At 41.6% G+C, this 115,343-nt stretch carries 108 protein-coding genes and 4 tRNA genes (2 of these 112 cut by a window edge); 69 read left to right on the top strand and 43 right to left on the bottom strand.

Annotation, left to right across the window (positions count from 1 at the left end):
• The 3 genes from metG to Mia14_RS03000 form a co-directional block, all read left to right on the top strand.
• Positions 1-1,189 carry the 3' portion of a methionine--tRNA ligase gene (gene metG / locus Mia14_RS03010; protein ID WP_088820186.1) on the top strand. It extends 461 nt beyond the left edge of the window, so the window shows 1,189 of its 1,650 coding nt (coding positions 462-1,650); the start codon falls outside the window, past its left edge; the stop codon is at positions 1,187-1,189.
• A gap of 77 nt (positions 1,190-1,266) precedes the next feature.
• Complete coding sequence (gene asnS / locus Mia14_RS03005; protein ID WP_088820185.1) at positions 1,267-2,574, top strand: asparagine--tRNA ligase; 1,308 nt, start codon at positions 1,267-1,269, stop codon at positions 2,572-2,574.
• A 148-nt stretch (positions 2,575-2,722) separates the two neighbouring features.
• Positions 2,723-3,340, top strand: coding sequence for a hypothetical protein (locus Mia14_RS03000; RefSeq protein ID WP_088820184.1), 618 nt, complete (start codon positions 2,723-2,725; stop codon positions 3,338-3,340).
• 58 nt (positions 3,341-3,398) lie between these two features.
• Here Mia14_RS03000 and Mia14_RS02995 read toward each other — a convergent pair whose 3' ends face one another.
• The gene (locus Mia14_RS02995; RefSeq protein ID WP_088820183.1) at positions 3,399-5,081 is read right to left on the bottom strand and encodes a B12-binding domain-containing radical SAM protein; all 1,683 of its coding nucleotides are present in this window, start codon (positions 5,079-5,081) and stop codon (positions 3,399-3,401) included.
• A gap of 165 nt (positions 5,082-5,246) precedes the next feature.
• On the opposite strand from Mia14_RS02995, the gene Mia14_RS02990 reads away from it, so the two are divergent.
• On the top strand, positions 5,247-5,828 hold the full coding sequence (locus Mia14_RS02990; protein ID WP_088820182.1) for an alpha/beta fold hydrolase: 582 nt from the start codon (positions 5,247-5,249) through the stop codon (positions 5,826-5,828).
• Positions 5,829-5,836: 8 nt separating this feature from the next.
• On the opposite strand, the gene Mia14_RS02985 is transcribed toward Mia14_RS02990, so the two are convergent.
• Positions 5,837-7,366 carry a hypothetical protein gene (locus tag Mia14_RS02985; protein WP_088820181.1) on the bottom strand — a complete coding sequence of 510 codons (1,530 nt, stop codon included), beginning with the start codon at positions 7,364-7,366 and terminating at the stop codon, positions 5,837-5,839.
• A gap of 178 nt (positions 7,367-7,544) precedes the next feature.
• Between Mia14_RS02985 and Mia14_RS02980 the strand changes: the two genes are divergently transcribed.
• The 5 genes from Mia14_RS02980 (at position 7,545) to Mia14_RS02960 (ending at position 13,490) form a co-directional block, all read left to right on the top strand.
• The gene (locus tag Mia14_RS02980; RefSeq protein ID WP_088820180.1) at positions 7,545-7,820 is read left to right on the top strand and encodes a hypothetical protein; all 276 of its coding nucleotides are present in this window, start codon (positions 7,545-7,547) and stop codon (positions 7,818-7,820) included.
• A gap of 118 nt (positions 7,821-7,938) precedes the next feature.
• Positions 7,939-9,150: an RNA-guided endonuclease InsQ/TnpB family protein gene (locus Mia14_RS02975; RefSeq protein ID WP_198539372.1), complete on the top strand. Its 1,212-nt coding sequence runs from the start codon at positions 7,939-7,941 to the stop codon at positions 9,148-9,150.
• 103 nt (positions 9,151-9,253) lie between these two features.
• The gene (locus Mia14_RS02970) at positions 9,254-10,708 is read left to right on the top strand and encodes an RtcB family protein (RefSeq protein ID WP_088820178.1); all 1,455 of its coding nucleotides are present in this window, start codon (positions 9,254-9,256) and stop codon (positions 10,706-10,708) included.
• Between the two features lie 116 nt (positions 10,709-10,824).
• Positions 10,825-11,367, top strand: coding sequence for a dCTP deaminase (dcd, locus tag Mia14_RS02965; RefSeq protein WP_088820177.1), 543 nt, complete (start codon positions 10,825-10,827; stop codon positions 11,365-11,367).
• A 17-nt stretch (positions 11,368-11,384) separates the two neighbouring features.
• The gene (locus Mia14_RS02960; protein WP_198539371.1) at positions 11,385-13,490 is read left to right on the top strand and encodes a DEAD/DEAH box helicase; all 2,106 of its coding nucleotides are present in this window, start codon (positions 11,385-11,387) and stop codon (positions 13,488-13,490) included.
• Between the two features lie 334 nt (positions 13,491-13,824).
• Here Mia14_RS02960 and Mia14_RS02955 read toward each other — a convergent pair whose 3' ends face one another.
• Positions 13,825-14,676: an isopentenyl phosphate kinase gene (locus Mia14_RS02955; protein ID WP_157891443.1), complete on the bottom strand. Its 852-nt coding sequence runs from the start codon at positions 14,674-14,676 to the stop codon at positions 13,825-13,827.
• Between the two features lie 576 nt (positions 14,677-15,252).
• Between Mia14_RS02955 and Mia14_RS02945 the strand changes: the two genes are divergently transcribed.
• The 5 genes from Mia14_RS02945 to Mia14_RS02925 all read left to right on the top strand — a co-directional run bounded on the left by Mia14_RS02945 (position 15,253) and on the right by Mia14_RS02925 (position 20,585).
• Positions 15,253-17,409, top strand: coding sequence for a CDC48 family AAA ATPase (locus Mia14_RS02945; RefSeq protein ID WP_269799403.1), 2,157 nt, complete (start codon positions 15,253-15,255; stop codon positions 17,407-17,409).
• A gap of 48 nt (positions 17,410-17,457) precedes the next feature.
• A complete protein-coding gene (locus tag Mia14_RS02940) occupies positions 17,458-18,369 on the top strand; it encodes a ribonuclease Z (RefSeq protein WP_088820174.1) in 912 nt (303 codons plus the stop codon).
• A gap of 84 nt (positions 18,370-18,453) precedes the next feature.
• Positions 18,454-18,525: transfer RNA gene (locus tag Mia14_RS02935), tRNA-Val, on the top strand.
• 155 nt (positions 18,526-18,680) lie between these two features.
• Positions 18,681-19,922 (top strand): glycosyltransferase, encoded by a 1,242-nt coding sequence (locus Mia14_RS02930; RefSeq protein ID WP_088820173.1) that lies wholly within the window; start codon positions 18,681-18,683, stop codon positions 19,920-19,922.
• Between the two features lie 33 nt (positions 19,923-19,955).
• On the top strand, positions 19,956-20,585 hold the full coding sequence (locus Mia14_RS02925) for a DUF488 domain-containing protein (protein WP_157891442.1): 630 nt from the start codon (positions 19,956-19,958) through the stop codon (positions 20,583-20,585).
• Positions 20,586-20,607: 22 nt separating this feature from the next.
• Here the strand turns inward: Mia14_RS02925 and Mia14_RS02920 are convergent, their stop codons facing one another.
• Together Mia14_RS02920 and Mia14_RS02915 are read right to left on the bottom strand one after the other, a co-directional pair.
• Complete coding sequence (locus Mia14_RS02920) at positions 20,608-21,315, bottom strand: alpha/beta fold hydrolase (RefSeq protein ID WP_088820171.1); 708 nt, start codon at positions 21,313-21,315, stop codon at positions 20,608-20,610.
• 15 nt (positions 21,316-21,330) lie between these two features.
• On the bottom strand, positions 21,331-22,656 hold the full coding sequence (locus Mia14_RS02915; RefSeq protein WP_088820170.1) for an APC family permease: 1,326 nt from the start codon (positions 22,654-22,656) through the stop codon (positions 21,331-21,333).
• Between the two features lie 199 nt (positions 22,657-22,855).
• On the opposite strand from Mia14_RS02915, the gene trpS reads away from it, so the two are divergent.
• Positions 22,856-24,013 (top strand): tryptophan--tRNA ligase, encoded by a 1,158-nt coding sequence (trpS, locus tag Mia14_RS02910; RefSeq protein WP_088820169.1) that lies wholly within the window; start codon positions 22,856-22,858, stop codon positions 24,011-24,013.
• Position 24,014: 1 nt separating this feature from the next.
• Here the strand turns inward: trpS and Mia14_RS02905 are convergent, their stop codons facing one another.
• Complete coding sequence (locus Mia14_RS02905; protein WP_088820168.1) at positions 24,015-24,734, bottom strand: 3'-5' exonuclease; 720 nt, start codon at positions 24,732-24,734, stop codon at positions 24,015-24,017.
• A 165-nt stretch (positions 24,735-24,899) separates the two neighbouring features.
• Between Mia14_RS02905 and Mia14_RS02900 the strand changes: the two genes are divergently transcribed.
• Positions 24,900-24,971 (top strand) — tRNA-Ala (locus Mia14_RS02900).
• A 330-nt stretch (positions 24,972-25,301) separates the two neighbouring features.
• Here the strand turns inward: Mia14_RS02900 and Mia14_RS02895 are convergent.
• The 6 genes from Mia14_RS02895 to Mia14_RS02870 form a co-directional block, all read right to left on the bottom strand.
• Positions 25,302-26,633, bottom strand: coding sequence for an ATP-binding protein (locus tag Mia14_RS02895; RefSeq protein ID WP_088820167.1), 1,332 nt, complete (start codon positions 26,631-26,633; stop codon positions 25,302-25,304).
• A 98-nt stretch (positions 26,634-26,731) separates the two neighbouring features.
• The gene (gene uppS / locus Mia14_RS02890; protein ID WP_232780233.1) at positions 26,732-27,439 is read right to left on the bottom strand and encodes a polyprenyl diphosphate synthase; all 708 of its coding nucleotides are present in this window, start codon (positions 27,437-27,439) and stop codon (positions 26,732-26,734) included.
• A gap of 88 nt (positions 27,440-27,527) precedes the next feature.
• The gene (locus tag Mia14_RS02885; RefSeq protein WP_088820165.1) at positions 27,528-29,942 is read right to left on the bottom strand and encodes a plasma-membrane proton-efflux P-type ATPase; all 2,415 of its coding nucleotides are present in this window, start codon (positions 29,940-29,942) and stop codon (positions 27,528-27,530) included.
• A gap of 108 nt (positions 29,943-30,050) precedes the next feature.
• On the bottom strand, positions 30,051-31,367 hold the full coding sequence (locus Mia14_RS02880; protein ID WP_088820164.1) for an ammonium transporter: 1,317 nt from the start codon (positions 31,365-31,367) through the stop codon (positions 30,051-30,053).
• Between the two features lie 165 nt (positions 31,368-31,532).
• Positions 31,533-32,927, bottom strand: a complete 1,395-nt coding sequence (locus Mia14_RS02875; RefSeq protein ID WP_088820163.1) for an APC family permease — start codon at positions 32,925-32,927, stop codon at positions 31,533-31,535.
• Positions 32,928-32,944: 17 nt separating this feature from the next.
• Positions 32,945-33,277: a tRNA-binding protein gene (locus tag Mia14_RS02870; protein ID WP_088820162.1), complete on the bottom strand. Its 333-nt coding sequence runs from the start codon at positions 33,275-33,277 to the stop codon at positions 32,945-32,947.
• A 99-nt stretch (positions 33,278-33,376) separates the two neighbouring features.
• On the opposite strand from Mia14_RS02870, the gene Mia14_RS02865 reads away from it, so the two are divergent.
• From Mia14_RS02865 to Mia14_RS02830, 8 genes are all read left to right on the top strand, one after another.
• Positions 33,377-33,970, top strand: coding sequence for a thymidine kinase (locus tag Mia14_RS02865; protein WP_232780206.1), 594 nt, complete (start codon positions 33,377-33,379; stop codon positions 33,968-33,970).
• A gap of 164 nt (positions 33,971-34,134) precedes the next feature.
• Positions 34,135-35,481, top strand: coding sequence for an Lrp/AsnC family transcriptional regulator (locus Mia14_RS02860; protein WP_088820161.1), 1,347 nt, complete (start codon positions 34,135-34,137; stop codon positions 35,479-35,481).
• Positions 35,482-35,754: 273 nt separating this feature from the next.
• Positions 35,755-37,128: an Lrp/AsnC family transcriptional regulator gene (locus tag Mia14_RS02855; protein ID WP_088820160.1), complete on the top strand. Its 1,374-nt coding sequence runs from the start codon at positions 35,755-35,757 to the stop codon at positions 37,126-37,128.
• A gap of 212 nt (positions 37,129-37,340) precedes the next feature.
• On the top strand, positions 37,341-37,523 hold the full coding sequence (locus Mia14_RS02850) for a hypothetical protein (protein ID WP_088820159.1): 183 nt from the start codon (positions 37,341-37,343) through the stop codon (positions 37,521-37,523).
• A gap of 195 nt (positions 37,524-37,718) precedes the next feature.
• Positions 37,719-37,810: transfer RNA gene (locus Mia14_RS02845), tRNA-Ile, on the top strand.
• Positions 37,811-37,926: 116 nt separating this feature from the next.
• Complete coding sequence (locus tag Mia14_RS02840) at positions 37,927-38,997, top strand: glucose 1-dehydrogenase (RefSeq protein ID WP_198539370.1); 1,071 nt, start codon at positions 37,927-37,929, stop codon at positions 38,995-38,997.
• Between the two features lie 280 nt (positions 38,998-39,277).
• The gene (gene lonB, locus Mia14_RS02835; RefSeq protein ID WP_088820157.1) at positions 39,278-41,215 is read left to right on the top strand and encodes an ATP-dependent protease LonB; all 1,938 of its coding nucleotides are present in this window, start codon (positions 39,278-39,280) and stop codon (positions 41,213-41,215) included.
• Position 41,216: 1 nt separating this feature from the next.
• On the top strand, positions 41,217-42,329 hold the full coding sequence (locus Mia14_RS02830; protein ID WP_088820156.1) for a DNA topoisomerase IV subunit A: 1,113 nt from the start codon (positions 41,217-41,219) through the stop codon (positions 42,327-42,329).
• 4 nt (positions 42,330-42,333) lie between these two features.
• Here Mia14_RS02830 and Mia14_RS02825 read toward each other — a convergent pair whose 3' ends face one another.
• The gene (locus tag Mia14_RS02825) at positions 42,334-42,753 is read right to left on the bottom strand and encodes a hypothetical protein (RefSeq protein ID WP_088820155.1); all 420 of its coding nucleotides are present in this window, start codon (positions 42,751-42,753) and stop codon (positions 42,334-42,336) included.
• A gap of 473 nt (positions 42,754-43,226) precedes the next feature.
• On the opposite strand from Mia14_RS02825, the gene Mia14_RS02820 reads away from it, so the two are divergent.
• Together Mia14_RS02820 and Mia14_RS02815 are read left to right on the top strand one after the other, a co-directional pair.
• Positions 43,227-44,096, top strand: coding sequence for a hypothetical protein (locus Mia14_RS02820; protein WP_088820154.1), 870 nt, complete (start codon positions 43,227-43,229; stop codon positions 44,094-44,096).
• An 80-nt stretch (positions 44,097-44,176) separates the two neighbouring features.
• Positions 44,177-45,004: a hypothetical protein gene (locus Mia14_RS02815; RefSeq protein WP_088820153.1), complete on the top strand. Its 828-nt coding sequence runs from the start codon at positions 44,177-44,179 to the stop codon at positions 45,002-45,004.
• Positions 45,005-45,010: 6 nt separating this feature from the next.
• On the opposite strand, the gene Mia14_RS02810 is transcribed toward Mia14_RS02815, so the two are convergent.
• Both Mia14_RS02810 and Mia14_RS02805 read right to left on the bottom strand, forming a co-directional pair.
• Positions 45,011-47,299 carry an adenosylcobalamin-dependent ribonucleoside-diphosphate reductase gene (locus Mia14_RS02810; RefSeq protein ID WP_088820152.1) on the bottom strand — a complete coding sequence of 763 codons (2,289 nt, stop codon included), beginning with the start codon at positions 47,297-47,299 and terminating at the stop codon, positions 45,011-45,013.
• A gap of 176 nt (positions 47,300-47,475) precedes the next feature.
• Positions 47,476-47,919 (bottom strand): hypothetical protein, encoded by a 444-nt coding sequence (locus Mia14_RS02805; protein ID WP_088820151.1) that lies wholly within the window; start codon positions 47,917-47,919, stop codon positions 47,476-47,478.
• Positions 47,920-48,464: 545 nt separating this feature from the next.
• Here Mia14_RS02805 and Mia14_RS02800 point away from each other — a divergent pair.
• From Mia14_RS02800 to Mia14_RS02785, 5 genes are all read left to right on the top strand, one after another.
• Positions 48,465-48,719, top strand: coding sequence for a hypothetical protein (locus tag Mia14_RS02800; protein WP_088820150.1), 255 nt, complete (start codon positions 48,465-48,467; stop codon positions 48,717-48,719).
• Positions 48,698-48,871: a transposase gene (locus Mia14_RS05060; RefSeq protein WP_124216890.1), complete on the top strand. Its 174-nt coding sequence runs from the start codon at positions 48,698-48,700 to the stop codon at positions 48,869-48,871. The genes Mia14_RS02800 and Mia14_RS05060 overlap by 22 nt, the downstream gene beginning before the upstream one ends.
• 194 nt (positions 48,872-49,065) lie before the next feature.
• Positions 49,066-51,900 carry a leucine--tRNA ligase gene (leuS, locus tag Mia14_RS02795; protein WP_088820149.1) on the top strand — a complete coding sequence of 945 codons (2,835 nt, stop codon included), beginning with the start codon at positions 49,066-49,068 and terminating at the stop codon, positions 51,898-51,900.
• Complete coding sequence (locus Mia14_RS02790; protein ID WP_088820148.1) at positions 51,900-52,580, top strand: HAD family hydrolase; 681 nt, start codon at positions 51,900-51,902, stop codon at positions 52,578-52,580. The genes leuS and Mia14_RS02790 overlap by 1 nt, the downstream gene beginning before the upstream one ends.
• An 88-nt stretch (positions 52,581-52,668) precedes the next feature.
• Positions 52,669-54,096: an FAD-binding oxidoreductase gene (locus tag Mia14_RS02785; protein WP_088820147.1), complete on the top strand. Its 1,428-nt coding sequence runs from the start codon at positions 52,669-52,671 to the stop codon at positions 54,094-54,096.
• Positions 54,097-54,184: 88 nt separating this feature from the next.
• On the opposite strand, the gene Mia14_RS02780 is transcribed toward Mia14_RS02785, so the two are convergent.
• Entirely contained in the window at positions 54,185-54,913 is a 729-nt protein-coding gene (locus Mia14_RS02780; RefSeq protein ID WP_088820146.1) for a hypothetical protein, read from the bottom strand.
• A 494-nt stretch (positions 54,914-55,407) separates the two neighbouring features.
• On the opposite strand from Mia14_RS02780, the gene Mia14_RS02775 reads away from it, so the two are divergent.
• Positions 55,408-56,328, top strand: a complete 921-nt coding sequence (locus tag Mia14_RS02775) for a hypothetical protein (protein ID WP_232780205.1) — start codon at positions 55,408-55,410, stop codon at positions 56,326-56,328.
• Between the two features lie 125 nt (positions 56,329-56,453).
• Here the strand turns inward: Mia14_RS02775 and Mia14_RS02770 are convergent, their stop codons facing one another.
• A complete protein-coding gene (locus Mia14_RS02770) occupies positions 56,454-57,230 on the bottom strand; it encodes a glycosyltransferase family 2 protein (RefSeq protein ID WP_088820144.1) in 777 nt (258 codons plus the stop codon).
• A 190-nt stretch (positions 57,231-57,420) separates the two neighbouring features.
• Here Mia14_RS02770 and Mia14_RS02765 point away from each other — a divergent pair, with 190 nt between their 5' ends.
• Positions 57,421-57,768, top strand: a complete 348-nt coding sequence (locus tag Mia14_RS02765; RefSeq protein WP_088820143.1) for a hypothetical protein — start codon at positions 57,421-57,423, stop codon at positions 57,766-57,768.
• Positions 57,769-57,914: 146 nt separating this feature from the next.
• Here the strand turns inward: Mia14_RS02765 and Mia14_RS02760 are convergent, their stop codons facing one another.
• On the bottom strand, positions 57,915-59,024 hold the full coding sequence (locus Mia14_RS02760) for a glycosyltransferase family 4 protein (protein ID WP_088820142.1): 1,110 nt from the start codon (positions 59,022-59,024) through the stop codon (positions 57,915-57,917).
• 44 nt (positions 59,025-59,068) lie between these two features.
• Complete coding sequence (locus Mia14_RS02755; protein ID WP_124216889.1) at positions 59,069-61,381, bottom strand: hypothetical protein; 2,313 nt, start codon at positions 61,379-61,381, stop codon at positions 59,069-59,071.
• Between the two features lie 120 nt (positions 61,382-61,501).
• Here Mia14_RS02755 and Mia14_RS02750 point away from each other — a divergent pair, with 120 nt between their 5' ends.
• The 8 genes from Mia14_RS02750 (at position 61,502) to Mia14_RS02715 (ending at position 70,519) form a co-directional block, all read left to right on the top strand.
• Complete coding sequence (locus Mia14_RS02750; protein ID WP_088820140.1) at positions 61,502-62,650, top strand: glycosyltransferase; 1,149 nt, start codon at positions 61,502-61,504, stop codon at positions 62,648-62,650.
• A gap of 31 nt (positions 62,651-62,681) precedes the next feature.
• Positions 62,682-63,707 (top strand): glycosyltransferase family A protein, encoded by a 1,026-nt coding sequence (locus Mia14_RS02745; protein ID WP_088820139.1) that lies wholly within the window; start codon positions 62,682-62,684, stop codon positions 63,705-63,707.
• 387 nt (positions 63,708-64,094) lie between these two features.
• Positions 64,095-64,382, top strand: coding sequence for a hypothetical protein (locus tag Mia14_RS02740; RefSeq protein WP_088820138.1), 288 nt, complete (start codon positions 64,095-64,097; stop codon positions 64,380-64,382).
• 434 nt (positions 64,383-64,816) lie between these two features.
• Positions 64,817-65,629 (top strand): DedA family protein, encoded by an 813-nt coding sequence (locus tag Mia14_RS02735; RefSeq protein WP_088820137.1) that lies wholly within the window; start codon positions 64,817-64,819, stop codon positions 65,627-65,629.
• A gap of 136 nt (positions 65,630-65,765) precedes the next feature.
• Positions 65,766-66,839 carry a thiamine pyrophosphate-dependent dehydrogenase E1 component subunit alpha gene (locus Mia14_RS02730; protein ID WP_088820136.1) on the top strand — a complete coding sequence of 358 codons (1,074 nt, stop codon included), beginning with the start codon at positions 65,766-65,768 and terminating at the stop codon, positions 66,837-66,839.
• Between the two features lie 19 nt (positions 66,840-66,858).
• A complete protein-coding gene (locus Mia14_RS02725; protein ID WP_420835677.1) occupies positions 66,859-67,824 on the top strand; it encodes an alpha-ketoacid dehydrogenase subunit beta in 966 nt (321 codons plus the stop codon).
• An 18-nt stretch (positions 67,825-67,842) separates the two neighbouring features.
• A complete protein-coding gene (locus Mia14_RS02720; protein ID WP_088820135.1) occupies positions 67,843-69,129 on the top strand; it encodes a dihydrolipoamide acetyltransferase family protein in 1,287 nt (428 codons plus the stop codon).
• A gap of 19 nt (positions 69,130-69,148) precedes the next feature.
• Complete coding sequence (locus tag Mia14_RS02715; RefSeq protein WP_088820134.1) at positions 69,149-70,519, top strand: dihydrolipoyl dehydrogenase family protein; 1,371 nt, start codon at positions 69,149-69,151, stop codon at positions 70,517-70,519.
• A gap of 22 nt (positions 70,520-70,541) precedes the next feature.
• Here Mia14_RS02715 and Mia14_RS02710 read toward each other — a convergent pair whose 3' ends face one another.
• Positions 70,542-70,847, bottom strand: coding sequence for a hypothetical protein (locus Mia14_RS02710; RefSeq protein WP_088820133.1), 306 nt, complete (start codon positions 70,845-70,847; stop codon positions 70,542-70,544).
• 86 nt (positions 70,848-70,933) lie between these two features.
• Here Mia14_RS02710 and Mia14_RS02705 point away from each other — a divergent pair, with 86 nt between their 5' ends.
• The 6 genes from Mia14_RS02705 (at position 70,934) to Mia14_RS02680 (ending at position 76,436) form a co-directional block, all read left to right on the top strand.
• Positions 70,934-72,106, top strand: a complete 1,173-nt coding sequence (locus Mia14_RS02705) for an alkaline phosphatase family protein (protein ID WP_088820132.1) — start codon at positions 70,934-70,936, stop codon at positions 72,104-72,106.
• 184 nt (positions 72,107-72,290) lie between these two features.
• Positions 72,291-73,481: an alkaline phosphatase family protein gene (locus Mia14_RS02700; protein ID WP_088820131.1), complete on the top strand. Its 1,191-nt coding sequence runs from the start codon at positions 72,291-72,293 to the stop codon at positions 73,479-73,481.
• Between the two features lie 71 nt (positions 73,482-73,552).
• Positions 73,553-74,146, top strand: coding sequence for a hypothetical protein (locus Mia14_RS02695; protein WP_088820130.1), 594 nt, complete (start codon positions 73,553-73,555; stop codon positions 74,144-74,146).
• A gap of 46 nt (positions 74,147-74,192) precedes the next feature.
• Positions 74,193-74,906 (top strand): hypothetical protein, encoded by a 714-nt coding sequence (locus Mia14_RS02690; RefSeq protein ID WP_088820128.1) that lies wholly within the window; start codon positions 74,193-74,195, stop codon positions 74,904-74,906.
• 88 nt (positions 74,907-74,994) lie between these two features.
• Entirely contained in the window at positions 74,995-75,402 is a 408-nt protein-coding gene (locus tag Mia14_RS02685) for a YbjQ family protein (RefSeq protein ID WP_088820127.1), read from the top strand.
• Positions 75,403-75,446: 44 nt separating this feature from the next.
• Positions 75,447-76,436 carry a hypothetical protein gene (locus Mia14_RS02680; RefSeq protein ID WP_124216888.1) on the top strand — a complete coding sequence of 330 codons (990 nt, stop codon included), beginning with the start codon at positions 75,447-75,449 and terminating at the stop codon, positions 76,434-76,436.
• Between the two features lie 71 nt (positions 76,437-76,507).
• Here the strand turns inward: Mia14_RS02680 and Mia14_RS02675 are convergent, their stop codons facing one another.
• From Mia14_RS02675 to Mia14_RS02665, 3 genes are all read right to left on the bottom strand, one after another.
• Positions 76,508-77,752 (bottom strand): ImmA/IrrE family metallo-endopeptidase, encoded by a 1,245-nt coding sequence (locus Mia14_RS02675; protein WP_088820123.1) that lies wholly within the window; start codon positions 77,750-77,752, stop codon positions 76,508-76,510.
• A gap of 84 nt (positions 77,753-77,836) precedes the next feature.
• Positions 77,837-79,096: a hypothetical protein gene (locus Mia14_RS02670; RefSeq protein WP_088820122.1), complete on the bottom strand. Its 1,260-nt coding sequence runs from the start codon at positions 79,094-79,096 to the stop codon at positions 77,837-77,839.
• Positions 79,097-79,146: 50 nt separating this feature from the next.
• Positions 79,147-79,980, bottom strand: coding sequence for a hypothetical protein (locus Mia14_RS02665; protein ID WP_088820120.1), 834 nt, complete (start codon positions 79,978-79,980; stop codon positions 79,147-79,149).
• Positions 79,981-80,161: 181 nt separating this feature from the next.
• On the opposite strand from Mia14_RS02665, the gene Mia14_RS02660 reads away from it, so the two are divergent.
• From Mia14_RS02660 to Mia14_RS02645, 4 genes are all read left to right on the top strand, one after another.
• Entirely contained in the window at positions 80,162-81,148 is a 987-nt protein-coding gene (locus tag Mia14_RS02660; protein ID WP_088820118.1) for a diphosphomevalonate/mevalonate 3,5-bisphosphate decarboxylase family protein, read from the top strand.
• A gap of 7 nt (positions 81,149-81,155) precedes the next feature.
• Positions 81,156-81,776 (top strand): AAA family ATPase, encoded by a 621-nt coding sequence (locus tag Mia14_RS02655; RefSeq protein WP_088820116.1) that lies wholly within the window; start codon positions 81,156-81,158, stop codon positions 81,774-81,776.
• Complete coding sequence (locus tag Mia14_RS02650) at positions 81,763-82,884, top strand: diphosphomevalonate/mevalonate 3,5-bisphosphate decarboxylase family protein (RefSeq protein ID WP_088820114.1); 1,122 nt, start codon at positions 81,763-81,765, stop codon at positions 82,882-82,884. Before Mia14_RS02655 ends, Mia14_RS02650 begins: the two co-directional genes overlap by 14 nt.
• Before the next feature lie 153 nt (positions 82,885-83,037).
• A complete protein-coding gene (locus Mia14_RS02645) occupies positions 83,038-85,737 on the top strand; it encodes an ATP-dependent DNA helicase (RefSeq protein WP_198539368.1) in 2,700 nt (899 codons plus the stop codon).
• 39 nt (positions 85,738-85,776) lie between these two features.
• On the opposite strand, the gene thpR is transcribed toward Mia14_RS02645, so the two are convergent.
• Positions 85,777-86,322, bottom strand: coding sequence for an RNA 2',3'-cyclic phosphodiesterase (gene thpR, locus Mia14_RS02640; protein WP_088820110.1), 546 nt, complete (start codon positions 86,320-86,322; stop codon positions 85,777-85,779).
• Between the two features lie 185 nt (positions 86,323-86,507).
• On the opposite strand from thpR, the gene Mia14_RS02635 reads away from it, so the two are divergent.
• Positions 86,508-87,074 (top strand): YdcF family protein, encoded by a 567-nt coding sequence (locus tag Mia14_RS02635; RefSeq protein WP_088820108.1) that lies wholly within the window; start codon positions 86,508-86,510, stop codon positions 87,072-87,074.
• An 8-nt stretch (positions 87,075-87,082) separates the two neighbouring features.
• On the opposite strand, the gene Mia14_RS02630 is transcribed toward Mia14_RS02635, so the two are convergent.
• The 7 genes from Mia14_RS02630 to Mia14_RS02600 form a co-directional block, all read right to left on the bottom strand.
• On the bottom strand, positions 87,083-88,120 hold the full coding sequence (locus Mia14_RS02630; RefSeq protein ID WP_232780204.1) for a glycosyltransferase family 2 protein: 1,038 nt from the start codon (positions 88,118-88,120) through the stop codon (positions 87,083-87,085).
• Positions 88,121-88,134: 14 nt separating this feature from the next.
• On the bottom strand, positions 88,135-88,968 hold the full coding sequence (locus Mia14_RS02625; RefSeq protein ID WP_088820104.1) for an HAD hydrolase family protein: 834 nt from the start codon (positions 88,966-88,968) through the stop codon (positions 88,135-88,137).
• 54 nt (positions 88,969-89,022) lie between these two features.
• Positions 89,023-90,270, bottom strand: a complete 1,248-nt coding sequence (locus Mia14_RS02620) for an RNA-guided endonuclease InsQ/TnpB family protein (RefSeq protein ID WP_088820102.1) — start codon at positions 90,268-90,270, stop codon at positions 89,023-89,025.
• Positions 90,271-90,428: 158 nt separating this feature from the next.
• On the bottom strand, positions 90,429-91,607 hold the full coding sequence (locus tag Mia14_RS02615; RefSeq protein ID WP_088820101.1) for a class I SAM-dependent methyltransferase: 1,179 nt from the start codon (positions 91,605-91,607) through the stop codon (positions 90,429-90,431).
• Positions 91,582-92,433 (bottom strand): class I SAM-dependent methyltransferase, encoded by an 852-nt coding sequence (locus tag Mia14_RS02610; RefSeq protein ID WP_088820099.1) that lies wholly within the window; start codon positions 92,431-92,433, stop codon positions 91,582-91,584. Before Mia14_RS02610 ends, Mia14_RS02615 begins: the two co-directional genes overlap by 26 nt.
• Positions 92,434-92,466: 33 nt before the next feature.
• A complete protein-coding gene (locus tag Mia14_RS02605) occupies positions 92,467-92,727 on the bottom strand; it encodes a pro-sigmaK processing inhibitor BofA family protein (RefSeq protein WP_088820097.1) in 261 nt (86 codons plus the stop codon).
• 60 nt (positions 92,728-92,787) lie between these two features.
• Complete coding sequence (locus Mia14_RS02600; RefSeq protein ID WP_088820095.1) at positions 92,788-93,705, bottom strand: hypothetical protein; 918 nt, start codon at positions 93,703-93,705, stop codon at positions 92,788-92,790.
• Between the two features lie 114 nt (positions 93,706-93,819).
• Here Mia14_RS02600 and Mia14_RS02595 point away from each other — a divergent pair, with 114 nt between their 5' ends.
• The 7 genes from Mia14_RS02595 (at position 93,820) to Mia14_RS02570 (ending at position 98,694) form a co-directional block, all read left to right on the top strand.
• Positions 93,820-94,224, top strand: a complete 405-nt coding sequence (locus tag Mia14_RS02595; RefSeq protein ID WP_124216887.1) for a hypothetical protein — start codon at positions 93,820-93,822, stop codon at positions 94,222-94,224.
• 16 nt (positions 94,225-94,240) lie between these two features.
• Entirely contained in the window at positions 94,241-94,816 is a 576-nt protein-coding gene (locus Mia14_RS02590; RefSeq protein WP_088820091.1) for a hypothetical protein, read from the top strand.
• A gap of 127 nt (positions 94,817-94,943) precedes the next feature.
• Positions 94,944-96,143, top strand: coding sequence for a methionine adenosyltransferase (locus Mia14_RS02585; RefSeq protein ID WP_088820089.1), 1,200 nt, complete (start codon positions 94,944-94,946; stop codon positions 96,141-96,143).
• 19 nt (positions 96,144-96,162) lie between these two features.
• Positions 96,163-96,297 (top strand): hypothetical protein, encoded by a 135-nt coding sequence (locus Mia14_RS05225; RefSeq protein ID WP_269799402.1) that lies wholly within the window; start codon positions 96,163-96,165, stop codon positions 96,295-96,297.
• Positions 96,298-96,347: 50 nt separating this feature from the next.
• On the top strand, positions 96,348-96,767 hold the full coding sequence (locus tag Mia14_RS02580) for an acyl-CoA thioesterase (RefSeq protein WP_088820088.1): 420 nt from the start codon (positions 96,348-96,350) through the stop codon (positions 96,765-96,767).
• A 57-nt stretch (positions 96,768-96,824) separates the two neighbouring features.
• Positions 96,825-97,853: a hypothetical protein gene (locus Mia14_RS02575; RefSeq protein WP_088820086.1), complete on the top strand. Its 1,029-nt coding sequence runs from the start codon at positions 96,825-96,827 to the stop codon at positions 97,851-97,853.
• A gap of 49 nt (positions 97,854-97,902) precedes the next feature.
• Positions 97,903-98,694: an NAD(+)/NADH kinase gene (locus Mia14_RS02570; protein ID WP_157891439.1), complete on the top strand. Its 792-nt coding sequence runs from the start codon at positions 97,903-97,905 to the stop codon at positions 98,692-98,694.
• A gap of 36 nt (positions 98,695-98,730) precedes the next feature.
• Here the strand turns inward: Mia14_RS02570 and Mia14_RS02565 are convergent, their stop codons facing one another.
• Together Mia14_RS02565 and Mia14_RS02560 are read right to left on the bottom strand one after the other, a co-directional pair.
• Complete coding sequence (locus tag Mia14_RS02565; RefSeq protein ID WP_088820084.1) at positions 98,731-99,258, bottom strand: uracil-DNA glycosylase family protein; 528 nt, start codon at positions 99,256-99,258, stop codon at positions 98,731-98,733.
• Positions 99,259-99,283: 25 nt separating this feature from the next.
• A complete protein-coding gene (locus tag Mia14_RS02560; RefSeq protein ID WP_088820082.1) occupies positions 99,284-99,880 on the bottom strand; it encodes a hypothetical protein in 597 nt (198 codons plus the stop codon).
• 77 nt (positions 99,881-99,957) lie between these two features.
• Between Mia14_RS02560 and Mia14_RS02555 the strand changes: the two genes are divergently transcribed.
• The gene (locus Mia14_RS02555) at positions 99,958-100,395 is read left to right on the top strand and encodes a hypothetical protein (protein ID WP_088820080.1); all 438 of its coding nucleotides are present in this window, start codon (positions 99,958-99,960) and stop codon (positions 100,393-100,395) included.
• A gap of 48 nt (positions 100,396-100,443) precedes the next feature.
• On the top strand, positions 100,444-100,800 hold the full coding sequence (locus Mia14_RS02550; protein WP_088820078.1) for a hypothetical protein: 357 nt from the start codon (positions 100,444-100,446) through the stop codon (positions 100,798-100,800).
• Positions 100,801-100,837: 37 nt separating this feature from the next.
• On the opposite strand, the gene Mia14_RS02545 is transcribed toward Mia14_RS02550, so the two are convergent.
• Positions 100,838-102,382 carry a YncE family protein gene (locus tag Mia14_RS02545; protein WP_088820076.1) on the bottom strand — a complete coding sequence of 515 codons (1,545 nt, stop codon included), beginning with the start codon at positions 102,380-102,382 and terminating at the stop codon, positions 100,838-100,840.
• A 176-nt stretch (positions 102,383-102,558) separates the two neighbouring features.
• Between Mia14_RS02545 and Mia14_RS02540 the strand changes: the two genes are divergently transcribed.
• The gene (locus Mia14_RS02540) at positions 102,559-103,119 is read left to right on the top strand and encodes a non-canonical purine NTP pyrophosphatase (RefSeq protein ID WP_088820075.1); all 561 of its coding nucleotides are present in this window, start codon (positions 102,559-102,561) and stop codon (positions 103,117-103,119) included.
• Between the two features lie 32 nt (positions 103,120-103,151).
• Here Mia14_RS02540 and Mia14_RS02535 read toward each other — a convergent pair whose 3' ends face one another.
• Together Mia14_RS02535 and Mia14_RS02530 are read right to left on the bottom strand one after the other, a co-directional pair.
• On the bottom strand, positions 103,152-103,583 hold the full coding sequence (locus Mia14_RS02535; RefSeq protein ID WP_088820073.1) for an NUDIX hydrolase: 432 nt from the start codon (positions 103,581-103,583) through the stop codon (positions 103,152-103,154).
• 64 nt (positions 103,584-103,647) lie between these two features.
• Positions 103,648-104,574: a lipoate--protein ligase family protein gene (locus Mia14_RS02530; protein WP_088820072.1), complete on the bottom strand. Its 927-nt coding sequence runs from the start codon at positions 104,572-104,574 to the stop codon at positions 103,648-103,650.
• Positions 104,575-104,728: 154 nt separating this feature from the next.
• Here Mia14_RS02530 and Mia14_RS05140 point away from each other — a divergent pair, with 154 nt between their 5' ends.
• Both Mia14_RS05140 and Mia14_RS02525 read left to right on the top strand, forming a co-directional pair.
• A complete protein-coding gene (locus Mia14_RS05140; RefSeq protein ID WP_157891438.1) occupies positions 104,729-104,881 on the top strand; it encodes a hypothetical protein in 153 nt (50 codons plus the stop codon).
• A 35-nt stretch (positions 104,882-104,916) separates the two neighbouring features.
• The gene (locus tag Mia14_RS02525; protein WP_088820071.1) at positions 104,917-105,141 is read left to right on the top strand and encodes a hypothetical protein; all 225 of its coding nucleotides are present in this window, start codon (positions 104,917-104,919) and stop codon (positions 105,139-105,141) included.
• A gap of 41 nt (positions 105,142-105,182) precedes the next feature.
• Here the strand turns inward: Mia14_RS02525 and Mia14_RS02520 are convergent, their stop codons facing one another.
• Positions 105,183-106,211 (bottom strand): galactose-1-phosphate uridylyltransferase, encoded by a 1,029-nt coding sequence (locus Mia14_RS02520; protein WP_088820069.1) that lies wholly within the window; start codon positions 106,209-106,211, stop codon positions 105,183-105,185.
• 171 nt (positions 106,212-106,382) lie between these two features.
• On the opposite strand from Mia14_RS02520, the gene rsgA reads away from it, so the two are divergent.
• The 3 genes from rsgA (at position 106,383) to Mia14_RS02505 (ending at position 109,557) form a co-directional block, all read left to right on the top strand.
• A complete protein-coding gene (rsgA, locus tag Mia14_RS02515) occupies positions 106,383-107,426 on the top strand; it encodes a ribosome small subunit-dependent GTPase A (RefSeq protein WP_088820068.1) in 1,044 nt (347 codons plus the stop codon).
• Positions 107,427-107,488: 62 nt separating this feature from the next.
• Positions 107,489-108,394, top strand: a complete 906-nt coding sequence (locus Mia14_RS02510) for a hypothetical protein (protein WP_088820066.1) — start codon at positions 107,489-107,491, stop codon at positions 108,392-108,394.
• A 92-nt stretch (positions 108,395-108,486) separates the two neighbouring features.
• Positions 108,487-109,557: a hypothetical protein gene (locus tag Mia14_RS02505; RefSeq protein WP_088820065.1), complete on the top strand. Its 1,071-nt coding sequence runs from the start codon at positions 108,487-108,489 to the stop codon at positions 109,555-109,557.
• Between the two features lie 85 nt (positions 109,558-109,642).
• Here the strand turns inward: Mia14_RS02505 and Mia14_RS02500 are convergent, their stop codons facing one another.
• The 4 genes from Mia14_RS02500 to Mia14_RS02485 all read right to left on the bottom strand — a co-directional run bounded on the left by Mia14_RS02500 (position 109,643) and on the right by Mia14_RS02485 (position 112,631).
• Positions 109,643-110,686, bottom strand: coding sequence for a S66 family peptidase (locus Mia14_RS02500; RefSeq protein ID WP_088820063.1), 1,044 nt, complete (start codon positions 110,684-110,686; stop codon positions 109,643-109,645).
• Between the two features lie 440 nt (positions 110,687-111,126).
• On the bottom strand, positions 111,127-111,714 hold the full coding sequence (locus Mia14_RS02495) for a type IV toxin-antitoxin system AbiEi family antitoxin domain-containing protein (protein ID WP_088820062.1): 588 nt from the start codon (positions 111,712-111,714) through the stop codon (positions 111,127-111,129).
• On the bottom strand, positions 111,711-112,358 hold the full coding sequence (locus Mia14_RS02490) for a nucleotidyl transferase AbiEii/AbiGii toxin family protein (protein WP_088820060.1): 648 nt from the start codon (positions 112,356-112,358) through the stop codon (positions 111,711-111,713). The genes Mia14_RS02495 and Mia14_RS02490 overlap by 4 nt, the downstream gene beginning before the upstream one ends.
• Positions 112,359-112,557: 199 nt before the next feature.
• Positions 112,558-112,631 (bottom strand) — tRNA-Arg (locus Mia14_RS02485).
• Between the two features lie 98 nt (positions 112,632-112,729).
• On the opposite strand from Mia14_RS02485, the gene Mia14_RS02480 reads away from it, so the two are divergent.
• Positions 112,730-113,791, top strand: a complete 1,062-nt coding sequence (locus Mia14_RS02480) for an MraY family glycosyltransferase (RefSeq protein WP_088820058.1) — start codon at positions 112,730-112,732, stop codon at positions 113,789-113,791.
• Here the strand turns inward: Mia14_RS02480 and Mia14_RS02475 are convergent.
• Positions 113,784-114,113, bottom strand: a complete 330-nt coding sequence (locus Mia14_RS02475) for a hypothetical protein (protein WP_088820057.1) — start codon at positions 114,111-114,113, stop codon at positions 113,784-113,786. The two genes, Mia14_RS02480 and Mia14_RS02475, sit on opposite strands and share 8 nt — an antisense overlap.
• A gap of 236 nt (positions 114,114-114,349) precedes the next feature.
• Here Mia14_RS02475 and Mia14_RS02470 point away from each other — a divergent pair, with 236 nt between their 5' ends.
• Complete coding sequence (locus Mia14_RS02470) at positions 114,350-115,294, top strand: deoxyribonuclease IV (RefSeq protein WP_088820055.1); 945 nt, start codon at positions 114,350-114,352, stop codon at positions 115,292-115,294.
• A gap of 36 nt (positions 115,295-115,330) precedes the next feature.
• Here the strand turns inward: Mia14_RS02470 and Mia14_RS02465 are convergent, their stop codons facing one another.
• Positions 115,331-115,343, bottom strand: partial view of an Lrp/AsnC family transcriptional regulator gene (locus Mia14_RS02465; RefSeq protein WP_088820053.1) — the end only. Its footprint extends 416 nt past the window's final position; only the last 13 of its 429 coding nucleotides appear in the window; its start codon lies beyond the right edge, outside the window — the gene reads right to left on this strand; its stop codon occupies positions 115,331-115,333.

Below are 115,343 nucleotides of genomic sequence, written 5' to 3'. Positions count from 1 at the left end.
CCAATGTGAAAACTGCGGGCATCTTCTAAATCCTACAGACCTGATAAAGCCGCACTGCAGGATATGCGGCGGCACCGACATATCATTCAAGGAGACCAAGAACCTGGCAATAGACCTGAAAAAGCTGCAGCCGGAGATAAAGGATTTTATAGATGACAGAAAGGGCAACAACTGGAGCATAACCGCGATAAACAAGCCTCTTAGCTATCTTGAACAGGGATTGAAGCCAAGGGATATAACAAGGAATATAGATTGGGGATTCGATGTCCCTATGGAAGGTTTTAAGGACAAGAAGTTTTATGTCTGGTTTGATGCAGTGATAGGATACATAGGGATAACAAGGGAGTGGGATGAAGGCAAATGGGAGCAGTACTGGAAATCAAAAGATACAAAGCTCATTGAATTTATGGGCAAGGACAACATAGAGTTCCATACGATGATGTGGCCGGGCATACTTATAGGCTCAATGGACAATCTTGTGCTGCCATACACAATAAAAGCATACGAGTACCTTACGGCAAGAGGGTTAAAATTCTCAAAGAGCAATGGCATAGGGATGAATGTAGAGAATTCGCTTGGTGTGATGGATCCTGATTACCTGAGGTTCGCCTTGATATACAGGCTTCCCGAAACGTCTGATGCGGATTTCTCAATAGACCTTTTGCTTGAAGTGGTTGACAAGATAATGAATGACAAGATAGGAAATTTTGTCAATCGTGTCTTGACGATAGCAAAATCCAATTCAGAGCACATAGGCAGGATAGAAATGTCCAAAGATTACGGAAGCAAAATAAAATCTATAATAGAAAAATACAAGTCCGACTTTGAATCGATTAGCCTTAGGGAGGCCCTTCACGATTTGATAGACCTGGCAGAGGAGGGGAACAGCCTTATAAGCGGATCCGAACCCTGGAAGATGAAGAAGGACCTTTCCGATACTGAAGTAAAGAACAGGTTTTCTGAGGTCATGGGAAACCTTATCTATACGGTGTACGCAATAGGCGTTCTTTCATATCCTTTTACGCCTAAGGCAAGCGGTGACATATTGGATTATTTTGGAATATCGGGCAAGCCCAAATTAGGTTTGCTTGATGCTGGCATAAATCTGGATTACAGCAAAGAGGTAAAGCCCATATTCAAAAAGGCAACCAAGGAGCAGATTGAAAAGCTCAAGATGTTTTCTGATTGACCTTGCAAAGGAGTCCAAATTTCCTTTTTACAAAGGGTTTTTTAAATAGTTTATCGAAATAAAGTATAGTGGTCTTTATGGAATATCAACACGCTTCGGAAATGAAAGATTATGAAGGCAAAGAGGTTTCTGTAAGAGGATGGATTTATAGGAAAAGGGAAAGCGGAGGTATCATTTTTATAATCCTAAGAGACAGTAGTGGCACAATCCAGATATCGATCAAGAAGGATTCCGTAAGTCCGGAAACGTGGAGCGATGCGGAGAAATCTACTATAGAATCAAGCATTGAAGCATTTGGCACGCTTAAGAAGGATAGCAGGTCTCCGACAGGATACGAGATAACCGGAAAATCCATGAAATTGGTAAGCTTATCAGAGCCGTTCCCTATAACCGAATACCAGAGCACAGAGCTTCTTCTTGACAACAGGCATCTTTGGCTTAGGAGCAGGAAGATGACGGAGATAATGAAGGTCAGGTCCCATATATTCAGGTATACAAGAGAGATGCTTGACAAGCAGGGATTTTATGAAATAACCCCTCCTATAATAACGGCTTCGGGAGGAGAGACCGGAGCGGACATGTTCGAGCTGGATTACTACGGGAAGAAAGCTTACCTGACCGAATCATCACAGCTTTATTCCGAGTCAATGATATACTCCCTTGAGAAAGTATATTCTTTTGTCCCTTCGTTCCGGGCTGAGAAATCAAGGACTATAAAGCATCTTGCAGAATACTGGCATCTTGAGCCGGAGATGGCTTACTATGATTTAGGGATGAATATGGAGCTTCAGGAAAACCTGGTAAGCTACATAGCACAGCATGTTGTCGACAATGATGAAGAATCCCTAAAGGAGCTTGGCATTGACAAGGAGGTGCTGAAGATAGTAAAGCCCCCATTCAAGAGAGTAACATATGAGAAGGCACTTGAGATCCTAAATGACAAGGGCAAAGACCTAAAGTGGGGAGACGACTTCGGTGTTGAAGAGGAGAGGCTTCTCACGGAAGACGAAGACAAACCAATATTCATCACCTACTGGCCAAAAGAGCTGAAGCCTTTCTACATGCCTGTAAACCCCAAAGATGAAAGGACCGTATTGTGCGCTGACATGCAGGCGCCACATGGGAATGGGGAGATAATAGGAGCAAGCCAAAGGATCTACAAGTATGACGAGCTTATGGAAAGGTTCGGCCAAGTTGAAAAGGCAAAAGGCGTAAAGTTCAACATGGATAACTATAAATGGTACATAGACTTGGCAAGATACGGCTCCGTGCCCCATGCGGGATTTGGGATGGGGATGGAAAGAGTGATAAAGTGGATGATGGGATTGGACCACATAAGGGATGCGATACCATACCCAAGGATGATGAACAGGAATTACCCGTGATTCCTGCTTGAACCTCAAAAATTGCATTACCTAATTCTTTTTTCTGTTTCTGATTTTGACATAACCGTTTTGAAGATTGTGAATATTGGGACAATTTATTTATATATCATATGCGCATGTAGACTGTGCATATTGAAAAGCGATATTTATGGTGTCCAAAAGCGAGCAAAAGAGGGAAAAATCCATTGCAGAATATGGGCTGGCGATAATATTCGTCATGATAATAGCGGTTGTTGTTGTAGCGTTATTGGCCCTGAATGGATTTAGGATAAACAATGAAGGCAATCCCCTCGCAATTCCTTCTTCTTCAAGCATCAAGACCTCATGCACTGCCGCGAAAGGTGCCATATGCGCGATGCCAAGCAGCTATCCAGGTGGATTCTTGGCAACATTAGGGCAGCTTTCAAATAAAAATTGGAAATTTGCGACAATCGCTTTTGTTCCCAATGGATCGGTTATGCCAAATAATTTGAGCAGCCTGTATTCATATCCTGATAAATCGGTGCTTGCAAGGGAGATAGTGAATGGCATTGTAAACAACGACACGGAATTCAGCGATTTGGAGAGCGGCTACATAATGCATGCGACTTTCAATGATTCATATTCTATTGACTCTGATGTTATAAGCTACTCCACTATAATACCAAACAAAAGCGGCTCTTTCGTTTCTGGGAGCATATGGGCTATTTACACCATTAATGGATCAATTGCAAAAGGGCCATTCCACTCGATCGAACTCGCAAATGCGGTGATAGCGGTCAATTAAGCCTCCTGAACCCACCAAAATTAAAAGAGCACGGGCATTAACTTATCCGCACAAGGTTTCACCCATCAATCTGCGACACGGATTCTATCATCTTCCCCTTGTTTCCGCTGAGCCCATAGGTGCTTGCCTTTTCAAGATCCACTCCCGACTTCTTTGCAAGCTTACCTATATAGTTAAGCAGTATGCCACTTCCTATGTCCATTGCGGCCGTGGTGCCAATCCTCGTAAGGGGATTTCCTTTTGATTCCGCGCGTGCATCCCTCAATGCCATTTTCCTCAAGTGCCTATAAGCTGCATAGTACACTGCGAACATCGAAGGCTTTAGCACATCCTCGTTGAGGCTATGCGACTTTATCCTTCCCATAGGCACATTTACCATGGGTGTTACAGTGAACTCGAATGGCCTGCCGTCCACGTACGAATTGCTTAGCTTGTTTATGAGCGCGACGGTTTCCCAATTGTCATCGTCGGTTTCTCCATCCTGGCCTACCTGCACAGTAAACGCTGGACGCCAGTAGTACTTTGTGAAGGTCTGCACACCCCTCCATACTATCTCGTGCCATGAGCCGTCCGAGCCTACTTTCAAAGGCAATGTCTTCGCAGGCATATGCTTCTTTGCCAGTTCCTCGCTCCCTGTTTCAAGCCCAACCTGCAGGCCTATCCAGTTGCTCGGGCCTGCCTGCGCAATTTCCGAAAGCCTTTTTATCAGGTCGGGGAATCCTGCGGGTATCGCTATTCTTCCATGCGTCGGATTCATATACTTTACCCCTGGCATCTGCTTTATCTGCGTGAAAAGGTCTACCAACGCCTCTTGGTTTGGCTCAAAGAACTTTCCATGCTTGTAGCCGAAGAACTCATCAGAATGCAGCCATGCCTTATTTGTGGTGCCTGATTTTATATTGACTTCAATCTCCTTCTTTATGAAATCCAATGGCTGGTATCTGAGAGGCCTTAATGTCACTTCGCAGAAATCACATCCTACTCCGCATCCCCTCATTACCTCAACCATCCCTTTTATTGAAGGCCTTACTATAGCGGGTATCTTTTCAAGAGGCGGATAATGGCCATATGATTTCCTTGATATAAATCTTTCATCGCTTACGGAGCTCATCTGGAATTTGTCGTTGAATGTCAGGTATCCCGTATTGAACATTGACTTGTCTATCTGGCCTGCAGTCAGCTGCTCAAACAAGTCTATAAGGACATCGTCAGTCTCTCCCTGCACCGCATAGTCTATGTTCATTTTTTCGAATTCCTCCTTAAGCACCGTGAAATCCCAAACCCCCGGACCTCCAACCACAAGCTTCGCCTTCTTGCCTTTCCTCGCTGCATTTAATTTGTTTATCAGAATCTCGAAGTCGCGCCTGACCCATGCGTAGAAATCGCCACCAAAAAGCACCGCATAGGACATTGTCAGTGGCCCTATCCCAAATGGATCCATTGTGGATACCCCTATTACTTCGGTATTTGCATCAATAAACTTTGCCGCATTGTTGCCGTCCACGACTGCTACGTCTTTCCTTGGATACTTCTCAAGGAGCTTTGCTTCAAGCTTCCTTATCGAATATGGAGCCACGAGAAGTTCTCCATTGTCCATGTACTTTGGATGTTCTCCTTTCAAAAAATTGTAAACTCCTGATGGAACTGTCTTCTTTGGTGCACTTGGCAAGAAATCCAGCAAAGGAAAGTCATGATATGTGTAGATTAGGGTAGAATCTGCTACCAGTACGAATTTCGCCATTGTTTCATCTCTATAAAATCCTTCTAATTTAAGGATTTGATGAAATATATTTTTAAGTTATTTGTTATTTCATAGGTAAATTTAGTATAATTTTAAACTATGCCGATATTTTATTTGATTGGAACCGTTTATATTTTTATGAACCCATAATGGTATAGTGAGTCCATGGAAAAAGAAAAATTTATTTTTGACGATAAGGAGATATTATATTTTCATTCAGGGGCCGAAGGGAATGATGCAATACTTCTGATGCATGGATACAATTTCAGTACACAGGTATGGATAGATGTAGGGTTGGTCGAAAAGCTGAAAGGGATTGGATATGAGGTATTTTCACTGGATGTCCCGGGATTCCCGAAGAGTGAAAATAAAGCCAAACTTTCACAGGACGATATAGAAAGGCTGCTGGAAAAATTCATAAAGGACAAAATGCATTCCAATGCGGTTCTGCTTGGCGCAAGCGCAAGCGGCAGGATAGCATTGGAATTTGCGGAAAAGCATGCGCATCTGCTGCGTAAGCTAATACTTGTAGATCCAGTATATGAATCGGTCGACTTTGGCAAACTCAATGGAATTGATATTTTAGGTATATGGGGAGGCAACGACCCTATATCCAAACCTTTTAGGAGCGTCGCTTCGAACGTAAAGCTTGCGATACTTAAAGGCGCAGGGCACGCATGCTACCTTGACAAGCCCGATGAATTCAACTCGATTGTGGCAAACTTTCTGAAGGAACAGATGAGATAGATTTATAATCAGCTGGATTTGGTTGAATTCATAGTGTCTGTTTTATAAACATTATACAGGTAATTGAGGCTGGCGGGCAGGAATGAATATCTTCCGGATACAAAGGATTTGTTCACATACCAGTAGGATGGAAACTCGGTGCTTATGTTCTCCATCGCGGCATCATACCTATAATAATATACAGTTGTGCCCACATCCAGTGTGCTGTTTGTCAATATTGCAAAGTCCGTGCAGTTGGAGACAGGCAGGGTGGCATTTGCTACGTTATAAAACTGCTTGGTTGAGTAATTTCTGAAGGATTGGTTATAGCCATTGTATGTGTCGCTCTTTGATTTTATAAGAGCGTTGTCGAAAGATGAACTGTTGCTGAACTGGAACAGGCTGAAGGCATGGCTGCCATTGACTTTGAATGCATAGGAATTCTGATAATCCGATTGACATATGCTGTCATAGGTGTAGTATTTCTGGAACTTTTCGATGCCCTCATATTTGGTATAATTGACTTTTTGGTAAATGCTGTAGGATATTGTTTTATTGCGGTAGCTGAACCTGCTCGCGTTGCTTATCCTTGATACGGCATTTGTGGTCCTGTTGGTTGACTCAAGATCCTGCACTGTATGCGACTCATTTTTAGGGACAAAGAACATCACTTTAATTGTCGTGTTTGATGGGCTTATATTGAGCATTGCTGGCACGGCCGAAAGGTTTGTTATCGATTTCGCTATATTCGCATCTATCGGCTTCCCAGACAGGGTGTAAAATCCGATGCTGCTCGCATTATAAACCTCGAAATGCTTGAATTTTGACAGGTTGAGGTAAAGGTATATAAAATTTGCTTTTGACGAGGAATTTAGTGTCAAAGTTGAGTATGGCAGAAGGGATGGATTGAACGAGGGTTGCATCGGATATATTGGAAGCACTAGCAGTATCAGGCATATTATCGCAGCAAGTATGTAGAACGGAGTGCCGCTTAGGGATTTGTAATATGACGACAGCTTGTTTGGGAACCTGGATTTTCCTTTACTGAAGATGAATCTTATAGATACCGCTATCGCTAGGCTTATTAGAAGGTAATACCCGATTATGCCTACATTTATTGTAAGGTTCTCATCTGCATTAAACCCTAGCGCGGACATCAGCATAGGCACCACAAAGGCTATGAACAATATAATCTTCGCGCTCAGCCTTATCTTGGACCCTGCAAATATAACGATCAATGTATAGACTGATATAAGGAAAACCAATACGAGTTCTGGAACGTTGAAGTATACTGCGCTGCTCGCATATATGAATGCAATTGCAAGTCCAAGCGTGATATTCATGTACTCGTCTTCCGCTATTATAACGAACGACAACGCTATGAAAAGGATCAAAGATGCCAGGATCATCAACGCATTGTTCATTATTATGAAATATGAAAGGAAAAGCACTGCAAGCACGGCTGATAGTGTTGCTGCTGCGTAAAGTGGATATGGTGTTTTCTCGGCCTCAAACACAAGGCCGTTGTAATTTTTTGCTTTTTTATTATGGTTGAACATTGCAAACCGCCAGCATTGCACATCCTAATTTGCATACCGAACTTAAAAAACCTTTTGATTTATCAGGGTTAAGCTTTCCAATCAAGGGCTGCTTTTCCTTTTTAGGGCTTAAAATATCTTTGCACTTCTTAGAAAGATATTTATTTTTTGGATTCTCCATTGTCAATGATGCTTGGTCATGGGATGGATAGCATTTGGGAATGCGGAGAGGACTGTTTATTCCGAAGCATTGAAGCTTGAAGAAGGCGAGTCCGTCATACTGTCCAGCTTTAAGAAAGACAGGACTATAAGGATAACAAAAGGCAAAGAGGGATTCGCAATTGAAGAAGACGGGTTTGAAAACTCGAAGTTTTCAATATCGGATGAGGAGCTTAAGAAGAAGATAAAGAAGCTTCTTGCATTCGAGTTTCCAAGAAGCCATAAAATAATGTTAAGCATAAGGAAAGGAAGTTGACAATTTAAAGGTGAATTCACGAATTATCAAATTTGGCGTAAAACCCACACGCTTCAGCGGTGGGATATAAGCCACCACAACATGTATAAATACAGATAATAAAATATACATGTTTTGTATGAAAACTGCATACGAATATCGTGCATATCCTTCAAAGGAACAGAAGGGAACTCTGAATAGACAGATGTATCTTTCAAAGGAACTATACAACCTGCTTCTTGAAAAGTCAAAGTCATATTACAAGAAGACAGGAAAAACCTTAACGGAATTCAGGATGAACGTTTGGATAACCAAATTAAAGAAGGAAAAACCGGAATTTGCGGAAATCCATTCCCAGGTGCTTCAGAATATCTCAAAAAGAGTGTCAGATGCATACAAACATTTCTTCTTGAGGTGCAAGGAGAAGAGGCAAGGAAAGAAGGTAAAGGCAGGATTTCCAAGATACAAGAAGTTCGTATCATCCTTGACATATCCCCAAACCAATGGCTTCAAGATAGAGAAGAAGAAGGTTGAACTTTCAAAAGTAGGGAGAATAAATTTCGTGAACCACAGAAATATTGAAGGGAGGATAAAAACATTAAATATAAAGAAGACAAAATCACAGGAATGGTACATCACGATTGCTGTTGAAAAGGAGGACAAGCCATTCATTTCAAACGGTAAACCGAAGATTGGTATTGATTTAGGAATAATGCAATATGTCGCGCTTTCGGACAATACAATACTCCAAAACGCAAAGATAACAAAACACCAGAGGAAACATTCAAGAGTCCTTCAACAAAACATATCGAGGAAGGAGAAGGGATCATCCAACAGAAGAAAGGCAGTGGCAAGATTTGCAAGATACTCAGAGCACATTTCAAGGATAAGATTGGATTGCATCCACAAGATTTCAAATGAACTGGTGAATTCTTATTCATTCATCGCGTACGAAGATTTAGAGATAAACAATATGGTGAAGAACCACAGATACGCAAAATCGATAAGTGAATCTTCTTGGGGAAATTTCACACAATTGCTGCAATACAAGGCTGAAAGCGCTGGTTGCGTGGCAATGAAAGTGAATCCTCAATATACATCAATGACATGCAGCAAATGTGGCAATGTGCAAAGCATGTCGATATCCCAAAGGATATTCGTCTGCGAAAAGTGCGGGATGTCAATGGACAGGGATGTGAATGCGGCACAGAATATACTCAAAAGGGCTTTGGACTCTATCAGTCCAACTACCGAAGGGCATTCGGGAAGTCAAGCTTGCAGAGACGACATAAGACCTTCCGCAAGGGGGGCAGTTGCCTATGAAGCAGGAACTACATTGGTGGCATCATGACGACAAATCATAACCACCCTGGAAGCCCACACTGTTTACAGGTGGGAGGATGTCACATTAATATATACTTAATCTTTATTGCATTCAGTTTAAAGATGATAATATGGAAAACAATAATGTAAAGCCTCCAGAAGTGGAGAAGATTGATGAATTTACCTGGCAGATAAAAGGCGATGAGAATTCAAAGCCCGTAAAGATATTCGCAAGCGAAGAGATAATCGGATACATGAAGAGGGACAGGACATTAATGCAGGCAAAGAACGCTGCATCTATGCCATCGCTTGTAAATTCTATGCTTGTCATGCCGGATGGGCATGAAGGCTATGGATTTCCGGTAGGGGGAGTTGCAGCATTTGATGCGGACAACGGAATAATATCACCCGGAGCGATAGGGTTTGACATAAACTGTGGAGTAAGGCTCATAAAGACAGATCTTACCGAAGAGGATATAAAGCCGAAGATAAAGCCTTTGATGGATACATTGTTCAAGAATGTGCCAAGCGGGGTCGGAAGCGTAATAAGGCTTGGATTTACACCGCAGGATTTGGAGAAGGTTGCGGTCGAAGGTGCACGCTACATAATAGACAAAGGCTATGGATTCAAGGATGACGTAGACCGTATTGAGGAGAACGGAAGCATGGAAGGCGCTGATCCCGACAAAGTAAGCGCATTGGCAAAGAAAAGGGGCCTCCACGAATTGGGCACCTTAGGGGCAGGCAACCATTTCCTAGAGGTGCAGAAAGTAGAAAAGGTCCTTGACCAAAGGCTTGCGGATGCATTCGGTATAAAGGAAGGGCAGGTAGTGGTTATGGTGCACAGCGGATCGCGGGGCTATGGGCATCAGGTGTGCAGCGATTACCTGAGAGTGCTCAGCGATTACCAGAAGAGCCACAACATAACCCTTGCGGACCCTGAGCTTAGCTATGCCTATATAGGAAGCAAGGAGGCGAACGACTATCTGGCTGCGATGAAATCCGCGGTCAATTTTGCATTTGTAAACCGCCAGATAATGACAAACTCGATAAGGAAAAGCTTTGAGGAGGTTTTCGGTAAGAGCGCTGACGCTTTGGGAATGGACCTTGTATATGATGTTGCCCACAATATAGCGAAAGAGGAAGAGCACATAGTAGACGGCAAGAGAAAGAAGGTATATGTGCACAGGAAAGGGGCGACAAGGGCATTCGGGCCAGGCCGCATTGAGATTCCAAAGATATACAGGGATTATGGGCAGCCTGTCATTATACCTGGAAGCATGGGAACAGCAAGCTACATACTGGCAGGAAGGGAGGAAGCAATGCTTGAAAGCTTTGGGTCATCATGCCACGGATCCGGAAGAAAGATGTCAAGGCACGAAGCGATACGCGAGATACCAGAATCAAAGACATTCAACACGATGAAGGACAAGCACATAGAGATAAGGGTAAGGAACAGGAAGCTGGTGAGCGAGGAATCAGAGTGGGCCTACAAGGATGTTGATGAAGTTGTGAAATCCATAGCAGGTGCAAAGATATCCAACATAGTTGCAAGGATGACCCCGTTGGGAGTGGCAAAAGGATAAATCTTCCTTTTTGCCCTTATTCTATATTTGCGTGAATCACTGTTTTTACCTATAGATAATCGGATGCCACAAAACCAATTTATATAATCTCATACTAATTCTAATATAGTGGTTTCATGATACTTTCCGATTTCGATATAAAAAGCATGGTTTCCCAGAAGAGGCTCACAATCGAGCCGCTTACTGATGACAGCATCAGGGAAAACGGCATAGATTTCAGGCTTGCCGATGAGGTTGCAAGGCACAAGGCCTTTGACGAATCATTTGTCCTTGATCCAACCGATGAAAATATGATAAAGGGGAGCTACAAACTTGATAAAACCCTTAAAGAGATAGTTATAAATCCGCACGAGCAGGTGCTTCTTTCCACATATGAAAGCATAAGCATGCCTGACGATGTAGCAGGATTTGTTGAACTAAGGAGCACATGGGCAAGGCATGGGCTGTCAATGCCGCCAACTATAATAGATGCGGGGTTCAACGGCACGATCACGTTGGAGGTTGTCAACAACGCGCCTTACAAGATCCTGCTGAGGCCGGGGCAGCGCTTTGCGCACATAATACTGGAAAAGCTCAACAACAAGACCGGCAAGGTTTACAATGGGAATTACAATATGCAGAAAGGGATAAAGCTGCCGCAAGTGCTTGGTAAAAACTGAAAAAGCATATGATAGACATGAAGATAGATTTTATATCGGATTTGGTTCCATCTGCAATGATGGAATCCCTGCGTTCCAGAGGTATAAAAGAGTTCACCCCGCCGCAGGCTGAAGCGATAGAGAAAGGCCTGCTTAAGGGCAGCAACATAATGGTAGCCTCTCCAACAGCCAGCGGCAAGACCCTGATAGGCGAATTGGCTGCGGTATACTCAATACTCGCGAAAGGCAAGAAGGCAATATACATAGGCCCAATGAAGGCCCTTGTATCGGAGAAATTCAACGAGTTTACCAAAGCATACCCTTATATAAAAGCTGCAATATCAATGGGGGACCTTGATTCGGGGGATCCTTGGCTTGCAGAATACGATATGATATTTGTCTCTACAGAAAAATTTGACAGCCTGCTCAGGCACAAGATTGACTGGCTGCCTTCCGTCGGGTGTGTGGTATTCGACGAAATACATATGGTAGATGACTACTCAAGAGGTCCGGTATTGGAGGTAATCATAACAAAGCTCTCAATGTACAAGGAGATACAGCTGGTCGGATTGAGCGCCACGATAGGGAATCCGGAGGAATTGGCGAAATGGATAGGAGCGGAACTTGTGACCAGCGATTACAGGCCCGTAAAGTTGCTCAAGGGAATAGTATTCTCAAACTCGATTTACTACTATGACGGGTACAGCCAGGAAGTATACGAGATGGACGGGAGCAGCAAAGTGCCGGAAGCGAGAGTGCTAGAGGACACGCTGCACAAAGGGAAGCAGATGCTCAGCTTCTTCTATTCAAAGCGCAATGCCGAGTCCAGTGCGGTCAAGCTCTCAAGCGTTACAAAAGCCGTATTGACAGAGGATGAAAAAGCGAAGCTTGCGGAGATAGCCGACAAAGTGGAGAATGTCCTAGACTCCCCGACAACGCAGTGCAGGAAGGAAGCGTCATTGATAAGAAACGGCATAGCCTTCCACCATTCCGGATTGATGTCAGCCCAAAAAGCCTATGTAGAGGATGCATTCAAGTCAAATTTAATAAAGGCGATATGTGCTACAACCACCTTAGGGCTAGGGGTAAACCTCCCCGCCCATACGGTTCTGGTCAGGGACCTCCACAAGCACAGCGAGGAGGGCAATGCCTATGTTGGAGTAAACGAGGTAATGCAGCTGTTCGGAAGGGCGGGAAGGCCCGCATACGACACTGAAGGAAGAGCGCTGGTCATAGCAAAGGAGAAATACAACCTGATGCCGCTTTACGAGAGGTACATAGCAGCGGACCCGGAGCCAATTGAATCAAAGCTGGGAGTCATGCCGGTCCTCAGGATGCATATATTGTCTTTCATAGCCGAGGATTTCCTAAACTCAAAGCCCGAAATCTCAAAGTTCCTATCAAACACATTCTATGGATACCAATACGGCAGCACGAACATGGACACCTTCATAGACCAGGTAATCTCAAGCTTGACAGATTGGAATTTCGTAGAGGAGCACAGCAGTTCATATGTAGCTACAAAGCTTGGAAAGAGGATAAGCGAGCTCTACATAGACCCTCTTTCCGCAAAGTGGATAATGGACAGCGTAGGAAAGGCGACAGATTCGATAGGCCTGCTTTACATACTTTGCAATACTATAGAGATGAGGCCATATGTATACGTAACTGAGGAGGCTGAGTCAAAGTTTGTCTACTACAAGAGCCTTAACCCCGAATTGTACTCGATGGAAGCCAGTTACTCTTATTATGATCCTGTAGCGGCATTCAGCACTGCAATGATGCTGAGCGACTGGATAAGCGAGGAGGATGAAGATGCAATAATGAAAGGGTATCATACAACCCCAGGAGCTATGTACGCAAAGATATCGAACATCGATTGGCTTATATATGCGGCTGCCGAGATATCAAGGATCCTTAAGATGCCTACACATCTTCTTGTTGAGACAAGGGTAAGGCTTAGGTATGGAATAAAGGATGAGCTCTTGGACCTGGTAAGGCTTGAGCAGATAGGAAGGGTAAGGGCAAGGAAGCTATTCAACAACGGGATAAAGACAATTGAGGACATAAGGAAAAATCCTGAGAAGGTGAGCATCCTTCTTGGCAGGGAGATTGCAAAGAAGGTTTACAGCCAACTCGAGTAGCTTTTACAAATATATATTTTGTAAAAATTAAAGCACAGGATATGGGTGGATAAAGCAGCAAAAACCCTTCCTCCTCCATCTTAAAGCGTATCTATTGCATGTATATTGATAACCAAACCCTAATGCAAATAGCATAGGTATAAAAACCCAATAACCAAAAATCGAACAAACCGAAAGACTTATATAATAGTTAGTATTAATCTATATCTGCGCGTGTTTTTCAAACACCACACCATATCCACCCCGCATGCAGAAATGCATGCGGACCTGATTATAATTTCCTAACCAATTCCACACCGTGAAGCATTTTATGCTTCTCTTATAATTGAATAAATTAGCGGTAGCTGAATTCGGTGCACTCATTTACTGGTTTTCCGGAAAGCAGTTTTCCTATTACCCCTTCCTTTGCGGCATTTCCTATATACCCAATTGAAGGTTTCCCAAATTTCTCATTTACCCCTTTAACCATATTATAAAGCATTTCAACTTTTGTATGCATCCCTCCTGTAACATCGAAAGACTTGTTTGAACCAGATGCACCTTTAAGTATGGTGTCTATGTTTGAATTGTCTACCCTATCTATCTTCTTTGCATTTGCATTCTGGGTTGGGTTAGAGTCAAATACTCCATCAACATCGGCGCCTATGATTATTTTATCAGGACCAAACTCAGTAGAAAGGAAATTGAAAACTTCTTCAGTGGACGCAATCGTTACGCCTTTAACGTCATCTATGAGAACATCCCCATATACCACAGGAGTGAATCCGGATTCTAGCGATTTTCTTATTCCGTCAGTGACTCCTTTTATTATCCTTCCATTGCCGGCGTAGGCAAAGCTCGATGGAGAAAATGGATAAGTGTCAAGCCCTATTTTAATCGCTTCCTCAATGATTACCGTGTTCAGTGCCTTTGCAGTATTGCAGGTTACAGTGGCCCCCATTCTGCTGAACTCGTATTTAAGCCCTTCATTTACCTTGTACTTTGATGCCGGCACGTGTGCGTAAGAGCCGCTGCCATGGCCCAATATCAAGTCGAATCCATGCTCTTCCTTTGCCTTTTTGATCTCGGAAAGCAGTCTGTCTATTACATCTATCCTTGGGGTGCTTTCCCTACTGTCGTAGGTTATTGTGCCTCCTCCTAATTTTAAAAATACCAGTGGCTCCATAATAATGCCTTTATAATCCATGTGTATTAACAGAGGATTAAATTTAGAAATAATCCCGATATTCGTTAATAAACGATTCATTTCCAAAACTGAATTGTTTCAAAGGCGGATAGTCAACTAATTTATACCCTTCTTTTATTTTTGTTACCTAAATTCCTAATCGCACCTTCTGTGAAAGATTTTTATAATTTTCTGTTATATAAGTGAATTGGTGCATAAAGATGGTAGCAGCCAAGATGAAAGGAGACGACGAAGAAGATGAAGAAGACGAAGACGAAGAAGACGACGAAGACGAAGAAGATGAAGAAGACGACGAAGACGATGAGTAATTCTTCTCTTTAGTAACTCCACAGAAATAAACTAAGAAATATTTATGGTTTAATTTTTTTATTTGACCCATAGCTATCTTTTTCTTTCAATTATCTGAAGCAAAAGTACGGAAGAGGCGTATACTTTGCACATCAATCAATTTTGCCCAATCGGTAAAAATTGCAATAGAAATGTATTTATAAAAGTTATCAGGTAAATATATGTAATTAAGTTTATGCTTTGAATTTCAGATTTGAGGCAAGGCTATAATTTCTAAATGGTGATTTTTTGGTAGATGGGATAGAGCTTACAGCTGTAGGGGCTTTGGTTACTGATGACGGAAGAGGCATTGCCAGGATGGATTCGAAAGCCCGCAAGCTGCTTAATGTAGTATCGGGAGACATAGTAGAGATAAAAGGCAAGCGCAGATCCACGGCAGCGATCGTGTGGCAAGCCCCCCAACAAGACGAAGGACTAAACTTTATAAGGGTTGACGGATGGATCAGGGAAAACATAGGCGTTGGGATCGGGGACAAAGTGTTTGTGTCAAAAGCCAATGTGTCAGAGGCAACAAAGATCGTGATTGCCCCTCCAAAGAACCAGACAACCCCAGTGCCCCCAGATTTCGAGGATTACGCAAAGAGCAAGCTTGAGAACAAGCCTTTAATGAAAGGGGATATAATCCCGATACCGATGTTCAGGTACGCATTCAAGTTTGTAGTCGCACAGGTAATACCACACGGTGTTGTAAAAGTTACACCAAACACGGAGATTGTAGTAAGATCTGAATCGGTATCGGAATCCGCGGTCAAGATAGGCGATGTCCATTACGAAGACATTGGAGGTCTGAAGACGGAGATCCAGAAGATAAGGGAGATGGTTGAGCTGCCAATAAGGTATCCAGAGCTCTTTGAAAGGCTTGGAATAGAGCCGCCAAAAGGCGTCCTTCTATATGGCGCTCCAGGTACCGGAAAGACTCTGCTTGCAAAGGCCGTAGCAAACGAGAGCGATGCGAACTTCATAGACATATCAGGGCCTGAACTGGTAAGCAAGTTTGTCGGAGAGAGCGAGGAGCGCCTGAGAGGCATATTCGAGGAGGCCAAGGAAAAGGCCCCAACTATAATATTCATGGACGAGATCGATGCGATAGCGCCAAAGAGGGAAGAGGCCACAAATGAGGTTGAGAGGAGGATGGTCTCCCAGCTGTTGACATTGATGGATGGGATGAGCTCGAGAGGACAGGTGATAGTTGTAGGAGCAACGAACAGGCCTGATGCAATAGATGCCGCTTTAAGAAGGCCTGGAAGGTTCGACAGGGAGATAGAGATAGGTGTTCCGGACAGGAATGCAAGAAAGGAGATAATACAGATACACACTAGGAACATGCCTTTGGACAAGGGTGTTGATATAGACAACATAGCGAACATAACACACGGGTATACAGGAGCGGACCTTGCAGCATTGGCGAGGGAAGCGGCAATGTCAACCCTGAGAAGGATACTGCCTGAAGTTCTCGACAAGAATGAAGTTTCAAATGAACTTCTCATGAACCTAAAGGTAAGCAACCAGGACTTCTTGGAGGCATTCAACAGCATACAGCCAAGTGCATTGAGAGAGGTATTCGTTGAGAGGCCTAATGTACACTGGAGTGATATAGGCGGGTTGGAGAAGGTAAAGGCAGAGATTAAGGAAGCGGTGGAACTGCCTATAAAGGATCCGGAAGCCTTTGAGAAGATAGGTATAAGGCCGGTAAAAGGTGCATTGCTTATAGGGCCTCCAGGAACCGGAAAGACGATGCTTGCAAAGGCGGTCGCTACAGAAAGGGAGGCAAACTTCATATCTATAAAAGGCCCTGAGATACTCAACAAGTACGTAGGGGAAAGCGAAAAAGCAGTACGCGAGATATTCAGGAAAGCGAGGATGGCAGCACCATGCATAATATTCATAGACGAAATAGATTCGATAGGCTATTTGAGGGGAGGAGACAGCGAGAGCTCAAGGGTAAGCGAGCTTGTTGTCGACACGCTGCTGACCGAGATGGATGGGCTCAAGGACATGAAGAATGTGATTGTAATCGCGGCCACAAACCGCCCTGATGTGCTGGATCCCGCCTTGCTGAGGCCTGGAAGGTTCGACAAGATAATAGACATACCTATGCCTGATGAGCCTACAAGGCTTGCCATACTCAAGGTGCATACGTCCAAGATGCCTTTGGCAAAAGAGGTTGACTTAGAGGAGGTTGCCAAGATAACAGACGGATACACAGGAGCCGAGATAGAGAACCTTGTAAGGGAGGCAGGAATGAATGCGATAAGGAACAAGGAGTCCAAGGTGACAAAGGATGATTTCGACAAGGCTTTGGTAGAGGTCAAGCCAACAGTGCCTAGGGAGCTTGCTGAAAGGATACAGAAATTCAAGTCGGAGCCTGACTTGATGTACAGGTGAAGGGAACTTCGCCCGCTGCATCCAAATGAGGAGAAAAGTGCGATTACGATGTTTAAACTGACAGTTCTTGGTACATCCGGTGCAGCACCAACCAAATCAAGAGGGCTTGCCGCCGTTGCAGTTGAGAACGAAGGCGATTTATACCTGTTCGACTGCGGGGAAGGGACGCAGAGGCAGATGCTGAAATCCGATGCCAATATGTTCAAGGTAAGGGCCATATTCATAACCCATACCCATGGAGACCATATATTCGGGCTTCCGGGGATGCTTAGGAGCCTGGACTTATACGGAAGGGACTACCCGCTCAGCATATACGTGCCAAAGGGTTATGAAGACAGGATAGAAGCGCTTGCAAGATTTGACAGCTTCAGACCAAGATACGAAATAAACGTAATCCCGATAGTGCCAGGGGAGATTTACAGAAACAAATCGATAAACGTCACTGCATTCGAACTGAAGCATTCAATAGCTTCATATGGGTACAGGATAGCCGAAAATGACAGTCTGAACTTCATAAAAGAAAAGTGCGACAGCCTTGGGATAAAAGGGAAGATGTATAGGGAGCTTTTGGAAAAAGGCAAGATTACGGTAAAGCCTGATGAAGGTTCAAGCTTGCCAAAGGAGGTAAGGATAGAGGATGTATCAATCCCAAAGATAGGGAAGAAGATAGTTTACGCAACCGATACAATGCCAACAGAAGGGACAATAAAGGCATCCGCTGGGGTTGACCTGCTCATACACGAGGCAACATATACGGACGAGTTCAAGGATCTTGCAGCAGATAGGATGCATTCAACGGCAACCGATGCAGCGAATATAGCGATAAAGGCAGGCGCAAAGGAGCTCATGCTTATACATTTCAGCACACGATACAAGAGCACTTCACAGCTTGTCCGCCAGTCAAGAACAATATTCAAGAACACGATAGCCGCAAAAGACGGAATGAAGTTAAGCATATGAATAAATATATCAGTCCAAAATACCAAAATCCATAGAAAAATATATTAATGTGAAAGTGGAATTCTTTTTGCAACTTTTAAACAAGGGCTCGTAGTCCAGTGGTAAGACGTTACCTTGACAAGGTAAAGATCCGGAGTCCGATCCTCCGCGGGCCCATCCTGCTTTTAAAAGTATAACCATATACTTATCAGATCCAGTCAAACCGCCAATCCTGTAGCATCACAGATTTTGCCATTAACATCAAGGAATAAATGAATAAATTTTTAAGCTTGACAATATAATCATACGTGCAATTGCAAATTGCAGGTGTAATGTTGTTCCACATATATCCTATTATACTGCTGCTTTACACTGTATTTGGAATCATATCTATATGCTATTATACCATAAATGCAAGGCGTTCGGTAAAATATAACTACAGGTCAAAGTCAATTAACACTACGGACACGTACAAGGACGTCACAATAGTCGTTCCCGTCTACAACGAGAATCCAAAGACATTTGAGCGATGCATAAAATCAATCGCGAACCAGAAATCAAATATGATTGTAATAGGAGATTCAAGCTATGAGCCGTACAAATCAATCACAGAATCTTATGGAGGCACTTTTATATACAAGCAGGTTAGGGAAGGAAAGAGGAAAGGGCTTTCAACCGCAATAAATTACGTAAACACAAAATACGTGCTTTTTGTCGATAGCGATACAGTAATACCAAGGAATACCGTAAAAAGCCTTATCTCCAAATTTGGACCTAGCATAGGAGGTGTTGGAGTAGGTGTATCAATAAGGCTGAAGAACAATTGGATATCTTATTCCGCAGAGTTCTTTGAGAAAATGAAGGAGGTCATGTTCAGGGCTATGGCATATTCCGGATCAGTGATGGTCCTTGATGGAAGATGCGCAATGTACAGGACAGATCTTATAAAGGACTTCCTTAATTCAGAGGAGTACCGAGAGAATGTCATATTCGGGATAAAGAGCAACCTTGCCGAGGATAGGCATATAACAAGCCATGTGGCAAAGCTTGGATATAAGCAGATTATAGATTATGACGTTTATGTCAAGACCGAATCGCAGAAGAACTTCAAGCAGTTTTGGAAGCAGATGATACGGTGGGCCAGGGCAGGGTACCTGTATTTCTTCAAAGAGTTCTCAGAAAGGGCATACTCCAAAAGAGGGCTCTTCTACACCTTTGAGATGATGTACCTTTACATACTTCCGATATTCGTGCTCGTATTAGGCTTGATGAGGTTGGATTTCTACCTTGTACACGGGCTGGGATTTGTCTTCAGGGATACGGGAATGTTTTACAGCTTCATAACCGCGAACTTTGCCAGGATGGGATTTGGCAGGTTCATATATACGTTGACATCGATATTGGATGCCTTTGCCGTATTTATCCTTGCGGTTGCGGTATACCTTAGGCTTAGCAAGAACAAGAGAAAGAAGAAGACGCTTGTTTTGGGAGGGGTAGCATTGTTAATGATGTTCTTTGCATCATTCTACGGATTATTCACTTTGTGGAAGCAGAGGAGCTGGCTGACAAGGTAAAGCATCGACCAATAAATAAAATGAATGATTATCATGGAGAAAACTGATTCGGACAAAAATGCGGCAAAAAGCAAGCATTCAATATATACATTTGGCATATTGGGATCAAAAGCCGACAAGCTGCTAAGCATAATAAAGAGGTACAATATCAAGGAAGTGGTTGATGTTAGGTTCAATCCGGAAACCTCCGACAACTCAGAACTGGAAAAGGACAACCTTGCAGGCATACTTGAAAATTCAAAAGTAAAGTATACCCACTCAGTAGACCTGTCCTCAAAGTACAAGAATGCAAAAAGCCTTATGATGAATTCGGGGTGGAAGAACCATATGTTCAAGACGTATGCGGATTACATGCAGACACCAGATTTTGTCAATGGCCTGAACAAGTTGATAGTGAAGCTGAAGGACCACAACCTGCTGATAATATGCAATGAGAAGCTGCCTACCGAATGCCACAGGTACCTTATAGCAGATGCATTGTTCATAAGGCACAAGGTAGTATATCATCTGCTTGATGAGTATACTCCAAAGAAGCACATCCTGACAAAGTTTGCAAAGGTGTCAGGGCTCCGGATATTTTATCCAGTTTACAAGACCAATAAGGTCACAAAAAGATCCAGGGTAAATGCAAAGAAAAGAAAGCAAGAGCGGAAGCAAAGATAAAGCCAGATCCCAGCATTTCAAGTCAAATCAAGTTCTTGTTTATTATATCCGATACCTCGTCTGGTTTGCTTATCATCGGCGCATGCCCTCCTTTATCTATAAGGTACAGCGAGCTTCCTTCTATGCTATTTTTTATCATACCTGCATATTTTACATCTATCTCCGGATCATCGCTGCCCCATATTATAAGCGTCTTTGAATCGATATTCTTCAGATCGTCGAGATGCACTCCGCTTTCTTCTGAGTTCATTATGATGTTCCTCATTATACCGAGGTCATTCCCCGGCTCTATCGCGTCAAGCTTTTTCAGGAAGGCATCTATATCGGAGCTGTCCATGCTGTTAATGCCTGCCAATGAAGAATCCACAAGCACAAGGTACTTCGGAGCCATGTGGTTTATTGAATAGCTCGCTGCTATCTCACCGCCATACGAGTTTCCGATGATTGCAAATGGATCATTTATGCCAATACCGCCAAGCAGCTCGTCTATTGCCTTGCACTGCACATCCAAAGTGTATTCAATATTGGGCTTTGCCGATCTTCCATGCCCCAATAAGTCAAGCGCTATAAGCTCAAATCTGTCATCCAGTTTATCAAAGAGAGGGAGCCAGTTGTTTGAAATAGCCCCCAATCCATGTATGAACAGCAGAGGCAAATCCCCATTGCGATGAAGGTAGAATATCTTTCCAAAAGACGTATCGGCCTCCATCCTATCTATTGTTTCTTTCATGCTTATACCTCAAAGCTACTTGAAGATCTCTTCCCTTATTACTTTCTTGCGCTTGAATTCCACAAGGAAGTAGTATGCCATGAGCAATCCAAGTATAAGCAGTACTCCTATGTCAAGGGCTTCCCTCGGCATCCCCGCTATGAAAAGGCCAAGCAGTATTATGCCGGCTATTGTTGAATATGGATACAACGGAGTGCGGAATATCCCCTCCTTGTTGTTCCTCCTGAAGTGTATAAGCGCAAAGCTGGATATCAAGTACGAGAGAAGGAGCCCAAAGTTGCTTATTGCTGCTATTATGTAGATGTTTCCCGAGAAAAGCATCACTACCCCTATCACGGACGATATTATGACCCCGTTTATTGCGACATCTTTCTTCTTGTCGTACTTCCTCAACGCTTTAGGCAGCAGCTTGTTGTCGCTTATCTGGTAAAGCACTCTTGAAGATGTAAGTATCATAGCAAGCGTAGCCGATGTTGTCGCTATCAGTGCCCCTATACCAACTATAACGAATAGAGCATAAGGTGCATGCGCATATTGAAGCGCAAATGAAAGAGGGTCAGCAGAAATCGTAAACTTTGATGCAGGCACCATCATCATCATTGCGATCACTACCAATACATAGAATATCATGCTTATCACTACAGAGAGCACTATCGCTTTCCCTGCAGCTTTACTTCCCCCCTTAACATCAGAGGTCATGGTAGATATCGATTGGAACCCCGAATATGCGAAGAACACAGCTATGCTGGCAGCGAATATGGCGGCTATCGTTCCCGTGGATTTTGTAACAGAGAAATTGGAAGCGGCAAAAATATGCGATGAATAAGCCAGGGCCATCGCAGCAACTATAAAAAGGGTCAATATGCCAAGCTTTATCATGACAAGGAACGAGTCTGCCTTGGCCGCTTTCTTGATGCCTATTATATTGACTATCGACAGTATGAAAATCAATAGTATGGCGAACATCACCGAATATGAATGGCTTGCAACCCCAAGGAGGCTTGTTGCATAGGATCCAAATCCCAATGCAATTGCGGATATCGCAGTCGCGAAGCTGAAATACATCAGTATTCCAACTATGAATCCAAGCTCGCTGCCAAAAGCCTCATAAGCATATGAGAATGAAGCACCTTTTGCATGGGGCATTATCGATCCCAATTCCCCAAATTCCATTGCTATTATTACAGCCAGAACTCCAACAAGTATAAAAGCTATCAGCGAGTAAGCCCCCGCCAATGCAATGGCAGTACCGCTGAGCACGAATATGCCCGCCCCTATTATTGCGCCAAGGCCCACAGCAGTGGCAACCCACAAACTTATCTGTTTGTTATTCTTTGCCATAATAGATCACAGGATTGCAGGAATAAAAAATCTCATTATACAAGGATAAAATCAAACTCGAAAGTATATTAAACTTTCGTTAACCTCAATAAAGGATTAAGGCAGGCCATAGCAAAAGGCGCAAGCAGAAACAAATTCGTTTTCCCTCTTCCACACAAAATAGTTATAATCTTTCACTGCAAACTACTACTGTGGTATCATGCCTGATAATTACAAAGATTATACTGATGAAGAAAAGAAGCAGATAGTCGAATTTGACAAGAAGATGTCGGCCGACAATGAGAAATTGATCGGGCTTTTTGGAGCCAAGAAGCTAAAGGACATGAGCCTTCCAGCCTTCTACACGTTTAAGAACGGGCTTATGTATTCGCACAGGGATTTTGATGTGTTCATGGAGAGGCTGAACAAGCACGAAAAATCCGCAATAGTCTCAGGGTTCAATCCCAGTGCCAGCATACACATAGGGCATATAGGCGTGTTCGACACCAACCTGTTCTTCCAGAAGGAATATGGTATGGACATCTTTGTGCCTTTATCCGATGATGAGAGCTATGTTTCCGGGAAGATAAAGGACCAGAAGGACGGGCTTGTCAACTCCCTCAAGCTGATAAGGTCTTTGATAGCTTATGGATACGACAAAAACAAGACCCATTTCATAATAGACCAGATTTACACCAACATATACAATTTGGCTATAAAGCTTTCAAGGGGCATTACAATGTCGGAGGTCAAGGATGTATACGGCTATACAAACGACCAGAACACAGGACTGCATTTCTATCCAGCCATACAGTCAGCCCATGTCATATTCCCACAGACCCTTGGGATAAGGAACATACTGGTCCCAATAGGCCCCGATGAGGATGCCCATATAAGGGTGTCAAGGGACCTCGCTCCAAAGTTCGGTTATGAAAAGGTCGCAGTTCTACATTCAAGGTTCATGCCCGGATTTGATGGCGATTCAAAGATGTCAAAATCAAAGGGGAATGCGGTGTTCCTATTGGACGACGAAAAAGCGATAAAGAAAATAGTTCTGAATGCATTTAGCGGTGGAAGGGCGAGCGTGGACGAGCATAGGAAATTAGGAGGGATACCGGAAATCGACATATCATACCTTTACTTGAAGTACCTGTTCCTTGACAAGGACGAGGCAGAGAAGCTCTATGACGATTACAGGCATGGCAGGGTACTGAGCGGGGAGATGAAGAAGCTCCTTCTAGAGAAGGTTCTTGAAAGGACTGAAAAATTCAAGGAAAACTACAGCAAGGTCACTGCGAAGGACATTAAGAAGTCAATAATGGTAAATGAGGAGATTGATTTGGATTCCGTAATAGAGAAGCTTGGCATATTCTCTTGAGCTAAACGGACTTAAGCTTTAGCTCTATTGACCTTATAAGGTTTTCAACCTTTAAGGGAGGGCCGAAATCAAACTTAAGCGCATTGAGGTAGTCGGGTATCTCCGAGTTCGAGAACCTTGATATGTAGTGGGTTTTGTATTTCATCAAGAAATACAATTCAGTTGCGAATACGGCACCATTTATCGCAAGGTGCGGCTTTGGCTCATCCTCATCTATATTGTAGAATTTCAATGTCTTGTCCATTGAAACATGCACATATGGAGGAGTGCCTACATCTATTCCATACTTAGCGCACACCTCGTTAACCATCGGCCTCTTGCTTATGTCCATGAGCACATTTCTCTCGAATATTGATTTTATATCGAAATAGTATTTGGGAAAAGCCGCAAAGTCCACATTGCCCCTTTTTGCTATCCCATAGAGAAATGATATATCGAATTCCACATTGAATCCCGATATCATATTAACGCTGTGGTACTTGCACCAGTTGATGAAGCTTTTAAGCACTTCGGATTCGCTTTTCTTGCTCGGATCCTTGACATCCGCATCCTTGAAGCCATTGACAAGCAGTGAGGTTTCGTCAACTTCTATATCATCTTCGACCCTGCATTCTTCGTAGAATTTGTCATCAGAAGTAATATCTACAGCCCCTAGGCTGACGATGCCGTTCTTGTACCACTTCAATCCAGTGGTTTCACAGTCTATTATAGCGAGCGCCATCTGTTACCACTTTAAACTAATATAAATGAGGTTATATATAATATTATTGCAATGTAAACAGAATATTAAGTTGTTTTATACAGAATTCTCCTGTAAAGCATATTTGAGTACAGAAAAAGCTATAATAATTACGATATAAATCTTAAACTGCGTAACAAATAATGCGGGCTTGTGGCTCAGTAGTAGAGCGTCTCGTTCGCAACGAGAAGGCCGCGGGTGCGATCCCCGCCAAGTCCATTTTTAGCTGACCTACCCTTCATATAATTGTCTAACTGCTCCAGGACTTTTTAATTTACATTAACTAGCTATGGCGATTGGAGAAGTAAAACAAAGATCCTGCTTTTCCCAAGCATCGTCAATTACAAGTTTCTTGCTGTAATAGATATTGTTTGGATAGCTGTGGCAGCTATAATTGGAACTGTTGCAGAAGCATTTACTCAATCAAATTATGATAACCTTACAGTCCCGATAATCGTTTGGCTATTCCTGTATGTAACAATATAATTCAAGATCTTTTATTTGATTTAAAAATTATAATGGATAAATGAATTCCATCTTTGCAACTAATCACAAAGTTGCAAGAAAAAGAGAAGCAGGGAGGATTTTGGCTTTGTCTACATCATTATCTATTTTGAAGGTTCCCTTGCTTAAAAGAATCTTATTCCTTATATCAATATTAGGAAAATCCCTGTGTGAAACATCATTCTGCCACTTTGCTTCAAATCCAAACCCATTAACTACAAAGTCGACCTCCTTTTTACCTGAATAAAACCCAACTTTAACCTTCGGCTCCGATATCTGTTTGCCCTTATTTGCAAAACGGTATAAGCTATTGAAAATGACCCCTTCAACCTTCTTTGACTCTGCGTTCTTGCCAATTATATTAAGCTTCTTTGCGAACAAATTATACAGAAAAGGATCATCGAAATAAACCTTCCTGTCCTTCCTGAATACATATTTCTTTTCCGCAATTGGAAAAATGCTTTTTATAGTGAACAGATCATCAAGCATCTCAAGGTACTCCCTCACAGTTACATGCGATTTTATGCCCTGCATCTGTGCTATCCGGGAAAGATTCACCTTTGATGAATAGCTTTCAACTAATCCGTATACAACGGCAGTAGCTATCTCAATGCTTTTGCCCGCTTTGCTTATATCCGATACAAAGGCATTCCAATGGATGTCGTATATGGAATCCCTGACATACCCATTTGTCATATAATCAAATATCGCATCTGGGTATCCGCCAGTATTCAGGTATATTTTAAACAAGCTGCCTATTTCTTCGAAATAAGCCATTGATCTTTCGGCCAATTCAATTGCAGATTTTAAATCTGTGGCCTTATTTTTCCCTAAAAATTGCTTAAGGCTTTCGCTTCCAAAGCTGATCAAAAATTCCCTGAAAGAAAGAGGCATAAATTCGATGAATTTTATATCCCTTCCCGGCATCAGTTCCTTTTTGAGATTTATTGAAGAAGATCCTGTTATGTACAATATTGAGTTTGAGGATTCCTTCGAGTCAAGGAAGGACTTTACCGCTCTCTGCCATCCATCAACGAAGCTGACTTCATCCAGATAAAGGAAGGACTTGCCGCTGGTTGCGTTTACAAAAGCGCTCATCACTTCGGATATATCCTCAAAGTTCCTTGATGTATCAAATGAATAGTACATTAAGTGTTTTGGGTCGGTATGTTCCTTTGTTATCTTCTTGTAAATATCATATTTCAACGCTGTGGTTTTTCCAAGCTGCCTTGGGCCAACCAGCACCTGATTTTCCTCTTTGAGCTGCACGTCTATTCTGCCTTTGGTATCCAGGACGGTTTTTACCTTTTCGTCTTTTTCTATCGCAGAGCGATCATTCCACCAAGGGTTCTGGTTTGCGATTCTGCTTAAGTCCATATTTGATATTAGAATATCAAATTATTTAAGCATTTTGATATTCAAATATCAAATTTACATTAATCTCATACAAAATAAGAAAAAGTGTATCCTTAAGCTCACTTGCCGTAACGCCTGCTCCTCCTTGAATACTCCTCGATTGCCTCCTTGAGGTCCTTTTCGTTGAAGTCTGGCCAGTACTTGTTTACAAAATAAAGCTCCGAGTATGCGGATTGCCATGGAAGAAATCCGGAAAGCCTCATCTCTCCAGATGTCCTTATTATAAGATCAGGGTCTATAAGGCATGCGGATCTAAGGTAAGTCCTAAATATCGATTCATTTATCGTCTTTATCCTTCTTTTTATCCTATCTGCCAGCAGCCTTTTGACTGCATGCACTAGTTCCTCCTGCCCCCCATAACCTATCATGAGGTTTATCCTTAGGTCGTTATTCTTCGAGGTTGCTTTTTCCAATGACCTTAGGTCACGCCTTACGTCCGCAGGAAGTATTTTAAGGTCCCCGACCAATACGACCTTTGCATTATTCTTGTTGAACTTGCTTATGACTTTAGGATCGGTGGAAGTTCTCTTGTAAAGGCTGTAAAGAAGCTTAAGCTCGTCTTTGCTCCTGTTCTTCACATTTTCAGTTGAAAGTGCCCATATTGAAAGCTCCTTTATCCCAAGCTTATTCAGCCAAAGGCTTACGCTTATAGCCTTGTTTATACCTATGTCATAACCACGCATCAATTGTAGCTTATGGGACTTTGCCCACCTCCTATTGCCGTCTGGTATTATGGCCACACTGCGAGGAAGATAATTATTCTGCATCAAACAACCACTATAGGCCTTTAAAAGGCTCAATTTACAGATTATATAGTACATTAATATATTTATTACTATTTTATTGCTGCTGAATTTATACCCCCAAATGCTTAAAAAGCCTGTACTTCGCCGCATCTATCACGAATAGGAATATGACCGCGAATGCTATTATGAATCCCGCCATTTCCAAGGGTATGGCCGCCATGAACGTCCCGGAAAGGGCCAGGGCAAGGCCCAAGCCGATTCCAAATACTGACGACAACAATAATGTGTTGCTCGGCCTGCTTTTCCAGAACGGACGCTTTGACCTTATATTGTAGACCATGAAGTTGTCGGATATGTCGAACATTATGAATGTCGCTGTCTCAAACTGAAGGACCGTGAGGTGCAGCAGGTCAAATTCCACAGGCAGGAGCAACAGAGATTGCGCTATAAGCAGGAACCCTATTATCATCGATACCGACATTATGGAGCGAACGTTCCATGCATTCGGGCTTGACGAGTAATTCTCATTGTCCGTCGATATTGCTATGTTGACTATATCATTTGTGAATATGAGCAGCACAAGGAGGAATGGAGATATCGCTATGTAATGCAAGGCGATATAGATTATGGCTATGAACCCTATTATCTGGAATACCTTGCTTATCTTTACCATAGAATACGTTACCATCCTCCTGAATATCCTTCTGCTCTCCTTTATCGCGTTGGTTATTACCTCAATGCCGTTTTTGGTCAGTACCAAAGCGGCAGCGCTCTTCGCCACGTCGGTAGCGTTGGAAACGGCAATGCCAACTTCCGCCTGCTTCAATGCGGGTGCATCATTGACCCCGTCACCAGTCATTCCAACTATATGCTTGTAATTCTGCAATGACTTTACAATCTGGTATTTGTCTTCAGGGTATACATCTGCGAATCCGTTCGCCTTCTCTATCATCTCTTCAAGAGCCTTTTTGTTGCCTTCCTTCTCGGATGCGGTGAGGTCAATTATGTTATTGCCTATGCCTAGCTGGTTTGATATCTGTGTAGCCACCGCTATGTTGTCCCCGGTTATCATCTTAGTTCCAACCCCAAGGGAGTGAAGCTCTTTTATCAGCTCTTTTGAATCAGGCCTTGGTGGATCGTAAAGTGCCACGAAGCCTTTGAAAGACCAGTTGCTGCTGTCCTTGCTTTCAAGGTCCTCATTGGTCGCAACTGCAATAGTCCTAAATCCATTATTTGCAAATTCAAGCAGCTTTTTCTTGTATGAATCAAGGTCATCAGCGGAAAGGTTGCCGCTCATCGCGATTATAACATGGGCTGCCCCTTTCGCCACCTTGTACTTTTTGCCATTTTCGTCTATTATCGCTTCGGTCCTTTTCAATGATGGGTCAAAAGGTAGGAAATTCTCCTGCTTGTCGGGCTTTATCTTATTCGATTTGCAGTAGTCAATAACCGCATTGTCTATGGGGTCGTTGTCTTCTTCCCTTGACGAATCGTAGGCATACCTCAGTATGTCACCAACACCGCATTTATACGGGTAAGTGTCCTTGACGGTTATCTTGTTCATCGTCAAGGTGCCGGTCTTGTCCATGCAGAGTACATCCATATTTGAGGTTTCTTCAATTGCCTCCAGCTTTGTAACCAATATCGATTTTGAAGCAAGCCTCTGTGTCCCAAGAGCCATCGAAACTGTAAATGCGGCAGAAAGCGCTACAGGAACGGATGCGATGAACATGACAAGGAGGAATGGAAGCAGCACGGTTATTGCAGTATGCAGCACAAACACCCCATAGCCGAACATCACAAGTATTATTGCGATATCCCCTGCTATGAGGTATTTCACTATTCCCATTATAGCGGTCTCCAAATGCGATTTGGGCTTTGCATGCTGGACCAGCTTTGCAGTCCTTCCATAAAATGTATTGTACCCAGTGCCAAATACGATGGCAGTACCTTCCCCTCTCTTAACTATGCTTCCTTCATATAAAGTATCGTCCTTGGCCTTGTCCTTAGGGAGGGATTCGCCATTCAATATAGATTCGTCTATTTCAAGGGAATTGCCTTCAATCACCTTTGCATCCGCAGGCACTATGTCCCCGAGGCGTATCCTTACTATGTCACCGGGAACTATGAGGTTTGTTGGCACCATCACCCAGGATCCGGAGCGCTTTACCCTTGCCGTTGGCGAAAGCCTGCTCTTCAGTGCATCGACCGACTTGTCCGCCCGGTACTCTTCAAAGAACCCGACCACAGCATTGAAAACAAGAAGCGCAATCACGATGTAGAACGTGTGCATGTGATTTAGGAGGAATGATATAACTATTATAAGCCAAAGGAGGAGCTGGACAGGGCCGTAGAACTTTTTCAGGAAAAGGAGTACAAAATTCTGCTTCTCCTCAGTGAACTGGTTATAGCCATACTGCTCCAGCCTTTTCTTCTCCTCATCTTCAGAAAGCCCTTTTTCATAATCAGATTCAAGCTTCTTTACAAGCTCATCCGAAGTGAGGTCCTTCAAATCCGCGACCATAATTTCTCTTTCTCAATAAAAGTATATATTACATACGTTCAAGCATGAGGTTCTATATCAACCACCGCGGGTCAACAGAATCCCAATGCGATGGTTATGGGCAGCCGGCTAATTCCTGTGACCTGCCTTAGCGCTTTTGATCTCCTTGTAATAGGCGGAATCGGTTATTCCACCTATGCATTTTGCTATCAGCCATATGAAAGCAAACGATAGCAGGAACACTGCCGCAAACACTACTATTATCCCAAAAGCCTCAATCCCAAGCTGGTGCAATGCGCTCAGCCCTCCGCCAAATAATAGCCCATTGGGAAGTATGCCATTACCAGAAGCTGCGGCAAACGAATGCTGCGTAAAGAACGCAATCATCAGCACTCCAAAAATACCCCCAACCAAGTGCCCCGGGAACAGGCCTACAGGATCCGTAAACCCTTTAGCCTTTGAAAAATACCGCTCTGCAGCAAGGAACAAAGGCCCTCCGATAAGCCCAAGGACTATTGCGCTTCCAGGACTCACAAACCCCGCAAGCGGAGTTATAATTATCAGCCCCATCAATATCCCATTAACTCCATAGGCTATATCCGGCTTAGCCCTGTCTTTTAGCCATTTGAATCCCATAGTAGAAACTGCAGCCGAAGACGCAGCAAGGAAAGTTGTAAGCACGACGGTCAATGCGCTGGAGTTGAAAGCAAGGACGCTTCCAGGGTTGAATCCGAACCATCCCATCCAAAGCAGAAGTATTCCCAAGGCCAGCCAGCTCTTATTGAGCTTTATGCCGACCTTCGGGCTCTGCTTGAACCCTCTCTTCTTTTCTTCAAGCCATATCTCCAGAACTATGGCAAGCCCTGCCGCTCCTGCGGCGGCATGCACCACAAGCCCACCTGCGAAGTCCCTCATGCCCATAAGATACAGCCACCCTGTAGGGTTCCAGATCCAGGCTGCTGGCAAGTTCCATATCAATATAAAATAAGCTATCGAGAATAGAGCCAATGCCTTCATCTTGACCTTCTTCAAGACGATTACGCTCACCAATGCAAAGGTGACCGATGCGAATGCCGCCTCAAACAAAAAGTACGAGCCTGTAGCCAACCCCGTGTTGAAATATTTTGGACCCATCGACCACCAAACGCCAGTCAACAAACCTTGTGCGTTGGATGAGAATTCGCCTAAAAGCAGCCCAGGCCCGTAAAACGGATTTCCTATTACTCCATATACTGTAGGAGCAAACGCGGTATTGAACCCTATGATAGCCATTATGAATATCGCTGATACCGTTATTATTATAGTCTTTACCAAGGCCCTGCTGTAATGCTTTCCAAGTTCCCCTATCTCAAGAAACCCTACTGCAATAGTCATGATGAAAACAAGCAGCGCGGCAACAACTACCCAAAGGTTGTTTACTAAATTAGGCACGATTTCCAAAACCATGTTACCATCCAAAAGCTATGATAAATGCAATTGCAGTCCAAGCTTAAAAGTTTTACCTGCACTCTGCTAAATTGGATATTAACTTTTATATTGGTATCCCTAAAGCATTCATTTTACCAGCAAACAAGCGCCTTAAGGATTCAACTTCGGTTGTTGAATATTAGCTCAAGGCTTGTACCTTCCGGAATTGACAAGCTTCGAAAATTCCGACCTGCTCTTTCCGAAAAGCCGGACCATGCTGACATATGGCACATGCTCATTTGCCGATACCCCATGGCCTGATTTGGAAATCCCGTATTTTACTAAATATATCAAGGAAAAAGCAACGAATATTACGAAGCTTGACTCCAATGCGATATAGCCAAGGTAAGCTATCGTTACCGCTATTGTTATCACGGACAATATAGGTATTATGAAGAAGTAGCTTCTCCTTATCAGCTTGTTTGTCTTTATCTCCTCCTTCCTGAGCCTGTTCCACAATACCAATGCGGACACATTGATTATCGCATAAGCTATTAGGACAGCCGCATTGGAGGCCTCAACTATTGTTGAAAACGATACAAAGTATATGAATACTATTGCTATTATGGCGGAAAGCACTATTGCTACTTGAGGCGTTGAATACCGGTCTATCTTTGCAATCTGGCCGGGAAGCTCGTTGTCCCTGCCCATTGCGAATAACACCCTGCTTGTCCCTAATATCCCAGTAAGAACAACGCCAGCCGTTGCGGTAATACCTCCAAATGCAATTATTAGATCAATTATGGGATTATGCAATACGGCTATTGCCGCAGACAAAGGAGCAGCGGATGAAGCTATATCCTGGTAGGGAAGCAAACCAACAGCGACAACGGCTATCGCAATGTATATTACGGCCGATATCAATATCGATGCCACTATAGCCTTTGGTATCGTCTTCTCCGAATCCTTTACCTCGTCACCAATTGTCGTGACCCTTGAAAATCCGGTAAATGCAAAGAATATCAATGCAGATCCAGCAAGAATTCCATTGAAACCATTTGGGGCGAAATTAGTAAAATTGGAGATTGCAAAATGCGTAAGCCCGAACATTATGAAAAGCACAAGTATGATTATGTTCAGGGCAACCAATGCTGTGAGAGTCTTCGCGGAATTCTTTATCCCAAATATGTTCAGCAATGCAAAGATCACTATTGCAGGTATTGCAAAAAACATGGCAGGGGTTTTTATGCTCAGGAATGAATCTACATACTGCCCCAAGCTCAATGCAACCGCGGATATCGCTATCATGTTGCTGAATGTCCACATCAAGCCTCCGACAAATCCTGCGGCTGGGGTGAATGCCTCTTTTCCATATTCATACACTCCCCCTTCTTTTGAAGTATGTCTTGCAATCTCCGAGAAGCTCAATCCTGTAAGTATCGCTATGAAGGCCGAAAGGAGTATTGACAATATTATTGCAGGCCCCGACCTTCCTATAGCCAAGCCTATTATGACGAATATGCCTGCGCCTATTATTGCGCCAAGGTTGATTATTACTGCGTCCCTTAGCCCAAGGACCTTGTTCAAAGTATATTCCAAGGATATGCACCTTCGCCTTAGCCTATCTTGCTACCCAACTCAAGATTGTCTATATCATCTGCGGACAAGAGCTTTACTCCAGAATCCGTCATCACTCCCAATATAAGCACTTCAGATAGGAAATGGCCTACCTGCTTAGGGGGAAAGTTAACTACGCCTATCACCCTCTTGCCTTCGAGGTCTTTTATATTATAGTTTGTTATGTGCGCGGAGGAATTTTTAATCCCTATTCCGCTTCCAAAATCAACTTTCAATTTATAAGAGGGTACTTTAGCCTCGGGGAATTCATTTGCTTCTAATATCTTTCCTACTCTTATGTCGAGGTTTGAGAAATTGCTGAAGTCAGCCATAAATACACACTTTATGAATTTGAATGATTTGCTTTTAAAACTATCTAAAATTAACAGAAAATATTTTAATCAATACTTGGATAAATAAGTGGTGCTTTATTGGGTAATAAGATTGGTAAAGTAATAACTATAACAGGCCCTATGTTCTCCGGAAAAACCTCCAGGCTGATAGAGCTCCTTGAAAGGCATATGAGAGCTGGAAGAAAGGTTGCATTATTTAAGCCAAATATAGATTTCAGGTATTCTGAAAACGAGGTTACAAGCCACAACGGAATAAAGATGAATGCAATAAGATCCCCAATTGGATTGGACTCTAGGGATTCGATCAAGGGTAAAATAAAAGGCATAAATATAATCGGGTTTGACGAAGTTCAATTCTGGAAGGAATCCTCGCATATTGACGATTTCATAGAAGACCTCGCATTTTCTGGAAAAACTATCTACTGCTCTGCGTTGAACAGGGACCATTTTGGGAAACCCTTTGCAATTACGAAAAAGATTTTGGGCATTTCAGATGAAATATATTCGCTTACTGCCGTTTGCTCGAAATGCGGAGAGGATGCCACATTTACACAAAGGATAAATGATGGAAAGCCATATTTTGGAGCTATAATAAAAATAGGCGGAAAGGGATTGTACGAGCCAAGATGCAGGAACTGTTATGTAAAGCCAACACGAATAATACATTTTTGACTATCAATTTAATACTTTTTTTCGCTCTTTATGTATTGCAATTTCAAGATCGTAAACAAGAAGCGTTTCAATATTCATAAAGGTACAATACCAAAATCTTCAAACTGCTGCCTATAGCAACCAATAAATAATTTTAATGCGTTATATTGCACTAAGGCCTCTAAATGGTGGAAGTTCCAGAAAAAGTCCAAGAAGCATTCAACGAGTTAAAAGGCATATATGGGCAGAGCTTGGAACTTAAGATAATAGACAACGAGTTCTACGTCTTTCTTACTAATAGCAATGAAGAGTCTAGTGAATCCGATAGCTATATTGGCCGAATAACCTCAAACGGGATAGTTATACTTGCAGATTCAAAGCAGGCATCCCTTGTTTATAAAAAGATAAGCAATAAGGAGAAAAAAGAGCGGAAGAGCAAAAATATAACAGGGAACAATATAAGCGATGAAGATATAAAATTGCTTAAGGCCTTGAGCATGAACTCAAGGCTTTCTCTTAAAAGATTATCAGAGATAACAGGGATATCGATCCATGCACTCGAATACCGCATCGAAAGGCTTGAAAGACTACTTGGGATAAAGTATACGCTTGAATTAAACATGAACAATCTTGGATTTTCCGAATATATGATTCTTGCAAAATTCACAAGGAGTAAACCCAACTTTGAGAAAATAGGAGATTTCTTGGAAAAGAATCCGAGGGTCCAGCTTGCACTTGCAACCAAGGGAATCTATGATCTGGTAATTTTCTGTGTTGCAGAAAACAACAATGTCGTTGCAGAAGTCCTTGATAACATAAGGACTTCTGAAGCCTTAAATGATATAGAAGCAGAATGGTACATAACTCCTATTTCTGGTGACTATGGTTTTATACCATTAAGGCAGGAGTTCTTTGATGCACTTAAAGAAAAGGTCTGGCAAAGGAAAAAGAAGGGAGAACGCCCAAGTCTATCAAGTTTAATGTACAGGGAGTACGCACTTCTTCATGAACTTAACGAGAATAGTAAAAAGAGTTTATCAGCCATAGATAAAAAGTACAATCTTCCCGCAGGCAGTGCCAAGAAAGCATATAAGGATCTTAAAAATGAAGAAGGAAAGAATGTTATATCAAGGCCAACTTTAAGGGTAAAGAAGATTAACAAGAAATATGATATAGCATTAATTGCAGTTTTGATCAATTATACCGAGTTTATGAAGTTTAGGGATAACCACCATAAATATATAATAAATGAGCCTAATCGGTTTATTAATAGGTTCTCTTACATCTGTGATATGGAGACCCCTAATGGCATATTCTACCTTTTCCCTGCACTTAAAGAGGGAGACATTGAGAAAACCGAGAACGAGCTTTCAGAGATAATAAAAGGAGTAAAATTCGATTCATTAATCGTTGAGAAAGCAATAGTTGGGGATATTGATTACAGAAAGTTTGACAATCTTTACAGCATGCAGTATATAAATCTTGTAAAAAGGAAATCGATTCGGCCACAACAAAGGATACAATTTAATTGATATAAAATTAGATTAACATAGAATTTAAACCAGAAAACCTTACTAATATTAAAAAATACTACTTAAATTAATACTATTTATCCTCCACCTGCTGGTCCTTTTTCCATATTCTCACCCTTTTTAAACATTACAAAGGAAAATGGAGCAGATTAATTTAAATAAGTTTCTGCCTTTTAAAGTATAATTTAGTAAAAACTTTTATCTTCAAATTTTTTAGTTACCTATTGGCAATTAATAAATAACCAATATGTTATATTAATTTAAGGCATCTGAATGGTAAAATTTCCGAAAAAAGTCTTAAAAGCGTTTCAAGAGCTAAAGGATGCATATGGGCGCGATGCAGAATTGAAGTTCTTAAATGGCAAATTTCGTATTTTTGAAGTAACTTATAAGGAGGATAGTCAAAGCAACGAGCCAATAAGAGTAACCAATTATATAGGATATATAACAAAGGACGGATTTATAGTTCCTGCAAGGCCTAAGCGTAAGAATTTAAAATTTGGAAATGGTGAGAAACTCAAGATTAACAATAATGTTGAAGAAAATAAATCTCCAAACAAAAAACTTACTTTAAAGAATAACGATATAAAATTGCTTAAGGCCTTGAGCATGAATTCAAGGCTTTCCCTTAAAGGACTATCTGAAATAACCGGAATATCAATCCATGCACTCGAATACCGGATAGAGAGGCTTGAAAGACTGCTTGGGATAAAGTATACGCTTGAATTAAACATGAACAATCTTGGATTCTCCGAATATATGATTCTTGCAAAATTCACAAGGGATAAGCTTAACTTTGAAAAGATAAAAGAGGGAATAAGTAAAAATCCGATGGTCCAGCTTGCACTTGCAACCAAGGGAATCTATGATCTGGTAATTTTCTGTGTTGCAGAAAACAACAATGTCGTTGCAGAAGTCCTTGATAACATAAGGACTTCTGAAGCCTTAAATGATATAGAAGCAGAATGGTACATAACTCCCATAGCCGGTAGTTACGGTTTTATACCATTAAGGCAGGAGTTCTTTGATGCACTTAAAGAAAAGGTCTGGCAAAGGAAAAAGAAGGGCGAGAAACATAATCTGTCAAGTTTAACCTATAGAGAGTACGCACTTCTTCGTGAACTTAACGAGAATAGTAGAAAGAGTTTATCATCTATAGACAAAAAGTACAATCTTCCCGCAGGCAGTGCAAAGAAAGCATATAATGATCTTAAAAACGAAGAAGGGAAGAACGTAATATCAAGACCAACTTTAATGGTAAAGAATATCAACAAGAAATATGATATGGCATTAATTGCAGTTTTGATCAATTATACAGAGTTTATGAGGTTTAGGGATAACCACCGTAAATATATAATAGATGAACCAGAGTACCTGATTAATAGGTTCTCTTACATCTGTGATATGGAAATTCCTAATGCCATATTGTATCTTTTCCCCATTCTTAATGAAAAAGACATAGGTAAAATCAAAAGTGAGCTTTCAGAGATAATAAAAGGAGTAAAATTCGATTCATTAATCGTTGAGAAAGCAATAGTTGGGGATATTGATTACAGAAAGTTTGACAATCTTTACAGCATGCAGTATATAAATCTTGTAAAAAGGAAATCCATATCGCCAAAGAAAAGAGTCTCATATGGTGTTTGAACAATAAACCAGGTTATAAAAATTTATATTATCTAATACCCACCAACCATTTTTATACCCTTACCCGATTCTAAAATTAGAGGAACTAATTTAAAGAGATCTCTAGACCTTTTAAGTATAATTTAGTAAAAACAGTTCCAAAAATACTTAATCAATTGATGCAAGCAACCAATAAATAATTTTAATGTGTTGTATTGCACTAAGGCCTCTAAATGGTGGAAGTTCCAGAAAAAGTCCAAGAAGCATTCAATGGACTAAAAAGTACATATGGACAGAGACTGGAACTTAAATTTCTAGATAGAAAATTTCTAATTTTTGAAGCCAGTAGGAAATTAAATAAAAGCGGAAAGAAAAAATTAGAGAGTACTAAGAATCGAATACAAATAAACGGATAAATCAAAATAATTAATCTGTGTACCAAATTAGAATGTTAAAATATCCTAATGTTTTATGTTTTTATTATGTGGCATGTTGCCGGTAAATTCATAAATGTAATACACTAAAGCATGCAAAATGCCAAATCCTATTTTAACAGGAAAAATTAGCAAATATTTAATATTTTGCTTTTTAAATCTCTTTGCAGTACTTATGGGCTCGTAGCTTAGCTTGGTTGGAGCGCTCGACTGATAAAAAATTAAATTTTGAAATCGAGAGGTCCGGAGTTCAAATCTCCGCGGGCCCATTTTAGAAAAGCAGATAAACAAATTCAATCTAATTTTGCCGTTTGCGCTATAAAATAAAAGTTTTTGGCAAATAGGGTTAAGATATTTCTTCTGTTCTTAGTAATTGATGATTGATATGAAAGCAGTAGTTGTTTTCCCATTAAAAAAAGACAGTTTGCATATTGAGGACATACCAGAGCCGAAACCAAAGGAAGACGAAGCGCTCATAAAAGTGATCCGCGTAGGCATATGCGGTACCGATAAGGAGATTGATGAAGGATTGTATGGCGAGCCTCCAGAGGGGCTGAAAAGGCTGGTAATAGGGCACGAATCATTTGGCGTAGTTGTGGCTTTGGGGGATAAGGCAGAAGGGGTAAAAGTCGGTGACAAGGTAGTCGCAACAGTCAGGAGAGGCGACAATTGCATCAACTGCCTAGCAGGGGAATCGGACATGTGCCTTACCGGAAATTACAAGGAAAGAGGTATAAAAGGATTGGACGGCTACATGTCGGAGTATTACACTGAAAAGCCAGAGAATCTGATCGTAATCCCAGATGAGTTAAGCGAAGAAGCTGTTCTTCTAGAGCCGATGACCATCGCGGAGAAAGCGGTAAAGCAGGTGTTCAAGATACAGGAAAGGATGTTATGGGAGCCTAAAGTTGCGGTCGTATTCGGTACGGGCCCCGTAGGATTGCTGACAGCGATATTGCTAAAGCTGAGAGGGATGAAAGTATACGCTATAGATAGAACCGACCACGAGGATGACGCTAAAGGTCAAATAATATCCAAGGTAGGGATAATCCATGTAAATTCAAAGAAAGAAAGCCCGATGGGCATAATTGAGAAGGACAAGCAGATAGACATAGTTGTAGAGGCAACAGGAAGCCCAGAGGTTTTGCCGGAGGTTTTTGATTTGGCCGGAGTGAACTCGGTAATAGCGCTTTTGAGCGTAACAGGTGGAAAGTTCATCAACGACATGGATCTGGCAAGATTAAATTACAATATGGTCCTAAACAACAGGGTGATAGTAGGGGTTGTAAACGCCAACAAATCCTATTTCGTAAACGGGGTTTCAGATATGGCAAGGATAAAATCCGCTTACGGAGACGTTCTGAAGCTCTTTATAACCAAAAGAATAAAGATAGGCGATCTAACAAAAGATGATGTCAAAAACCAGAAGGGCTTAAAATCCGTTATAGAATTTTAGTTTTATGCCTTAATTCCAAAAGCCAAAAGTTGCATAATCTGTATTTTGCTTGTATTGCATTTCTGTCAAATACCTTACAGCAATTAGATAATTGTAATCTACGATTAAAACTAAACTAAAAGATATATAAAGGTGAACCCGTTAAATTGTATAAAAGGAAACCCCTTCCATTAAAAAAGCAAATAAATCGCGGGATTAAAAATAGCAATAACAGGTTCAAAGTTTATTTATAGAATTGCTGTATACTGCCATAATATTATGGCGGTACGAGGAGATAACGATGAAAGAATTGAAGTTTAAAACCACTGACGATATTGCTATACCTAAAAAGCTTATAGACCAGGTAATAGGCCAGAAAAACGCAATAGAGATAGTCAAGAAAGCAGCGAAGCAGCGGAGGAATGTGCTTCTGATTGGAGAGCCTGGCACCGGAAAGACCATGCTCGCGCAGGCTATGGCCGAGCTTCTCCCAGTGAGCAATCTTGAGGATGTCCTTGTATACAAGAATACCAATGATGAAAATATGCCTCTTATAAAGGAGGTGAAGACGTACCCTGATCCGGAAGCGATGAAGAAAGGGCTGGACGGGCAGGGCAGGCAGATAGTTATGAAGAGCAGGATGAATTCAAGGATAAACCTGAATTCGGGAGGATCATCCATAATAACCACGATAGTGTTCGTGCTTGTGCTTATACTTGTAGGATTGTCATTCAGCGGATACATCAAGGGATATGACCTGATAGTTATATCAGCGCTTATACTTGGAATCATGATATTCGGGGCAGTGTTCATGTTCACGGCAGGATTGACAAAGCGCCCCGGAATAATGACATTAGGAGAGAACAGCGAGCCCAAGTTGATCGTTGACAATACGGGCAGGCAGACAGCGCCATTCATAGATGCAACAGGCTCAAGGGCTGGAGCATTGTTCGGTGATGTGAAGCATGATCCATTACAGACTGGAGGTTTGGGGACGCCCGCACATCTCAGGGTGGAGAGCGGCGCAATACACAAGGCAAACGAAGGCGTGCTTTTCATAGATGAAATATCAAGCATGGATCTTCATTCGCAGGAAGAACTCCTTACCGCGATGCAGGAGAAGAAATACCCCATTACAGGCCAGAGCGAGCTTAGCTCAGGCGCATTGGTCAGGACGGAGCCAGTGCCAAGCGACTTCATATTGGTTGCCGCAGGGAATGTGCAGGATATAAAGAGGATGCATCCCGCGCTTAGGTCAAGGATAAGAGGTTATGGTTACGAGGTTTACATGCAGACGACAATGCCAGACACAGTTGAAAACAGGAACCAGCTTATACAATTCATAGCGCAGGAGGTCAAAAAGGACAAAAAGATACCGCCGTTCGAAATGGATGCGGTATACCAGACCATAGAGGAAGCCAAGAGGAGGGCAGGTAAGAAGGACAGCCTTACTCTGGAACTGAGAGACCTTGGCGGATTGATAAGAGCAGCAGGGGATATTGCAATAGAAAGGAAAGAGAAGCTGGTTACAAAGAAAGACGTACTTGACGCAAGGAAACTAGCAAGCCCCGTGGAATCGCAGATGGTAGACCAGATGCTCAAGGACAGGGAAGAGTACAAAGTATTCGAGGCATCCGGATACAAGATAGGAAGGGTAAACGGATTGGCAGTGCTTGGTGCAACTGCGACTTCTGCGGGAATAATAGTTCCGATAGTATCAGAAGTAACCCCAGCGGGCTCAAAGGCTGAAGGCAAGTTCATACCTACCGGAAAGCTTGGTAAGATAGCCAGCGAGGCCGTAAAGAACGTGAGCGCAATAATAAAGAAGCATATAGGTGCCGACATATCAAAGTATGATGTCCACGTACAGTTCCTCCAGACCTATGAAGGCATTGAAGGGGACAGCGCCAGCGTCTCGGTCGCGCTGAGCATACTCTCCGCTCTTGAAGATCTTCCAATAGACCAGTCATTTGCAATGACAGGGTCGCTCTCAGTAAGAGGGAATGTTCTTCCTGTCGGAGGGGTCACCGGCAAAGTCGAGGCAGCAATACAGTCGCATATGAAAGCGGTCATACTTCCGAAGAGCAACCTGCAAGATGTGTACCTGGACAAGGACAAAGCCAAGCTGATAAAGCTTATACCTGTATCGACATTCGCGGAAGTGATAAAATATGCGATAAAGCCGAGCAAGAAGAGGGACGAGATAGTAAAGTCGCTTGAAAAATACGAGAGAGAGTAATATGCCTGACGAAAGCCCGAAAACCCGGATCACCGAAGACGTGCTTAGGGAATTCGGGAATATGCTGATCAGGGATATATTTTCCGACAAGAACCCTTCCTTCCAGACCTCTGTAAGGAGCAGGACAAACGTCGTCTTCGACAAGTCCAAGGGATTCCTGACTCTTGGCGACTCCAAGGAGGAGCACAGCTTCATCAACGTCTCTCAGTCTAAAGGATTCATGCAGACAATAGCGATAGCTGCGAAGTGCTACAGCTTCATAAAGCAGAACCAGCATGCAACAATAAGGGACCTGTTTTACCAGCTGAAATATTCGCTTGGGGATGACCTGGACGAGAACATATTCAACGAGCAGTCCGAATCCAACCCGCTGATAGAGGACCTTGAGGTAGCGCTTGATCTGAGGAGGGAGCAGCTGAACCTCAACGCGAACAGGAAGGGAGTGCTAGTAGGAAACATGCGCATAATAGACAAGTTTGGGGATGAAACCGTAGAGATAGACGGTGCTAAGACAGGGAGGAGCGGATGGGCCATACCAAGCGATGTGGACAACGATATACAATTTGTGGACATAGATGCAGACTACGTATTGGTTGTTGAGAAGGATGCGCTGTGGTACAGGCTCAACGAGGACAAGTTCTGGAAGAAGGAGAACGCTATAATAATATCACCCATGGGCCAGGCCGCTAGAGGGACAAGGAGGCTTATAAGGAAGCTATCGGATAAAGGCTTGCCAATCTATGTTTTCAACGACTGCGATGCATGGGGATGGTACATATACTGGACGATAAAGACGGGCAGCATAAACCTTGCTTACATAAGCGATGACCTTGCAACCCCAAAGGCCAAGTTCATCGGTGTCACCATGTCGGATCTGGAGGCGTACCCATTCCTAAAAGGGCTGACCATGAAGGCAAACGATATGGACATAAAGAAGGCGCAGGAGATGCTTAACTATCCTTGGATCAGCAGGTATCCAGAATGGGTGAACGAGCTGAACCTGGTCCTCAAGATGAAGAAGAAGCTCGAGCAGAACTCGCTTGAAGGGCCAAAGCTTTCCTTTGTCGACGAATATATAAACGACAAGATAAAGAAAGGGAACTTCCTTCCGTGAAAAGTCATACAACGCTTATCAATTCTTTTTTCCTTATTGAATTTATCACGTGGTCGTAATCCTTGTAATGGGCGGTTGCTATTACAAGAGTTGTGTAATCCCCGGCTTCTGCCTTGAGGTTGTTGTATACGTTCACATGTAGTTCCTTTACCTCATTCGGCTCCAATGACCCTAGCCTGAAGCTCTTTTCATGGGATATACCAGTCTCGTCAAAAGCTATCTGGTTCGGGAGCCTCAGAGTTACAGAAGTGAGCAGAGGCTCCTTCGTGATGTTGCTTATCTTCATAGTCAATGTTACATAGCTTTTCCTGCTTGAATAAAGCTTGTAGGGGAACCATTCAGTAACCAGCTTAAATGGTACACTGTTTATGAGTTTTTCATCGCCTTTATCTTCCTCCTTTCCAAAGATGCTTAAGATTGCCATTCAGACACCTGATTACCAATGGGATATAAATATTATTAATCATTTCGAGATTGTGACATCCTCCCACATGCAAGTGGTGTGGGCTTCCTCTGCATCATGCAATCACCACATCCTGCAAAGGACATGTTTTATCGGTTCCCTGTTCCTCGATGCGACTTTTCAGTTCCTGTTGAACCGCAGAGGTCATATCTCTCTGAGCGTGACTTCCCCTCTGTCAAAGGGTAGCCCCGTGCAATATGTTTATTGCCGCGTTTATGTCTCTTGGATTTACCATACACCCAGACAGCGGTTCGCTTTCATCCTACCGCTAAAGCGTGTGGGATTTCCCTCACTTTGTTAAAAAGACAAAAATTCAAAAGCCACCGGTTGCAGGAGGGCTTGTAAACATATATATACTTTTTTGAATAAATTTATTCAGCTTCATTGTTTAAGGATTACAACGCCCGTAATTTTACATGCCCAAGAGGATATAGATGATACTTTACGATTTGAGGATAGCGAGCATCTTAGTGATATCCTTCGCATATATGCTGTTTGACCTGTTCAACAAAAGGAATGTCCCTGACCTGTTTGTCTATGCGACAACCGCGTACGCGATTGCGCTCACCATAATCTACTTCAATTACACTACAATAGCCGTGAGCCTGCTTATAGCGGCGGTTATATTCGGGGCAGGCTATCTGCTTTACAAATACGGCCAGCTTGGAGCCGCAGACGTATTCGAATTGGCCGCGATTTCGTTGATGCTTCCATACCAGCCATCAGTGATATTGAACTTCCCGCAGTACAATTTCCCTTTCATATTCTCAATACTGATAAACGCCGGCATAATGGCGCTAGTGATAATGCCCATATACTACCTTCCAAAGTACAGCTCAAGGTTCGGAAGCATATTAAAGGCGAAGACCTCAAAATCGGATATCTTCAAGGCCTCGATGTTCCTGATAGTTTATGTGCTGTTCTACGGATTCCTTGTGCTCCATTTCGGATTCCACATAATAACTCTTGCCATAATACTGGTGCTGGCGGTATTCAGCTTCCTTCTGCTGATGTTCGAGAAGCAGATAATGAGGGCCATGATAAGGGATGTGAACATATCGGATCTCGAGGAAGGCGACATGATAGCAACAAACCTGATGTCCGACGAGGATCTAGACAGGCTGTCAAAGCTGAAATCATTCGGAAGGCTGGTCACAGGCAAATCAATCAGTGAATTGAAAGAGTCGGGGTTCAACGAGAAACTCCCTGTGTACAAGGATGCATTCCCTTTTGCGCTTCCTATATTCCTCGGGGTGGCAATAGCGCTATTGGCAGGGAACCTTATATTGGCCCTGTTGGCATGACACAAGGCGGCTGCCGCAGCTTCACGTGAAATACCCCTTATTGTATAAGGTATATAAATTTCTGTGCAGATATTACGATTATGGATTTTGAAAAGGAGCTCCACGAATACCTGATATATTCTTACAAAAGAGCGATAGGGATATCCTTAGTCGTCTTTTCGCTGTCACTGCTTGCAGGATCACTGCTTATGTATGCGATAGGCTACGTAAACTACAACACGCCATCCGCGACGGCGGTGTGGCTTTCAATAATAATAGTTACCATTGTGATATCAATCGCGAGTTTTGTTAGCCTTAAGATAAACAGGATGATACGCTTATGGGAGAAAACAGTGGGAAAGGGCTCAATAAGGAGAAGCACCTTGATAAAGATGCTGTCCCTTGCCGTCTTTATGGGCATTGTAATAGTGATAGCGTCTGTCCTTATGCTGAACTCCTATCTCGAATCGCTCTTCATACTCCTCGGTTTCGGTGAGCTTTTCTGGATAGTATACATGATATCCTCAATTGTGATGGGCCACAAGTACACGGAGATCGCATTTGGGTCAATGGCATTCATAGCGATCTTCATGATACTGGTTATCTCGATAAGGTACACTGAAGTGGTCTATAACTTTGGCAAGTACTACGATATAGCACTAATATTCCCATCGCTTGCGTTCGCCTCAAGCATATTCGGGCTGATTGTCATATGTGGGATAGTCGGATTCGTGATGCTCTTTGACTCTTTCGGCAGGATAAAAGGCAGGACCAGGAAAATCATTATAAGGCATTTTGAATCTGCCCAAGAGAAGAAGACAAAACTTTCCATCAATCAAAGAAGCCTAAGAAACGAAAAACGCATTGAGAAGGTTAAACCGATGAAAAGCAGAAGCAAGAGAAGAAATAAAAGAAATAAAAGAAGATAAAACCTCTCACTCGCATTTGCTGTAGCCGCAGTTAGGGCAGGTGTAGCAGCCTTCGCTCGCTATCATTGGAGTCCCGCATTCAGGGCACAATGTCTCCTTGTCGCCTGAGATCTGGTAGTTCACAGCGGACCTTTTTACCTCGTCCAGCGAAACTTCGTGTGACGTTCCGGCGGTGTGCTTTGCCCTTGACTCTGCAAGGGACGACTGCTTCGATGACTGCTGGTTGACGAGCTCAAGGACCTGCACCGACTTGCTCTTATCCCTGTATACGGTGATTCCCTTGCATCCAAGCTTATAGGAAAGCAGGTAAGCCTTCTCTATGTCCTGGGGTGTTGCATAGGAAGGGAAGTTTATCGTCTTTGACACTGCATTGTCGGTATGCTTTTGGAATGCCGCCTGCATCTTCACGTGCCATTCAGGAGGGACATCATACGCCGTAACAAATATCTTCCTTATGCTTTCCGGTATCTCTTCCACCTCCTGTATTGAGTTCTTTCCGGCTATCTTCTTCATAAGCTCATCGGAATAGAATCCCTCTTCTATCGAATAATTCTCAAACTCGTTGTTCACTTCTATTAGGTCAGATCCAAGGCTCTCATGGACGTTCCTCATGTACACAACGGAGAATATAGGCTCTATTCCCTGCGACACTCCTCCGGATATTATGCTTATCGTTCCCGTAGGGGCGATGGTTGTGACAGTGGAGTTCCTCAATGGAGGGTAGCCAAGCTTGTACCAGATGCTGTTCTTGAATTCCGGAAACTCTCCTTTCTCCTTCGCCAGGTCCTCGCTTGCTTTCCTTGCCGTTTCGGTTATGAACCCCATTACGTTCTCCGCAAGGATAAGTGCCTCATTGCTGTCATACCTTATCCCTAATTCTATGAGCATGTCAGCCCATCCCATGACACCTAGGCCTATCCTCCTTATTGCCCTGCTCACCCTGTCTATCTCGGGTATTGGGTACTTGTTGGCATCAATGACATCGTCCAGGAACCTGGTCCCCAATTGAATAGTGTGCTTCAGCTTTGACCAATCGATTTCCCTCTTTCCATCCTCCCTTCTGACCATGTTGGCAAGGTTTATTGATCCAAGATTGCATGAATCATATGGGTACAATGGCTGCTCCCCACACGGATTCGTAGATTCTATAGGCCCGTACTTCGGAACTGGGTTCGAGTAAGTCGAGTTCATCCTGTCAATGAACACAAGTCCGGGGTCACCTGTTTTCCATGCCATGGTGACTATAAGGTTCCATACAGCATTTGAGTTAAGCTTTCCCATTACCTTCTGTGTCCTCGGATTTATAAGGTTGTAATCGGACCCAGACTGCAGTGTTCTCATGAAATCGTCTGTTATAGCAACGGATATGTTAAAGTTGCGGAGAACTCCTTCGTTCTCCTTTGCGACTATGAAATTCAGTATGTCTGGGTGGTCGATCCTCAATATTCCCATATTCGCCCCCCTTCTCTTGCCTCCCTGCTTTATTTCCTGCGTTGCCGCATCGAATATCTTCATGAAAGATATCGGCCCTGAGGCTACTCCGCCAGTGCTTTTCACGAAATCATTTTCGGGCCTTATCCTCGAGAATGAAAAGCCCGTGCCGCCTCCAGACTGGTGTATCAATGCGGTGTTCTTCAATGAATCAAATATGCCTCCCATCGAATCATCAATCGGAAGGACGAAGCAAGCGGAGAGCTGCCCTAATGGCGTTCCCGCATTGAACAGGGTTGGGGAGTTGGGCATGAAATTGAAATGCGTCATATCCTCGTAGAACTCGCGCTCTATCTTTTCAACTTCCTCATCCGATTTTCCATAATTCTTTTCAGCAGAAGCTACTGCCTTTGCAACTCTGGTGAACAGCTGCTTTGGTGTTTCCTTCAAAGAGCCGTCCTCATTCTTGAGCAGGTACCTGGCCGCCAGGACTATCAACGAGTTCAACGGCATCTTAAGGTCGTCATCCTCTATTCCAAGCGATGACTTGAAAAGCCTTACCTGTGCATGCTTGTGCCTGTATAATATGTAGGCCTTTGCGACCTTTGGCTCGCTTCCCATAAGCTTGCTCTCCACGATATCCTGTATCTCCTCCACTTTTATCTTTGCCTTCTTCATTCCAGATATGGCATTTACAACAGATTTTGTTACTTCCTCTGTATGCTCTTTGGTGTAAGATGCAGATTTGTCAGGATAGACGCTCTTGAACGCCTTTAGTATTGCATCGAATATGTGATTCTCGTCAAATTCAACCACATTTCCGTTTCTTTTTACCACTTTTGTGCTAATTTTATTTGCTGACATTTCACCCACATCCTAAAATTTTTAAAATAGATATAAAAACCGATTTGAAAAAAGGGTAACCCTTTTTATTAAAGTTTTACGTCACAAAACCATAACAACCATGCATTAGAAAATGCTGTTTTTATGACAGGTTTTTGATTTGCGGAAGTTTCGGAGCACCAGGTTTTACGATAGGATTAATCGCACATTTCCTCAAACTCTTCCTTTATTTTGCCCCATGCCTTTTTGTATATTTCACGTTCATCCTTGTCCACGTTGAAGAAAAGCCACTGCATGAACAGGTTATCAGATATCCTTAGGTTCAGTATCTCCTTTATGTCAGATTCGGATATGCTCTTCCACTTCTCTTTCTCCGCTTCTTTGTAATCTGATTTCACTTCGTCGGAATTCAACTCAATGCTCCTGTTGGTAAGGGCGTTGTAAGTCTTCCACGAGTGCCCTGATGAAAAAGAAGCAATTATTATCGCTTCTGCCTTTAGTAAATTATCCTCATCCGAAAATTTGTACGCGTCTGCATTGCGCGTATCCCTCTTTGATTCCATGCTCGAATCTTTTACTGAAAGCTTGTGTATTGCATTCGAAAGAACGTCAAATTTTGTCAAATTGTATCTCTTTGGCATTTTAATGCACAGGTACTATTGTGATGCTAAAAATATATATTTATTGATTTGCAAAATGCAAAAGGCTAAGAAGTTGAATTCTTAGGCACTTGTGATATCCCCAACACCTAAAGGCTGTGAGCTTCCCAAGTAATCTTAGGAAGTCAAAGTGAAACACAACAGATGCCAATACGCCCCGATGGAAAAGGGGCTTTCTATTTATGCAGTGGCTTATATCCCACCGCTGAAGCGTGTGGGATTTCCCGCTCACTTTGTTAATATCTAGTTTTCAGTTGTGAAATCCATACCCAGTCATGGCAAGATATCCCTCCCTATTGCAATTCAATTGGCCTAAGTGCAGATGTTATCATAATAATAAAATTAAGATAAGATGAATAAATTTATGAAATTGTTGTATATATTTACAAGTGGTCGATTTGTATTTGTACTTCTTTAGATGGCAAATTTTACCATAAATATATAATTGCATGAGTCATATTTATAATAAAATGACTTATGCATGAGTCAAATTTAAATATCCCCCTATATAAAATAAATTTATTATAATGGATGCAGATAAGATTATTGAAATTCTGAACGATTACAATTATTGGGGCAACTTTAAGACCAAGCTAAATGAAAGAGATGCGATAGCTACCCTTAAAAGTAACATCAAGGTACCTACTGTGAATGTTGTAAAAGGAATAAGGGGATCTGGCAAGTCAAGTATAATTTTAAAGCTAATAGAGGAGATTGGTCTAAAAAGAAGCTCACTTATAATTAATTTAGAGGATCCGGGATGTCAATGGACAGGGATGTGAATGCGGCACAGAATATACTCAAAAGGGCTTTGGACTCTATCAGTCCAACTACCGAAGGGCATTCGGGAAGTCAAGCTTGCAGAGACGACATAAGACCTTCCGCAGGGGAGGCAGTTGCCTATGAAGCAGGAACTACCTGGGTGGCATCATGATGACAAATCATAACCACCCCGGAAGCCCACACTGTTTACAGGTGGGAGGATGTCACCAAATTTGCCAAGCATAATATTAGCGGATATTTGCTGTCTAAAGACAAGTATTTAAAATGCAAAAGGCATTAATACAAACAATATAAATAAAAATAATAACCAATCAATCTAATTGGACATTTAAAGGGTGCATCTTGATGATTGATCATAACAGCATACAGTCAAAGTGGCTATCTGAGTGGGAGAAAGCCAAATTATTCGAATCTGATGTCAATGACAAGGAAGGGATTTTGGTAACTGCAGCATTTCCATATGTGGATATGCCTCTTCATATAGGCCACCTTAGGACTTATGGCACAGCCGACTTCTACGCAAGATACAAGAGGATGAGAGGATTCAATGTCCTTTACCCTATGGCTTTCCATAAAACCGGAACGCCAATACTCGCAATATCAAAGAGGATTGCATCAAACGAGCCCGAAATAATAGGTGTGCTAAAGAAGCTGGGGGTGGAGGATGCCGAGGTCATCAAGAAGATGTCCGATCCTTACTTCCTGGCAGATTACTTTGAGAAGATAACCGAAGAAGGGATGAGGCATGCTGGGTTCAGCGTAGACTGGAGGAGAAAGTTCGATTCCATAAACCCTTTTTTCAGCAAGATGGTTGAATGGCAGTTCTCAAAGCTCAATGAGAAAAAGCTTTTGGTTACTGGGGAGCATCCAGTAGGGTGGTGCCCTAATGAGGGCAATGCTGTAGGGCAGCACGATACGAAGGGCGATGTACAGCCTGAAATATCAAAGCTGGTCGCAATAAAGTTCAAGGATTCAAGTTCCGATGCTTATTTCGCATGCGCCACATACAGGCCCGAAACAATATACGGAGTCACCAATCTTTTCGTAAACCCAAAGGTGCAATATGTCATAGCGGATATGAAGGGCACAAAGGTGTACATGAGCAAGGAAGCTTTCGGAATCCTAAAGTACCAGTTTGACATGGATGCGGTATCCGAGATAAGCGGGGAGGAACTTTTGGCAAGGAAAGCGATAAACCCAATGGACGGCAAGGAGGTGCCTGTATTGCCGGGATCCTTTGTGAAGCCGGATTTTGCAACAGGTGTAGTGATGAGTGTACCTTCGCATGCGCCTTTTGATTACAATGAGCTGGAAAAGCTGAAGGATTCAAATTATGATACAGGGGTAAAATACGAAGACTACATAAGGTGCCTTGAAACTCCGGACGAATCGAAGTCATCGGAGACACCTGCGCTGCAGTACCTAAACGGCAAGAAAAAGGAGGATGGAAGCTATGATGTTGATGCAGCAACAAAGGATATCTACAGGGACGAGCTGCGCAAAGGCACAATGTTAATAGGCGACTACAAGGGCAAAGGAGTAAATGAGGCGAGGGAATTAATAAGCAAGGACCTAACCTCAAGCGGCAAAGCATTTGACGTAAGCATAATATCAAACGAGGAGCCTGTGTATTGCAGGTGCGGTGCAAGGGTAGTCGTACACACGGTAAAGAACCAATGGTTCATAAATTACGGAGAAAAAAGCTGGAAAGAGGAGACAAAGAGCTATGTACCAGAGATGCTGATATACCCTGAAAAGACAAGAAACGCCTTTATGGCTGCCGTTGACTGGATAGACCTGAGGGCCGCGGAAAGGGCGCAGGGATTAGGCACAAAGTTCCCATTGGACAATGGCCACATAATAGAATCCCTCTCCGATTCCACAATATACCCAATGTTCTACACAATATCAAATACGGTGCTGTCAAGTGTGGCCAAGCCGGAACAGCTTAACGGAGACTTCTTTGATTATGTTGTTTACGGAAAGCTTGATGCCAACGAGGTGTCAAAATCGACAGGCATAGACTATGAGGTATTAAAGAAGTGCAGGGACTCATTCTCATACTGGTACAAGTTCACTTCAAGGCATTCAGCATCGGACCTGGTGTTTAACCACCTGACGATGTACATATATAACCATCTTGCAGTATTCCCAGAAGAGTATTGGCCAAAGCAGATAGTTGTCAATGGGTTGGTCAACTACGAAGGGGTAAAGATGAGCAAAAGCCTAGGCAATGTTATACCGATAATGAAAGGAATAGAGCTTTACGGGGCGGATACACTGAGGTTCATAGAGATAGTGAATTCAGACCTGGACCAGGTAGCTGAGTTTAACACCGAAAGCGTAAACAGCGTAAACCAGAAGATAGATTACCTGTATTCCGCAGTGGAGAAGCTTAAAGGCATGGGTTCAGGAGAACTAAAGGCAATAGACTTTTGGCTGTACTCGAAATTGAACAGGAAGATAAGAGATGCAACCGAAATGGTCGAGAAGTTCAACCTACGGGATGCCTACATATCGATATTCTACGGGTCCATCAATGAACTGAGGTACTACTTAGAAAGAGGAGGAGACAATTCAATAGTGGTGAGTGACTTCTTAAGCAAGGTAATACTGATGCTTTCACCTGTGATGCCTTACAATGCGGAAGAACTGTGGCATCTGATGGGCAACGACACATTCGTGTCAAAGCAGCAGTGGCCAGAGCCTGAAGCGAGCTTGATAGACGATTCGGTAGAGCAGCTTGAGGGCCTGCTGAACTCCACGATAGAAGACATAGCAAATACTATGAAATTGACATCAAAGATGGATGCCAACAATGGCAAATCGGTCAAGTCAGCGGAAATAATAGTTGCGGACGATTGGAAGTTCAAGGCATATGCCAAGCTGAAGGAGTACAAGAGCATGTCAAAGGTTATCAACCTGCCGGAATTCTCAGCAACAAGCAAGGAAAGCCTCTCAAAGTACCTGTCATCATTGATCAAGAGCGTAAATTCATTGTCTGATTTGCAATACGGATCTGAAGACGAATACAATACGCTGAATTCATCGAAGGACTACATAAAATCCAAACTAAATAACATGTTCGAGGTATCGGTAAAGAAAGAGGCGGAATCAGATTCGGGCAGGGCATTCCGGGCTTCCCCAACAAGCCCCGCCATAATCCTGGAGTGGGGCTGATGAGAGGGCTTGCAGAAAAATATGACACATTCATATTTGATTGGGACGGGACAATAATAACAACTACAGAGCTGCGCAAGCTCGATTCAAAGCTGGATTTCAGGCTGCTGTTCAAGCGCAGGGAGAGCATGAAGCACCTGGGAAATGTCAAGAACGAGGTAAAGAACTCCGGAAGCCTGCTTTACAAGATATACTTCAGGGATTCAAGGAAAATGAGGAAAGTTGAGAGGGACATAAAGAACAAGGTCTATGCGCTTGCAATCAACATTGTACTCTCTTTTACAAGGCCAAGGCTGCACAACGGAGTCAGGGAAATGCTGCAGGAGATGAACGATAAAGGGAAAACGGTAGCAGTGTTCACCAATGGGAATGTGGATAGGATAATGAAGGAGGCGGAGATGCTTAAGATAGGCGATTACTTCACCGCAATGCTGAGCGCCCAGTCGGTCAACAGGCTGAAGCCCAACCCACTTGGATTGGAGGTCCTTATAAAAGGTATAAGTGCCGACAAGAAAAGAACCCTTTACATAGGAGACATGGTGGATGACATAGTAACCGCGAAGAGGGCTGGAGTCGCAAGCTGTGCAATAGCAGATGGACTTGACAGGAAGGAGGACCTTAAGGAATCCGATCCGACCTACATATTCAGAAGCATGGAGGAGTTCAAGAAGCATATCTGATTTTCAAGCAGGCATCCATGACCTAATGTATAAAGGCAATCTCATTAATATTTATAAATTTATTTAACTATAAATAATCGGTAATAAAATGGTGGAAGAAAAATATGCGAATTTTACTAAAGGCTTGGTGGGAGCCATAGGGGCCGAGAATGTCTTGCTCGACGATTCAAAGAAAGAGCCTTTCAGGCACGATGCATCGGATTATGTAGGAGAGATGCCGATAGCGGTGTGCAGGCCGGGAAGCACGGATGATGTTTCCAAGGTAATGAAGCTATGCTATGATAACGATATAAAAGTGGTTGCAAGGGATTCAGGGACGGGATTGACAGGATGCACAGTGCCTGTCAAGGACAGCATAGTCCTTGATTTAACAAGGATGAACAAGGTGCTGGAAGTCAACCTGCCGGCCAGATACGTTGTGACAGAGCCGTATGTAGTTTTGGATGACCTGAATGCGCAATTGGCAAAGGATGGATTCTTCTACCCCCCAGACCCTGCAAGCTCAAAGGTTGCAAGCGTGGGAGGGTCGCTTTCAACAAATGCGGGAGGAATGAGAGCAGTATCAACGGGTGTCACAAGGACTTGGGTGCTTGGGATTGAAGTCGTGCTCGCAAACGGAAAGGTGTTGCAGTTAGGATCGCGCACAGTAAAGGACAACAGCGGATACAACCTGACGCAGCTCATTGTTGGCAGCGAAGGCACTCTTGCGATAATCACAAAGGCGATATTGCACATAACTCCAATACCAGAGGCAACGTTCAGGATTGGATGCTATTTCAAGACTGACGAATCGAATGGGGAGGCGACGCAGAACATACTTAAGACCAACTTGCAAGTGATAAGCGCGGAGTTCCTAGGCGAATCAGCAATGGCAGCGATTAAGAGGAACAGGGCAAACATTCCTTTCCCAGAAGGGGCTAACGCGGTACTTATGGTTGATATAGCATCGCAGAAAGCTGCATTGGATTCAGAGGTAGAGAGGGCCAAGGAGGTGCTGTCAAAGTCCAATCCCGTATTCATGGAGGTGACAACGGATCCAGCCAAGATGGCGGACAGCCAGATATTCAAGGTAAGGCAGGACATGTATTACGTGCTGCACGACGAGTCGCAAAAGCTGCACCAGTCATTGATAGCAGGGGATGTGACAATGCCAACAACACACCTGATAGATGCAATAAGGGAAATCAACGCCCTTATAGACAAGTACAAGCTGAACATGACGATATTCGGGCACATCGGGGATGGCAACATACACCACAGCATAATAGTGGACCTGAAGAACCCAGAGGAGGCAAAGAAAGCCGATGACGTGCAGAGAGAAATATCGATGATTGCGGTAAAGTACGGAGGAAGCATGTCGGCCGAGCACGGAATAGGATACGAGAAGAAGGAGTATCTCAAGGATGAGCTCAAGTACAGGGACAGCCTTGAAGTCCTTGACCTGTTCAGAGGGATAAAGAAAGCATTCGATCCCAAGGGCATGCTTAACCCTGGAAAGATATTCGATCTTCAGTGATCTTTAAATTTTATTTTTATTATTTTTTTGTCTGCTTTAACCATTTGCCGCGTGGCAAAGCATGCAGTCTGCAACCAGCTATTGATCATTAATTGTCTGACCGGATCTTCATAAGGCTTTCCATAAAAGTTACCTCGCTTGCTATACTGTTGTGAATCTCGCGCAAACCCGCATCCGGATCATCCAGTGCTTTTGAAACCCTGTCTAAGCAATGAGTATACCTAGAAATTTTATATAAGTAATGGTCAAAGGCCGAATGAAACTCGTCCTCCGCCCTATTATTGCCAAAGTCAATCGATTTCAATTTCTCATTCAGGTTATTGGCTTCCAACTCCTGCAATCCAATAAATTTATTAAGCAGCCTTTCAATGTCGTTGTTTATATAGACATGTTCACTCTCGTCCAAATCCTTCAGTTTGTCCTCCAAGGAATAATCGAGGTCGATTAAGGCCGTCGATGTAACATTATAGGAGTGCTCTATTTTGTAGTCCATTAAAGATTTAAAGGTCACATCGTGTATAAACCTATACTTTTTTTCTCTACTTACAGAGTTGTTGATATTTTCCAGCCAAACCAAATTTCCTTCTTTGTCGTCTGTTTCGTCTTCTTCTATGAAAAAGTCCCTGTTTATGTCAGAATTAGGAAAGTGCAGTACGTCATCCTTGAAGTCATCTATTTCAAGAGAGTACTTTTTAGCGAGTTTTTCCTCTGCTGCAGATATGCTCCTAAAAACATTGTACCTTAAATCATCCATTACAGAATCAAGATCCTTAACCACCGATGATGCATAATAAACCCGTTTTTCTTTTTGTACCAAATAATCACACCACAATATCCTCTAGCACTTAATTATATTTAAAATTAATGTTTAAAGCAGACTAACTTACCATTACGGATTGAGCCCCATATATCCCGCGGGAAAGCCTCGGATTTGAACGGTTTTCCTTCAAGAAATAATCTCTCAAAACTATAACGTTTCTTGTTTGAAACCTTAACTCTATAAATCTTTATTCAATAAACTTTTGTTTTTAACTCTTCTTTCTTAGCATCGTTTCTTTTCCTTTCTCTTTTAGTATGCTGTTCTTATCCATATTCAAAATTAATACCGCCTTTTTATATTTATCTAGCTATATTTATTTTGTAAATTGTAAAACGTTTATCGGTTTTCATATCCGATCTTGCGAAGCGGAAATTCCCATCCACTTGCTTAAAGATTGCAGATGGTTGCCGGTAAATTTGAAATATTGATTAAAAGATTGGTCGATACAAGGTGCTAAAATAGTAGCAATAAACCTGTGGAATCCAACCGATGTGGGATTCTACACAGCAATAATAATCGCTCTGCTTTTAGGATTCGTACATGGGATAACCCCCGATGAGCACACATGGCCGATAACCTTCTCTTATGCTGTAGGAAGCTACAGCACGAAAGGAGGAATGAAAGCAGGATTCATATTTTCAAGCGGGTTTACCCTTCAGAGGTCAATTTTATCAGAAATCGCTTATTTCGCACTGGCAGGAATATTCATGACAGCTACAGCATTTGGCATTACCTATGTATTTGTCGGTCTTGCTATGCTGGCGGCAGGGATTTACATAAAGAATAAGAAGATTTACCCCCATTGGCATTGGATAGAGGAGAAACTTAGCTATATGGTAGGCATACATAAGAAAGGGAGCAAATCCCATCTTTTGGAAGAGGAGCATGTTCTGAATCCTCTAAATACAACTGATTCATCACCACAATTGAAAGCAGTCCCATCAAAATTGGCGTTCCTTCACGGCCTTATAGCAGGTTTTGGATTTGGAGCATTTGCGCTGATAATATATACAGTCCTTTCGCCCGCGATGCCAAGTCCTTGGGTAGGGTGGGTCCCCGGATTCATGTTCGGGATAGGCACAATGATAATGCAGATACTGTTTGGGGCAGGATTCGGGAGATGGCTCACAAGTGCGAAGAAACTTACTCAAAAAGGGATAGCTTTTGTCGCTAGGACCATAAGCTCCGATGTCCTCCTTTATGGGGGATTAGCTTTCATGGTGTCGGGTTCCTTGATCTTGGAATTTCCCTGGCTTTTGACTTACGATATTGTGACTCCGCTTAAGATACACAATCTTCATGATCTTGGGATAGGGTTCTTCTTGGTGATATTCGCAGTAATAATAATCGGATTTCTTTCATATATAAGGGCTGTAAAGATTGCGGAAAGGTCCAAAGATCTTCACAGATAGAATTTGTATAAAATATTTATAGTTGGAAAATATTATCCTCTATTATTTTCAAGTATACAAAAAATATTATATTATGTAAATTTGTACACGTGACTTGCCTATCTTTTTATATATTACACTGTTTATTATTGTCTTCTAAAAAAATCCCAATTATTCTCTTTCTTTGAGTACCTATAAATTCCTTCAATATTGGCTACCAAATAAGCAAGCATGAAAATTATATACCTAGATTTAGATTTAATTTTAGATACATTATAAAACTCATGAAAATTCGGAAATGCCCATCCTCTTTCCATATCAACAGCATTAAAAAATATTCTAATATAATACCTTAATCCTTTATCATAGTGAGCTTCCCTTTCTTTGGCTGAATTACCTCTATCTTGGTTAATAGCAAACGAATAATCCTCATGCCGTATCATATCTATTTTATACCCATCTAATCTAAAATGTGCTGTCCTTTCGACATCTTCACCATAATTAAGGCTTTTCCATCCAACCTTATAATTATACTTTACTAAGCTTAAATGGCCAATTCCTATTTTATTTCTGTACTTGTGGCTAACAAAATCAATTATGTAATCAAGGTATCTTGGCAAATATATTGTATCGAAATCTATATAAAATGTAAAAGAATTAGGATTAGCTACTTTTAATATTTGATTTAAAGCCAATGATCTACCCTTACCTCTGTTACATTTGACCTGCTTTATATTAAAAGTCATATTTTTGTATTTATTGGAATTTGATATTAGCCATTGATAAGTTCCATCCGATGAAAAATTGTCAATTATAGAAAAATAAAGCTTAAACTGTTTAGTAAGGGGATATAATGAACTTATACTTTTTTCTATTATATCTCTGTTATTATAAACTGTTCCATATACATATAATGTTTTCATATATATCCTTAAATTATTTTTAAAGGTTTGATAAATTTAAATTGTCAGTAATTCATGAATCATTAATATATACAATTATTTGGTATAGGACGCTTATAAAACCTTATATTATGGGATATTTACAAATTAAAATGATATTTAAGATTCTCAAATTCTGCTATTTTGGCCAATTAAAGGAAAAAGTCCAAAGTTGGAGGTAACCAAATATAACTATTTATCAGTTGGTTACTCAATTTATAGGGTTTTAAAGGATAAGGGTCACTTAATCATATCTGAAGGAAACCCTGTTATAGATGTATCTGAGCCTATTGAAGGAAAGCCTAAATTTTACAGGAAATTTAGCGACTACTTCAAGGAAGATATAAGGTACAGGACATGGAAGGTTTTAATGCCAGTAAGGCATGTTACATTTGAGACTTTTTTCAAGATATTGATGGAACGTGGATTTGCATTGTATAACTATATTGACTCCAATCCCATTAAGTCTGGCAGGAAAGTAGATCCGAAAGCCTACAGCATAGCAAGCAAAGTGCCTTAATTAATAGTATTCGATCCGGTAAAGCTTTCGAGCAAGGCCATGAAGCGTATATTTGGAATAAATATGTCCATTAGAAAACACAATATAAATAAGAAATATAAAATCATCAGAGAATAAATAGATTATTGGGGCAATTAGAAGTTTTGTTAAGCTTTTCTTTTACGGATAAGTCTTTCAAATAAAGGATTTATCGTTGTTATATCGAATTTTTTCAATTTATCTTTGTCTAATTTATAATTGATTTTTCCAGAAGCTATATCTACTATTGCTTCTGGAATAGAATTTAAACTTTTAACAATAGATATCTCTTTTACCTCATCTGGTATTGGGGTATAATCAGGCAGCAAAGGTGGAGTTTCAAGGAATGCGCTTTCTATCGTGGTTATACTTAAGCCCTCACGCTCGCTCATATTCAGGAAGCACATTGACCTGCGAAGTTCATTATAAAGCCATAATTTGGTTGCATAAGGCTTTCTCATTTTTATGAAATCGTAAGAAGATGCAAGATCGCGGATATGGGTTTCTTCAGGACCTGAGCCTATGATAATGCCCTTTATATTTGGATTTAGCGAATGTGCCTTGGCCACAGCATCAATCCACAGGTCCAATCTCTTTTCCTTTATTAGCCTGCCTGAATAGACCACAGATGTATCCCTTTTTGATTTCTTGACACGGATTTTTAGGTCTAATACCGGAGAAAGTATTTTGATTTTATTAGGCTTTATCCCAACAGAATTCAGCTGGCTTGCGGTAACAGACGAATTTGCTACATAATAATCAGCACCGTGAATAGCATTTTTTGCATAGCGATATGCAGCAGTGCCTTTTAAAGTTCCAAGATAACCCTTCCAGCGCTTTAAATCCCATACCTCAGCAACATCAAGTGCAAGTATGCAATTGTGCGATCTGCAGTAAGATTTTACATATTTCAAATGCAGATAGGGAAAAGTATTTGCATATATAAAGTCAAAGTTGTAATCTTTAATAGCTCTAGGCAAAGCCCTTGCGAACTTCATTGCAAGTTTTATGGACCTGCTGCCCTTAGAAGTATAAAGATCTTTTACAGAGGCCTTTGCAACAGTAATATAATGTATTCCTTCTTTATCAAATTCCTTTTTCATCTTTTCAAACTGAAGGCAGAAGCAGTAAACATCATTCTTTTCGGAAAGATTTTTCATCTCTAAATATTGTATCGACTCCATGCCTCCCTTTACCCAGGGATATGCAACGTCAGATACAAAAGCTATTTTCGTCATTTAATACCTTGATTGATTTTAAATGAATAATAAAAAATAAAACATCAAAATCCTAAATCCTTTACCATTATACGCTTATTGCTTTTTGCCTTCGACTTTTTACTCTCTTTCCAGCCATAAATCCCAATCCCAATTGTTGCGAAAAGTGCAGCGAAGCTTACAATCCATGCAACATCTGCATCCGTCTGCAATGTGTAATACAAAGTAATCGTGTAGTTACCTGTTTTATTAATATACCAGGCATTAGCAAAACCATTGACTGCAATATGGTATTTTGAGGGGATAGGTTTTCCATTGATATACGCATGCCAGGGGCTTCCATAGGTTTCCCTAAATACAAGATAAAATGGCGTGGTTGCATTTCTTACCTTGACAGTTATCTGAGTCGGATTATTGTAATTAAACTTTATTTCTGGCTCTTTGAAATTAGGTATACTACTTGCATTGATTGTATCGCTGTCATTGTAAAAATCTGGAATATGTGTAATATATACAGAATCAGTTTTAATATCAAATGACTGATTTGTTATTGACTTAATTAATCCACCATCAGAAGAATTGCCTATATTATAGATATTTGTAGTATAGATAAGTGGGACATAATCCAAATTTTCATATATGGATGTATTTGAATATCTTTTAACAAATTTTATATTGTAAGTATTGTTTAAATTTATATATACCTCATTTAGGTTAAAGGGATCATAATAATTTTGGTCATAAGGGCTACTTTCTAATGCATTGCCCTGGACTAAAATATATTTTATCCCTAAGATTCCAAAAATCTGTGATATATAACTATCATTTAATTTATTATTATCTATTTCTGATGATACATCGTCATAAAGATATTTAGTTACAGGATAAAATATCTCAGATTGTGCTATATAACCTCCAGTATAAACAGGTTTGTTTATTAAGTAAGAATATATATTGGTACCTGTATACCAAGTATCTAAGTACTGAAATCCTGCAGCAGAAGGTAAAATGCCTACATTGAAATATCCGCTTTTATTATTTATGTAATTGCTAACCAAATATACATGGTTAGGTATTTTAACATAAAAATAATTGATATTTGTATAAGGTGTTATATCATTATAATAAAATAAACCTATACTAATTAGTATAAATATTAATATTCCCCAAGTAAAAATTAATTCCCTATTTTTTAAATAGTCTCTATAGAATATAATTGTGGCCGAAGAGAAAACACTAAGTACGAAACCCATTATATATGAAAATGACCCATCTCCTGATCTTATTGCGTATAAAGATTTAAAGTTCAATATAAGAAATTTGAAGATACCTCCAAACGGCTTATAAATGGTATTGTAAAAGAAAGTTATTAATATAAAGATTATCAATAAAGAGATTATTATAGTAGAATTTGGACTATGCTTTATTTTATTTAGGTATATTAATACACCAGATACGGAAAGTGCAAATAGAAGTAATTTAAGAGTAAAAATTACAGGATTATTTGAAAAAGGTAATATTTGCAACGCATAAAGGATATTACTTGTCGCAAATGGTTCTGGTAACGAGCCCATGAACGAATAATAACTTATATTAGCTGATTTACTTATCGATAGTAAATAAGCCCCATAAAATATGATTAAATTTATCAATAATGCAATTACAAAAGCTAAAAGTAATATAAAAAATAGGTTTAATCTTTTATCTTGTGTAAAAATAGGTATGACTATTATTAGTAATACAAATAATATAAAATCAGGAATTAAATAATTGTAACCTCCAAACGTAAATAAAAATGAGGCACTAATAATTAATCCGAACAGAACAAGCGAATTATTTTTTAATTTATATGTTTTATTATTAAAATTTCTTAATATCAATAAAATAAACAAGAAACAAAAAGGCAAGAATGATGATTCTCCACCAATAAAAGGAAAAAATATTAATGTACCTATAAGGCTGCTTGTGATACGGATATAATAACCACTTTTTTCAAATAACTTATAAAGAAATATAAACATACCTAAGCTACCTATTAATAAAAAGACTATATTTTCTAAGATATTGGCTAGTATACCATTTGTAATTGCTAAAGGCAAAACCAACAAACTATATAGATAATTCAAGGGACTTATCATACCTCTTTGTATAACCCCACTATAATCCAAATTATTATAAATGAAAAAATTATTATACAAACTATTAACATATTGATTAAATGAATAAGTAAGGCCAATAAATGGGGTATCTTCATGTACAAATATACTATTTTTAAATTCAAATATTGGTTGAGCTATTGACAGTGTGATAAGTATTATTACCACTAAGTAGATTGGTATTTTCTGCTTTATATTATCAAATTCAGAATTAATCTTCAAAATAATCACTAGCCATTTAAAAGTTATTGCCTACAAGTATTAATAAATTATAGGAAACCTAAAAATAATTATTATAATCAAAAGATTAATAGAATAATCTTAAAATAAGGTAAATTTTTTATGAATAAGAAAAAACTAAATGTTGTACAGTTGCACTCTGTAATATTTAAGGGTGATGCGGTAAGTAATATAATGCTCGCAATAGATAAAATTAATAAAGAAAACAACTGGAGCAGTTCCTTAATAGCAGATTTATTTAGTGAATATAAAGGGATCCCTGTTTGGGCATCTGCAGATTATAATAAATCATCTTATATATCCGGAATACCATACCTTATCAGTAGATTTATACGATTAGACAATAAAACTAAGTGGTTAAAAGAATACTTAAACGCTAAAAAAGAATATAAGCCAAACGTAGCTAGAAATTTAATAGAAAAGGCAGATATAAGAATATGGCATTATGGCGCTTTTTACACATTATTTAGGTATTTCCATGAAAGAGATATACTATTTTATCATGGTATAACCTATCCATATTTAGGATATAATTCAGAATTTAATATATACTCCAAAACAATGCTTCAATCTATATTAGATATGAATCCTTTTGTTATAGTACAAAGTCAGTTTATAAAGCAGAGCATTGCTGATTTGGGCTTTAAGTCAAATAATATCTATATTTTGCCATTATTCCATAAATATAAGTTACCTTACCAAGAAAGGTATACAAAGCCGATCCATTTAATAAGTTGGGGAAGGTATGCTTTAAACAAAGGGATCCCAGAGTTGGTGAGAGCTTGCAACCAATACAAAATCCCAATAAGAATATTTGGAGATAATTATCAAACAAGAGAATTCAAAGACGAATATAGAGAAGCCCTTAGATTTAACGTAAATAATTATGCGACCTTATCAAGTAAAATTGATGACTTTGAGAATGAGCTAAATCCAGCTACTATATACATAAGCAATTCCCATCATGAGGGTTTTGGGATGCCCCTTATTGAGGCAGAAGCTCACAGCCTCCCTGTCTTAGTAAGAAAAGGAACTGCAATGGATGAATTAGTAAAAGATGGATATAATGGATATTTGTTTAAGGATATAAATGAGATTCCAGAGTTAATAAACAAAATAAAGAAAAATTATAAGCAGATAAGCTACAATGCATGGAAGCATAGCCAAGGATTTAGCTATGAAAATTTCAAAAAACAATATTTGAAAATAATAAATAAATACTTGGAATATAAAAAGACTAATATAAAATAGAAATTTAGAATTTATAAAAAGGTGTTAAAAAATGGAAAAAACCCCTAATTCAATAATAAAATTAAAAGAGCAAAATAAGAATAATCCAATCATATCAATAATTATAACTGCTTATAATAGAAAGCAATTTCTTAAATATGCAGTGCAATCTGTTTTAAATCAAAATTTCCCAAAACATAATTATGAGATAATTATAGTAAAGAATTTTATTACAGAATTTGATAAAGAATGGATTAGCAAAGGAATTAAAATTATATATAAAAAAGAAGGTTCTGTAGGGCAATTTTTAGCATTGGGAATCATTCATTCAAAAGGAGAAATAATATCTTTCTTAGATGATGACGATACATTTGAAAGAAGAAAACTTAAAGTGGTAAGTGAAATGTTTTCAAAATATAAAGATTTAGTATATTATCATAATGATTTTAAGGTAAATTATGAAGATAAATATAACAAACCACTTAAAATGCCCAATATAAACATAAAGAGGTTCATACCTACTTCAAGTAAAAGGTATATTTATAAGTTTGTTCTATTCGGATATTATTTCAATTTAAGTTGTGTCAGTATAAAAAGGCAAATTTCCATAAATAATATAGATTATATTAAAAAGATTATTACTGATCCTGATGATTTTTTTGGATATCTCGCAATGTCGATTAAAGGCAAAATTCTATGCGATAATTTAAAATTAACAAATTACAGGATACACAAAAATAATACTTCAAGGTCAAATCCTTTTGGAAGGAATGGGCATTACGATAGAGAGTATAAAATGTATCATGTTTTATTTAAGGATTTCTTACTGAAAACAAATCAAAAAATTGCTTTAAAAGCTTTGTATTCACGTGCTATAAGAAATGAATTAGATTATAGAGTTCTAAATTCAAAAGATATAAAAATTAGCAAACTAATGGATTATGTTAAAAATTTCTCCATACCCTATTTAATCTATTGCGGTAAACTAGATTTATTTATAATACTGATTATATTGAATAGGATAAGCAAGTCAAAGGCTCAAGCAATCTTAGTTGAAAGAGAAGGGCTAACAGTTTAGTTAATTTATAAATAATTTACTATCAGTTTAAAAGTCGATAAAATTGATTTAAGTTGATAACATGTGAATGACGAAGATTTAAACAAACTTTATGCAAGCAATAATCTTAAAGATATAATAAATTTTATGACTTTTTAAAAGTAAAGAAGAAATAATAGAATGGATGAAACACCGACCAAAAATGATGCCTAATTTAATTGAATTAAATAAAGATGCCGACAATTATGCAATTGTTGTAATACCAACAATTAATTCAAATGGAAAATGGCCAAAAAAGTGCAAGTAGATTTTTGATGGATTACATATAATATTTGCTGAGAATCCAGATAAAAACCAAATCCCTATTTCAATTATGCCTTTTCGGTAAATACAGGAGTAAGCAAGGCTATGGAATACAATCCAAGGTGGATAATAATATCAAACGATGACATGTTCAAAATTGATGATGTATCAAAATTGATAAATGAGTTAAAAGAAAGTGAAAACTATGATACATTATTCTTTCCTAAATCTAATGCTTATTCTAATTATGAGGTTTTAGCAAAACCAAGATTAATAAATATCTTTAGATTGTTTTTCTATTTGAGAAGGAATTATAAATTAATTGAGAATAAATTAAAGGTAAAATTTGAAACTTTGAATCTTAAAAGTAACGGTTTTTCTATAAAAATTTAATGTACAAACAGTCAATAAGAATAAGGCACCTTCAAGGCGTTTTCTTGCCATCAATGCAAATTTTATTAAACATATTGATGGTAGGTATTTGATGATACATTTATAAATGGTCACGAAGACACGTGGTTGTACTATAAGTATTTACAGAATTGCAATTTCAAACTAAGCAATTTTAATATTGGTATATATACAGGGAGTTCATTAGGTACAGGAATAAATAGATGGTTTAGAGAAATTGCAAATGAAGCATACTTTGAGCATCTTATTGAAGAGGATACAAGCAGAAATACAAAATAAGCAAAAATTAAAAGTTTTCCAAAAGTACCTACTGCTAAATTAACATAAAATAACCAGATAAAAGGATATTATTTAAAATCTTAAACTACAAATGCAAAATGCTTTTGATGAAATTAAATTATAAAAGGTAAAGCAAAATGCCGGCAGCAAGTTCAAAATCCGATAAGATACGCAAGCTGCCGGCAAGCAGAACTTCCCGCATAAGGATTGAAAGCGTAAACAGCAAGATTTCCAAATACTTCTACTATATAGCGACTGTTGCGATAATTGGCATCGTGATCTCCGCCCTTGGAATAACCAACGGATACTTTCATTATTTCAACTACAAGGATTACTACAGCAGCGAAGTGAAGGTATTCAGCCCGTTCTATTACCTCGGATATTTGGGTATATTCCTGATCATAGCATTTGCTCCTCCTCCCGATTACCTATTAGTGCCGTTCTATGGGTATTTGGCATCCCTGAACTACTTTAACGTTTATTTGGTATTCATTGTTGCGGTGCTTGCGATGATGTTCCTTACCGCAATCGAGTATTTCGGAGGCAGATTTGCAGGAAGGCCTCTCCTTCTAAAGGTGCTTTTACATGTCGGCATTACGGAAAGGGACATTTCAGTTGCTGATGACTGGATAAGCAACCACGGAATAGCCTCCATATTCATTGCCACATTCGTCCCGTACTTCAAGAATGTAACTTCGCTTGCAGCAGGGACCCTGAAGATGAATTCTCTCAAGTTCTTCATCACGAATGCCGTTGGATTCTCGCTGAGATTTGCAATACTTGTCTACATAGGGTATGAGGGCATCAACGTGTTCCTGCCCTCTTTTGACGTGGAATTCCGTTCAATACTATACTTGATAGCAATAGCAAGTTCGTTGATACTTGCATATGCAATCCTTGTGAAAGCATTGCACAACCAGGATAAGGAATCTTCAGCCATCCAAGGGTAAAAAGCTTGCAATAGCTACATGCAAAACAAGGCACTATTTTTGGCATTTGATAGACGGAAATCGAATGCATAGCCAAAGAATCATATAAAAGGGAACGTTTATATTTTTTTAATTTAAAAACATATCGGTGGGAAAAATGGAGAAAACGGTTTTTAATGGGTCTGTTAAATACATCCAAGTTATGGATGAGAATGGAAACATCGACAAAGATCTATATCCCAAGGACCTTACGGACAAGGACCTTGTCGAATTATATAAATACATGAACCTAGGCAGGGAAATGAGCGACAAGCTTGTCGCATTGCAGAGGGCGGGCCTTATGCCAACGATAGTCCCTATTTACGGAGAAGAGGCAACCCAAGCGGGGAGTGCATACGCTCTTACAAAGGATGATTGGATAATACCAACATTCAGGCAGCACCTTTCACTTATAATAAAAGGGGTGTCAATATATTCAATATTCCTTTACTTCAAGGGATACGAGGAAGGATTCCAGCTCGGTGCGGTAAACAATTCGGGACCGGAGATAGCGCCGGTAGGTGCAGGAATACCTCATGCTGCGGGAGTCGCATTTTCATTGAAGTACAAGAAGAAGCCCAATGTCGTGCTTACCTATGTAGGTGATGGAGGAACATCCGAAGGCGATTTCTACGAGGGGATGAACTTTGCGGGCGTAAACAAAGTCCCTTTGGTAACAATAATAGAGGATAACGAATGGGCGATATCAGTCCCAAGGAGCCAGCAGACAGCTGCGGAGACACTGGCGCAGAAAGCATTCGCAGTTGGGATGGACACGATACAGGTTGACGGAAACGATGTCCTTGCGGTATACAAGGCGACGAAAGATGCGATTGACAGCATAAAGAAAGGCGGCAGGCCATACATAATAGAGGCATTGACATACAGGATGGGAATGCACACTACGGCAGACGACCCAACCAAGTACAGGCCGGAATCCGAAGTTGACCCTTGGAAGCCCAAAGATCCTATAACAAGGATGAAGAAGTACCTTGTTTCGAAGAAGCTTTGGAACGATGACATGGAAGCGAAGATGAAGGAAGAGCACAACAAGCTTCTTGACGATGCCATGGACAAGATCAAGGAATTCAAGCCGGATCCAAAGTCCATATTCGAGACCGCATTGAGCTTTATGCCTGATTCATTGAAAGAGGAGGAGGACGAAGCAGTCAAGAATAATTTCTGGCAGTGAATTTTAATAGGTGGATAAAATGATGGCGAATATGATTTCTGCGTTGAATAATGCATTGGATCTTTGCCTCGCCGAAAACGAGGATATAGTAATAATGGGAGAGGATGTAGCAAAGGACGGAGGGGTATTCAGGGTGACCGATGGGCTGCTAGACAAATACGGGCCCACAAGGGTAATGAACACGCCTTTGGCTGAAAATTCCATAATAGGCACTGCAGTTGGTATGGCATTGGGAGGGATGCACCCGTTCCCCGAAATACAGTTCGGTGGATTTTCATACCAGGCGTTCTCTCAGATAATGCATCATGCGGCGAGGTTCAGGACAAGGACAAGGTCAAAGATGCCCATACCTATGGTTATAAGGTTCCCCGCAAGCGGTGGGGTTGGAGGACCCGAGATACATTCTGAAAGCCCGGAAGCGTTGTTCTCACATATAGGATCATTGGTTGTTATAGAGGCATCGACACCATATGACGCAAAAGGGCTTCTTATATCGGCTTCCCACTTAAACGATCCTGTTGTATTCATAGAGCCTACGAAGCTTTACAGGATGTTCAAGCAGGAGGTGCCGGAAGACAGTTACGAGGTCCCAATAGGAAAGGCAAACGTTGTCAACCACGGAGACGACATTACTATAATAACCTATGGTACAATGTCACCAGTAGTCCAGAATGCGGTGAAAGACAAGAAGGTTTCCGCTGATGTGATAGACCTTAGGACGATAAACCCGTTGGATGAGAAGACAATACTGGACAGCGTCAAGAGGACAGGCAGAGCGCTTATAGTGCATGAGGACCAGAAATCATTCAGTGTAGGTGCGGAGGTGTCAGCTGTGATAGCAGAGAAGGCGATGTTTGAACTCAAAGCGCCTATACTACGTGTCGCAGGATTCCACACGCCTATACCGTTTGCGGGATACGAGAATTACTGGATTCCAAATGAGAAGAGGGTTTCACAAGCGATTGATAGTTTGCTTTCAGCATAAATTTTTTAAGTGGTAAAAATGGAGACAGTCAAATTTGCAGATGTAGGAGAAGGTATAACAGAAGGGCATATTCAGAAGATACTTGTAAAGGATGGGGACCAAGTAAAGGAGGACCAGCCATTAATGCAGGTTGAAACAGACAAAGCAGTTGTCAATATACCCTCGATAAAAGGGGGCACGGTAAAGGTTGTCGCAAAGGAGAACACTGACATAAAGGTAGGGGACATACTCGCATATGTCGGCACTCCTGATGAGCTTAAGAATGCGCCTAGTGCAGGAGCGGCAGCTCCTCAGCCAAGTGCACCAAAAGCACAGGAGCAAAACAAGACTCAAGAAGCAAGTGCTGGAGCACCGGCAAAGCCCCAAGCTGAGACCAAGCCCGCATCCTCCCCAACCCAACAAGGTGCACCACATCCCGAAATATTGACTACTCCATTCGTGAGGAAGCTCGCGGAGCAGCTGAAAGTCGACCTTGCACAGATAAAAGGTACCGGCCCTAACGGAAGGATAATGGAAGTCGATGTAAGGGATGCAGCGAAGGAGACATCCGACGTATTGAAGAAGCCAAGGCATCCTGAGATTCTTGCGGAGAAGCATGGAGAGGAGATCGAGCATGTGCCTTTATCCCCGGTGAGAAAGGCAATCGCCAAGAACATGGAGGCGTCATGGACCATACCAAGGGCATCGCACATAGACCTTATAGATGCGAGCGAGCTTAACAGGATCGTCTCCGAAGCGAAGGACAAGTTCCTGAAGCAGTTCAACATAAAGCTGACATTCCTGCCAATATTGATTAAGGCTACAGTAGCCGCATTGAAGGACAACCCCCACTTCAATGCAAGCTACGACCCGGTAAACAGGGAGATACTGGTGAAGCACTATTACAATATAGGGCTCGGTGCGGAGACAAAGGACGGATTGAAGGTTATCGTGATAAAGGATGCCGACAAGAAAAGCATAGTCCAGATAGCAAGGGATCTAGCGGACCTCAGGGACAAGCTTTATGCCAACACGATAACATTGGATGACATGAAGGATTCCTCGTTCACCATAACGAACGCGGGCAGCTTGGGCGGCGGATTCATAGGGATCCCTATGATAAACCCTCCCGACGTAGCAATACTCGCTTTCAGCATGATGAAGGACATGCCAGTAGCGGTTGATGGAAAGGTCGAGATAAGGAAGATACTTCCTTTCACACTGACATTCGACCACAGGGTAGTCGATGGGGCAGAGGCCGTAAAGTTCGGGAACGAGCTGAAAGGCTATATAGAGGATCCGGAGTTCCTTGAAATGGGGGATTAATTTATAGATTGGTGTAATTATGGGAGTAGTAGGATCTTTACCTGAAGAAGTGGATGTAGTAGTAATAGGAGGAGGAGCAGGAGGATATACTGCGGCGATAAGGGCAGCGGAACTCGGAAAGAGCGTTGCCCTTGTAGAAGCTGACAAGCTTGGAGGAAGCTGCTTGAACTATACATGCATACCCGCGGCAACAATGATAAACATCGCGGACAAATTCCAGTACGCGAAAGGAAACAAGGACCTTGGGATAACGGGAAGTCCACAGATAGACTTCAAGAAAGCCCACGAATACAGGATGGGAGTTTCAAAGAAGCTGTCCTCCGGAGTCGAGTCATTGTGCAAAATGCACGGGATTGAGGTGTTCAACGCTATGGGGTCCTTCCTTTCATCAAATTCATTGCAGCTTAGCGATGGGGTAACCCTCAACTTCAAGAAAGCGATAATAGCCACTGGCACAAAGCTCGAGCAGCCTGAAAAATTAAAGGTCGACGGAGTGAAAGTCCTTGACCATAAGTCAGTGCTTTCCTTGGACTATATACCGAAGAGCGTCGCAATAGTGAATGACGATTATGCCGCTATAGAATTCAGCTCAATGTTCGCGAAGCTCGGTTCAAAAGTATATGTGATATCTGAGAAAGGAATCTTCTCAAGGATTGACCAGGAGCTGATCGCAGTGCCCAAGAAGAAGCTTGCGGACATGGGTGTCGAAGTATACGAGAAGGATCCGATTAAGTCGTATTCCGATGGAAAGATAACACTTGAAAGCGGAAAGGAGATTACAGCGGACATAATCGCCCTGTCGCCCGAACGCGTGCCTTACACTGAAGGGCTTGGATTGGACAACACAAAGGTGCAGCTCAACGAAAAGGGCTACATAAAAGTTGACAGCCATCTGCAGACAACCGATCCAAACATCTATGCCTCGGGCGATATAGTCGGGCAGCCGATGTCGGCGACAAAAGCGCTCAGGCAGGGAGTTATTGCAGGGGAATCCGCATCCGGATTGAACTCCGAGTTCGACAATGTCGTAGTGCCTGAGACGATACTCTCGGATCCGGAGATTGCGGTTGTTGGCAAGCTTTCGGGAGACGGGATAAAAACGATAAAGTTCCCGTTCTCCGCATCCGGAAGGGCCATAGCGGATGACGCCACCGAAGGGTTTACAAAGATCGCATACGACGAGAACGGTGTGGTAAAAGGTGTAGGAATCGTAGGGCAGAACGCGGATGTGGTGATAGGCGAAGCGACATTGGCAATAGAAATGAGCGCCATGCTTGAGGACATAGCGGATACGATACACCCGCATCCAACGATGAGCGAAGGGCTCGAGGAGGCGGCGGAAGGGGCATTGGGAAGGCCGATCGATTTCTATGTCGCCCCTCCGAAATGAAGCTCCCTGATTTTTATTTTTCTTATCTCGCTATCTTATTCTTTCTCATAAATGCGTATCCTATTACACCTCCTATGAAAGGGAGGAAGATGCAGCATACCGCAAAGAATATGTAGGCGAATGTGTTCAGCGTCCTCACGCTCTTGAGCATGCCCAATGATATCAGGAATAAGATTATCCCTATCGCAATCCCAAGGTAAATAAGACCAAAGGCTATTGCCGGAGCGTAAAGTATATAGTAGCCTATGACGCTTCCCAATAATATTATTATAGATGCGGCCATAAAGCCCATTTTGCCCGAGCCCTCTGCCCTTTTTTTCGAATCCATAAAACCACAAAAGCGATTGCAAACGAAGATATGTAATAAGCGTTATCAAGATTTTTATATTTTTATGATGACAATATACCGGTATCATGCACAGCATAAAGTCCGATCTGATTGAAAAAGGGTTTGCGTTCCCTGATTATGGAAGCAGCAACATGGAGCTTGCGAAGGAAGTGGCAGATGGCCACGGAAAGCTTATAGGAGGGAAGAGGAAAAGAAGATTCCTGTTATTCATCGACGGCTTGGGGTATGACTTACTGAAGTCAGCGATATCGAACAGCAGGCAGCTGAAAGGGATTTCATCAAAAATGCAAGTCGATAAGATAAGCACAGTATTCCCTTCTTTCACCCCTACAGTGTTCACGAGCATAGACTCAGGCAAGACGCCCGCGGAGCACGGTATAATAGGAAGCCCTATCCCGATAAGAGAATATGGGATGATGAAGGACATGTTTTCGATCCCTTGGAGCCCATCGGTTGACGAAGTCTCAGGGAAATCCGAAACAATATCACCATTCCCGATCTCCGATAATTTGCTGAAGGCAGGCAGGAAAAAGGATTTCCTCTACCTTCAGTCCGAGCAGGTTGCAAGGAAGAATGCCCAGACCTATGTGTACAACAATATCAATTATACAGGCTACATCTCATTTGACGATTTCCTTTTCCAGTCAATGGATCTTGCGGAATCGGACCAGTACAACACTATATACGCCTACATCCCTGAAATAGACCATGCGCAGCACCAGTATGCAAAGAGCTCACGGCTTGGGCTTGGGATAACCACAATGATGCTGGAGAGGCTGATGGAGAAGCTGCTCCCAAAGCTCAAGGACAACGGATGGGAGCTGCTCATGTCATCAGACCACGGGCAGGTTTCATCAAAGAACGATGACATAATAGATCTTAATGCAAAGAGCGAGGTATTGAAGTATCTCAGGAGCCCTCCATGGGGAACCGACAGAGTAATGTTCTTCGATACCGTCGAAGGGTTGAGCGAGAAGTTCGAAAAGGAGTTCAGCAGGAATTTCAGCAAGAGCTTCGTCCTTTACGATTCCAGCGAAGCGATAAAATCCGGCCTGTTTGGAAGCACGAAGGTGAGCGACTCGCTGAGATACCGCTTCGCAACCCATATAGCGATATCAAAGCATAACAAGCTCTTCCATTACAGGTACCCTGGAGGAAAGGAGTGGACTTCAGAGTTGTCAGGCCATCATGGAGGGCTTTCAAAGGAGGAGATGGAGATACCCCTATTGAAAGCATGAGGGCACATCCGGATGGATAGGGCTTTGCGGAAAAGCATTGATGCAAAATTCTACACGCCCTAAGAAAGCTGCCTGTGCATCATTTACGAATCTCCAGATTGGAATAAAGAGGTTTTGCTCGAATGAACACCTTCGGTAAATTCCCAAGATTTTTATATTTTTATGATGACAATATACCGGTATCATGCACAGCATAAAGTCCGATCTAATTGATAACGGGTTTATTTTTCCAGATTATAAAAACAGCAGCATGGAGCTTGCGAAGGAAGTGGCCGATGGCCATGGAAAGATGATAGGAGGGAAGAGAAAGCGGAGGTTCCTTCTCTTCATCGACGGGTTTGGATATGACCTGCTGAAATCCGCGATATCGAACAGCAGGCAGCTAAAGAGACTGCCCTCCGAAATGCAGATGGGCAAGATAAGCACCGTATTCCCTTCTTTCACCCCTACAGTGTTCACGAGCATAGACTCAGGCAAGACGCCCGCGGAGCACGGTATAATCGGAAGCCCCATTCCGATAAGGGAGTACGGGATGATGAAGGACATACTAACGCTTCCATGGAGCCCATCGGTTGAAGAGGTCTCAGGGAAATCCGAGGCAGAACCTCTTTTCCCCAACTTGGATACACTCCTTAGAATGGGCAGCAGGGGGGATTTCATATACATGCAGTTTGAGCGTGTCACGAACAAGAACTCGCAGACATACTTATACAGCAAGATAAACTACACGGACTACATATCATTTGATGACCTCCTTTACCAGTCGATAGACATCGCTGAATCGGACCAGTACAACCTGGCATACACCTACATCCCTGACATAGACCATGCGCAGCATGAATATACAAAGGACTCAAGGCGCGTACTTAGCATAACAACATTCATCATGGAGATGATAATGGAGAAGCTGCTCCCAAAGCTCAAGGACAACGGATGGGAACTGCTCATATCATCCGACCACGGGCAGGTTTCATCAAGGCACGAGGACATAAACAGGTTTGACGCAAAAACCAATATACTGAAGTACCTAAGGAGCCCTCCATGGGGAACCGACAGGAGCATATTCTTCGATGCGGCCGAAGGCATGGGAGAGAAATTCGAAAAAGGGTTTGAGAAGGAGTTCGGGAAGAACTTCATCCTTTACGATTCCAGCGAAGCGATAAAATCCGGCTTGTTCGGTAGCACGAAGGTGAGCGACTCGCTGAGATACCGCTTCGGCACGCACATGGCCATACCAAAAGGAAAAAACATATTTTATTACAAATATCCCGGTGGCAGAGAGTACCCCGGAGGAAAGGAGTGGGTTTCTGGCTCCTCGGGCCATCACGGAGGGCTTTCAAAGGAGGAGATGGAGATACCCCTATTGAAAGCATGAGGGCACAGCCAAACAAATAAAAAGATGTGAGTGGAAATAAATACAAGGTAAACTGCGATTTGGTAATCCTAATGCTTGGATATATAATTATAGCGATATTCCTTATATTCGACTTTGTAATATCGCTCTGGGACGCGTATGCAAGCGGCGTTAACAAAGGCATGCTTGAGAAGAAGCAGACGTTCGCAAGCATGTTCACCAAAGTGCTCTTCGTATATGCAGGAGTTGGCATAGCTTTCTTTGGAATGACATATGTATTGGTAATAATACTGTCATTGATACTTTATGCGATAGGCTATATAGGAGCAAGCCTTCTGGTTTATACATTGAACTTCAGCTTCCTTGTATTTGGGCTCATGATAATATCCTTTGGGGTGCTTGTAACAGTGCAGTCAATACTTGTCGCCGTTCATAGGAGGAGCCTTGGATCAATAGCCATATCAATATTCAATGTCATTATAATACTGTTCGATATATCGATGTACGCATCAGGTTTCAAGGGCGCTCTTAGGGTTGTCAGGAACGGCAGGAGCAGGTCCGCGGGTTTCTACGAGATAATAATCGCGGCATTGATCTTGGCGTACGTCCTTATACATACCGCTTACAAGAAAGGCATAAATTCGGTGTTGGACAAGGGAGGGATGGGAGTACAGAAACTGTACTAATATTTAGATATTTCCGTCCAAAATCTAATGTAAATTTGGTTTTAATATGGAGCTTTCGAAGGAACATGATAATTCAACCAACGCGCAAAATGCAGCCGCCTCCAGCCCTGGCGAAGGCATCGTGATAAAGGAGATTCCTCCTTCCGCGGACCTTCCGTTCACGCTTGATAAAGGAGAGAAAATAATATATTATGCGAAGCCCGACAAGGACATATACGTGCACAATCTGACTAGCAGTGTCAAATATGTTGTAGGTATAGCGCTTTTGATCCTGGCCTTGCTTATAATAGGTTTCATATTCTTTATTATTGAAAGTTTGATAGGGCTTGTGAATGCGGCAATATACAGCATTGCAGTAATAATCATAATGCTTTTGATAGAATTCTTAGCAGCTTACTTTACAAAAAAGTCTGCGCTGTTTGGATACCAGTACCAGAATTATTGGATAACAACAAAGCGCCTTATAAGGCAGGTTGGGATAACGACAGTGATCAGCCAGGCATTGGATGTAATGCCACTTGACACGGTTTCCGAGGTAGAGATAAGAGATCTCCATCTTTCAAAAATGTTCCAGGAGGGATGGACTGTCATAGCCCATCCAATTGCATTTACTGGATACATGTCCTCCTCAGGGCAGGCCTATGGAGGGCAGTCGCTAATCCGTGCATTCCCCCATATGACAAAGGAGCAGGCGGAGGAATTCAAGAAATACCTTGTATATGAGAGAGACCTGAACAACCCAAACCTGACGAATTCCTGATGTCCTTCTTCTTTTGCCGTATTTTTACAGTTTTGACAACCAATCAAAACCTATTTAATGTTTGATTGCATAATATAAATGTGATAAAATGGCTTTTACAAGCGATCTGTCGACTAGTGACTTTTGGCTTCTTAGGAAGCAGGGCTACATGCCTCTTGGCCTCGTCGTAGGAAATTCCGTATACAGCATGGGTGTTGTAGGGGGGATGATGACAGGGATAAAAGGTATGGGAAAAGGGGAAATACCTCAGATAACAGAGCTTCTCTACAACGCAAGGATGATGGCATTGAACAGGATGCTTGATGAAGCGAACAAGCTTGGAGCGGATGGAGTTATAGCGGTAAAGCTAAATATCAACTACATGCACAATGGGGAATGGATGGAGGTTACCGCAATAGGCACAGCAGTAAAGCACGTTGATAATGGCTTTGGCAGCAGGGGAGACGACCCACAGGTAATGATACCAATGCATTCAAGCGATGTAAAGGACGTCTGAATCTGCATCAAAAGTTTTAAATAACTTTACAGTGGATTGCTATTATGCATGCTAAACCGATTATTTTGGCTACCACTGTTTTTCTTATTTCAGCCCTATTCTTATTCAACTTTGTATATGCGGCAGGCTACGGGACTTCAAAGGTTTCACTTACCCAATACTCGGTGAATGTCTCACAGGGTGGCTCTGCCAATATCGGATTCACAATTTCACTATTCAGCGGAAGCTACTGGGGGACGTCGCTTGCGGAAAGCCCTTCAAGCAAATACATCACATTTTCTCCGAGCGTATCAAACAGCGATCCTACATATAACGGCACGCTTTCAATAAGCGTTGCAAATGGGGCTCCAAGCGGGAAATACAAGTTCAATATCTCCGCGGTCGGAGATGACCCATCCGTTTCTCCTGTGGTGCTGGTCGTGAATGTATTGAATTCGACAAAAGCCTCAAATTCAACAAACGTTTCCAGAACCGTTACGCCTCCGGTCACAAGCACCTCAAAGCCAAAGAATTATTTCGCTTATGTCGGCATTTTATTCCTGGTATTGATAATAGCGCTTTCAGGGCTGTCCCTTTCAATGAAAGCAAAGTTCGTCAAGGCAGCAGGATATGCAATGGGCGGTTCAATACTGCTGAGCCTGATTGCCGCCGCATACCTGTTGGTATTTGACACATTGCTCAGGGTTTCCGGCATGCTTCACTACGACATACTTATAGTTTTCTTCATACTTACAATAATTCTTTCATATCTAATTTACGGCAACAGGAAGATGCGCAGGAATGCGCTGCTTGTATTGGGAGCACTGTCGGCGTTGTTCGTGCTTGCAATGTTTCTTGATGCTATTCTCGGGCTGCCATTGACACAGGTATCCGGGTCATTGTCCTATGGATTCAATTACCTGTTTGGATTTGGAGCCCCTAATACTTATTCAGCGTTTGGAACATCCTTTGGATTCAGCCTGCTTCTTCTATCGGTAACGGCCACTTCTATACTCAGCCTGTCAATGTACTTTTTCGAAAATAGGAAAGATTGACAGGAAAAGGATTAGGTAATTGGTAAAACTTTGGGCGTTTGCCGAACCCAACAATTTTGGCAATACCACGCTTATTTTGTACCTCTGTCGAATTTTCTCTTAAACTTTGAGAAATCCTTCAAAAGCCTTTTCTCGCTCTCTATTTCCATCTCCAAATGCCTGTTCATGTTCTTGAATTCATCCTCAACTCTGTCTGCTACCTTCAAGAATACCTCTGCGTAATTAGAAATTTTATCCTGATCATTAACCGCCTCTATAACCGGCTGTTCGGATGTTATCTCAATTAAATCTGATTCTATCGCGGACAACATCTTAAGGTTCACTGAGGCGAACGAACCCTTAAGATACCTACGGATCTCCTTCACAGATGATATATCATCAGATACAGCATTTATCAGTTGCCCGACACTCATCCTTTTGCTCAATAGCGCCCTAGAAGCGCCAAGCAATGGTGCACTGTACACATGAATCGAATAGTTGGCCAGCGCATTTATCAGATAATCATTCAACTGCTTTTTCACTTCATCAAAGTAGACATTGTTGATTTTTACAACGGTTTCGTAGTTTAAAGACTTTAAGCCCCTATTTGAAAAATCGATTATCTTGGCATGAACCGTATCTGAAATGCGTTTGATGCTTGGTACAACATTTGTGGAATAATTATCAAGTTCCTTTAGGTATATCTTAGCAGCATCTATGTCTTTTGAAAAGAACTCTATGTCAACATTGTCCTTAATCAGCTGCCTCGCCACGGATTCATTGGAAATCGGCAGCCCCTGCTTGACAATCATCAGTTCTGCCGCAAACAGGTTGGCGAGCAGTTCATCCGTTACCGTCCCATAAATGCTTTTTTTGCTATTGTAAACCCCGTTTTTGGTAATGTCTGACTGCATTGCTATAGAATGCCCGAGCTCATGTGCCAGTGCATGGTCAATCGAATCAACATTATCTTCGCCTTTCTTATAGAGATCCAGAAGCTCCCTCTTTATTATTATCTTATTTAATCCCCTGTCATATGCGGCCAGTACCACCGAATTGATCTTAGATTCATCAATAAGCTTGAATCCAGTCTTGTAAGAACTGTCAAAATCAAAATAAAGTTCTGGGGGCCTGAAATCCTTGTAATAAGAATTTATTATCCCAGCAAAACCATCAAGATCTGCCTTGTAAAGGTCTTTTATAAATGACTTGAACTGCTCTATGTCCTTTTCATTGAACCTGACCTTTGGCTCCTTTTCCAAGGCTCTATCCGCCTTGTCTTCCTTTAAATAATCCACCTTTTTATCCTTATCAAGATCAACAGCCTTAGTCGGCATAGGAACACCAATAAGCTTATCCATATTCAAATATATATTAGTTGCCAAGCGATCTGCGGATCCCTTAAATTCAGAGCAACAGCTTTACCAAATGGAATTTATGCCAAACCGTTTTTCCATCCGTGAAAGGTCCCTAAGCAGTTTCCTTTCAGTTCTTAGATTCTTAGAAAGGTAATGGCCGATTTCGTCGAACTCGTCCTCAACACTATCCGCTATTCTAGAAAACGTGCTTTTATAATCAAAGTATATGCCTTCGTTCTTAAGGGATTCTGTTACAAGCTTGATTGGTATACGCTTTATGGAGCCGGGCTTTGTAATGGACATGGATCTAAGATCAACTGAGGCGAACGAACCCTTAAGATACCTCCGGATCTCCTTAACGGATGACATATCCTTTGAAACGCTATTGATTATCTCTTCAACACCCTTTCTTTCGCTAAGCAGTGCCTTTGCCGCTCCAAGAACCGGTGCGCTGTAAACCGATATGGCATAATTCCTCATTATGTTGACCAAGTAATTCTTTAGCACTTTGTCAACCTTTTCCGAATAATAATCATTTACCGCATCATAATCGATTACTTTCCCCGACCCTTCCGATTTCTTTATGTACTTGTATACTTCATACGATATATGTTCAATGGCATTCTGTGCCTCCCTTGAATACTTATTGAGCCACCTAAAATATGCCTTTGCAGCATCTATGTCCTTGGACAGGTACTCCAGGTCTGAATCGTCCTTGATTAGCTGCCTAGCCATGGATTCATTGGAAATCGGCAGCCCCTGCTTGGCAACCTCAAGTTCTGCCGCAAACAGGTTGGCGAGCAGTTCGCCTTTGACAATCCCATGGAAATCTGTTTTGCCTTCCTCCATGCTTTCATCGGCAAGGCCCAATTGTTTGACCAAAGAATGCGCTATCTCATGATTTACAGTGTGCTCAATGCTATAGGTTTTACAACCATGATTGACATACTTGTAAAGAAGGCCAGGTTTTATTATTATCCTATTCGAAATAAAATCGTAAGCGCCAAGGACTTTGAAGCTAAGCCTTGAATCATCAATAAAACCAGAAGCCGTTTTATAGGAATCGTCAAAATCAAAATAAAGAATCGGCGCCTTAAACCCAGTGCGGTATTTTTGGACGAGCCCCTTGTAGCCCTCAACCGAGTTCCTGTAGACTATTTTAACAGCATCCTTGAATCTCTCAATATCGGATTCCTTGAAATGCCTATTTAGCTCTTCCTCTTTGCTCTGCCCTGCACTGCGATGATCCTTACGATCCCTGTTGAGCGATTTTAGGTTTGCATCGGATTCTTGATTGTTTAAATCTTTTATCTTATAGGCCATAAAAGCAACTAGATAAAATAAAAGCTATTCAAATATATATTATTTTTCTATCATCTGCGGAACTTCTTTCCATCCAGATATAAGTCAACCATCTCGTATTTCAACGAGAAGTCTATATCCATCGAGGAAGTTCCATCTCCTGTGCGTATATTGCCATATCTTAACAGCTTCCCATTGGATGATAGATATTCTAGCATCTTTTCGGTCTCCTCCTTGACAGGTTCCAAGTATATCTCATCCCTAATCCCATGGTATTTGAAGCTGATGGCGTAATCATAATCCTTGCCCGCATTATTGAAAATACCCGGAACTGATGGATAAAGGTATTTTACCTTTTCAACCACCAGGTTCTCTGCTGTCTCAAGCTTCTTTGCGAGCTTGTTAGGTATATATGGTATTGACAAGGTCTGGCAATTTTCATTCTCGTCAAAGTATAGGTCGCTTTCAACTTTCAGCCTTTTTACACGTGATGATATCCTCAGTGTACTGGAGTACCTAGACGCAAAATCCACTTTCACATTGTTGCCAAATATATCCCTGAAATAGGCATCGGTTTTGAAGTGCCCCTGGTGGGAGCTCAGGTAATCAAGAACTGCCTTTTCATCCATGCTTCTTGGGTACAGCCCAATCCGGTGCCTGCGCCCTTCATGTTCATAAGAGATAAAGTAGGAATACCCAGATGCACTGTTCTGCCTACCTGGATCTTTCTCTTTTTCCTCCCTCTCAATCTTTACGCTTTTGTCAGAAGACGTGAATTCCTTTGCAATACTGTAATCGTCCAAATGAAATTCTATGCTTGCCCCCTTCCCTTCGTCATCAAGTTTTCTGCTGCATCCAATTATTTCAGCGCGCGGCAGTTCAATGTTCCTCACGTACACATACAATATATCCACCGAAGTTAAAATATGCAGCTTACTTTTAAAAGTTTTTTGTATAAAAATAGGGCAGTTTCCCTGCAAATAGACAATTGTCCATATCCTTGAATTAAGTTAAAAAGACTAAATCAAAATAATGACTGTCATATATAAAATAAAATATGCAGATTAATGATCTTAAGGTGCAACTATGGCTAAAGATGAAAAAATAATATCAGAGGTAAAAGCAGAAGCAAATCCAACGATACCCATAATATTTGTATCGAGCGTACGGGACAACAGGCTGCCTCTGCACAACTCAATGGGGCTTTCGGTTACCGACAATGAAGGCAAGACAAAGGTTGTGACTCACATAAGCAGGACGGATTCGGGAGAGCTGGAAAGTTTCATCCTGAACGGCAAGGCACTGCAATTGGAGAGGGTGCAATCGATGTCGGAGGTGCTCAGGGCATTCCAGAAAGAAAGCGGAAAGAACTATGGGATAAAGGCGGAGTCGGACAACTACAACGTATTTGCCGGGAGCAGCGATGCCGGTGCGGCGGCATTTGTTGTCGCTTTGGACAAGATGTTTGGGACAAATTACGAAACCGAAAAGATTGCGTTCCTTGCCAACAAGATATCGGAATCCGCAATAAGGGCTGTTTACGGAGGGCTCAATACACTGGTTGTGGAAGGCCCCGGAGCCCCTTATGCAAAGCAGCTTGCATCGGAGGAAGACCTTAAGGACATACACATATTTGCGATGACATTTGATTACGACAGCAGGCTGTCCGCCGCAGAGATATTCCAGCTTACGAGGAGCAGCCCATTCTACGACTACAGGCTTAAGATGGTGCCGCAGTGGGAGGCCAAGATAAAACTGGGGCTGCTGCACAAGGACTGGAACATGGTGTTCTCCAATGCCGAGGACAACTGCTCAAACGCTCACTACCTGATAGAGAGCTCAGGAGGCAGGGCAAGGAAGAAGGAGATGATGAATGCGGTGATAGACGTAGAAGAGATAAGGCAGTCGGGTCTTCCCGTATACTGGACTGCAGGTGGAGGCAATGTAATAAATGCCTTCACATGGGATCCTTATGCAAGTGATGTGCTTAAGGAGCTAAGGAGCAGAGGACAGAAACCTGTCGAGTACAAAGTAGCGCCATCCGCAAGGGTCACAGAAGTAAAATACGAATGATGGTAAAATGGCAGATTACAAGATAATATTCATAGGCGGCGTGCCTGGAGTTGGCAAGACAAGCATATCGGGGGCATTATCAAGGAAGTACAATATAGACATAATGCTTTCAGGAGACTATCTTAGGGAGTTTGCAAGGCCAATAATATCATCAAAAGGCGAAGGCAATAACCTGATGACAAGCGTGTACGAGGCTTGGAAGGAATTTGGGGAAAAGACCAATGAAAACATAATAAAAGGATACCTCGAGCAGTCAAAGCCCATATGCAGCGGAATAAATGCGGTGATTGAGCGTGCCGACAAGAATGGGGAAAACGTTATTGTCGAATCCCTTTACCTGAATCAGGAGCTTTTGGACACACTTAAAAAATACAATGCATGCTCCGCATACCTTTACATATCCGATTGGGATCTGCATTCAAAAAGGCTTAACGAGCGCGAACTTTACACGCACAAGAAATCCCCTGGAAGCAGGCTTTCGGCCCAGTTGGATGTATATAGGTCCATAATGGACTATTCAATAGACCTGCTAAAGAAGAACAGCATGAGAATATTTGACAATACGGATTACGCAAAAACACGCGATGATGTAATCAAGTTTGTAGGAGAGTACTATGGAGATGACTAATTCTGAAATGCAGGAACTGAAGGCAATGGGATCAGCAATCCAGAAGATTGCCCAAAAAAACGGAAAATTCCTTTCAACCAAAAGGTACACAGCAGACCCGCATGATGGAGAGATCAGCTATGGAGAAGGAAATCCTATAATAGGGATGGAAAAGTTTTTGGGCTACTATGACCCATCAATGAACATAGCATACAGCCCGTCAATATCAATGAATACCGATTTCAGTGTTGCGAAGGCGTTCTGCAGGTATTCGAAATCGGGCAAGGACTCGATAATGGTGGACGGCACAACAAACGAGAAGTACCTAGGCAGGATGGAGAAGGCATTGGACCTATTCCGAAAAGAGAACAGTATAGAAGGAAGCTTCCAGTTCTTCCTCAAAAGGGAGCGCAGGTACAAAGAAGCAAAGGGGCTGGGAGAATCCGCGGCAGTGGCTTCGGCAACGGCAAGGGCTCTTTTGGGATGCGTTTTCGGTAAAGAGGCAGTTGGCGATACCGCATTTGTCTCAAGGTATGCGAGGCTTGTTTCAGGATCCGGCAGCAGGTCCGCCGCAGGAGGGATATCATTATGGATGTCATTTCCAGGTATAGCCAACGAAGAGTGCTATGCGGAGAGGATGGAGGCTGATTACAAAGGCATCAAATTTTTCACAATACCAGAAAAGTCATTGATAGAGACGATAAGTGCGCATTCCGCAGCAGTGCAATCAGATTTCTATAAGAATTGGATCTTTGGAAAGTACAACAGGATAAAGGCGCTGCTCGAAAACCCATTTTCAGCCGAGGACCTCCTTTCGATGGCAGAAAAGGACATGTTCAGGCTTGACGGGATACTGATGTCATCGGGATTCTTTGTGCACAACAACAGCAGCATGAGCAATCTTGGCAAGTTCTTCGATTTCAAAAAATCGAACGATGGCGTATATGTCACTGCCGACACCGGCCCAAGCCTTGTTTTCTTTTCGAAGGACGAGAGGCAGCTGAAAGAGCTTGAAGCATACCTGAATCCGCCAAATGTCCTATACGGAAATGCGGCGGTCGATTTCCATATGAATCCAAATCAAAAGGACAAGGAACAGGCGGACAATTACTTCAGCAGCCTTGAGTAAAAACCGCTTTATCCCGCATGCCTAATGCACCAGCGAGCGATGGCAATGCAACATATATAAGCATTGTTTGCTTAATCCAATAAGGGGATTTTGGCTTACATGCGCATCCGAGCGTAATCTTGCATGCAAGGAGACTGTTTTACCGGTGTTGATATGGACAATAAAGTAAGCAATTTGAACGGGACCATTGTTATCGCAAGCCCGGGGACGGGAAAGACGACCCGCCTTGCGAATAAGGTTATAGAGCTTCTCATTGGAGGAGTGCAATCAAAGGATATACTCTGCATCACATTTACAGAGAAAGCGGCAGCCGAGATGCAGAGCAAGATATTCAAGATGTCAAAGGATAAGGGGATAGACCAATCAAGGATTGCCGACCTGAAGATATCGACTTTCCACAGCTATGCACTCGATTACCTGCAGGAAATCGGCAATTCATACCAGCTTGTAAGCAACAACATAATGCGCTATTCAATCTACAAGAGCTTTGAAGCCAACAAGGCATTCAATTACTCAAAGGACCACATAATATCAACATTGATGCCGAATACCGAAAACGCGATAAGGTATATGAAAAGCTTTGGTATAACGCCCGAAAAGATAGATATGGATAAGGCAAGGGAAAACATAAGGGAGATATACAATGATTCAAGAATACAATCCGTAACGTTGGAGGAGGTTGAGAAATTCCTTGACTACTTTGTTTCCGCGTTCAAGGACTACGAGAGCAGCAAGAAAGAGGGCTTTATAGATTACAACGACATGCTCCTTAAATTCATAGAGCATTACGACAGAAATGCAAGGCACTACAAATGGGTGCTTGTAGACGAGCTCCAGGACGTAAACGAGATGGAGGCAAATATTGCGGTGATGAGCGGGGATTCGCTATTCCTGGTAGGGGACAGAAAACAATCCATATTCGGGTTCCAAGGCGGCAGCATAGGCAATTTCAATCATTTCAGCAAATCCGGATTGCAGCTAGAGCACTTGAGCAAGAACTACAGGAGCAAGGACAGGATAGTCGAATATGCGAAAAATGCATTTATAAACAATATAAAAAGCAGGGAGGAGGTTGATTCATATATTGAGGAGCTCAAGGACTTCTCAAGCAGTGAAGAGGGAGGGAAGGTGAGGATGGTAAATTCCCAAAAGTCATTCGGGCCCGCAGTAAAAGTGCTTAAGGAATTAGGGGATGAACTGAACGATACCGCAATAATAACAAGGACAAACGGCCAGCTCTTGGCCGTTTCAAGGCTGCTTGACTCTGAGGGAATAAAGTACAAGACAACGGCAAGCAATTCCACCTCGGAAGCAGCCAAGGCCGAGATTGTCAATTACCTTAAGGGATTCTTTTATGAGGATACGGAATACATAATCAATGCCCTGAATACCGCATTCGCTGGGCTGCCGACATACAAGGCGATAGCCATCAGCAAAGAGTGCAGCACGATAAAGGAAATCAAGAGCAGAGCCCCTAAATTTTTCGAGCTTCGCGAAAGCTGCTCCGGAAGGATCGGACTGAACCGCTTGTTCCAAGATGTAATATTCCCCATATCCGCGCAGATCGGCATGGATTACTTTATAACCGCAAGGACCGTACTTAACAGCATAAATGAGTTCTACGAATTAATCGGCTATAACAACGATCCAAAAGAGCTTTTCGACTACATATCGATAACCCAGGAGGACTATCAGCCTCCAACAACCGATGAGGGGGTTACTCTGACAACGGTGCACAAGGCAAAGGGGCTTGAATTCAAGAATGTGATATACATCCCAAAGCAGTCGGAAAGGAACAATCTTAGCTTTATAGACGTTGTAACATTGGCGGTAATAAAGGCAACGATAGGAATTGAGGTAAGGGATGAATTAAGCGACGAGGAGTCGAGGGTTGACTTCGTTGCGATTACCAGGGCAAAAGACCTTCTATACATAGTTGCAGATGCAAAATTCCTCAATTCGCACAAGGTGGATGGAATATCGGAGGAGATAGACATAAAGGACGACATCATGCCGGAGCCCGAGCACAGGAAGTACGACGAAGCCTATTCAATGTTCGTGAACAAGGATTATGAAGGCGCAATGAAGGCCCTTTCGTATAAGGAGCCATGGGCGTATAACGAGGTAAAGGACTATTTCAGCAGGATAAACGCGATATCGTTCTCAACTATAGATAAATTTGACAAACCTGCGGATTTCCTCAAATACGTCATATTGGGGATAAACTATGGGAATGTGTCTTTAAGCAAAGGATTGGGAGTGCATCAGATAGCGGAGAGCATGTTCCACGGAAATGTGGATGAAGCAAGCATGGATGAGGAGGAAAAGCCGTACTTCGACAACCTAAAAGCCGCAAGGGCCGAGCTCACGAAGACGACCGGGGCAGAGCAGGTCGCGGCAGAAGAGAGTATAGCAGTGCCCCTAAATTCTCTCTTAAGCAGTGCACCCGACGAAATGTCATTCCATGGAAAAATAGACGCGGTATATGCAGATGAAAACGGGAGATACATACTTATAGACTACAAGACGGACAAGACCGAGGATTACAACACCGCACATAGGAAGCAGCTGGAGGTATACAGAAAGCTATACTCTTTGAAGCACAACGTACAATTGGACAAGATAAGCTCCAAGGTGATGTACCTGGGTCTAAAAGGAAAGATAAATACAGGCAAAATGGAATACGATATAGTCGATACAGGCAATTCCAAAACGCTCCTGAACAATTTCTTGAAGAAAACGAACGATTTCCTTGAATGCAAGAAGGATCCCGGCAAGTTTGTTGATATAGTGAAGAAGGCAGCCGAAGGCGAAAGCGATCTGCTGCTTGAAAGAATAATAGATTCAATGTGACAGCAAATACCACGCGAATGCGAATTCTTTCAGGATCCCTCAATCAAGCTTTTTGGTGAACAGGTCCTTGTATTCGGTGGACCTGTCTACGAACGTGCTCTCTTTTATCGAGAATCCGCTGCAAATGAACGAACCAAAATCGTATCCTTCAAACCTCTTTATCGCATTGAGGAGCTTTATCCTGTTTACATGCCCCTTTATCCTTCCAATTGTAAGGTGCGGGACAAATCTTTTTTCATCGAAATTGATGCCTTTATCCAATGCCAGCGAATGCATCATCTTATAAAGCTGCTGCATTTCCCCATGCTCTGATGAAGCACCTATATAAAGCACCCTCGGGATTCTTGGAGTGAACAGGCCCACGCCATTCAATGAAACCTTGAATCTGTTGAACTTCAGCATTGAAAAATTTGACGCCAAGCTTGCCAATCCGTTGCTGTCAAGGTCGGGGAAGAACATCATTGTTATATGGAGTTTATCCGCTGCAGCAAAGCTTACGCCCAGCTGTTTCCGCATACCGCTCTGGAATTCAGTTATGCCCCCTGCTGCCTCATCTGGAATATCAATAGAGATAAAAGCCCTCATACAGTAGTATTTTTATGCAGTTCGGTATAAATTGGTATCCACAATCTTACTATAAACCTATGAGGATCAAAAGATAAAACCAGTAATCCTTTTGCCATAAACGAGAGACAAAGGAATGTAAATTGCTATAATGAACAATAAAGCAAAAAATAAATCCTTTTACATGAATAAATAAACCGATTAATATGCAGGCAGGATCTAAAATTGCTGTAGTCCTTGGATCAAAGCAGTATTCCGACAGTGATATAGACGATGAGCTCAAAGGAAGGCTATCAGTCGCACAGGATCTGTTCAAGAACGGGTCTATAAGCCAGGTAATCGTTTCAGGAGGCACTACAAACCCCTCCATAAATATGTCGGAGGCGGAGATAATGGAAAACTATCTCGTTTCGATAGGCGTGCCAAACGACAAGATAATAAAGGAGGAATCGGCGCTCGACACGATAGGAAATGCATACTTCTCAATGCTTAAACTCAATGGGCTGAGCGGAATATCGACCGTGTATATAGTGACATCATGCTGGCACATGAAAAGGTCAAAATACATCTTCGAGATGACTTTCGGGGATAAGTACAAGATGAATTTTGACCACTGCTTTGATTACCACGATGAAGATTTAGACAACGAGCTGCAGGAGCATGAAAAGAAGTCGATGGCACTGGCGGAGAAATTTTTTGAAGGGATAACTCCAGGGGATATGGAAGAGATAAAATACAGGCTCTACAAGTTCCACGAGTATTACAAGAAATAGGCTATGGATTAACCTTGCCGCCTTTCCAATAACCTTTCTCTTTCTTCCTCATTTTTAAGATACATCTTGTAAAGCCTCCTTCTCAATGAGTTGGGGCTTATCAGGAAAAGTGTGCACCCGCCAATGGCTTCAGCGATGTCACCGTACATTTTGAGCTTAATGTCGGATTTGAGCAGGTCAAACGATGTTTTGATATAGTCAATCTTGGCAGCATTGCCTCTGGAAGAAAATAGCAGGTATCCAAGCTTCTTCTTGAAAAAATACTTGCCTAGCAGCAATCCAACCTTTTTCCCTTTAAAGTAATCAAACAATGCAATATGGTCATCTATGCGCGATGAATTGTAAGCATTATGCGAATCGCAGAATTTCTTGAAGTCCTCGGTTGAGCTCTTGCTTCCATTGCTATTATGGACCCCATAAAGGGTCAATGGCATGTAATCAAAAACCGCATCCATATTGGAGTTTATCCCCATAAATGCAAGGTAATAATCAATAGTGAAATTCACCTTCCCTAGAAGTTCAAGATCTATTATACCCTTTCTCATAGATATTGAACTGCTATTGAACCAGAATTGATGCTTTGCCAAAAATTTAATATCCTCATCTGTGAATGCCTCTTTTCCTGTTAAGTAATAATTTCCGGAGTCCGCCCAAGTACCATCTATCGCTTTTCCAGAGTAGTAAATTTTATGCCCGTTGTGATAAAACCCTATCCTGCCATCTGCGAAAAGCTTGTATACCTCCTCAAGCTTGTCATTCGAGAAAACGTCATCGTCATCCAAAAAGCATATCACATCACCCTTGGAGGCCTTTATCCCCTTCACCGCCTTTGTACCTGCCCCTCTGGCAATATCCGGGCTGTAATAAAGGTTTTTCACATTATTTTGCTGAAGGAAGGAATCTATCTCGCCGTCAATGAAATTTTTTACTACAATTATCTCATAAAGATCCTTCCGAAGTGTCTGGTCCATCACGGATTGGACAGCCGCACGTATGAACTCCTTACGATTGTAAGAGCTTATTATAACAGATATTTTAGGTTCCATCAGATCATTTGTTTTTATTTATTGTGCAATAACCTTTCAATTATGCTTTCAACTTTGTGCCATTCCCAAGGCCCTTCAAATTTGTACGATGCTTCCTTTGCCAGCCTTGAAGGATTTATCTTCCTGCCAACAAGAATTGATATGTCAGAGTGGTTGAGCAGCTGAACATCGTTCAGGTCATTCCCTATCCCTATAAGAAATCCGTCATCTATAATGCCCTTGGAGACTAGCTCTAGGTAGCTTGTCCATTTGTTGAACCTGTCATCTACCAAGGTTGCGGTTCCCTGCCCATTACGGTGCATTGATATCCCAAGCTTATCCATCCTATCCTCCAACTGGCGTGAGGAAGTTTTATTTTCATCGAACATTATCTTGATTGCGGCTGAGCACCCATACATTGGAGCTATCCCAATAGATATGCCAAGCTCCTTTGACACATCAAGCACCTTTCTTGAAAGCTCCTCATTGTCATCGCCAAACACATATTCGATGTATCCGTATTCGTCAGCCCTCTCATTCCGAAAGCCGGCCTTGGCAAACCTTGATATTATGTTTGCGTTCCCCCTTTCAACAGCTATCGCATTTCCCCTTTCAACTATCAATATATTAGGCTTTACGGAAAGCCGTGAAAAATAGGTTTCAAAAGCCGAAGCAAGCGAGTAGCTGGTTGCAGGTATTACGTTTATACCACGATTGACAAGCCTCTGGAAGGCATCGGCATTCTCACCAGTCAAAGTGCCATTTCCTATTGTGCCGTTTAGATCGGTAACCAGGTTTATGGATTTTTTATTGCCATAACCCAGATCCAATCCACCAATCCCGTCCATGAACATCCTCTTATCCCACAAATATTAAACTGGTGACATCCTCCCACCCGTAAACGGTGTGGGCTTCCTTCGCATTCATGCAGTCACTGCATCCTGCAAAGGATGTGTTTTAGCGGTTCTCAGTTCCTCGAGAACTGCCTCCATTTGAGGTCTTACACCCTCTCTCTGAGCGTGACTTCCCCTCTGTCCGAGGGTAGCTCTTTTGAGTATGTTTATTGACGCGTTTATATCCCTGTCTATTGTCAGTCCACAGACATTACAGTGGTATATTCTGTCCCCTAATGTCAGTCTTTCATTGCCTTCCTTTATATGATGGCAGTTGCTACATTCCTGTGTCGTATCTTTTGCGTCTACCTTTATTACCTTCATACCAGCACTTTCAGCCTTGTATGAGAGCATTTGGATGAACCTGTTCCATGAAGCATTATAAATTGACTGTGCAAGATTGTGATTTTTTACCATATTTTGAATATGAAGGCCTTCTACTGCAAATGAGGTATATCCCGAATTTACTAATTTACTAGAAAGTTTGTGAGCGAAGTCATTGGATTGCTCTGCAACATGTTCCCATTCATTTTGCAAATGCTGCTTTGCCTTCTCTCTTCTTTCAGAGCCTTTTTCCCTTCTCGCAATTTTTCTTTGCCATCTCGCAATGTGCTTCACATGTTTTCTCACAAACTTTGGCTTCTCCGTCTTCATGCCGTCAGAAGTTGTAACAAAAGAATGCAAACCCATATCTATACCGACAGGATTCGTGTCTTCAATTTTTGGAGGTTCAGTCTCTGTGATTGTGGTAAAGATTGCAAAATATTCTTCAGCCTTTTTCTTTATTGTAAGTGTTTTTATTTTGCCTTCTATTGGTCTGTGCAACTCTATTTCTATTCTTCCACTCAGTTTGGAAACCCTGAGCATGTGCTTTTTGCCTTTCTTTTTTATACTGAAAGAGCCGTTGTCTTGCGGGTAGGTTATGCTGTAATACCTGTCTTTTGATTTGAAACGGGGAAAGCCCGCCTTCACTTTCTTGCCCTGCTTCTTTTCATTTATCCTTCTGAAGAAATTCTTGTATGCCTTCAAGACACGATATTTTATTTCGCAACGCACCTGTGAGTATATTTGAAGGAATCTCTTGTCCTTCTCTATCTCCTTGGCAAACTTGTTCAGGGTTGACATTGAAAGCTTCTTGTTACCTCCTTTATATGATTTTATCGACTTTTCAAGAAGCAGGTTGTAGAATTCTTTTGAAAGCAAAAGTTGCAGGTCTATCTCTTTTTGCCTTTTTGCGTCAGGGTAGATCCTGAACTTGTAGGCACTTATAATTTCCATTATATCCCTTTCTCGTTTGTTTATTTATTCATCGAAACTTTTATATTCTTATATCTGTGGTTCACTTTCATCCCACCGCTAAAGCGTGTGGGATTTCCCGCTCACTTTGTTAAATTATTAAATGCAAAACTAAAATCAATTCAAAGATCATTGCGATGCTACTGCATCGCCCAAACAGTGTTCTGCTTCTCGATGCGGTAATCGAGGACAACTTCGATCATGCTCTTCGAATAAGTCCTAACGACTCTCTCGAAAAGGAAGGTTACCTTGTACTTGTTTGCTTTCCCATGTTCGATTATTTCATCCTTCAGCTCGTTTATCCTGTCTTTTTCATAGAAAGCATAGAGATGTATTACTGCAGTGCTCTTGGCCACTGCAATTGCATCATCGAGAAAAACCGTGCTTGATTTGGGGAGAGGCATTATGATCCTGTCAAACATCAGCCTGTACCCTTTAGACGCTTCGTGGAAATCACCGAGAACCGCCTCAACGTTGTTTGCCTTGTTTATCTTGATATTCTTCTTCATGTAGTAGACGCCATATTTGTTCAACTCCAATGCAACAACATCCGCATCGGGGCGCTTCTTCGCTATCTCTATTGCAAAAGGGCCTATCCCGGCAAAAGGGACCATTACCGTTTCCCCGTGGGAGACAAGATTGGATATCCTGTTCCTCTCGTACGCCAGCCTAGTCGAAAAGAACACCCTTCTCACATCGAAAACGAACCTGCAGCCGTTTTCCTTGTAATCAGCGATGTACGTGCGCTTGCCTAATAGGTACTTGACGGGCCTAACCCTGTATACGCCCTTTACCGGCCCTGCCTTTTTAAGTATCGTTGTAAGGTTCTTATTCGAATTCAGGATAATCTTTGCAATATCATTCTCCTTTTCCGCAAGGCTGTCCGGCAAGCTTATCACCGCGATGTTGCCAAAGGCATCATAGCCGCTTGAGAAGTCCTTGAGCTCCTTTTGGGTCAATATGCTGCCCAATCCATATCTGTAATCATCTGCTCGCCTATTGATCCTGACGCCTAATTTTTTGACTGTTTTTAATTCGCCTCCGAAATCGCCCATTAGGGATTGTATGCCGTTTTGGTCCTTTAACGGGAAATAAATATAGGAGGAATCTGAAAGTATGGTAAAGCTGTTGTCGAGCAGCGATAACTTCAATAGCTGCCTGCGAACATTTTCGGCAATGTTCTTTTTAGCCTTAACAAAAGTTGTCTTTTCCATGAAATCAACAGCCAATTCATTTTTGAAATTTAGTTTAATATATTTTACTTCGGATTCGCATCCGAAAAGCAAATCAAGCTCATTTGGATGCGATGACTCCCGCATAGCTTCTTTTTATCTTCTTGAACCCCGCCATCCTTAACCTGCTCATTGCACCCCTGACATAATCCGATTTGTGCTTGCCCTCCTCCCTTCCGCTTCCTATAAAGTGGTAAAGTATGCCGTTGGGCTTTAATGCTCTGAAAAGATCTTTGTAGAAATCCAGGGAGTAAAGGTCCCCTCCCATCTTTATATTCGGCGGGTCATGGAATATGAAATCGTACTCTTCATCCTTGGATGACCTCAAGCCCTTTGCAACATCCATATTGTCAAGTTTTATCTTCGGATTTGAAAATGCCTCCCTTGACCATGGATTAACCTTGGCTATCTCCAAGGAGCTTTCTGATATCTCATAGCTGTGTACTGTATCCGCTCCCTTCTTTGAAAGTTCAATAGAGGAGTATCCAAGGCCGAAGCAGGTGTCAAGCACATTGCCATGCAGTTTGCCGAGCAGATTCACCTTCATCCTTGATTCTTCGATTGGGATTGAATGCGAGATCATGTGCATCACACTGCCGTTTATCCACAATGTTGGGGACAGGTCAATTCCCGGCTCATATAGCTTGTATGACGAATTGCCATCAAACAGGTATATGAAGAGCAGAGAGCTGTCCTTTATCATGAAGCAATCGGAAAGCTGCCTTCTCCTATTGATCTTTTTAAGCAGTTCAATCCCAATTCTCTGCCCATCTGGAAGCTCTACCGCATTGTTAGATTTTATTACTTTTGAACGGGTCAGCCCCAAGTCCAGGCTTAAATCAAATTCTCCATCATCATTCTTGAGTATCCTCTCTATGTGGTATCCAGATATGATGCAGCATCCAGTTTCCATAAAAATAGTATCTGCAACCAAGATATTTAAATTTTATATAGATATGCCAATAATCTTCAAGATTATTATTATTGCAGCAGCGGGAAGCCCGAATATCGCGACCAGAACTATTGTCAGCAGGTTTATCGCTATCCCCAATCCGAAAAAGAAGTTGACTATGAATATTGACGCCAATCCCATTATAGTATTGGCGATAAGCCCCAATATGATTCCGCCAAGCTTGAACAGCAGATAAAGCCCAAATATGATTGCGAATACAATAATCCCATAAAGTACAATCATCTCTATAAGCATCTGCCATCACTCCGATAAATAATTTCAAACCAGTATCATTTGCAATTCCTCAAATAACTCTCATTGGTATTCAGCACCAGATACTATATTATCATGAAACATTATAAACTTTATAAGTTTCGCTGCTATCCACCTGTCTTTGGTGAGGTTGTCATAAAATATATTGCAGGACAGGTTTATTATTTGGCTATCACCCAATTTGGAATTGTAATGATTGACGTTCAACCTGTAGTTGCTTGCAGCGTTCCATCCAGGCAAGAACTTGCTTTTTATAATGTCAAACTTCCCCAAGATCTGCTTTCTATCCAAGCTTGAGCTTACAAGGTCATAGGATTTCACCGATATCAATCCTGGTGATATATCTACGTTTATCAAATTTTTAGGCGTTATATCTATGACATTGCCTTTTTTGTCCATTATTCTATTTATCGGAATGCTTTCATCGCTTGACAGTTCAATCAGATGGAAGGAATCCCTGTAATTGTCCATGATCATAAGGTATGACGAGTCTCCAAGCCTGAACACACCCATATCCGACAACGCATTGTTGTCAGCTTTCGAATACATCTCCTCCTTCTCCGTAAGCTTCCTGCCATTTATCAGCTTGTAAATTATCCTGTCAAGAAGCTCTGCATTATCATATAAATAAGACTCGAGGCTATTGTCAAAATATACCCTATCTGGATCACATCTTTTAGAAGTCCTTAGCAGGTAAGTCAATTCGCATTCAGCTTGCCCCTTCTCCAAAGCCTGTGAAATTTCGCTGTTTCTTAATTTTGAATTTGAATTAGCCATCATTAAGCTGCCAGGATTAGAGAGATAGTTAATTATAGAAGTCATCTTTCTAATGGTGCTTGACCTATCCTTTGAATCAAATTCTGAATCCTTTATACTGCCTACCGCATCCAATTTGAGCAACGCCAAATAGCTGTCAACCCCCAGTGCAGCTTTATCCGGAACCTCTTTGTTTGCATACATAGTAGCATCATATTAAGTTGTATGTAAATTTTAAATATGTTTTTATTTTTTAGGAAATCCCAAGCGGGTTAGGTAAATTATATATATTTGGTAAGGAAATATATTCGTGATTTGATGGTGTCAAAAACGCGTAATAGTTATAGGAATACATTGGATATAACCTCTTTCAATGACCATGATTCTAAATTGTTGAAGGACATATACAGGATTTCAAATTCAACCAGCATGCTAAGGCTTGAAGATGTTGAGATAAAGGCGCTGATTGAGGTAAAGGGGAAGAATTCCATTGGATTGGTGACCAACCTAAACTACAAGGAGAGCGGAAGGCCTATAACAATATTCATAAACAACTTCAATTGGCAATCAAACAATCTCAATGAAATTGAAAGGAGGATTAAGACAAGCCATTCCTGCACTATAAGCATAAACGCAAGAATCTACCCAAGATATAAATCCAACGATTTCTTCTATCCTTTCAGCCTTTACATAGACAGTGCCGAAGCACAGATAAAACTTTGAATAAGAAGTGGTCATTTTGTCTACAAAAAGAAAAGAAATAGATAAAAATAAGGATGCGGCTAAGATGGATACCTCTACATTTGATATGGAAATGGAACGTTCAAGGCAGCTGCTTGCGGAATGCAGCAAATTCGACAGGGCAATAGACGATCCAAGGCTCGTAAAATTAGATGAAAGATTCCAAATGTATTATATAGATTACAATAGCGATTTCGATCCAAACATGCTTTTCGTGGAAAGCGACAACCCTACAGATATATATACAGCAAAGGCAAACACGATAATAAAGGGAATAAACATACTGCTGAAATCTTATTCAGAAATAGATAAAAGAGACAGGAAGAAAGCGAAGGAAATATCCGATCAGCTCATGGAGTACTTCAATAGATACCCGGCCGAAACAGAACTTGTGCTGCTAGGGCATAAGAGGCTGAAGGTAAGAGGGGTAGAGAGCACGGCATTCCTGATACACATAAACAAGAATGCCAAGGCGGACAATATGATAAAATTGGATATAAACAAGGATTACCAGAAGGTATTCAATGAAGTTCTTCAGCTGAATGCAGATGGAAACTTTGATAGAGAAGCTTAATACGCTTGCCTTTGCTCCCTGCAAGCTTGCCATAAGGCATTTGCCTAATTTTTATTGCAATAAACTTTTGATATAACTTATTTTTTAATGTTTCCCTCTTTATAGCTTTAACAAGTGTGGTGATATCATGGGAAATATTAGAGTTTCGGAAAGTCAATCAATGCCTTTATACAATCAGCCGGTTGAATATGTGGAGAGGAAGGGGATAGGGCACCCAGACAGCCTTATCGACGGCATAATGGACAGCATAAGCATGGCTTTGTCAAATGCTTACCTTGATGAATTTGGAGAAGTCCTGCACCACAATGTCGATAAAGGGCTTATCATTGGGGGTTCATCAAATGCAACCTTCGGAAGTGCAGAGATAACAAGGCCGATAGAGATTATAATGACAGGCAGGGCAACACAGGAGTACAATGGAACCACAATACCTGTGGACCAGATAGCGATAGATACGGCAAAGGATTACCTAAGGAAGCATACAAGATTCCTTGATGTGGACAACGAGGTCAATTACGTATCAAAGATTATAAAGGGGTCATCAGACCTCAACAACATATTCAAGAGGGGTATAGACATGCCTCTTGCAAACGACACGTCTTTCGGTGTAGGGTTTGCACCATTTACCACTGTTGAAAGATTAGTGCTTGAAACCGAGCACCTCCTTAATTCCGATGAATACAAAGCAAAGAAGCCGGCGGTAGGAGAAGATGTAAAGGTCATGGGAGTCAGGGACGGAAATGAGATTACCCTGACAGTTGCAATAGCTTTTGTATCACAGTTCATATCAAGCCTTAGCGAATACACTGCTTACAAAGAAGAGGTAACAAAGGATATAATAGAGAATGCAAGCAGGATCACGGATAAAAAGATAAATGTTGTGGTGAACAACGGAGACGACACAAAAGGGTCTGTGGTATATCTTACCAAATCCGGGCTGAGCTGTGAATCGGGAGATGACGGATCAGTAGGCAGGGGAAACAGGGTAAACGGGCTGATAACGCCTTTTAGGATGATGAGCCTTGAGGCAGCCGCAGGGAAGAACCCAGTCAACCACATAGGCAAGATATACAACATACTGGCAAATGAGCTTGCAAATGACATAGTAAGGGATTTCCCGCAGGTTACCGAATGCAACATCTCAATAGTGTCTCAGATAGGAAGGCCGATTAACGACCCAAAGCACTTAAACGTAAGCATTGCAACCAAGAAGAAGGAGGATTTTGCCAAGATAAACAAGAAGGTAAACGAATTGGCGCAGGAAGAGCTTGACAATATAGTGTACCTGACAAAAGGGATAATAGCAGGGGAGCACAAGGTATTTTGAACTTTGCGAAGGAAGGGCTATGGAAAAGGATCATGACGAAGAGGAGCATTGCCTTATATGCGGGCACAAGATGGTTCATGTGCAAGCCTGCCACTTAAGGTGCCCCAATTGCGGAGCGGTAATGGACTGCTCCGACAAAGGAGTAATATGGTGAAACTGCAAAACACATAAATTACTTAAAAACAAAGAGGCTGCTGTGGTAAAATGTACATGTTCAAGGATAAAGTTATGGTTTATGATACTGATTACCAAGGGATTGCGCATTATGCTTCCTATTACAGATTTTTCACGGACGCGATAGAGGGATACAAGAGGGATGTCCTGGAGCTCCAAACGAACACGATAAACGACAGCATATGGTTTGTCGTAGTCGAATCAAAAGCGCAATACCACAAGTCCCTTCACATTAACGACGAGATATATATAGAGCTTTATCCAAAGCTCTCAAAATCCAAAAAAGCCCTTACATACGAATTAAAGATAAAGCTCGTAAACACCGGAGAGCTTTGCACGGAAGGATATCTAACCATGGTGTCAATAAACCACAAGCTCTGGAAGGCTGTCGAGATCCCTTCGGAACTCCTAAAGAGGATAATGAAATCAGATGACAAAACCGATGAGTAACATCCTTCGTTTAGGGAAAAAGATATATATTTAGTAGGACAAAATCCCTATGATCCTATGGCAACCAAATCCAAAAACCTTGAAGTATCCTCAAACCACAAGGATGTGGCGGAGGTTATCGAAAGAGGAATAAATAAGATAGATACCGATGAGTCGTTAGGATCAACGCGCCTTGTATTCAGGGACCTGAGGGAAAAGCTTTGGCCATTGGCTGACAAGTACGCAAAGAGGAAAGAGAAGACATCGATCAGGATAGCTTATGAAGGGAAGAAATCTGCCAGTCTTGAGATAAAAGACTTCAAGCTGCTTGATCCATATCTATACCCGCACGATGTCTATTACCATTCAAATGAACTATACTCTCCTTATACAGTAAGAGATATTGAGTTGACCTACGGGATTAACTCCTATCTTGGGATACCTGGAGGGTTCACGCAGGTGATATCACAATTAATGTTCCTCAATAATGGATACAACAACATCAGGAACGTTACTATTTGCGATATTAACCAGAACCAATTATTCCTTAATCTGGTGCAGGTGGTCAAGCTTGACAGGCAGCCAGACTATGTCAACCCTCTACTGTACGTGCGCCCTAACGAGGCGCTTAAAGCCGAAGACGGATCTTATTCAATATACAATCTGCCTGAAAAGATAAATTTCACTTTGAAGGACCAGGATATAAGGGAGGGCTTGCGCGAAGCGAATAATGGAAAATATTTTATCTACTCCTCCAATGCATTTGAGATAAAGCTTGACGTAATGAGCAACATAAAGGAGGAGAGCCAGCATCTTGAATGCAGCAATGACTTTGGATGGTACAAGTGGCCTGCGGGGTATGAGGTGCTCCAAGCAATATCCAGCAATGAAAAGATAAAGAACGGAAGCATGTACATGTCGGCTTCGGTGGAGACCACAAGGGCGGTAATAATGGAGAAGCAGAAGGCCAAGATGCTCCTCTATTCATATTCGGATGGATCGTATGGGAATACTGGGATTCATCCAAGCTTGGTCTTAAACAAGGACGGATTAAGTGAAAGCGTAAAGGACCACCCGGGAAAGAGGCTAAAAAGTTACAAAAGATAATTTCATATATCACCAATTTATTTATTGCCCTATAAATATGTCTGATCCAATGAAGCGGGTAAAGAAAGTCTTCATAAATGCCAAAAGAGACTATAAAGAGATAAGCTTAATCAAAGCCAATTTTGAAACCGTAGAGTCGCCTGACGAAAAAGCAGACATATGCATTTCAATCGGGGGCGATGGCACTTTTATAGAATCTTCCCGGATGTTCAACGGCCCTATACTTCCAATAAACGGGTTGGAAAAGGGCAGTGCTTCCTATTATTCGGATATTGATCTATCAAGCATGGAAACTGCCATCAAGATGCTCAAAAAAGGGGATTACAAGGTGGTGGAATTATCAAACAAGATAAAAGTAACCTATAAGAACAAATCCTATTACGCAATCAACGAGGCGCTTCTCAGAAATTACTCCGGTAACGTGTACTTCGAGCTCTACATGAAACTTAGAGGCAAGAGGGAGCGCCTTTATCCATATGTGATGGCAGGGGACGGGATGCTAATCACAAGCACGATAGGTTCAACCGCATACAACATGTCAGCGAACGGCCCTATAATACTTGACGAAGGCACAATGTGCCTTACGTTCCTGAATGCGAGCGGCCCTTTCAAAAACTCAATAATCGTGAATTCTGGTGCAACAATCTATGCAAAGGTGGCAAAATACAAGGGCATACTCAAATCAGATGAAAAAACCATAGCCACATTGAGCAAGGGGGATGAATTCTCTGTAAGCTTATCAGATAATGCTCTGAAGGTGGTAAAGTTCAATGGCTTATACGAGACATTCTCGGAGAAGCTTGAAAAGCTAATAAAGAGCAGGATGCTTGAAAAGTTCTAAACAGCACTATACCATACCAATTCAATAACTATAATTTCAATTGCCAATGGGATTCCGGCCTATGCTCTGCATAATCTCTTTCAACTCATCCACCCTTATGGCAGCGGGACCCCTTATAGGGAAATGCATCACATAAACTTTTGATTTTCCTATGCTCCCGTTCCATCCAAAGCTTTCCAGCTTTTCACCGGAAAATTTCTCATATGTTACCTTGCCTATAAAGCACGCCACTTTTGGACGGTATTTTATTATCGATTCCATCAAATATTCCTTTCCTTTAACCTCCTCTCCTTTCTTGAGGTCTGAAACATCCCTCGAAGGCCTTTCTATAAGATTCGTGAAATTCAGGTTATATATATCCACAAATTCTTTTTCATATACCTTCTTCAAATTTTCATCAACCCTCAAAAAATCTTCATCCTCTTTTATAAGACCGGCCCTGCTGAAGAGGTACCAAAGTGTTTTGTTATTCGAGAAGGGTATTCCTCTCCTGTAAGACCCGAAATGCGGATTTATGCCTATGAACATTATATCCGCGTTCTTTGAAAGTAGGTATTTTATCATCGTATCATTTGGGTATAGGGCACATTTATTCTAAAGCGAGGACAAGCATCCTAATAGCGGCTTCAACTTCATAAATGTGCTTGCATTTACCTCCAAATTTAGAGGATCGGTACTTGAAGTCATCACAGGGGCACACTGCCCGGCCGTCTTTAAACTTTACCTGGTACCAGAAATTTTCGGCAGAATGAGAATGCACATTCCATGTCTCCTTATCAACCCTTTCCATTATAGGAAGGTTGCCGAGGAAAACAGATAAATTAACGCCTTCAGAGGATTTGTTATAACGTATGGATAGCACGCTATCTTCTACAAGCGCTTCTCCTCTCCTCTTTCTTTTTACCTTCTCAATGAACTTGGAGAACTCTTCGTCCCCTACGCTTTTTATTGATTTCTCGAAAAGGTAGCCGAAGTCTCTTTTCCTATCCAGATAGTCAAGCTTTAGCATATAACTGGAAATTGCTTCTGCAATACCAAAGTCTCCGTTTAAATAAAGTTTGTAAATTGAATTGGCCAAATCAGCGGACCTTTTATTGTCATCAACAGTGTAATGGGTTCTCAGCAAACTTTTGTTTCTGTCGTTAATCTTAGAATCTGAATTCTTCTTCTTTTCAACGTCTGCCATAATATCAACTTTGCTTATTAATAATCTTGCAGGATAAACTTAAATATATTACACCAGATAGCTAAAATAGCGATTAAATGTATCTTGACAACTACCTTGAAAAGGGGAAAAAGGATTTTGCAATAAATGAAAATTACAAAAAAATTGATCACCTCTCGTGGGCAGTATTCAGGATAATGTCAGATGATCCGGAATTTGCGGAAAACCTGGAACGGTCGTTTAACGGAGGGTCAAAGTCAAGGAAAATACTTGCAGACGAATTAAGGAAAGTCTTTGATAACGAAGCAATGGCTTATTTATCAGATTTATATAGAATCATGAAAGATATGGCCCGCAAAGATGAAGTGAATAGGTTATCCGATATCAAAAAGGCAGATGAAATAAATATCCCGTCCGAAAGGATTATTATGTTTGCCAACGATAATTTGACAGACGAAGATATGATAAGAATTTACAAGCAGGGAAAATTCCTTTTGATGTTCTACAATGGATTGGCTAGGAATAATAGAAAATAAGAAGCCCTAAAATAGGAATTCCCTAAAAATAAGCATGGCGGTGAGTTTATGGCAGCCTTATTAATATATGGGATTTCGCTATTGGCGATAGCGCTCTTGATTATAATAGGAGAGATACTTGCCATAAGCCGGATGATCAATCTCTTAAAGTCAAGGATCAACCGGATAAATACAGAGAATAACCTAAGGGATTCCGGCAATCCATACAGGTATGCAAATGCAATTCTGATTTTTTATACATTGGTATTTTTAGGGTCATTCCTATATATTGCAATAAAGCTAATCGAGAACCTCAAAGAGAGTATACTAATAGTGATAATATTTGACATTGTGCTTATAATTTTTGGAGTCCCCATCTACCTGTCATACGCAATTCTGAAAAAGACATATTCAGCAAGAAGGTAAAATAAAAAAACAGTATAAATGGACTGTTATAAGCCAATCAAGGATTTCTTTTCTTTGCCGCTACTGCTATTATCGCAATTATTATTATGATTACTATTATAGCAACAACTATGTAAAGGTCCTCTAACGGCAATGGTTTTGATGGAGGCCTTGTAGGTGCAGTAGTGTTGGTTACATTTACCAATTTGCCCGTTACTGTGAAATTGGAAAAGACCTTTGCCGAAGTATAATTTGCATTTCCTGGGCTTGACAGTTCTATTGTATAATTGCCTGGCTTAAGCAGAGCATTATAACTGTAATTGCCTATATTGAATACACTTATGGTTGAATTTCTATTTGACACATACATTACAGTACCATTGCTTGGTATAACTATTCCTTGGGGATCGGGCTCGTACATAATACTTAAATAGTTAGGTATTGATTGTACGGAGTAAGACTCAACATTAGATTCGCTTAAATTTGCGTTAGCAACGTAAATCAGACCGTCCGGGGCTATTGCTATGCCTTCGGGCAATTTGAAATTCGTAGGGAAATTGGTAATGCTTTTTCCTGATGTAGTATTTACAACTTGGACAATGCCTATGTAATAGTTCGTAACGAACATGTATCCCTGAGATGAAAAAGCTATGTCATAAGGACCATTAAATATGCCTGATATTCCCCCAACAACCTTGTTTGAACTTATGCTTATCTTGCTTATCGTATTGTTCATGAGGTTGGTCACATAAGCATATCTATTTCCCGGTGCAATCACTACATCCTCAGGATAATCAAATCCGGTTATATTTTTTACAATAGATCCTGAAACAAGATTGACAAGAGACACATTATTTCCGTATGCATTTGTCACATAGGCATAGGAATTATTTATTATAGCCATAGAGGATGGGCCATAGAAACCTGTTAATATCCCTACTACTTTGCCGCTGGACAGGTTAACCTCAGATACTGTATTGTAATAGTTTACCGCATAAAGGTCCTTGCCATTACTTGATAATGCCAAGTTCAATGTGCCATTTATGTCATAAGTCTTATTGTTTATGGTAAATCCACTTGAAGGGGTAATCACCTTCAATGGAGCATTTATGTAAGTGGTATTAACGGACCTGCCATTTATTGATATGACTAATGGCAGTATATTAAGCTTGCTGCTTGAATTGAAAAGGAACGATTCTCCCACTGAAGCGTTATAAGTTTTATTTACATATAAATTGAGGTTGGTCTTTGCCTTAAGGACATTTAAAGTAGAAGCATTTTCACCGACTGCTGAAGATGGTAGGTTCGAGCAGATTTTGGCACTTTGATTAGGCGACACAGTAAATGAGACTATATTATAGTTGCCCGCGCTTATCGTCTGGTTGCACACGCCACTCCCAAAACCATAAAAGGTGTAATAATCAGGTATCCCATGGATTAAGGATTCCGATACAACCTTCCCATTAACCGCAATTTCTGTAACATTTGCAGGATTAGTCGAGTTTGCAGAAATTACCGTCCAAGTGCCATAACTTATTTTTGGATTTGCTATGGACAGGGTTGTGGAATTTGAGATTACAGATATGAAAATAATGCCTACCAAAATTAATATGATACCTAAACTAATACGGTTGAACTTGCTCATTATAAAGCCTTATTATTATATAGCTATTTAAGTTTATAAATGTTTTTACCATATATTTTGTCAAATAATTATAAATTTACTAATTAAGTTAATTTAAAACAAAATTTGAAGTTTTGATAGTAATCGGTGTGTGTATGGGGAAAACAATATATCTTATAACTAAGAACGAAGCCAAGATAATTGCCGCGAAAAGCGCATTTGAGAAATACGGCATAGAGCTAAAGATGCTTGACGTGGACTATCCTGAGATACAGGCAGATACAAGCATGGAGGTTGCAAGGTACACTGCATTGATAGCAGCAAAGGAGAATTCTGTCGATGTGATAAGAGAGGACCACAGTGTTGTTGCAAATGCATTGGGCCAAAACATACCAGGGCCATATGCCAATTACATTATACGAAAAATGCCAGTCGAAAGGCTGATACAGATAATGAAGGCGGTTGGAGATTGGACGGGCTTCTTCGATATCAATGCGGTATACGCCCACCCGGATGGAAGGTACTTGGAGTACTCTTTCAAAGTCCCTATAAAATTTTCAGACATCCAAAAAGGGGATCCAAAAGGCGGATGGCATAGCATTATGATGCTAGAAGATGAAAACAGGGCATTTTCCGAATACAATGTATTGGAAAGGGTAGAAGTTTTCAATAAAAACTTTGTAAGAATAGCGGAGGACATATCAAACGGCAAATAAAAGATATACTTCAAGCCCAGTGTGATAAGCGATCACAAATACTTCAAAATATTTCTTGGCACTATCTTGATTTTTTCCTCTTTAAACAGGCTTTTTTCTATCCAGTAAGCTTTTTCCTTCCTGCCGTCTTCATCCCTGTCAAATATCTCATTCTCGAATAATTTTTCATTTGAAAGCTTGCCCTCGTATATGAAATCAATCTCGTGGTGAAGCCTTGTCTCAGACCTGTATATGTTCTCTATGAAGCCAACGAACTTCAAGTCTTTTATAGAAGAGTCAACCTCTTCCCTGATCTCTCTTTTTATTGTACCCTCACTCTTTTCGCCAAATTCAACGTGCCCGCCAAGAGGTCGGTAAAGGCGCCCTTTTTTGCCATTTCTTACAAACTGCACCAATATCTTGCCATTATTTTCAGTTAAAAGAAGCGCTTTAAGGACGAATTTGCCATTAGCATTTTTTACCATAAAATCAATAAATTTGTATTATTCAATATTTTAAATGTTTACCTTGCAAAAATCAAAGGAGGGTTTATAAGTCATCAGCAGGTTCGACCATCTTTGAGAAATCTTTGTCAGGAACCTCTATGTACATGCAGTAGCCAAGATCCTTCTTGAGCTTCCCAGCAAGCTCTTCTCCAGGTATAGCTTCTACAATATCGCTTGTATAAGGAGGGGCACGCTTGCTTACCCAAGGGGTGCCTATGTGTGTTGAGGAGACAAGCCTCCTAGAAGCGCCAATCACACTGCCATCTATCCCTCTTTTTACGTACCTTCCATCAGTTACTTTTTCAAGTATCCTGTCAACTATCTTTTCTTTGACATAATCCACCTTCCTGTCCTTAGGGACATCCGTCTTATCTGTAAACAGAAGGTCTTTGGCTGCAGGAGCGGATTTAAGTGCATCATATTCCCTATACACATTCTTGCCTATCTTCCTATCCTTCAGTATCATCCTTTCGTATAATTTGTCTACATCATAATGGTCTATGAGCATAAGCCCATGTATAAGTGCGCTGTCCACCCCCCAGAACATAGCATGGCTTGCTATCACTTTCCCATCCACATTTATCGTGGAAGCCTTGTTGTCGGCAACAATGTCATCTATCCCAAGATCAGATAGAGCGTCCACTATCTTTTCTGCATAATATTTGCGCATATCATCAAAATGCCTGAAGCTCCCGTCCCTTGGAGCCGTAAACGTATAGGCAAGGCAGTTCTTGTCAAATTGGACGTGGGATCCGCCGGTTATGCGCCTTGTGAAATCAAAGCTTGAATCAACTCTCTTTATGTTGCTTGTCGATTCTCCGTATCCTATAACCACCGAGTCCTTATTGACATTCCAGAAGCGAACCGTTGCAACGTTTTTCTTTGCAGACTCATCAAGCAGGTATTCTTCTATAGCCATATTGTCATCAATGGGCAATATGTTGTTCCCCCAATATTCATAGTCAAACATGATACCACCGCACCATATCATATATGTAAGTCAAGATATTTAAAAGAAAAGGCAGAAACAGCGAGGCTAACACTTTGTCCTTATGCAGCACTGCAACTAAAAGAGCGTAAGCAGTATTAAAATATAGCATTCAAATGTACTATAGGGTTGTCTTATGGGAGAGTATGACAAGGAGTTTTTGGACTATATGAAGGAGAAGTACGGTATAACAATTGAAGATGCCGCTAAAGGACCTGAGAGCAAGATAATAACTTTTGCGGTTGCATGGGATGTATGGAAGCATGCAAAGAGCATCTACTCAAAATAACAAGTGACACTTAATCATAAACTCAAGGTAAGAGCATGAATAGAGAAAGCATAATAATGCCGGAATGGAGAAGGAACTTGCTGGAGCGCTTAAGCATCGTGCTTATACTGTTTGAGCTGGTACTTAGCGTGATATTCATCCTGCTAGGATACTCGGAAAGCAGCATGTACCTTAGAGGGGTTGGGGTAGGGCTGACAATTGCGTGGGTGACAAGCTCAATCGCTTACATGTTCGGGATAAAGGCAGCAAATTCAAAATAATAAATGCAAAGCGATCCATTATTGCTATTTTCATTTACGGTTCACTCGCTTTCGCCCAATATGCTCCTTATGCCTTTTGAATACTCCTCGGGAATTATATTGCTCCCGTAATTGCCTGCCATCTGCATTGGCCCTATATCCGAAACCCTTGGAACTATCTCCATGTATGAATGGAACTCCTTTTCTTTCTTCAAGCTGTATCCAAGTATATTGTAGGAATGCACTCCAAAATACCTGTTGTTCGCGGCAATTATCTTTTTGCACGCTTTAAGCAATTCCGCCATCTCCTCTGTACTCAATTCGCTTAGCATGCTCACATGCCTTTTAGGCATCACTATCGATTCGCCGGTATAAAGCTGTGCAAAAGGCGCGAATGCGATCAATGTTCTGTTTTCAAGCAGTTTCCTTTCACTTTCCCTATTAGCCGCATATTCCATAAGACAGGATCCGTGTGTATCCTCGAATTCCAATACCCTGTCAACTCTTGCCCTGACCGTATCTGGCATGCTCATGTAGCCTAGAGTCTGCCAGTGGGAATGCGACAAGGTGCCTCCGCTTTTCCTTCCGAAGTTCTTGTTAAGGTAGACGAAGTCAATACCATTATGGCCATATATTTTCTTTTCCGTGTTAAGTACGGCTTTTGCAAGGTCGTTGGTCTGCAGGTCCGAGGAATTCTCGAACCTCAGCTTGTGCTCCCTCGAGTCTATTATTACAAAGCTGAACCCGTAATTTGTAGACCTCTCAAATATGTCCCATTTCTCACGTGCATAAGGGGCGTTGCATTCAAACAGCGGATACTTGTTGTAGATAACCCTTACCCTCCAAGGCCTGCCTATCTCGAAAAATGTCCGGTTGAGGTCATATCTTTCAGGCTCAAATGGGCAGTACTCCTTTCCCTTGTCGTCTATGACCTCCTTGGCCAAATAGTCAATAGGCCTATCCTTTCTTGAAAGCGCAAACACCGCCCTCAATCCTGTCCTATAATCAGTTCTTATCTCTCCATTGCCAAAGAGATTTTCAGGAATAGCTTCTTTTTCATCTGGATCTTTCCGCTCTTTTTTAGAATCCATATACATCAATAATATATGCAAGGAAAATTTAAATACTTTTTTATATAGGTGCATGACCATTTCAGGGATAGACCTATTCAAAAGGTTCGTCATGCCAAATTGTAAATGGGCAGGGAATTAGCAGAGAAATAAATTGGAATCCTTAAATATGCGTGCTGATGTAGTTATAGTATGATGGACGAATATGATTATGCCGAGAGTCGCAAGAGCAAGGGCAAAGGCAGCAACAGGTCAAGGAGCGATCACCATGAGAAGCGCCAAGGTGACCTAAATGAGATTAATGTCTACAGTCCAGGTGATGCACAGAAGCTTGGGAAAATAGGCATAGTGGCAGAGATGAGCCCCACAAATTACAGGATACTGTATAATAATAAATTTATAGAGGGCATAGCGGAAGATGACTCCCAAAAGGGGATTGTCAGCCAGCTTGTGGTAGGGGATAACGTAATTTTTGAACTAAACGAATCAAACCCAATAATAAAAGGCAGGACCGAAAGGCATTCAAAGCTTGCAAGGCTAAGAACGGACTCGTCAAAGAAATCCCAGGCAGGCGCAGAGGAGCATGTTATAGTGGCAAACATAGATGTTGCGGTTATAGTCGCATCGGCGATCCAGCCGGCTTTCAATCCTAACATGGTTGACAGGTACCTTGTAATAAGCCAGTATGGCAATGTGGCTCCAATACTGTGCATAACGAAGACGGATCTAGCAAAGCCGCCGGATCTTTCAATGTACAAAAGTGCGGATTTGCCAATAGTGAAGGTTTCCAATAAGACAATGGATGGCATAAGCGATCTTCTTCCATACCTGAAAGGGAAGAGGTGCGTCATGATAGGGAGCAGCGGCGTTGGCAAATCATCGCTGATAAACAGCATCCTTCATAAAGAGGTACTTTTCACCGATGAAGTGAGTGAAAAATCCGGAAAGGGAAGGCATACAACATCCTCTTCATCGCTGCACCTTCTTGATGAATCGACAATGCTGATCGACACTCCTGGGATACGTTCACTTGGCTTGTGGGAGCTCGATCCAGAATCCCTCCGCCTTTACTATCCAGAGTTTGCGGAGTTTGCACCAAACTGCAAATTCAGCGACTGCACGCATTCCCATGAGCCTGGATGCGCGGTCAAAAAGGCAGTTGAAGAGGGATTTATATCAAGGGAAAGATATGACAGCTATATAAGGCTGCTTGCGAAACTGGAATATGACAGGTAGTCAGCAAGCGAATAACCTTGCATTATAAATAATGAACTCCATAATGAAATAGGGGTTTCGGAATGGATGGATCGGAAGGGATTCGTGTATTTTATGGCATTGAATGGCTGCTTGACGATTTGCTGCCCGTGCCCACCGAAGCAGAGATGGGCTATATGTACGGTGAAAAAGGTGCAGACAGGGGCGCATACCTCCAGATAGCAGAGATCATGAGAAATAAGACGCGCAAGATTGTTCCAGATATATTTAATAATTCCGACAAAGACGTAACCATTGAAACAGGGAACCAGTTTATTGCGGCTTCCCCTCCAAGGCCTTATGAGGAATGGGTGTATGATTGCGCAAAATCTGATATGGTTGTCATAGGGCCGAAAGAAATGGAAGTCAGGGTAATCCAACGCCTAAAGCACGAAGAAAGTACGGCGCTGGAGGAAAAGCGGAAAATATGGGAGTACCTGCCGCAATTCGAAAAAGAGCTCCAGGAGCTCCATGATTCCGGGCTTATTAACGGAATTCTTGGAAGAGGCTCTTATTTTGCCGCAAACGGTTTCCCAATAAAAGATGACAACATAGACTTTGTGCTGCTCCGTGAAGGCAACTGGAGCGACGAAGAGAAAGAAGGTATAATCAATATATTGAAAAAGCTTCCAGCCGCATGGATATACGTAATTGGTGCTGGCAAAAATGGGAATAAAATAGATATATGGAATGGCAAGGAAGGGGTTTACTTTACGCTTGTTGATTCCAGAAGCATAGAATTTGCTTTGGGGTTGAGGTATGAAAGGTACATTCTCCAGAACAGCATCGGCATTGAAATTGCAGGAATGGGCAAAGACGAATCCGAAAGCGTTGCCAAAAGACTTTGTACCATGCTGCCTGCCCACAACCGTGTCAGCGAGTTTGGCCTTCCAAGACTGCAGAAGCCCGGCAGGAGGTCAGATGCCGGTCCAAGTCCAAATGAATGGTAACGACCATAGGAATCGCAATAACTAAAAACAGCCTGCAAAGCCTTAAATTTCTATTACAGCAATGATTAGTATTAATGTTATTGGGTGTGGATATGGATAAGACCAAGGATAAAAATTTTGGTGCGGAGAGATTAAGCAGCATGACCGGAGAGGAATTCGACTCAAAGTTCTCAAAGTTCTTCATGGAGGAAAAGGACAGTCTGGATAAAAACGAAATTGGCAAGTACAAGCATGATGGCTCAATGAATATAACAGAAGGCCCCTCCAAAAAATCCGTAAAAAAGCTTTTAGGAATGCGCCTAATGGATCCGGTCAACCGCCCAATATCTAAATTGGAGCTTCCAAGCAGCAAAGGCGTAAGCTTGAACAGGAGCTTGGAGGCATTGGTCTCATCTATTGAAAATGCCCCTATCGTCATCCTAAAAGAGGACCGCTTAAACGAGGCGCAGCTTACGCTTGAAAATAACCAAATATTCTATGGCAATGCTGCAAAGGGAATAATTGAGGAGGCGAAGGACATCAACAGGGATATCTTATCAAAGATTGCTTTTGGCAAGAGATACGCCGAGCTTTCCGATTCCGAGAAATACGGGCTGATCATAAACCGCCTTTTCAGGATGCATACGCATGGATTTAAGATGGAGCTCACCGTGCCAAGGTTTGAGGCATACGGAAACCTGGTTGACCTTGCGGCAAAGACAAATCCAATGTTCATAAGCATACATGAAAATAGGTCATTAAACTCTCCGGTTCTGGATGCTGTGATAGACAGATTTGAGGGCAGGGGAAAGATAGAGGATTTCCTCAAAGCGCTTGCAACCGAATTCTATAAAGAATTGAAAGCAAGAAATGAAAAGCCTATAAATGACAGGAAGGATAAAATAAAATCCGTTGTAAACTTCATAACCGGAGGAAGTTTAAGCGGAGGGATAGGCGCCGAACTGTACCTTCCTGGCAATGGATCGGATGTTTCAATAGAACTGGAGAAGCTCGCGGCAGACGCCTACTATCCACGTTTTGTGCTTGTGCATGAGGGAACAGGGGATAAATTCCCGGTGCTGTATTACATAGCGGGCACGGTAAGCGGAGAAAAGATGATAAAGGACATATTGAACCTTGCAATCGAAAGGAAGGAGAGAGAAAGAAAGATGCTAAGGGAGTAAGCCGATGCTATAATGTCTGAAGGGCCTGAAAATCTCTTTCGGGCGCTAAAAGAGGTCTGCATCGCAAGCATCTACCAACTGCAAGTTATAATACGGACTTTTCCAGGAGCCTGAACCTTTTTCTTGATGGATCTACCTCTGCCATTGTGCCTATTGGAAGCAGGAATTTGGGATCGGTATGCCCAAAATCCATATTGGTTACAAGAGGCATGTCGCCCCTGCCAAACTCCACGTCCAGTACCGAATGCACATCGCTTTCCAACTCCTCTTTCTCTTTCGTAGAATATCCAAAAGGAATGGCAATTAGCAATGCGGCTATCCTGTCAATTATGCCTTGGCTTCCATAATTTCTAATCCAATTCTTGACAGTATCCGCGGAAGGCTTGTCTTCCGATGTCTCAAGGAAAAGTATCTTGTCATTCCAGAAATCCCCCTTTGGCCAGAAATGCGTGCCTTTCATGAACTCAAGAACATCGGCGCATCCCCCAAACAGAACTCCTTTTGCGGAGCCTTTGCCCTGCAGCCAATGCCAGCCATCATTCCTATGCCTATTGTTTATCTTTCCAACATTCTCTTTTTTGGACCATTCCGGATAGCCATCAGACCGGAAAGGAAAGCTATGGTACTCGTAATTTTCAATAGGTTCGAACATTATGTTTCCAAACATATCCAAAAAGGATTTTGGGAATTTGTCCATCTGCGAGAACCCTGCCATAACCGAAGGACCATAATACGTGACAAGCCCTGTTTTGTAATATATGTAATCCGACAATGTGGTTGAATCGGAAAACCCCATGAATATCTTAGGGTTCTTCCTTATAACCTTCATATCAAGGTAATCCAGTATCCTTATGGAGTCGTCTCCGCCTATGCTTGTGAATATCGCGTTTACCTCTTTGTCATCGAAAGCGTTGTTTATATCTTCCGCGCGCTCGTGTGGATGCTTGTAAAGATACTCGCTGCTCTTTCTAGCAGTGCCGTACTCCTTCACATTCAATTTGAGGTATTTTCTTATATTATCAAGCCCGTTCTCATATATATGAGGGAACTCCACAGCAGTTCCAGAAGAAGGCGAAACTATAGCTACGGTATCTCCTTCCATAAGCCTTTTAGGATTTATAATCCGCATTGAATCATCAAACCAATAAAGAATGATAAAATATCATTAAGTTCTTTGTCTTTTTTCACAACACTGCCTCCAATCACAAAGAAAGTTTTTGCACGCTTGTATAAATACCTTTTATCAAAAGTGGTGTAAAACCCACACGCTTCAGCGGCGGGATATAAGTCACTGCATAAATATAAAGCTCCTTTTCCATCGGAGCGTAATGGCGTCCATTGCGTTTCACTTTGGCTTCCTCAGATTGCTTGGGAAGCCCACAACCTTTAGATGTGGGAAGATGGCATAAGAGCTCACGTCGCTTATTTTTAGTCCTTTTGGCAATGGCATTTGAGAATGCCTATGAATTCCAAATAAACAGGTATGTATGCATTTTGTTTCTTAGACCAAACAAAATGCATACTTTCTATTTCCTTAATTTTCTAAAATGATACAAAATAAGATTATTATCATGTTGCTTTCAGCAGACCTTCCACCTGCTTTTCAATACTATTATTATAAAGTTTAAGGTAACGTGTTAATTTCTTTTTGTCAATTTTTCTTGCCATTGCGGCATAAACTTCTTTATTGAAACGCGAATGAAAGTACACCGAGTCTATAAAAGTCTTTTCAATATCCGCCATAGGTATGTAAAGATTATCCTTGTAATAAACCATAGAATATCCGAAAAATTTGTCTTTTTGTATTCTTCTTAAACTTGCATTTCTTCCAAGAATCTCTATTTGCCCATTTCTTATCCTCTTAGTGGTCACTATACTAATCGGAGTCATGTAATCCCATAGCTTATAATAAGTAAGTGCCATTTCCATACCATAATAGAATGGCGAGAAAGCGAATCCAGCTATGACTGGGTCATCATGAAGGGTATAGCGCCCTCTACTAACAGAGAATACATTCCCGCTTTTTACCATATTGTGCATAAAGATCTTGTAGTAATTGCCTCCGGCGCCGTTTTTGTGCAAGAACAGCTTAACATCATTTACGGTAAATGTAGGAAAGCTCTTGAAATACTCTAAAAATGGTTTTACGTATCTCACATAAGCCACCTTTTTATGAACTCTACCATTTTTTGATATGTCGGCACTACGCCAGCATAAATTACCGCTTTGAATTCCGAGTAACTCTGTACATTTTCATTCGGAGTTTGAATATTTTTTATAAATTCTTGCAATGCCCTATCAATCTCGTTTCGCTGCTTTACACTATTTAGTAGTACTGTTATATCATAGAGATCTTTATATGCACGTCTATCATTGTACGCGTCTATTTTCTCAAGAATCAAATCCTCAGGAGATAATACCAATATGTTTATCTTTGAGCCATCCACGCGTTCGTATGGCATCAATAAAGCAGATTTTTCTACATTTCTTGGTTCTATTTTTATTTCTGAATTATCCTTTCTTACATTTATGAATGTGACCCCTTTTTCTCTGAATTTAGTTACATCTATGCCTATTCCTGAGGCAGCATGGATGAATTTGTCCTTAAAATCTTCTGCCCATATATATACATCAATGTCTGTAGAGAACCTCTTGCCATTGTAGCATCTCCATACTGCAGTACCCCCATGTAAGGCCATTTTGTCGGTAATGCCTGTCAATAAGCTCATTACCTCGTCTTCGAGTCGTGCCGTTTCTAACTCGCTTCTCCTTTTCAATATATTCAGGATTGGCAAATCCATAAACACCACTTAGTTATAATATAATATAACTAAAAGGTATTTATAACTTTTGACCTGGCATAGCTTAAGGATAGCGTTTGTTGTAGCCTCCTCTAAAGTCCTATATAAATTCGTAAAGCAGCAGATCCTTTTTTAGGGCAACATATTTTGGTTCTAATTTGTAAACCCTTTTATAAAGGTTTCTTTACTATGGGTTAAACGCCCTTGCCGGGATTTGAACCCGGATCACAGGCTCCGCAAGCCCGCGTTCTATCCAAGTTATACTACAAGGGCAAAACATGAAGATTTTACGGATTATATTAATATTGGAATACTATTTATTAGTTATTTCACAATTTATTGTAAATTAATTGATTTAATTAGGTGCATAAATGTTCCATACTTACCTGACGATAATAATACCTTCGATAGCCGCGTTCATAATAACAGTGGTAATGACCTTGTTCCTTATGTCATATATGAAGGAATCAGGGGTTACTGCAACTGACCACAATAAAAAGGGAAATCCAACACTTGCGGGAAGCGGCGGCATCGCTGTTGCATTGGGATTCAGCGTTGGCCTGTTCACTTACATATTCGGGTCTAATTTTCCATCGCCTACAAGCCCCTTCTACCAGCCGGTTGCAAGCCTTGCAGTACTTTTCTCAGTGATGCTTTCTATAATACTTATATCAACGGTCGGATTCCTTGATGACATAAACGTAAAGAGGAAAGCGGTAAAGTCAACGGACATGATGGATACAAGGCAAGGGCTGAAGCAGTGGCAGAAGCCAGTGCTCACCCTTATAGGGGCCATACCTTTGGTGGCCATAAATGCAGGAGTCAAGACCGTTGCAATACCATTGATAGGAGTAATCAACTTTGGATTGTTTTACCCTATTGTGATAATACCTCTTGCCATAATATTCGCCGCAAACGCGTTCAACCTGCTCGGAGGGTTTGACGGAATAGCGACAGGCACGGGCATGATAGCCGCGTTTGGGCTTCTCCTTTACTCTCTGCTATTCGGAAACTACACAGGATTGCTTATCTCTTCGGTGCTGTTCGCATCATTGGTGGCGATGTTCATATTCAACGTATATCCTGCAAAGATAATACCTGGAGACAGCTTTACTTATCTTGTGGGCGCCGCTCTTGTAAGTGACATGATAGTAGGAGGGATGGAGGGTTTTGGAATAATCATATTCATGCCATGGATAATAGAGTTCTTCCTGCACCTCCGCAGGAAATTCAAGGTTACAGATCTAGGCATAATGCAGAAGGACGGGACGATGAAGGCGCCTTACGGAAGGAAGATCTACAGCTGGACGCATATAATAATGAACTTAAAGAAATGCAGGGAATGGGAGGTATCCCTTTACATGTGGGTTGTTGAGGCGTTGTTCATAGTCCTAGGATTAGCGATAAAATTGGCAACATTAAAAGTTATTTGATTTGAATCTTGACTTTGCTTATCCTGTGCTTTGCCAATTTCCTTTTGTGGACCTTTCTTATCTTATGGCTTGTTTCCGGCAGGTATATTATGCTTTTGGAGTTTATGTTTCCTATAGCAAATGCGATGTCAGATCCCTTTATAAGGCTTTTCCGGCCTGCATAGTTTGCAAACATGCTTGCGAAGCCCATCAGTTCATCGGTCATCTTTTCAATCTCTTTCTCAAAGGTAAAAACAGCATCCTCATTTATTTTTTCAGCTCCTGCGCCCTTCAAATATTCCTCAATCTCATAAAGGCTAAAGCCTCTTTTCTTGTAATTCAATGAAACACCCTCCCAGTAATTTGTTAAAAATAAAAGTCAAGTAATGATTTAGCAAGAAAGTATTTTAAACAGAACCTTAATTGCCATAATAATAGTAGTTACACTAAAAATAGGCAGGGTTTTTAAGCTTATCCAACCAATTGGTCAGGCCTTTTGGGAACCTTCCAGCTTCGATTACTTTCAATAAACAGCAGGTGTTGAAAAGTTTTTATTAATGAAAGCCTAATTGTGCGACTATGGCAGGGATAAATCAGGTCAAGCAATCAAAATATTCTAATTTATCAAGAAAAAAGAGCGGCAAAGGGAAAGATGTAGACATAAGGCTCGGATTCCATATGTCAGTTGCGGGATCGGTTTCAAATGCACCTTTAAGTGCGGGGAAGATGGGATACGGGGATTTCCAGTTCTTTCCAAGCAGCCCGAGGACGTGGAAGCACTCGCCCATAAAAGATGAGGACATATCACTTTTCAAGGAGTATACGAAGAAATTCGACCTCATGGCATTTGCCCATCTCCCATATCTTTTCAACCTTGCCTCCAAATCAAGAGAGCAGCGCTCAAAAAGCATTGGGATGCTTAACGATAACCTCGAAAGATGTGATGTTCTAGGCGTACGCTACCTTGTCGTGCACCTTGGGTCGCATATGGGCAGCGGATTCAAGGAAGGCAGGAAAAGGATATCCGATTCTTTGAATGAGGGGCTTGAGAAACATAACGCAATGATCCTTTTTGAGAACACTGCAGGATACAGGAACGGAATGGGCAGCAGCATGCCGGAGATAGCGGATATATCAGACAACGTAAATGACAGGAACATAGGCCTTTGCCTTGACACCTGCCACGCGTTTGCGGCTGGATATGACCTTCGTTCCGAAAAAGGGGTAAGCAGGCTTGCCGATGAGATAGGGGATTTTGGCAAGAGACGGCTTAAGCTGGTGCACCTCAACGATGCCAAATACGATCTCGGAAGCGGATTGGATAGGCACTGGCACTTGGGGAAAGGCAAGATCGGGGAGAAGGGGTTTGTAAACCTGTTCGAAAACCCATTGTTCCAAAAGGGCTGCTTCGTTATGGAAACCCCCGTCAGCAGTGAAGGGGACGAGGAGTACAATTATAATGAGGCGGTAAAGATAATAGAGATTGCAGGCAAAAATTCTGGCAAAGAACTTTCATGCAGGTAAAGCAATGCTTAAAACCTAAATAGAGATTGCCGGCATCTATAGCACGACC

It is taken from the genome of Candidatus Mancarchaeum acidiphilum (assembly GCF_002214165.1).
In the GTDB taxonomy this organism is placed as follows: Archaea; Micrarchaeota; Micrarchaeia; order Micrarchaeales; family Micrarchaeaceae; genus Mancarchaeum; species Mancarchaeum acidiphilum.
Note: the sequence above shows the minus strand (reverse complement) of the source record. Positions and strands in the feature narration are given on the sequence as shown.

Bases quoted from the DNA above. Each gene is read 5' to 3' on its own strand.
- Mia14_RS02715 (WP_088820134.1), top strand. From the start codon at position 69,149: ATGGGAGTAGTAGGATCTTTACCTGAAGAAGTGGATGTAGTAGTAATA.
- Mia14_RS02675 (WP_088820123.1), bottom strand. From the start codon at position 77,752: ATGCCGACTAAGGCTGTTGATCTTGATAAGGATAAAAAGGTGGATTAT.
- Mia14_RS02940 (WP_088820174.1), top strand. From the start codon at position 17,458: ATGTTTAAACTGACAGTTCTTGGTACATCCGGTGCAGCACCAACCAAA.
- Mia14_RS02785 (WP_088820147.1), top strand. From the start codon at position 52,669: ATGGTGGAAGAAAAATATGCGAATTTTACTAAAGGCTTGGTGGGAGCC.
- Mia14_RS02540 (WP_088820075.1), top strand. From the start codon at position 102,559: ATGGGGAAAACAATATATCTTATAACTAAGAACGAAGCCAAGATAATT.
- Mia14_RS02730 (WP_088820136.1), top strand. From the start codon at position 65,766: ATGGAGAAAACGGTTTTTAATGGGTCTGTTAAATACATCCAAGTTATG.
- Mia14_RS02615 (WP_088820101.1), bottom strand. From the start codon at position 91,607: ATGCGGGAGTCATCGCATCCAAATGAGCTTGATTTGCTTTTCGGATGC.
- Mia14_RS02800 (WP_088820150.1), top strand. From the start codon at position 48,465: ATGGATGCAGATAAGATTATTGAAATTCTGAACGATTACAATTATTGG.
- Mia14_RS02710 (WP_088820133.1), bottom strand. From the start codon at position 70,847: ATGGATTCGAAAAAAAGGGCAGAGGGCTCGGGCAAAATGGGCTTTATG.
- Mia14_RS02725 (WP_420835677.1), top strand. From the start codon at position 66,859: ATGATGGCGAATATGATTTCTGCGTTGAATAATGCATTGGATCTTTGC.
- dcd (WP_088820177.1), top strand. From the start codon at position 10,825: ATGATACTTTCCGATTTCGATATAAAAAGCATGGTTTCCCAGAAGAGG.
- thpR (WP_088820110.1), bottom strand. From the start codon at position 86,322: ATGAGGGCTTTTATCTCTATTGATATTCCAGATGAGGCAGCAGGGGGC.
- Mia14_RS02745 (WP_088820139.1), top strand. From the start codon at position 62,682: ATGGAAAAAACCCCTAATTCAATAATAAAATTAAAAGAGCAAAATAAG.
- Mia14_RS02530 (WP_088820072.1), bottom strand. From the start codon at position 104,574: ATGTTTGACTATGAATATTGGGGGAACAACATATTGCCCATTGATGAC.
- Mia14_RS02970 (WP_088820178.1), top strand. From the start codon at position 9,254: ATGGAAAACAATAATGTAAAGCCTCCAGAAGTGGAGAAGATTGATGAA.
- Mia14_RS02895 (WP_088820167.1), bottom strand. From the start codon at position 26,633: ATGGACTTAAGCAGAATCGCAAACCAGAACCCTTGGTGGAATGATCGC.
- Mia14_RS02850 (WP_088820159.1), top strand. From the start codon at position 37,341: ATGGTGGAAGTTCCAGAAAAAGTCCAAGAAGCATTCAATGGACTAAAA.
- Mia14_RS02810 (WP_088820152.1), bottom strand. From the start codon at position 47,299: ATGTCAGCAAATAAAATTAGCACAAAAGTGGTAAAAAGAAACGGAAAT.
- Mia14_RS02650 (WP_088820114.1), top strand. From the start codon at position 81,763: ATGGAGATGACTAATTCTGAAATGCAGGAACTGAAGGCAATGGGATCA.
- Mia14_RS02885 (WP_088820165.1), bottom strand. From the start codon at position 29,942: ATGGTCGCGGATTTGAAGGACCTCACTTCGGATGAGCTTGTAAAGAAG.
- Mia14_RS02905 (WP_088820168.1), bottom strand. From the start codon at position 24,734: ATGGCGCTCGCTATAATAGACTGTGAAACCACTGGATTGAAGTGGTAC.
- Mia14_RS02920 (WP_088820171.1), bottom strand. From the start codon at position 21,315: ATGAAAGAAACAATAGATAGGATGGAGGCCGATACGTCTTTTGGAAAG.
- Mia14_RS02985 (WP_088820181.1), bottom strand. From the start codon at position 7,366: ATGTTCAACCATAATAAAAAAGCAAAAAATTACAACGGCCTTGTGTTT.
- Mia14_RS02815 (WP_088820153.1), top strand. From the start codon at position 44,177: ATGGATTTTGAAAAGGAGCTCCACGAATACCTGATATATTCTTACAAA.
- Mia14_RS05225 (WP_269799402.1), top strand. From the start codon at position 96,163: ATGGAAAAGGATCATGACGAAGAGGAGCATTGCCTTATATGCGGGCAC.
- Mia14_RS02960 (WP_198539371.1), top strand. From the start codon at position 11,385: ATGAAGATAGATTTTATATCGGATTTGGTTCCATCTGCAATGATGGAA.
- Mia14_RS02480 (WP_088820058.1), top strand. From the start codon at position 112,730: ATGTTCCATACTTACCTGACGATAATAATACCTTCGATAGCCGCGTTC.
- Mia14_RS02880 (WP_088820164.1), bottom strand. From the start codon at position 31,367: ATGGTTTTGGAAATCGTGCCTAATTTAGTAAACAACCTTTGGGTAGTT.
- Mia14_RS02570 (WP_157891439.1), top strand. From the start codon at position 97,903: ATGAAGCGGGTAAAGAAAGTCTTCATAAATGCCAAAAGAGACTATAAA.
- Mia14_RS02680 (WP_124216888.1), top strand. From the start codon at position 75,447: ATGCATGCTAAACCGATTATTTTGGCTACCACTGTTTTTCTTATTTCA.
- Mia14_RS02735 (WP_088820137.1), top strand. From the start codon at position 64,817: ATGCCGGCAGCAAGTTCAAAATCCGATAAGATACGCAAGCTGCCGGCA.
- Mia14_RS02470 (WP_088820055.1), top strand. From the start codon at position 114,350: ATGGCAGGGATAAATCAGGTCAAGCAATCAAAATATTCTAATTTATCA.
- Mia14_RS02580 (WP_088820088.1), top strand. From the start codon at position 96,348: ATGTACATGTTCAAGGATAAAGTTATGGTTTATGATACTGATTACCAA.
- uppS (WP_232780233.1), bottom strand. From the start codon at position 27,439: ATGCAGAATAATTATCTTCCTCGCAGTGTGGCCATAATACCAGACGGC.
- Mia14_RS02740 (WP_088820138.1), top strand. From the start codon at position 64,095: ATGGAATACAATCCAAGGTGGATAATAATATCAAACGATGACATGTTC.
- Mia14_RS02610 (WP_088820099.1), bottom strand. From the start codon at position 92,433: ATGGAAACTGGATGCTGCATCATATCTGGATACCACATAGAGAGGATA.
- Mia14_RS02870 (WP_088820162.1), bottom strand. From the start codon at position 33,277: ATGGCTGACTTCAGCAATTTCTCAAACCTCGACATAAGAGTAGGAAAG.
- Mia14_RS02930 (WP_088820173.1), top strand. From the start codon at position 18,681: ATGTTGTTCCACATATATCCTATTATACTGCTGCTTTACACTGTATTT.
- Mia14_RS02500 (WP_088820063.1), bottom strand. From the start codon at position 110,686: ATGCGGATTATAAATCCTAAAAGGCTTATGGAAGGAGATACCGTAGCT.
- Mia14_RS02635 (WP_088820108.1), top strand. From the start codon at position 86,508: ATGCAGGCAGGATCTAAAATTGCTGTAGTCCTTGGATCAAAGCAGTAT.
- Mia14_RS02695 (WP_088820130.1), top strand. From the start codon at position 73,553: ATGCTTGGATATATAATTATAGCGATATTCCTTATATTCGACTTTGTA.
- Mia14_RS02860 (WP_088820161.1), top strand. From the start codon at position 34,135: ATGGTGGAAGTTCCAGAAAAAGTCCAAGAAGCATTCAACGAGTTAAAA.
- Mia14_RS02750 (WP_088820140.1), top strand. From the start codon at position 61,502: ATGAATAAGAAAAAACTAAATGTTGTACAGTTGCACTCTGTAATATTT.
- Mia14_RS02995 (WP_088820183.1), bottom strand. From the start codon at position 5,081: ATGGCGAAATTCGTACTGGTAGCAGATTCTACCCTAATCTACACATAT.
- Mia14_RS02825 (WP_088820155.1), bottom strand. From the start codon at position 42,753: ATGGCAATCTTAAGCATCTTTGGAAAGGAGGAAGATAAAGGCGATGAA.
- Mia14_RS02690 (WP_088820128.1), top strand. From the start codon at position 74,193: ATGGAGCTTTCGAAGGAACATGATAATTCAACCAACGCGCAAAATGCA.
- Mia14_RS02830 (WP_088820156.1), top strand. From the start codon at position 41,217: ATGCCTGACGAAAGCCCGAAAACCCGGATCACCGAAGACGTGCTTAGG.
- Mia14_RS02520 (WP_088820069.1), bottom strand. From the start codon at position 106,211: ATGGATTCTAAAAAAGAGCGGAAAGATCCAGATGAAAAAGAAGCTATT.
- Mia14_RS02645 (WP_198539368.1), top strand. From the start codon at position 83,038: ATGGACAATAAAGTAAGCAATTTGAACGGGACCATTGTTATCGCAAGC.
- Mia14_RS02605 (WP_088820097.1), bottom strand. From the start codon at position 92,727: ATGCTTATAGAGATGATTGTACTTTATGGGATTATTGTATTCGCAATC.
- Mia14_RS02550 (WP_088820078.1), top strand. From the start codon at position 100,444: ATGGCAGCCTTATTAATATATGGGATTTCGCTATTGGCGATAGCGCTC.
- Mia14_RS02600 (WP_088820095.1), bottom strand. From the start codon at position 93,705: ATGTATGCAAACAAAGAGGTTCCGGATAAAGCTGCACTGGGGGTTGAC.
- Mia14_RS02955 (WP_157891443.1), bottom strand. From the start codon at position 14,676: ATGGATTATAAAGGCATTATTATGGAGCCACTGGTATTTTTAAAATTA.
- trpS (WP_088820169.1), top strand. From the start codon at position 22,856: ATGCCTGATAATTACAAAGATTATACTGATGAAGAAAAGAAGCAGATA.
- Mia14_RS02490 (WP_088820060.1), bottom strand. From the start codon at position 112,358: ATGGATTTGCCAATCCTGAATATATTGAAAAGGAGAAGCGAGTTAGAA.
- Mia14_RS02770 (WP_088820144.1), bottom strand. From the start codon at position 57,230: ATGAAAACATTATATGTATATGGAACAGTTTATAATAACAGAGATATA.
- Mia14_RS02840 (WP_198539370.1), top strand. From the start codon at position 37,927: ATGAAAGCAGTAGTTGTTTTCCCATTAAAAAAAGACAGTTTGCATATT.
- Mia14_RS02855 (WP_088820160.1), top strand. From the start codon at position 35,755: ATGGTAAAATTTCCGAAAAAAGTCTTAAAAGCGTTTCAAGAGCTAAAG.
- Mia14_RS02805 (WP_088820151.1), bottom strand. From the start codon at position 47,919: ATGCCAAAGAGATACAATTTGACAAAATTTGACGTTCTTTCGAATGCA.
- Mia14_RS02620 (WP_088820102.1), bottom strand. From the start codon at position 90,270: ATGGAAATTATAAGTGCCTACAAGTTCAGGATCTACCCTGACGCAAAA.
- Mia14_RS02655 (WP_088820116.1), top strand. From the start codon at position 81,156: ATGGCAGATTACAAGATAATATTCATAGGCGGCGTGCCTGGAGTTGGC.
- Mia14_RS03000 (WP_088820184.1), top strand. From the start codon at position 2,723: ATGGTGTCCAAAAGCGAGCAAAAGAGGGAAAAATCCATTGCAGAATAT.
- Mia14_RS02505 (WP_088820065.1), top strand. From the start codon at position 108,487: ATGGATAAGACCAAGGATAAAAATTTTGGTGCGGAGAGATTAAGCAGC.
- Mia14_RS02565 (WP_088820084.1), bottom strand. From the start codon at position 99,258: ATGATAAAATACCTACTTTCAAAGAACGCGGATATAATGTTCATAGGC.
- Mia14_RS02595 (WP_124216887.1), top strand. From the start codon at position 93,820: ATGGTGTCAAAAACGCGTAATAGTTATAGGAATACATTGGATATAACC.
- lonB (WP_088820157.1), top strand. From the start codon at position 39,278: ATGAAAGAATTGAAGTTTAAAACCACTGACGATATTGCTATACCTAAA.
- Mia14_RS02685 (WP_088820127.1), top strand. From the start codon at position 74,995: ATGGCTTTTACAAGCGATCTGTCGACTAGTGACTTTTGGCTTCTTAGG.
- asnS (WP_088820185.1), top strand. From the start codon at position 1,267: ATGGAATATCAACACGCTTCGGAAATGAAAGATTATGAAGGCAAAGAG.
- Mia14_RS02575 (WP_088820086.1), top strand. From the start codon at position 96,825: ATGGCAACCAAATCCAAAAACCTTGAAGTATCCTCAAACCACAAGGAT.
- Mia14_RS02980 (WP_088820180.1), top strand. From the start codon at position 7,545: ATGGGATGGATAGCATTTGGGAATGCGGAGAGGACTGTTTATTCCGAA.
- Mia14_RS02915 (WP_088820170.1), bottom strand. From the start codon at position 22,656: ATGGCAAAGAATAACAAACAGATAAGTTTGTGGGTTGCCACTGCTGTG.
- Mia14_RS02720 (WP_088820135.1), top strand. From the start codon at position 67,843: ATGGAGACAGTCAAATTTGCAGATGTAGGAGAAGGTATAACAGAAGGG.
- Mia14_RS02630 (WP_232780204.1), bottom strand. From the start codon at position 88,120: ATGGAACCTAAAATATCTGTTATAATAAGCTCTTACAATCGTAAGGAG.
- leuS (WP_088820149.1), top strand. From the start codon at position 49,066: ATGATTGATCATAACAGCATACAGTCAAAGTGGCTATCTGAGTGGGAG.
- Mia14_RS02535 (WP_088820073.1), bottom strand. From the start codon at position 103,583: ATGGTAAAAAATGCTAATGGCAAATTCGTCCTTAAAGCGCTTCTTTTA.
- Mia14_RS05060 (WP_124216890.1), top strand. From the start codon at position 48,698: ATGTCAATGGACAGGGATGTGAATGCGGCACAGAATATACTCAAAAGG.
- Mia14_RS02670 (WP_088820122.1), bottom strand. From the start codon at position 79,096: ATGGCCTATAAGATAAAAGATTTAAACAATCAAGAATCCGATGCAAAC.
- Mia14_RS02975 (WP_198539372.1), top strand. From the start codon at position 7,939: ATGAAAACTGCATACGAATATCGTGCATATCCTTCAAAGGAACAGAAG.
- Mia14_RS02510 (WP_088820066.1), top strand. From the start codon at position 107,489: ATGGATGGATCGGAAGGGATTCGTGTATTTTATGGCATTGAATGGCTG.
- Mia14_RS02585 (WP_088820089.1), top strand. From the start codon at position 94,944: ATGGGAAATATTAGAGTTTCGGAAAGTCAATCAATGCCTTTATACAAT.
- Mia14_RS02760 (WP_088820142.1), bottom strand. From the start codon at position 59,024: ATGACGAAAATAGCTTTTGTATCTGACGTTGCATATCCCTGGGTAAAG.
- Mia14_RS02700 (WP_088820131.1), top strand. From the start codon at position 72,291: ATGCACAGCATAAAGTCCGATCTAATTGATAACGGGTTTATTTTTCCA.
- Mia14_RS02925 (WP_157891442.1), top strand. From the start codon at position 19,956: ATGGAGAAAACTGATTCGGACAAAAATGCGGCAAAAAGCAAGCATTCA.
- Mia14_RS02820 (WP_088820154.1), top strand. From the start codon at position 43,227: ATGATACTTTACGATTTGAGGATAGCGAGCATCTTAGTGATATCCTTC.
- Mia14_RS05140 (WP_157891438.1), top strand. From the start codon at position 104,729: ATGGGAGAGTATGACAAGGAGTTTTTGGACTATATGAAGGAGAAGTAC.
- Mia14_RS02525 (WP_088820071.1), top strand. From the start codon at position 104,917: ATGAATAGAGAAAGCATAATAATGCCGGAATGGAGAAGGAACTTGCTG.
- Mia14_RS02790 (WP_088820148.1), top strand. From the start codon at position 51,900: ATGAGAGGGCTTGCAGAAAAATATGACACATTCATATTTGATTGGGAC.
- Mia14_RS02560 (WP_088820082.1), bottom strand. From the start codon at position 99,880: ATGGCAGACGTTGAAAAGAAGAAGAATTCAGATTCTAAGATTAACGAC.
- Mia14_RS02990 (WP_088820182.1), top strand. From the start codon at position 5,247: ATGGAAAAAGAAAAATTTATTTTTGACGATAAGGAGATATTATATTTT.
- Mia14_RS02555 (WP_088820080.1), top strand. From the start codon at position 99,958: ATGTATCTTGACAACTACCTTGAAAAGGGGAAAAAGGATTTTGCAATA.
- Mia14_RS02660 (WP_088820118.1), top strand. From the start codon at position 80,162: ATGGCTAAAGATGAAAAAATAATATCAGAGGTAAAAGCAGAAGCAAAT.
- rsgA (WP_088820068.1), top strand. From the start codon at position 106,383: ATGATGGACGAATATGATTATGCCGAGAGTCGCAAGAGCAAGGGCAAA.
- Mia14_RS02705 (WP_088820132.1), top strand. From the start codon at position 70,934: ATGCACAGCATAAAGTCCGATCTGATTGAAAAAGGGTTTGCGTTCCCT.